Below are 95,566 nucleotides of genomic sequence, written 5' to 3'. Positions count from 1 at the left end.
CCGCGCCATTGGCCTGCCCCGGCCCATACGGCGACTGCGGGGCGGGGGGTGTGGTGTCGCCGTCGGCCGGTGGCCGGGCGCCGGGAAGCGCGGCCCGGCCGTTCTGCTGGGCCTCCTGGACCCGGGCCGCGGCCCTGGCCCCCGCCCGGTACGCGGCGATCGCCCCGGCCCGCGCGGCCCGGATGTCCCCACCGGTCTCCAACGCCCGCCGCTCCACCGCACCCGAACCGGTACCGCCCGAGCCCTCCTCGGGCCCGGCCCCCGGCAAACCGCCGGCGGCCCGGGCCTGGATGGCGGCGCGCCGGGCGGCCTCGGGATCCACTTCCGCCACACCGGGCGCCGTCCGCGCGCCGGTCGTACCACCCGACGCACCACCGATGCTTCCGATGCCCCCGGCAGCGAGGGCCCCCGAGCCTCCGGGACCGGCCGGACCGCCGGATGTGGCGGAACCTTCCGCCTGCCCGGCACGCCGACGGCCGTCGGCCTCCGCGCCGCCCTCTCCCTCCGGGGCGGGCACCGGGTCGTACCCGCAGAGCGCCTCTTCCGCCGCCCCGACCGCGAGGCCGGTCAGCAACACGCGGCCGTCGTCGCAGACGAGGACCGTGCGGGCGGTGATGTTGCGGTGCACCCAGCCGTGCGCGTGCAGCACCCGGAGCGCCATCAGCACGTCGGAGGCGACCTCGGCCGCCCGGTACGGCGTCAGCGGCCGCTCGGCGAGCAGGGTCGCCAGCGACCGCGCGGCCACGAACTCGCTGACGATCCAGAGCGAACCGCCCTCGGCGAACACGTCGAAGACCTGGTCGAGCCGGGGATGGTCGGGGATCCGGGCGGCGGCCTGCGCGGCCTCCACGGCGCGGCGCACCGCGGGGTCGCTCGGCCGGCGTGTCGCGGTGCGGGCGGCCGGTGGCCGACGCGCGCCGCGGTCACGGGCCGTGAAACCGTCGGGCAGCCCCTCCGCGTCGAGCACCTCCGCCTCGACGACCTCCGGCAACGGCACCTGCCGGACGTACACTTCCTGCCCGCTGTAGGTGTCGAAGGCCCGGGTCTCGGTGTGTTCGTACTCGTCGGAGGGGGGCAGGGGCAGGCGGTAGCGGTCGGCGAGCACCCGACCCGCGTAGTCGTCCACGTTGCCTCCCCCGGCCGCCCGGTGGTCAAATCCGCTCGTTTCGCGGCCCGTTCCGCATACCTACCTGGATGCGTACGGTCCGCAACCACTCACGATACGTGCCGGAGGCAATTCGTATTGAGGGGATGCGAATTTGTCACTTCGGCTCGAAGCTCGCCGTCAGCGTCTTCCAGGTGTCCTCGCGCAGCTCACTGCTCCAGTCGGCGGCCTTCGCGGTGTACATCAGCGCGAACCCCTGGTTCGAGCTGACGACGAACCCGCGGTCGACGGTCCGGTACTCGGTACCGCCGTCCACGTAGGTGAACTCCCAGTCAGCCGTGTTCCAGCCGCGGTAGCTCACCGCCGCTATTCGGATCTTCCGGTACTGGGAGCGCACCATGTAACGCTCCTGGTTCTTCCAGTCCGCCACCGGGTCGTCCTTGGGCGTGCTCGTCTGGCCGATCAGCAGCTTCTGTCCGTCGGGCCCGGTGAACCGGTCCCCGGCGGAGCTGCCGGTCTGGAACTTCCAGCCCTTGGGCAGCCCGATCGAGTACCCCTGGCCGTTGTACGTCTGGACCGCCGAGGCGCTGTCACCGTCACTGCCACTGGAGTTCGACGCCGAGGAACCGTCGTCGTCCGATGCGTCGGTGTCCCCGGAGTTCCCCGAGGTCGCGGCTGCCCCGGAGTCGCCGTCCGCCTGCTTGCCGCCGCTCGTGTCCTCCTTGGTGGAGGACCCGCCACCGGATCCCGAACCGGAACTCGCGCTCGCTTTCGCGCTCGCCCCCGAGGTGGCCACCGCCTTGGAACCGCCGCTCTTGCCACTCCCCTTGTCGTCCCCGCCGCCGCCCAGCGTGAGGGCGAGCACCGTACCGAGCACCGCGAGCACCACCACCACGGCGATGATCACCAGGGTCCGCTTCGGCACCACGTCCGTGAGCGGGGCCCGGGGCACGGTCCGGGGCGCCAGGTCCAGATCCGGCGGCGGCACCACGGGCCACCCGGAACTCGCCTTGCCGGCGGCGGACTTGGCCCCCGTCGAGCCGCTGCCCGCACCGGCCCCGCCGGCGGCGGCACCGGCGAGGGGACCGGCGGCGGGACGTGCGGCCTCCGTCGAACCGGAAACCGAGCCCGAGCCGGTCGCGACCGGGCCGGCCTTGGCGGCGCCCGCCTCGGCGGCGGCGCTCTTCGACCGGGTCGCGGACGCGGCGCTCGCCGCTCCCGCGGCCTTCCGCACGGACCGCAGCGCCCCGCGCAGCTTCTCCCCGGCCTCCTCGCCCCGCCTGGGCGTGGTGCCCTTCTCCTCCTGCGGCGCGTCCGGCTGCGGGGGCAGCGGCACGACCCGCGTGGCATCGACGGGCAGTTCCTCGGGCGCGCTGATCACCGCGTTGAGCATCGCCCGCGCGCCGGCGTCGTCCAGCCGCTGGGCCGGGTCCTTGGTGAGCAGACCGTAGATGACGTCCCTGAGCGGCCCCGCGTTCTTGGGCTCCTCCAGCTGTTCGGTCATCACCGCGGTCAGCGTGGCGATCGCCGACCCCTTGTCGTACGGCGGGGCGCCCTCGACCGCCGCGTACAGCAGGCCGCCGAGCGACCACAGGTCGGCCGCCGGGCCGGGCTTGTGACCGCGGGCCCGCTCCGGGGAGATGTAGGAGGGGGCGCCGACGAGCATGCCGGTGGAGGTGATCGACGGGTCGCCCTCGACCTGGGCGATACCGAAGTCGGTGAGCACGACTCGGCCGTCGCCCTCGGCGATCAGCACGTTGGACGGCTTCACGTCCCGGTGCAGGATGCCCTCGCGGTGCGCCGACCGCAGCACGTCCAGGATCGCGAGCCCGACCTCGGCCGCGCGCCGGGGCTTGAGCAGGCCGTCCTCCCGGATGACCTCGGCCAGCGACTTGCCCTCGACCAGCTCCATCACGATCCAGGGCCGGTCGTCCTCCTCGACCACGTCGAAGACCGTCACCGCGCTGTTGTTGCGGATCCGGGCGATCGCCTTGGCCTCGCGCAGGGTGCGCGTGATCAGGCGCCGCTTCTCCTCCTCGTCGATGTTCGACGGGAACCGCAGCTCCTTGACGGCCACCGTCCGACCGAGGGTCTCGTCCTCGGCGCGCCACACCGTGCCCATGCCGCCGCGGCCAAGCACTCGCCCCAGCCGGTACCGCCCGGCGAGAAGACGCTCACTGTTGTCCTGACGAGTCTCCCGACGAGAAGTACCCGCCCGCTCCGCCTCCGACATGCGTCCCCTCATGCAACCCGCCCTGACAGAGCCTTCATTGTCCCTCACCCGACAAGTGCCCGACGCCCAGGGTGCCCCTGACCGCGCATCGGGGCGGCCGATCGGAACCCCCGGTGACGAGGGCGTCACGCAAGCCGGGATGATGGGCCGCGACAAGGGAGGAATCCGGATGCCCACGCTTCGGACACTGGTGTCCATACCGGTCTCTCTTGCCCTGCTGCTGGCACCCGCGGCGGCCGGTTCGGCGACCTCGGCGGAGGCCACCGACCCGCTCCTGTCACAGTTCGTCACCAAAGGCCGGGCACCCGCCGCGGCACTCCTGGACCGCGACGGCGACGACGTCCGCTACGCGTCCGCGGGCCCGGGGATCGCCCGTACCGACCACTTCCGCGCCGGCAGCATCACCAAGACCTTCATCGCCACCGTCGTCCTGCAACTGGCCGCGGAGCACCGGCTGTCCCTGTCCGATCCCGTGGAGCGTCATCTGCCGGGGGTGCTGCGCGGACGGGACACCGACGGGCGGCGGATCACCCTGCGCGCCCTGCTCAGCCACACCAGCGGGCTCGCCGACTTCACCGAGGTCACCCGAGGGGCCGTCCCCCTGACCTCGCTTCAGGCCGTACGCGTCTCGCTCGCCCTCCCCTCGACCGGCCTCGGCCGTTACTCGTACTCCAGCACCGACTACGTCGTCCTCGGCATGGTCATCCGCCGGGTCACCGGTCACTCGTACGCCACCGAGGCACGGCGCCGCATCATCACTCCCCTCCGCCTGACGGGCACGTCCTTCCCGGGTGCCAGAGCCTCGCTGCCCGCGCCGCACGGCCGTGCCTACGCCGCCGACGGATCCGACATCACCGAAGTCGACCCGCGCGTGGCCGGCGCCGCGGGTGAGCTGGTGACCACGCTCGACGACCTGGACCGCTTCTACGCGGCGCTGCTGGGCGGCGAACTGCTGCCCCCGCACTGGCTGCGCGAGATGCTCAGCACCCGTGCCGCACATGGGGCGTACGGCCTGGGGATCTTTCCGGTGAAGCTGTCGTGCGGGATCACGGTGTGGGGGCACAACGGCCGGATCGCCGGCAGCTATGTGCGCAGTGCCGCCCCGGTCGGCGGCCGGCATGTCCTCACGTTCCGCGCGAACACGACGGCGGTCGCGGACCCGGCCCTCGAACCCGCCCTGCTCACGGCCGAGTTCTGCCCCCGCAGTAGGTAGAACGGCCGGGGGCCGGGGGAAGATCCCGACCCCGGGTCCCTCGATCGGGTGCGGTCGGACGGTCGGTCAGGGGCAGGTCTTTTCGTCGCGCCGCAGCGCTGCTCGGCTCCGACAGCGGCGTCCGGCGGTGCCGAACGTGCAGTGGCCCACCCGACGGCCGGCCCGCCGCACGGCAGGCCCGCCGGACCGCGGAGGGAGGCCTACCGCGGCACGATGTCCGGGGCTCCCAGGCGGGCCGCGTCCGCCGTCAGGTCGTCCGGCTGGAGTTGGGACTCCCGTTCCGCCTCCACCCGCTTCTCGTAGTGCTCGACCTCCCGCTCGATCTGGTCCTTGTCCCAGCCGAGGACCGGCGCCATCAGTTCGGCGGCCTCGCGGGCGCTGCGCGTGCCCCGGTCGAAGGTCTCGATGGAGATGCGGGTGCGGCGGGTGAGGACGTCGTCGAGATGGCGGGCGCCCTCGTGGGAGGCGGCGTAGACGACCTCGGCGCGCAGATAGTCGTCGGCGGCCGAGAGCGGCTCGCCCAGGGCGGGGTCGGCGGCGATGAGGTCGAGGAGCTCCTCCGCCAACGAGCCGTACCGGTTGAGGAGGTGCTCGACCCTCACGACGTGGATGCCGGTGCGGGCGGCGATCCGGGCCCGTGCGTTCCACATCGCCCGGTAGCCCTCCGCGCCGATCAGCGGGATGTCCTCGGTGACGCACTCCGCGACCCGCATGTCGAGCCCGTGCACCGCCTCGTCGACGGCGTCCTTGGCCATCACCCGGTACGTCGTGTACTTGCCGCCCGCGACGACCACGAGCCCCGGCACCGGATGCGCGACCGTGTGCTCGCGCGACAGCTTGCTGGTGGCGTCGGACTCGCCGGCCAGCAGCGGGCGCAGCCCCGCGTACACCCCTTGGACGTCGTCGCGCGAGAGCGGCACCGCGAGCACCGAGTTGACGTGGTTCAGCAGGTAGTCGATGTCGGCACTGGAGGCGGCCGGGTGGGCCTTGTCGAGGTCCCAGTCGGTGTCGGTCGTCCCGACGATCCAGTGCCGGCCCCAGGGGATGACGAACAGGACCGACTTCTCGGTGCGCAGGATCAGGCCGGTCGTGGAGTGGATGCGGTCCTTGGGGACGACCAGGTGGATGCCCTTGGAGGCACGGACGTGGAACTGGCCGCGCTCGCCGACCATCGCCTGGGTGTCGTCGGTCCACACACCGGTCGCGTTGACGACCTGCTGGGCGTGGATCTCGTACACCCCGCCACCCTCGACATCCTGCACCCGGGCCCCGACGACCCGCTCGCCCTCGCGCAGAAACCCGGTCACGCGCGCGCGGTTGGCCGCCTTCGCGCCGTAGGAGACCGCCGTGCGCACCAGGGTGGCCACATAGCGGGCGTCGTCCATCTGGGCGTCGTAGTACTGGATCGCGCCGACCAGGGCGTCCTTGCGCAGAGCGGGCGCCACACGCAGGGCGTGACGGCGGCTCAGGTGACGGTGGGCGGGCAGGCCCCGGCCGTGCCCGCGGGCCATCGACATCGCGTCGTAGAGCGCGACGCCCGAGCCCGCGTACAGCCGCTCCCAGCCCTGGTGCTGGAGCGGGTAGAGGAACGGCACCGGCTTGACCAGGTGCGGGGCGAGCCGCTCCAGGAGCAGGCCGCGCTCCTTGAGGGCTTCGCGGACCAGGGCGAAGTCGAGCATCTCCAGATAGCGCAGGCCGCCGTGGATCAGCTTGCTGGACCTGCTGGAGGTCCCGGACGCCCAGTCACGGGCCTCGACGATGCCGGTGTTCAGGCCCCGGGTGGCCGCGTCCAGCGCGGTTCCCGTGCCGACCACTCCGCCGCCCACGACCAGCACGTCCAGCTCGCGCTCGGCCATGGCCGCCAAGGACTCCGCCCGCTGCTTGGGCCCCAGTGTCGCTGTCCTCACCGCTGCCTCCCGCTCTGCCGCCATGCGTCATGGCTCGTCGTCGGTCGTCGGTCGCATCGGCCACACCCGGCGGGCGCGGCCCATGCCCAAAGTCTGACCGCGTTGGCCGACTTCAGCCACCACGCGCCCCCAGCCTGTGGACAACGCTCACCGAACCCCCGGAAGACACACGTACACAATCCCACATAACGTTCATATTTACTCCTAGTCTGACATTGCGCTTCGCTCATCCTGTCCACAGGGCTTGCGCACCTGTCCCGCTTCGGTTACTGGGAAGGACGGCCCACGCCATGCCCGCAGACCTCGCCGTCATGGGACTCGGTCCCTTCGGCCTGCCCCTCGCCCAGGCCGCCGTGGCCGCCGGCATCCCGACGATCGGGTACGCCACCGGTCCCGAGGCGGGCTCGCTCAGCCCCGCCGAGCTGCGCCGGATGCTCTCGAGGGGCTTCCGGGTGGCCAAGGACCCGGCCGAACTGGGGCGGGTGCGGACGGCCGTGATCTGCGCGCCGACCCCGCGCGGCGCCGACGGCGGGCTCGACCTGAGCCGGGTGGAGGCCGCGGCCCGCACCCTGGCCGAGCGGCTGCGCCCGCACACCACGGTGATCCTGGAGTCGCCGGTCCACCCGGGGACGACGGAGGACTTCCTGCGGCCCCTGCTGGAGAAGGGCTCGGGCCTGCGCGCGGGGCGGGACTTCCATCTCGCCTACTCGCCCAGCCGGGTGGATCCCGGCAGCCGCGACTTCACCCCGGCCGTCACCCCCAAGGTCATCGGCGGCCTCACCCCGGCGTGCACGGAGTCGGCGGCCGCGTTCTACGGCCGGCTCACCGACAAGGTGGTACGCGCGCGTGGTCCGCGCGAAGCCGAGACCGTGCAGCTCCTGGAGACCAACTTCCGGCACGTCAACATCGCCCTCGTCAACGAGATGGCCGTCCTCTGCCATGACCTGGGCGTCGACCTGTGGGACGTCATCCGCTGCGCGGAGACCAAGCCGTTCGGCTTCCAGGCCTTCCGCCCCGGCCCCGGCATCGGCGGCCACGGGGTCGCCCAGGACCTGTCCGGCGCCGCCGGCCGCGGCCTGCGCATGGTGGAACTGGCCCAGCAGGTCAACAACCGGATGCCGGGATACGTCGTCCAGCGCGCCGCCGCCCTGCTCAACGAGCACGGCAAGTCGGCCCGCGGCGCGCGCGTGCTGCTGCTCGGCGTCACCTACAAGGCCGACCTCGCCGACCAGCAGGCCACGCCCGCCCGCGAGATCGCGATCCGGCTGATGGAACTGGGGGCCTCGGTGAGCTACCACGACCCGCACATCGCGTCCTGGAACGTCCTGGACCGCCCGGTGCCCCGCGCGGACTCCCTCTACGAGGCGGCCGCCGACGCCGATCTGACGATCCTCGTCCAGCAGCACCGGACGTACGACCTGCAGGGCCTGTCGGTGAAGGCGCAGCTGCTGCTCGACACCCGGGGGGCGACACCGACGGGGGCGGCGCACCGGCTCTGAGCCCTGCTCCGCGGCCGCGGAGAAATCGCCAGGAGCGTTGTCACAGGCTCCTGTTAGTCTCCCCTCGCTCGTCGCACAGGTGTGCGCACGTCTTTTCACCTCGCTGTTCGCGCGGTGATCCACCAGGGGGGATTTCCTGTCATGAGCCAGTCAGCTCCACCACCGCCGCCGCCCCAGTCGGCGCTGCAGCCCCAGTCGGCGCCGGAGCTTCCGCCGCAGCCGGCCGACGGCAACCCGTTCGCCCGGCAGCAGCCGCCCGCGCCGTACGCCGCCCAGCCCGGCGCCGTACCCCCGCCTGCGGCGCCGCCCGCGCCGCCCCGGGGCAATGTCGCCCTCGGCGTGATCGGTGCCGTCGTCGCGGCCGTGGCCGCCGCCGCTCTCTACGGCATGGTCATCGGCCTCACCAAGCACGAGATCGGCTGGGCGGCCGTCGGCGTCGGCTTCGTCATAGGCCTCGCGGCCGGCAGGCTCGGCGGCCGCAACCCGCTGCTCGCCGTGGTCAGCACCCTCCTCGCACTCGGCTCCGTCTACCTCGGCCAGCTGGTCGGCGAGGCGATGATCGGCGCCGACCAGCTCGACATGAGCTTCTCCGAAGTGTTCTTCCAGCACTTCGGCGCCGTCCAGGACGCCTGGAAGGAAGAGGCCGACCCGCTGACCTTCCTCTTCTTCGCGATCGCCGGGTGGGCGGCGTTCTCGGGCACCAGGAAGGCCGCCGCCTGACGGGTTCGCGGCATGCGAAAGGGCCGGTCACCCCAACCGGGTGTCCGGCCCTTCGCCCGTCCTGCGGGTCCTACCGCTTGTGCTGGCTGTCCGCCACCGTCACCTCGACGCGCTGGAACTCCTTCAGCTCGCTGTAGCCGGTGGTGGCCATCGCCCGCCGCAGCGCGCCGAAGAGGTTCATCGAGCCGTCCGGGGTGTGGGACGGGCCGGTGAGGATCTCCTCGATGGTGCCGACCGTGCCGAGGTCGACCTTCTTGCCGCGCGGCAGTTCCTCGTTGACCGCCTCCATGCCCCAGTGGTGGCCCTTGCCGGGCGCGTCCGTCCCACGGGCGAGCGGGGAGCCCATCATCACCGCGTCCGCACCGCAGGCGATCGCCTTGGGGATGTCGCCGGACCAGCCGACACCGCCGTCGGCGATCACGTGGACGTACCGGCCGCCGGACTCGTCCATGTAGTCACGGCGGGCCGCCGCCACGTCCGCGACCGCGGTGGCCATCGGGACCTGGATGCCGAGCACGTTGCGCGTGGTGTGGGCGGCGCCGCCGCCGAAGCCGACGAGGACGCCCGCGGCGCCCGTACGCATCAGGTGCAGGGCCGCCGTGTAGGTGGCACAGCCGCCGACGATCACCGGGACGTCGAGCTCGTAGATGAACTGCTTCAGGTTGAGCGGCTCGTGCGAGGACGAGACGTGCTCCGCCGAGACCGTCGTACCGCGGATGACGAAGATGTCCACGCCCGCGTCCACGACCGCCTTGGAGAACTGGGCGGTGCGCTGCGGGGAGAGCGCGGCCGCCGTGACCACGCCGGAGTCGCGCACCTCCTTGATGCGCGCGCCGATCAGCTCCTCCTTGATGGGGGCCGCGTAGATCTCCTGGAGCCGGCGGGTGGCCTGCTCGGCGGGCAGCCCGGTGATCTCGTCGAGCAGCGGCTGCGGGTCCTCGTGCCGGGTCCAGAGGCCTTCGAGGTTGAGCACGCCGAGGCCGCCGAGCTCACCGATGCGGATGGCGGTGGCCGGGGAGACGACCGAGTCCATGGGGGCGGCCAGGAACGGCAGCTCGAAGCGGTAGGCGTCGATCTGCCAGGTGATCGAGACCTCCTTCGGGTCCCGCGTACGGCGGCTGGGGACGACGGCGATGTCGTCGAAGGCGTACGCCCGGCGGCCGCGCTTGCCGCGCCCGATCTCGATCTCAGTCACGTCTGTGGCCTTTCCCTCTTCGTTTCAGCGTCTTCCAGTATCGCCGACGGGTACGGCAAGGGCGGCCCCGGTGTGTCCGGGACCGCCCTGGAAAGGCCGTGGTGACTACTTGCGGCTGTAGTTCGGCGCCTCGACCGTCATCTGGATGTCGTGCGGGTGGCTCTCCTTGAGGCCCGCGGAGGTGATGCGGACGAACTTGCCCTTGGACTCCATCTCCTCGATGGTGGCGGCGCCCACGTAACCCATGGTCTGGCGCAGTCCGCCGACGAGCTGGTGCAGCACGTTGGAGAGCGGGCCGCGGTAGGGCACCTGGCCCTCGACGCCCTCGGGCACGAGCTTGTCGTCGGAGGCCACCTCGGCCTGGAAGTAGCGGTCCTTCGAGTACGACCGGCCCTGGCCGCGGGACTGCATCGCGCCGAGCGATCCCATGCCGCGGTACGACTTGAACTGCTTGCCGTTGATGAAGAGGAGCTCGCCGGGCGACTCCTCGCAGCCGGCCAGCAGGCTGCCGAGCATCACGGTGTCGGCGCCGGCGGCGAGCGCCTTGCCGATGTCACCGGAGTACTGCAGACCGCCGTCGCCGATCAGCGGGATGCCGGCCGGGCGGGCCGCGAGGGAGGCCTCGTAGATGGCGGTGACCTGCGGGACGCCGATGCCGGCGACCACGCGCGTGGTGCAGATGGAGCCGGGGCCCACACCCACCTTGATGCCGTCGACACCGGCGTCGATGAGCGCCTGGGCGCCGTCGCGGGTGGCGACGTTGCCGCCGATCACGTCGACGTCCACGCTCGACTTGATCTTCGACATCCAGCTGAGGGCGTTGCTGTTGTGGCCGTGCGAGGTGTCGACGACCAGGAAGTCCGCGCCGGCCTCGGCGAGCGCCTGGGCCCGCTCCAGGGCCTCGGGGCTGGCCCCGACGGCGGCGCCGACGAGCAGGCGGCCCTCGGCGTCCTTGGCGGCGTTCGGGTACTTCTCGGCCTTGACGAAGTCCTTGACCGTGATCAGGCCCTTGAGGACACCCTCGTCGTCGACCAGCGGCAGCTTCTCGATCTTGTGCTTGCGCAGCAGCTGGATGGCCTCGGTGCCGGAGATGCCGACCTTGCCGGTGACCAGCGGCATCGGGGTCATGACCTCGTGCACGCGGCGCGAGCGGTCGCTCTCGAAGGCCATGTCGCGGTTGGTGACGATGCCGAGCAGCTTGCCGGCCGGGTCGGTGACGGGCACGCCGCTGATCCGGAACTTGGCACACAGGGCGTCGGCCTCGGCGAGGGTCGCCTCCGGGCGCACCGTGATGGGGTCGGTGACCATGCCGGACTCGGACCGCTTGACCAGGTCGACCTGGTTGACCTGGTCCTCGACCGACAGGTTGCGGTGCAGCACGCCGACGCCGCCGAGACGGGCCATGGCGATCGCCATGCGGGACTCGGTCACCTTGTCCATCGCCGCGGACAGGAGCGGGATGTTGACCCGGACGTTGCGGGAGATGCGGGACGAGGTGTCGACCGCGTTCGGGAGCACCTCGGATGCGCCCGGCAGCAGCAGCACGTCGTCGTAGGTAAGCCCGAGTGTCGCGAATTTTCCGGGCACTCCGTCGACGTTGGCAGTCATGACACCTTCCCCAAATGGCCTTGAACGGTGCGGATGTCCATGCTAACGGGAAGCACAGGCCCCAAATTCCACGGTACGACTCAGCTTGAGGCTTCGTATGTTCGTACGGAAACGAGCGCACACCTGTTCATCGGGGGTGGCGAACCGTGCGGCTACTGCTCCGCCAGTGCGCGCAGCCGGCTCAGGGCTCGGTGCTGGGCGACCCGGACGGCGCCCGGTGACATTCCCAACATCTGGCCCGTCTCCTCGGCGGTGAGGCCCACCGCGATCCGCAGGAGAAGGAGTTCGCGCTGGTTCTCGGGGAGGTTGGCCAGGAGTTTCTTGGCCCATTCGGCGTCGCTGCTGAGCAGCGCCCGCTCCTCGGGGCCGAGGGAGTCGTCGGGGCGTTCCGGCATCTCGTCGGAGGGGACGGCCGTGGAGCCCGGATGGCGCATCGCGGCCCGCTGCAGGTCGGCGACCTTGTGGGAGGCGATGGCGAAGACGAAGGCCTCGAAGGGGCGGCCGGTGTCGCGGTAGCGGGGCAGCGCGAGGAGGACCGCCACGCAGACCTCCTGGGCCAGGTCCTCCACGAAGTGCCGGGCGTCGCCCGGAAGGCGGGACAGGCGCGTACGGCAGTAGCGCAGCGCGAGCGGGTGGACATGGGCGAGCAGGTCGTGCGTGGCCTGCTCGTCCCCGTCGACGGCGCGGTGGACGAGAGCGCCGATCGTCCCTATGGCGGTGACCGCCTCGTCGTCGCGCATCGGTCCATCGTGCCCTGCTGCCGTCGGCGGTGTGGCACCGCGTCCGTCGTTGTGCACCGAAGCGTTATGAGCAGGTGCGCCAGAGCTCATCCCTTGCGCCCTCCCCTTCCGCTCGAACGACTCGTCCCCGAGAGACTCCACACCTCAAGGATGCGGCATCGGCGCCGAAACGAGCAGCAGGCGTCCGGCGCTCCGCCTTGCGGACCCCGCCCACCGTGGGGTAGGCGGGGGCGTCCGGTCGGTCCGCGATCCCGCTGCGGCGCAGCTCACCGCCCTGCTAACGGACCAGTCCCCAGCGGAAGCCGAGGGCCACCGCGTGGGCGCGGTCGGAGGCACCGAGCTTCTTGAACAGGCGCCGGGCATGGGTCTTCACGGTGTCCTCGGAGAGGAACAGCTCCCGGCCGATCTCGGCGTTGGAGCGGCCGTGGCTCATGCCTTCCAGGACCTGGATCTCGCGCGCGGTGAGGGTGGGCGCGGCGCCCATCTCGGCCGAGCGGAGCCGGCGGGGCGCCAGCCGCCAGGTGGGGTCCGCGAGCGCCTGGGTGACGGTCGCGCGCAGCTCCGCGCGCGAGGCGTCCTTGTGCAGGTAGCCGCGGGCACCGGCGGCGACGGCCAGGGCCACCCCGTCCAGGTCCTCGGCGACCGTGAGCATGATGATGCGCGCGCCGGGGTCGGCCGAGAGCAGCCGGCGCACGGTCTCGACGCCGCCCAGTCCGGGCATGCGCACGTCCATCAGGATCAGGTCGGAGCGGTCGGCGCCCCACCGGCGGAGGACTTCCTCGCCGTTGGCCGCCGTGGTCACGCGCTCGACGCCGGGCACGGTCGCCACCGCGCGGCGCAGCGCCTCTCGGGCAAGCGGGGAGTCGTCGCAGACGAGGACGGATGTCATGACCGCCCTCCGCAGCTGATGCGCGTCACCTTGAGCCTCCAGGCTGGTACGGAATCGTCACCTGTGCGGTCGACCGTCTCGGACGCCTGCCCGAGCGCTTGTTGTTTCAACCGCCTCCGCACTCTCAACGACGGTCACTCGAAAGAGTTACGGGGCTGCCTGCCGTCTTCGGCACTCTACGTGAGGGCGCGGACACGGTGCAGACATGGACGTCAGACCCTCAACTTTTCATCACATCCAATGCCCCATTTAGACCTTTTTCTTCCCGTTTCACGGTGTCTGGGGCTAGATTCGCAATGAGTCATATTTTCATCTCTCTAGACCGGAGATGTACGGTCGTTGGCACCGTATCCGCCCAGAACGGCTACAAGGGGTCACGTAATGGCAGATTTCTCCCGCCTTCCCGGACCGAACGCGGACCTGTGGGACTGGCAGCTCCTGGCTGCCTGCCGTGGGGTCGACAGCTCGCTCTTCTTCCATCCCGAGGGCGAGCGCGGGGCGGCTCGGAGTGCCCGTGAGAACTCGGCCAAGGAGGTCTGCATGAGGTGCCCGGTCCGCGCGGAGTGCGCGGCGCACGCGCTGGCGGTCCGCGAGCCGTACGGCGTCTGGGGCGGCCTGACCGAGGACGAGCGCGAAGAGCTCATGGGGAGGGCGCGCAACAGGCTGGTGTCGGCCTCGACGACCAGCGGCGACCCCCTCCCGCACACCTGAAAGAACCGACTCCCCCGCACACGCCTGAAAGAACGTTTCTTCTAACCGCTGCCGATCGGGCCGCCCGTCGCCCCTAGGCCCGCTGGGCCGCCCGGCCCAGCTGTTCCAGCGTCGCCGCCACCGCCGGTACCTGTGCCAGGTCGGGCAGGGTGAGGGCGACGATCTCCCGCACCACCGCGGGTTCCAGCGCCACCGTGCGCGCGCCTCTCGGGCGTACCGACTCGATCGCCAGCTGGGGCAGTACCGCGACGCCAAGACCGGCGCCGACCAGGCCGACCACGGCCGGGTAGTCGTCGGTGGCGAAGTCGATGCGGGGCGTGAAGCCCGCGTTCCCACACGCCTGGACGAGCTGTCCACGGCAGCGCGGGCAGCCCGCGATCCAGGGTTCGTCGGCGAGTTCCCCCAGCGCGACCGACTCCGCGCGTGCGAGCCGGTGCCGTTCGGGCAGCAGGCCGACCAGCCGGTCCGTGAGCAACGGCCGCACCACCAGGTCGTCCCACTCCTCGGCGCCCGCCGCGCCCTCGTAGCGGAAGGCCAGCGCGATGTCGCAGTCACCCGCGCGCAGCAGCTCCACGGACTTCGGCGGTTCGGCCTCCTCCAGGGAGACCCGGGTGCCGGGGTGGGCCGCGCGCAGGGCGGCCAGCGCCGTCGGGACCAGGGTGGAGCTGCCGCTCGGGAAGGAGACCAGACGGACCCGGCCGGCGCGCAGGCCGGCGATCGCGGCGACCTCCTCCTCGGCGGCGGTGAGCCCGGCGAGGATCCCGGAGGCGTGCCGCACGAGGGCCTCGCCGGCCTGGGTCAGGCGCATCTCGCGGCCGTTGCGCACCAGCAGCGGGGTGCCCACGGAGGTCTCCAGGGCCTTCATCTGCTGGCTGACGGCGGGCTGGGTGCAGCCCAGTTCACGCCCCGCCGCCGAGAAGGATCCGGTGGTGGCGACGGCGCGCAGGACGCGGAGATGACGGGCCTCTATCACTCCTGAAGCATAAGGCGGGCTTGGACAGCGCACCTCATAATGCGTCGACGCTTTGAGCAGGGTCCCGTACCTTCGGACCATGGAGCTTCTCTCGGTGAACCTCGGAATTCCGACGCCGTCGCCCCACACGGACCAGAAGGACGGCGTGACCGGTATCGACAAGCGCCCCGTGGACGGCCCGGTGCGGGTACAGGCGCCCGGGCCCAAGGGGGTCGCGGGCAGCGGACTGGCCGGGGACGCGGTGTGCGAGCTGCGCCACCACGGCGGCGACGACCAGGCGGTGTACGCCTACGCGCGCGAGGACCTCGACGCCTGGGAGAAGGAGCTCGGCCGCCCGCTGCCGAACGGCTGCTTCGGTGAGAACCTCACGACAAACGGGCTGATCGTGTCCGACGCGCTGATCGGCGAGCGCTGGCGGATCGGTTCCGGGGTCGTACTGGAGGTCACCTCCGGGCGCATCCCGTGCCGCACTTTCCAGGGCCATCTGGGCGAGCGGGGATGGGTGAAGAGGTTCACGCGGAAGGGTGCGTCCGGTGCCTACCTCCGGGTGATCGAACCGGGCGACATCCGGGCCGGCGACCCGATCGAGATCGTGCACCGGCCGGCCCACGGGGTGACGGCGGCGATGGAGTTCCGCGCGACCACCACCGAGCGGGAACTGCTGCCGCGAATCCTCGCGGCGGGCGAGGCGCTGCACCCGGAGGCGCTGGCACTGGCCCGGAAGTACGCGGCCGCAAGGCAGGACTGAACGGCCGTCACTCCCGGGTCGTTCACCGGCGCTTCACCCTTCGGGAGAGCTGGTGCGCGCAGCGGACGCCGTCAGTCCGGGTAACTACCCTTGGGCCATGACAACGGCTCTGATTACGGGATCGACCGCGGGGATCGGCGCCGCGTTCGCGCGGCGGCTGGCGGCGGACGGGCACAACCTCGTCCTGGTGGCGCGGGACACCAAACGGCTGCGCGAGCAGGCGACCGAGCTGCACGACCGGCACGGCATCGAGGCGGAGGTGCTCACCGCCGACCTCGCCGAGGACACCGGCATCGAGTCGGTCGCCGGCCGCCTCGGCGACCGCAGGAACCCGGTCGACCTGCTGATCAACAACGCGGGCTTCGGCAACAAGGGCCGCTATCTGGACGTCTCGATGGCCGACGAGCTGAAGATGCTCAAGGTGCACTGCGAGGCGGTGCTGCGGCTGACCTCGGCGGCGGCCGAGGCGATGCGGGAGCGCGGGCGCGGCGGTGTCGTCAACGTGGCCTCGGTGGCGGCCTTCGTGCCCCGGGGCACCTACGGGGCCTCGAAGGCGTGGGTCGTCCAGTTCACCCAGGGCGCGGCGCGCGACCTGGCGGGGACCGGCGTCCGCCTGATGGCGCTGGCGCCCGGTTTCGTGCGCACCGAGTTCCACCAGCGGGCCGGGATGGGCACGGACAACATCCCGGACTGGATGTGGCTGGACGCCGACAAGCTGGTCGAGGCGGCGCTCGCCGACCTCGCCCGCGGCAAGTCGCTGTCGATCCCGGACCCGCGGTACAAGGTGCTGACCGGTCTGGCGAAGGTGGCGCCGCACGGGCTGCTCGGCGGCATCACCTCGAGGACGGGACGCAAGTACGGGCCGCAGTGACGGCTGTGGTGCCGCTTGCCGCCGGTGGGAAAATGGGCGTGACGGTACCGGACCCAGGGGGGCCGGAGGCGGCGGCATGACGTTCGTACAGCTCATCGAGTGCAGGACCAGCAGGCCGGCCGAGATGGACCGGCTGATGGACAGGTGGGTCACGCAGGCCAAGGGAAAGCGGACGGCGACGCACGCGGTGGTCGGCAAGGACCGCTCCGACGCGTCGCACGTCGTCGAGATCGTGGAGTTCCCCTCGTACGAGGAGGCGATGCGGAACTCCAACCGGCCGGAGACCGACCAGGTCCTCAACGAGATGCTGGCACTCTGCGAGGGGATGCCGACGTTCACGGATCTGGACGTGGTGCGCGACGAGCGGTGGTACGCCGACACCGCGCGGCGGTTCTTCGAGACGATCGCCGCGCCCGGCCCGTTGGTTCCGCTGGACGGCCTGATCACCGAGGACTACCACGACCACGATCCGGTCGAGGGCCAGGACACCATCGGCATGGACGCGATGCGCCGCAAGCTGGAGATGTGGCGGGAGGCCTTCGACTTCTCGTTCCTCATCGAGGACCAGATCTCCCAGGGCGACCGGGTGTGCACCAGGTGGCTCTGGACGGGTGTGCAGCGGGCGGCGTTCATGGGGATGCCGAACACCGGCCGGCAGGTCACCATGGCCGGGACGACGATCCACCGCTTCGACGCCGCCGGGAAGATGACCGAGGGCTGGTTGCAGTACGACCGGCTCGGGCTGATGGACCGGCTCGGAGCACTGGACACGCTGCAGAACTGAGCGGAACCGGTCGGAGCGCTCGACTCGCTGCGGCACTGAGCGGAACCGGTCGGCACACTCGACTCGCTGCAGAACTGAGCGGAACCGGTCGGCGCACTCGACTCGCTGCGGCACTAAGCGGAACCGGTCGGCGCACTCGACTCGCTGCAGAACTGAGCGGAACCGGTCGGCGCGCTCGACTCGCTGCGGCAGTGAGCGGAACCGGTCGGCGCGCTGGACTCGCGCTGCAGAAGTGACTGAACCGGTCGGAGCGCTGGACCGCCGGAGACCTGAACCGGCAGCTGTCGTGGAGTAGTACGACCGGCGAAGTGGTACGACAGTAGGAAGTACCCGCGAGGGGCGAAGCCCCCGTTCCCGGCGGACGACCGGGGACGGGGGCTTCTTCGGCTACTGGGGCGTTGCCTCAGTGGGAGTGGCCGTGGGAGTGACCGCCGGCCGCCGGCTCCTCCTCTTCCTTCTTCTCGACGACCAGGGTCTCGGTCGTCAGAAGCAGGGAGGCGATGGAGGCCGCGTTCTCCAGGGCGGAGCGGGTGACCTTGACCGGGTCGATGACGCCGGCCTTGACCAGGTCGCCGTACTCGCCGGTGGCGGCGTTGAAGCCCTGGCCCTTCTCCAGCTCGGCGACCTTGGAGGTGATGACGTAGCCCTCCAGGCCGGCGTTCTCGGCGATCCAGCGCAGCGGCTCGACGACCGCGCGGCGGACCACGGCGACACCGGTGGCCTCGTCGCCGGTCTTGCCCAGGCCGCCCTCCAGCACCTTCGCGGCGTGGACGAGCGCGGAGCCACCACCGGAGACGATGCCCTCCTCGACCGCGGCGCGGGTCGCGGAGATGGCGTCCTCCAGACGGTGCTTCTTCTCCTTCAGCTCCACCTCGGTGGCGGCGCCGACCTTGATCACGCACACGCCGCCGGCCAGCTTCGCGAGGCGCTCCTGGAGCTTCTCGCGGTCCCAGTCGGAGTCGGTGTTCTCGATCTCGGCCTTGATCTGGGCGACGCGGCCGGTGACGGCACCGGAGTCACCGGCACCGTCGACGACCGTGGTGTCGTCCTTGGTGACCGTGACACGGCGGGCGGAGCCCAGCACGTCCAGGCCGACCTGGTCGAGCTTGAGGCCGACCTCCTCGGAGATGACCGTGGCGCCGGTGAGGATCGCCAGGTCCTCCAGCATCGCCTTGCGGCGGTCGCCGAAGCCGGGGGCCTTGACCGCGACCGCGTTGAAGGTGCCGCGGATCTTGTTGACGACGAGGGTGGAGAGCGCCTCGCCCTCGACGTCCTCGGCGATGATCAGCAGCGGGCGGGAGGCGTTGCCCTGGATGATCTTCTCGAGCAGCGGGAGCAGGTCCGCGATGGAGGAGACCTTGCCCTGGTTGATGAGGATGTAGGGGTCCTCCAGGACGGCCTCCATGCGCTCCTGGTCCGTCACGAAGTACGGCGACAGGTAGCCCTTGTCGAAGGCCATGCCCTCGGTGAAGTCCAGCTCCAGACCGAAGGTGTTGGACTCCTCGACGGTGATGACACCGTCCTTGCCGACCTTGTCCATCGCCTCGGCGATGAGCTCGCCGACCTGCTGGTCCTGGGCGGACAGCGCGGCCACGGCGGCGATGTCGGACTTCTCGTCGATCGGGCGGGCCGTCGCGAGCAGGTCCTCGGAGATGGCGGCGACGGCGGCGTCGATGCCCTTCTTCAGGGCGGCCGGGGAGGCACCCGCGGCGACGTTCTTGAGGCCCTCGCGGACGAGCGCCTGGGCCAGCACGGTGGCGGTGGTCGTACCGTCACCCGCGATGTCGTTGGTCTTGGTCGCCACCTCCTTCACCAGCTGCGCGCCGAGGTTCTCGTACGGGTCCTCGATCTCGACCTCGCGGGCGATGGTGACACCGTCGTTGGTGATGGTGGGGGCGCCGAACTTCTTGTCGATGACGACGTTGCGGCCCTTGGGGCCGATCGTCACCTTGACCGTGTCGGCAAGCTTGTTGACGCCGCGCTCGAGGGCGCGACGGGCGTCCTCGTCGAACTTCAGGATCTTCGCCATGGGAGCGGTTCAGCCCTCTCGGAAAACGTGGGTGAAACGAACCGCGCCCCTGACGCCCGGCTTCATAAGGTCGCGGGGGCCAGGGGCGCAGCTCAAAGCAGAATGTGCTTGGGGTGAACTACTTCTCGATGATCGCGAGCACGTCGCGAGCCGAGAGGACGAGGTACTCGTCGCCGTTGTACTTCACCTCGGTGCCGCCGTACTTGCTGTAGAGCACGACGTCGCCGACCTTGACGTCGAGCGGCAGGCGCTCGCCGTTCTCGAAACGGCCCGGGCCCACGGCGAGGACAGCGCCCTCCTGGGGCTTCTCCTTCGCGGTGTCCGGGATGACCAGGCCAGAGGCGGTGGTCTGCTCGGCGTCGAGCGGCTGGACCACGATGCGGTCCTCGAGCGGCTTGATGGCAACCTTGGAGCTGGTGGTCGTCACGATCCGACCTCCCCCTTCGGAGATCTCACGGGGTTAACTGTCTGAGGTGGCGACCAGGTGGATCCGTCGTCGCGGGTGCCGGACCTGCCCGTCGCGTTGTTGGCACTCTCATCTGCCGAGTGCCAGAGCCGAGACTATGACCGCGATTAGCACTCGGTCAAGCGGAGTGCCAATTGCCCGCGGCGCGGCGCCGAAAAAAGGGTGGCCGGAGCCGCGGTGACCGCCCCTGGGGCTGCCGCCGGTCCTACAGGTAGTCCTCCAGCCGCCCCACCGTCAGGCCGCTCTCCTGGACCCGGTGGAGCAGGCGGGTCGTGCGTTCGCGCAGGGTCAGGCCCGTGGCCTCGTCCGGACCGACCAGGACGATGTCGCCGGGGTCCAGCCGCTTCTCACCGCGGCGGTACGCGATGCCGTCGGCCGTCATCGCCGCGCGCCACAGGACCACTGCCGCCACCCCGCAGTCGGCCGCCGCGCGCAGGGTGGTGGTGTCGTACGTGCCGTAGGGCGGGCGGAAGAGGCGGGGGCGGATGCCGAAGCGGGACTTCAGCTTCTCCTGCTGGCCGCAGATCTCGGCGCGCTGGCCGGCGTAGGGCAGGCCGGGCATGGCCGGATGGTCGAGGGTGTGGTTCTGGACGCTCGCGCCGACCTCCTGGAGGCGGGCGAAGTGGCCGTAGCCGGGGCCGACCACGCTGTCCGTGAGGAACATGCTCACCGGGAGCCGCAGTTCACGGACCATGTCCACGAACCGGGGGTCCTTCTCGGCACCGTCGTCGTAGGTGAGGAAGACGACCTTGTCGGTGGTGGTGACGTGGTCGACGACCGGGGGGAGGCTCGTGTGGAGGGCGAGCGGGTGGAGCGGTGGGTGCGGGGCCGGGAGCAGCGGCGCGGTCAGGCCCCAGTGGCGGTACGGCTGTTCGCCGGCCGGGCCGTGCGGCCGTACCCGGTCGGCGGCCTTCTTGCCCAGCCGTTCGATCGGGTCGACGGACTGGGCGCAGCCCGCCAGGAGGAGGGCGGCGGTCAGCAGCGCGGCCGTCGCCCTCGGCCGGCTCACAGGTAGTCCTCCAGGCGCGCCACCGCATAGCCCTCGCGGGTGACCTTGTTCAGAAAGCGGCGCATGTCGTCGACCATCGTGCCGTCCCAGTCGTCCGTGCCCCTGAAGTGCGTGAGCACGATGTCACCGGGGTGCAGGCCGCGGTCCCACTCGCGGTACTCCCAGTGGTCGACGAACACCTCCTCGTCCCAGATCGGCGCGTACTTGATGCCGCAGGACTTGGCGGCGCGCAGGGTGTCGCCGTTGTAGTTGCCGTAGGGCGGCCGGAAGACCGTCGGCGCCTTGCCGAACTGCTTCTTCATGATCGCCTGCATGCCGCAGATCTCGTCCTTCTGCTCCTCGTAGGAGAGGCCGGGCAGATAGGGGTGGGTCAGGGTGTGGTTGTTGAGGGTGTGGCCCTCGGACTGCATCGTGCGGAAGTAGCCGTAGTCGTCCTTGACGAGGTAGTTGCTGAGGAAGGCGGTGTAGGGGATCCGCAGGTCGTTCATCATCCGGAGGAACCGCGGGTCCTTGTTCGAGCCGTCGTCGATGGTCAGGAAGACGACCTTCCGCTTGGTCGGGATCGTGGTGAAGACCGGGGGCAGGTCGTCCTCCACCTGCCCGTCCACCTCGAAGCCGTCGCGCGCGGTGATCCTCGGCTTCACCTTCGGCGGGGCCGGGGGCCGCAGCGGGACCGCGTCCAGGCCCCAGCGCCTGGCGGCGGCGACCAGGGCGGCGTGGGAGTCGGGGGCGGGGGCGGGCGCCGCCCGGGGCGGCTGCTGACCGGCGGCGGGACGGGCGGTGGAGCCGGTGTCCGGCCCCGCGCAGCCGGACATCAGGGCGGCCACGGCCAGCAGGCCCGCCGCGCCCGCCTTCAACCCGTTTTTGTCATTTTGTACGACTACTCGCATGGCGTCGGATCCTTCCAGGCCCTCCCCCGGAACCGGCGCCGACACCGCCGCCGGAGGCGAACCATCCACCGACTGGCCGACAATGACCCGGTGAACGACGTCCTCGCCCCCCTCCTCTCCCCCGAGGGCCGCGCCCTCCTCGCCGAGGTGCGCGGCACCGCGCCCGCCGACGAACTCGCCGTGGCCACCCGGCTGCGCCGCGAGCACCCCGCCGAGCTGGTGTCGGCGGCACTCACCCAGGCCCGGCTGCGGCAGCGGGCGGCGGCGAAGTTCGGGGAGGCGGACGCGGACCGCATGTTCTTCACGCCGAACGGGGTCGAGCAGTCGACGCGGGCGAGCGTCGCCTCGTACCGGGCGCAGCGGCTGACGGCGCTCGGGGTGACCTCGGTCGCCGACCTGTGCTGCGGGATCGGGGGCGACGCGATCGCGCTCGCGCGGGCCGGGATCCGGGTGCTCGCGGTGGACCGGGACCCGGCGACGGCGGCCGCGGCGCGGGCGAACGCGGACGCGCTGGGGCTGGCCGGCCTGATCGAGGTCCGGGAGGCGGACGTCACGGAGGTGGACACGGCCGGCTACGACGCCGTGTTCGTCGACCCGGCCCGGCGCGGCGGCCGCGGCCGCATCTTCGAACCGGAGGCCTACTCGCCGCCCCTGTCCTGGGCGATCGAGGCGGCCCGCGGTGCCTCGCGCGCCGCCGCGCTGAAGATCGCCCCAGGCGTCCCGCACGAGGCGGTCCCGGCGGACGCCGAGGCGGAGTGGATGTCGGACGCGGGCGACGTGAAGGAGGCGGTGCTGTGGTTCGGGACGGCGCCCGGGGCGGTCCGCGCCACCCTGCTGCCCGGCCCGCGCACGCTGCTCGGCCGGGGCCTGCCCGACCCCGCCGTCCGGCCGGTCGGACGCTACCTGTACGAGCCCGACGGCGCCGTCATCCGCGCCCATCTGGTCGCCGAGGCGGCCGAGGAGCTGGACGGCGGGCTCGTCGACCCGACGATCGCGTACATCACCGCCGACGCGCTGCGCGCCACCGCCTGGGCTACGCCGTACGAGATCACCGACCGGCTCCCCTTCAACGTCAAGAAGCTGAAGGCGCTGCTGCGCGAGCGCGAGGTCGGCACGCTGACCGTGAAGAAGCGCGGCTCGGCCGTGGAGCCGGAGGAGCTGCGCAGGAAGGTCAAGCCGCAGGGACCGAACGCGGCGACCGTGTTCCTCACCCGGGTGGCGGGGGCGCCGACCATGCTCGTCGGCGCCCCCGCGCGGCCGGCTACTGGTGCTGGGCCGTCCTGAGCGTGCCCAGGTTCGGCCCGGCGGCCGGACGGGCGGACTTGGTCGCGGCCGAGACGGGGTCACCGGCGTCCGTGCGCAGCGCGAACGTGCGCGCGGCCGAGGCGACGCCGTTGAAGTACGGCCGGTACACGAAGTCGTTGCCGCTCGCGCTGATCGACGAGCCGGCCGTGTTCAGCGCGCCCGCCGTCACCGAGCCGGTGTCGCCGAAGGCGATCACGGCCTGGGTACCGGCGGACTCGCGCAGCAGATAGCTCTTGACCTCGTCGGACAGGGCGGGCCTGGAGGTCCACAGGACGGGCCCGTAGACGTTCATCGCCGAGCCCGCGGAGACCCCGTCCCGCCAGGAGCCGGCGTAGGCGACGGCGGCCTGGCCGGGGGTGGTCCACCAGAACTTGGCGACGGCCACCGACAGCGCCTCGCTGTTGGCCCCCGTGACCGGGTAGTAGTAGTACGTCGACGGCCACCTGGAGAACGACGCGTGGGTCAGCGCGTACTTCGCGTCCGACCCGACCGTGATGACCATGGTCTTGGCCGGGTTGAGGCTGTTGAGGTACGACTTCACCGCCGACGTCAGCGACTTGCCGCTGGTCAGGACCACGCTGCCGGTGCTGCCGGTGCCCTCGGCGCCGGCCGCGGCGGCCGCCGGGAGCGCCGCCTGGTAGTCGGTGCCGCTGGCCAGGAAGACGTACGAGGGGCTGGTCGTGACCGTCCTCGCGGCCTTGACCGAGGTGTCGTAGCGGTCGGTGCCCGACACCCGCTTCGGGACGTAGCCGAGGGACTTCAGCTGAGTGGAGACGTTGGTGGTGAGGACCGAGGTCCCGCCGACCATCCAGACGTTCGCGCCCTTCTTCAGGGTGCGCTTCAGCTCGTTCTTCACCGCCGTCGACAGGCCGGTCTTCACGGTCGTCAGCACCGGGCCCTGCCGCTTGCCGGCGAGGGCGGTGGCGGTCGGCGCGTCGGCCGAGTCGTCCTGGTTGAGCAGCACGGCCGACTTGGCGTCCAGCAGGCCCGGCTCGCTCTGGCCGACGGTGTTCCAGCTCCAGCGCGAGGAGGCGATGACCGTGCCGTTCGCGTCGGCGCCCCAGACCCGGGCGGTGGAGTTCTTGCGGACCGGCTGCCAGCTGGGATTGACGCTGAAGTTCTGTCCGGCGGTGTCCGCGACCTTGGTCAGCTCGCCGGTGGCCACGTCCGCGTACTCGATGGTGTGCACATCGCCGCTGTCGGGCGAGGTGTGCGCGTCGAAGACGATCCGGGTGCCGGTCGGCGACCAGGACGGGTTGGCGTACGAGCGCGGCCCCGTCGTCAGCTGCTTGACGCCGGTGCCGTCCGCGTTCGCCGTGAACACCTGGTAGTTGCCGTCCGTGTCCTTGCGGACGAAGGCCAGCCTGGTGCCGTCGGGCGACCAGTCGGGCTGCTCGGCGTCGGTCAGGACGCGCTTGACCGTCTTCGCGTCCGAGTCGTAGACGTAGACGCCGGCGTTGTCGTAGCAGCCGTAGTTGACGTTGCGCTGGAAGGCGACGAGACCCGACGCCGGGTTCACCGTCGGGTGGGTGTCGCAGACGGTGGACGGCTCCAGGGCGCTGCTGAGCAGCGGCTCGGGGGCCCACGACCCGTCCGAGGGGCCGTAGACGAGCTGGCCCGCGGTGGAGAAGACGACGTACCGGCCGCTCCAGCCGTAGGCGAGGTCCTCGTAGACGGCACTGGAGCGCACACCGGCCGCCCAGGGAAGGGTGATCTTGGTGGAGCCGCTGGGACGGTAGCTGGAGATCTGGCCCGCGCTGGTGACCAGCCGGCTGCCGTCCGGCGCCCAGGCGGCGTAGTCGCCGCCGACGCCCGGAATCTGCGTGGTTCCGCCCGTCGCCGGGTCGATCAGCATGCCCCCGTCGACGAGGATCTTGCCCTCGGTGCCGGGCCAGCTGCCGGCGTCGTCGGCGACGGCGCCCGGCGCGAGCGCCAGGGTGCCCGTCGCGGCCAGTACGGCCGCGGTCGCGAGCGCCGCCGCACGGCGGCGCGTGAACATTCTCAAGTTGTCGACCCCCCATGGTCTGTACAGCCCCTGCACAGGGGCCGGGTCACTGTAGTGACCAACTAGTTGCCATGGGAACAGAGTTACGGATGAACAACTGTCTGCTTCCAGGTTACGAAGCGCACTCCCGCGCCCTGGCCAGCAGCAGCTCGCGCTCCCGCTCGTTGCGTGCCAGCTCCGCCGCCCGTTCGAACTCCGTGCGGGCCTCCGCCGTACGCCCGAGGCGGGCCAGCAGGTCACCCCGGACGCTGGGCAGCAAGTGGTAGTCGCGCAGGGCGGGTTCGGCCGTCAGCGGGTCCACGATCGCCAGGGCCGCCGCCGGACCGTCCGCCATCGACACGGCCACCGCTCGGTTCAACTCGACGACCGGGGACGGGGACCGGGCCGCCAGCAGGCCGTACAGGGTGGCGATGGACCTCCAGTCGGTCTCCTCGTAGGTGTACGCGTGCGCGTGGCAGGCCGCGATGGCCGCCTGCAGGGCGTACGGCCCCGGGGCGCCCGTCGCCGTGGCGTCCGCGCGGGAGAGCGCCCGGATGCCGCGGGCGATGAGCATGCGGTTCCAGCGGCGGCGGTTCTGGTCCCTGAGCAGGACCGGCTCGCCGTCCGGGCCGGTGCGGGCGGCCGTGCGGGAGGACTGGAATTCGAGGAGCGAGGTGAGGGCGTGCACCTCCGGCTCCTTCGGCATCAGCGAGGACAGCACACGGGCCAGCCGCAGCGCGTCCTCGCACAGCGAGGGGCGCAGCCAGTCGTCGCCCGCCGTGGCCGCGTACCCCTCGTTGTGGATCAGGTAGATGACGTCGAGCACGGAGCCGAGCCGGGCCTCGCGGTCCGGGCCGTACGGCACCTCGAAGGCGATGTTCCTGGCGGCCAGGGTGCGCTTGGCGCGGACGACGCGCTGGGCGATGGTCGGCTCGGGGACGAGGAAGGCGCGGGCGATCTCGGCCGTGCTCAGACCGCCGAGGAGACGCAGGGTGAGGGCGGTGCGGGCCTCCGGCGACAGCACCGGGTGGCAGGCGGTGAAGACCAGGCGGAGCAGGTCGTCGTCGATGTCGTCGGGGTCGGCGGGCTCCTCCGGCGGGGCGGCCGTCTCCATCCCGCGGCCGATCTCCGCGAGCTTGCGGGCGTAGTTCTCCCGGCGCCGGACCAGGTCGACGGCGCGGTGGCGGGCGGTGGCCATGAGCCAGGCGCCCGGGTTGTCGGGCACCCCGTCCCGGGGCCACTGCTCCAGTGCGGCGACGAGGGCGTCCTGGGCCAGTTCCTCCGCGATGCCGACGTCCCGGACGATCCGGGCGACGCCGGCGATCACACGGGGCGACTCCAGGCGGAAGACGGTCTCGATGACGTGCCGGGCATCGGCGTCGACGGAGGGCTGTGTGCTCACAGCCCTCCATTCGACACCCCCGGACGGCGGTACGCCAGGAGGGTCAGCCCTCCGCGATCTCCCGCACCTCGCAGGTCACCGTCCAGAACTCCTCGTGCACCTTCAGGAACCGCTTGGTCCACTCCAGGGCCTCGGCCATGTCCTTGCACTGCATGATCGCGTAACCGCCGACGACCTCCTTGGACTCGGTGAACGGGCCGTCGGTGACGGAGATCTTCCCGCCCTCCCAGTGCACCCGGGTGCCCTGGGCGGTCGGCGTGAGCCCCGCGGTGTCCAGCATCACGCCGGCCTTGGTGATCTCCTCGATCAGCTCGCCCATCCGCTGCATCAGCTCCTGGCTGGGGCCCTCGGAGGGGGCGGCGCTCTCGTCGATCTTCACGAGCGACAGGTAACGGGGCATGGTGACTCCTGGGATTCCGGTGCGGTGCGGGGTCTCTCCCCGCATCTCACCCTTGCGTCGAACGCGCCGGCCCCGGATCGACACGCGCACCGGAACTTCCCGAAGTTTTTTTCCGCGGCTCTTCCGCACCGGTCACAGGGCCGGTCTCAGGGCCGGTCTCAGGGCCGGTCTCAGGGCCGGTCACGCGCCCTAGCGCAGCGACTTCCACAGGTCGCTCGCCTCGGGTTCGTCGGCGATCACCCGGTTGGGGTCCGACGGGGCCGTCACCACCGGCATCATCACGGTCTTGAGATGGTCCGAGGTCAGGCCCTTGAGGCTCTGCCCGAGACGCATCAGTTCGCTGAGCGAGTCCAGGCCCGTGTCGGTGGTGAGGCTGGCGGTGACCGCGTCGGCGACCTCGTAGAGCTTGGCCGGGTTGGTCAGGAGGCTGATGGAGGCCATCTGGTCGAGCAGGGCCTTGACCAGTTTCTGCTGGAGGCCTATCCGGCCGAGGTCGCTGCCGTCGCCTATGCCGTGCCGGGTGCGGGCGAGCGCCAGGGCCGTGGTGCCGTCGAGGTGGTGGGTGCCCTTCTTCAGGTGCAGGTGACTGTCGTCGTCGTCGATGTCCTGGTCTGTGGTCACGGTGACCCCGCCGAGCGCGTCCACCAGCTTGGCGAAGCCCGAGAAGTCGATCTCCAGGTAGTGGTCCATGCGAACGCCGGTGATCGACTCGACCGTCTTCACCGCGCACACCGCGCCGCCCACCGAGTAGGCGCTGTTGAACATCGCGTTGTAGGCGACGGACGTCGAGCCGCCGGAGGAGAGCGGGCAGGAGGGGCGGGTGACCAGGGTGTCGCGCGGGATGCTCACGACCGTGGCCCCGGTGCGGCCCGCGTCGATGTGGACGACCATCGCCGTGTCGGAGCGGGCGCCCGAGCTGTCGCCGCCGCCGAGTTTCTGGTTCTCCTTGCCGCTGCGCGAGTCCGAGCCCAGCACCAGGATGTTGACGGAACCGGTGGGCAGCGGGGACGCCGACGCGGACGCGGTGGCCGTCGGGGTGGTCACCGCCCTGGCCGGGCGGTCGTCGCCGAGCGCGCTGTTGATGTCGACGCTCTTGATGTTGTCGTTGAGGTGCCAGTAGGCCCACCCCGCGCCCGCGATGCCCAGCGTCATGACGCCCGCCAGGGTGAGGCCGACGATCCTCAGTCCTCTCGACCGCCGGCCCACCCGTCTGCCCGCGCCGCCTTGCTCCTCGTGTCCCGTCACGAGACAGGAACGTAAGTCCGAATTATTAGGGGACTGTTAGCGCGAGTGCCGCAAGAGCGTTTTCTTCGGAAAATCTCACCCTTCTCAGGCCGGGTTCAGCCCAGCGTCACGGACGGCACCGGATTGCTGCCGCTCCAGGACGCGTTGAACCCGAAGGTCACCGAACCCCCGTCCGGCACGGTCCCGTTGTAGGAGGCGTTCGCGCAGGAGACGGCCGCGCCCGACTGGGTGCAGACGGCGTTCCAGGCCTGGGTGATCTGCTGCCCGGCACCGTACGTCCAGTTCACCTTCCAGGACGAGAGGGAGGCGCCCGAGCAGGAGACGGTCACCTGCCCGGTGAACCCGGTGTTCCACTGACTGCCCACGCTGTAGGCGGCCGAGCAGGCACCGGTCGGCGGCGGTGTGGTCGTGGTCCCGCCGAGCGCCTCCGCGATGCCGTGGTACGCGGGTTTCGGCGCGTAGTTCGCGTCGTACGGCGTCGCCGCCCCGTACCCCGGGAAGGTGCTGTCCACCCAGGAGTCGGAGTCGGTGAAGCCCCACACGGTGACGTTGACGCAGCGGCTCACGGCCACGCACGCGGCGACCACCGACTTGAAGTCGGCCTTCTGCTGGGCGAGCTTGGTGCTGTCGGAGGGCAGCGCCATCCGGATGTCCAGCTCGGTGATCGCCACGTCCACGCCGAGGTCGGCGAAGCGCTGGATGTTCTGCTGGAGGGTGGCGGGCACCTGGCCGAGGATCAGGTGGGCCTGCAGTCCCACCCCGTCGATCGGGACGCCCGCCGCCCTCAGGGACCTGACCAGGTTGTACAGGGCCGTGGACTTCGCGTCGACGCCCTCGACGTTGTAGTCGTTGATGTACAGCTTGGCCGCGGGGTCGGCCGCGTGCGCCCAGGTCAGGGCGTTGGCGATGTAGTCGGCGCCGAGGCCGTCGTACCAGAGGGTGGAGCGGTAGGTGCCGTCCTCGTTGAAGGGCTCGTTGACGACGTCCCAGGCCGCGATCTTCCCCTTGTAGCGGCCGACCTCGGTGCTGATGTGGTTCTGCAGCAGGCTGCTCAGCTGGGCGGACGTCCAGGTGCCGTTCGTCAGCCAGCTGGGGTTCTGGCTGTGCCAGACCAGGGTGTGGCCGCGCACCTGCTGGTTGTGGGCCTGGGCGAAGGCGACGATCTGGTCGGCCTCGGACCAGTTGAAGGTGCCCTGGGTGGGCTCGACCGTCCCCCACTTCATGGCGTTGCCCGGGGTCAGCGAGCTGAACTGGGCGCCGGCGACGTCGCCGTACGTCCCGGTGAGCTTGGAGCCGGTGACCGCGGTGCCGATGACCTTGCTCTTGGCGGCGGCGAGGTCGCGTAACGGGGTGTCGGCGGCGTGTGCCGCGGGCGCCGTGAACAGCAGCGCGGCGCCGGTGACAAGTGCCGCCAGGGACATGCCCGTGGACAAGCGGAGGGAGAGGCGGGGGGACAAGCCTGTTCTCAGAGATCTCATTGCGGGGGCCTCCGAAAGTTTCGGCCGTACAACCGATTGGCTTCGGAGGAGTGTGGAGACGCCCGCACCACCCGTCAACACGTCAACATCCGGCCACCTCCCTCACGGAGCCGCGGGCGCCGCCGTACTGCTGCGCACCACCAGGCTGGTCGCCAGCTCCACCCGGGTCGCGGTGGTGGCCTCCTCCGCCCGGCCCATCTCCAGCACCAGCCGGGCCGCCGCCTCGGCCATCTCGGTGAGCGGCTGCCGTACGGTCGTCAGCGGCGGCCCCACCCAGCGGGCCACCGGCAGATCGTCGAACCCGACGATGCTCACGTCCTCCGGGATCCGCAGCCCCAGCTCGCGCGCGGCCTCGTACAGGCCGAGAGCCTGGAGGTCGTTGCCGGTGAAGACGGCGGTGGGCCGGTCGGGCATGCGCAGCAGTTCCAGGCCGAGCCGGTAGCCGGCGTCGTGGTGGAAGTCCCCGGCCTTGACCAGGCGCTGGTCGACGGGGAGCCCGGCGGTCTCCAGCGCGGCCCGGTAGCCGTCCACCCGGGCCCGGCTGCACATCATCCGGGAGGGCCCGCTGATCGCCCCGATGCGCCGGTGCCCCAGCTCGACCAGGTGCCGGGTGGCGGCCAGGCCCCCCTGCCAGTTCGTCGCGCCGATCGAGGGGACGTCGGGCCCCGGGTCTCCCGCCGGGTCCATCACCACGAACGGGATCGACCGGCTCAGCAGCAGCGCCCGCTGCGACTCGTCCAGCCCCGACAGCACCAGCACCACCCCGTGCGGTCGCCGGGCCGCCACCTGGTCGGCCCAGGTCCGCCCCGGGGTGAGCCGCCCGGCGCTCTCGCTGAGCACCACGCTCAGCCCGGCGTCCCTGGCCACGTTCTCCACCCCCCGGATGACCTCCATCGCCCAGGCGCTCTCCAGCTCGTGGAAGACCAGGTCGATGAGTGGCGAGCGGGAGGCCTCGGCGCGCCGCCGCCGGTAGCCGTAGGCGCGCAGCAGGTCCTCGACCCGGGTGCGGGTCGCCGGAGCGACGTCCGCGCGCCCGTTCAGGACCTTCGAAACAGTCGGAGCGGACACGCCGGCCTCACGGGCGATTTCGGCGAGCGTCGCCGTCTGCGTTTCTGCGGGCTTCGGAGGCGTCATGACGGCGATCGTATCCCTGCGCTCCCCCTTGACGAAGACCTGCGCACGCCATAGGTTCCCGGAACATTCGGTGTGTTGTACGAAACATTCGTGACGGGAGTTTCATGACCACCGCTCCTTGGCGAGACACCGCACTGCCCGCCCCGGCCCGCGTCGACGACCTGCTCCCCCGGATGACCCTGGAGGAGAAGACCGCCCAGCTCTACGGCGTGTGGGTGGGCGCCGCCACGGACGGCGAGGGAGTCGCCCCGCTGCAACGCGAGATGACCGCCGACTACGACTGGGACGAGCTGGTCACCCTGGGCCTCGGCCAGCTGACCCGCTCCTTCGGCACCGCCCCCGTGGACCCGGCGCTGGGCGCGCGCGCACTGGCCCGCGCCCAGCGCCGGATCACCGCCGCCGGCCGGTTCGGCATCCCGGCGATCGCCCACGAGGAGTGCCTGGCCGGCTTCACGGCCTGGCGGGCGACGGCCTATCCGGTCCCGCTGGCCTGGGGCGCCGCCTTCGACCCGCCGCTGGTGGAGGAGCTGGGCCGGAGCATCGGCGCGGACCTGCGCTCGGTCGGCGTGCACCAGGGCCTGGCCCCTGTCCTGGACGTGGTCCGGGACCCGCGCTGGGGGCGGGTCGAGGAGACGATCGGCGAGGACCCGTACCTGGTGGGCACGGTCGGTACGGCCTACGTCCGGGGCCTGGAGTCGGCCGGGGTCATCGCCACGCTCAAGCACTTCGCGGGGTACGCCTCCTCGGCCGGCGCCCGCAACCTGGCCCCGGTCCGGGCGGGGGTGCGGGAGTTCGCGGACGTCACCCTCCCCCCGTTCGAGATGGCGCTGCGCGAGGGCGGGGCCCGCTCGGTGATGGCCGCGTACAACGAGACGGACGGCGTCCCGGCGTCCGCGGATCCCCGCCTGCTGACCGAACTGCTCCGCGGCGACTGGGGCTTCACGGGAACCGTCGTCGCCGACTACTTCGGCATCGGCTTCCTGCAGACGCTGCACCGGGTGGCGGGCACGGAGGCGGAGGCGGCGCGCCTCGCGCTGGCGGCGGGCATCGACGTCGAACTGCCGACCCTCAAGTGCTACGGCCGCCCGCTGGTGACGGCCGTGCGGGAGGGCACGATCCCCGAGTCCCTGGTGGACCGGGCGGTGCGCCGGGTGCTGCTCCAGAAGTGCGAACTGGGGCTGCTGGACGCGGACTGGGATCCCGAGCCCCCGGCCTCGGTCGACCTCGACTCGACGGCCAACCGCGACCTGGCCCGGCGGCTGGCGGAGGAGTCGGTCGTCCTGCTGGACAACCCGGACGGCGTCCTGCCGCTGGCCCCCGGCACCCGCATCGCGGTGGTCGGCCCGCGCGCGGCCGACGCCCTGGCCATGCTCGGCTGCTACTCCTTCCCGTCCCATGTCCTGACCCACCACCCGGAGGTCGACCTGGGCATCGCCATCCCCACGGTCCTGGAGTCGCTGCGCGCCGAACTCCCGGACGCGAAGGTGACGTTCGCCGAGGGCTGCGACGTCTCCGACCCGGACACCACGGGCTTCACGGAGGCGGTGGCCCGGGCGGCGGAGGCGGACGTGTGCGTGGCGGTGCTCGGCGACCGGGCGGGCCTGTTCGGGCGGGGCACCTCCGGCGAGGGCTGCGACGTCGCCGACCTGTCGCTGCCCGGCGTCCAGGCCGACCTGCTGGACGCGCTCCTGTCGACGGGCGTGCCGGTGGTCCTGGTGCTGCTCACCGGGCGCCCGTACGCACTGGGCCGCTGGCAGGGCCGGCTCGGCGCGGTGGTGCAGGCCTTCTTCCCCGGGGAGGAGGGCGGCCCGGCGGTGGCGGGCGTGCTGTCGGGCCGCGTCAACCCGTCGGGGCGACTGCCGGTGAGCGTCCCGCGGGTGCCCGGCGGCCAGCCCTGGACCTACCTCCAGCCCCCGCTCGGCCTGGCGGGCGAGCTCAGCAACCTGGACCCGACCCCGCTGTACCCGTTCGGACACGGCCGTTCGTACACGACGTTCGCGTGGGACCTGGTGTCGCGGGGCACGGCCGAGATCGGCACGGACGGTTCGCACGACGTGACCGTGGCGGTCCGCAACACCGGCGACCGGGCCGGCACGGAGGTCGTACAGCTCTACCTGCACGACCCGGTGGCGTCGGTGACCCGCCCGGACGTCCGGCTGATCGGCTACCGGCGCCTGGACCTGGCGCCGGGCGAGTCCCGCCGGCTGACCTTCCGCTTCCACACCGACCTCTCGGCGTTCACCGACCGGGAGGGGGCCCGGGTGGTGGAACCGGGCGCGCTGGAGCTCCGGGTGGGCGCTTCGAGCACCGAGGTCCGGGCCACCGTACGGCTGCGACTGACGGGTCCGGTACGGCGGTCGGGGCCGGACCGGGTGCTGCGCTGCGAGACGGAGGTGAGGTGACCGCCGGGACGCGGCGGACGGCCTCCTGAAGTGCGGCGACGCCCCCCGCGTGGCCCACCACCCCACTAAGCGGATAGATCTATCCGGTTAGTGTTACCGTGGTGCGTGTCGGCGTGGTCCGCAACGTGAGGAGTCCCGATGTCACGCAGCCGTCGGCTGTCGCTGGGAGCCGTCGTCCTGGTGGTGAACGCCCTGCAATGGGTGATCGCCGAAGCCGTCACCGCGGCGGCCTGGAACGATCCGCCCTACAGCTACGCCACCGACTACATCAGCGACCTCGGCGTGCCGGACTGCGGCACCAGGTTCCAGGGCCGCACGATCTGCTCCCCCTCGCACCAGCTGATGAACACCTCGTTCATGGTCCAGGGGATCCTCTTCGCGACCGGCGTGATCCTGCTGTCCCTGCTGGTCAGCGGTCGTGCGCGGCGCGTCGTCGTCGCCCTCGCCGCCACCCACGGCGTGGCGTTCGTCCTGGTCGGGCTCTTCCACGGCTCCGCGCACGGGCCGGGCTACAGCCTGGTCGTCCATGTCGTCGCGGCCGCGATCGCCATCCTGTGCGCGAACACCGTCGTGATCATGGCGGGGTCGTTGCGCGGCCTCGGCGCCCCGCCGTCGTACCGCGTCTTCAGTGTCACGGTCGGCGTGCTGGGCCTGCTCAGCGAGACCCTGGTCGGTGTCTCGGCGAGCACCGCCGGGGTGTTCGAACGCGCCGGGGTCTACTCCTGGCTGCTGTGGGGCACCGTGACCGGCGCCCTGCTCCTGGCCGGCCGGCTGCCCCGCCCGGCCGTACTGGAGAATGTCCCGGTGTGACCCGGGAAACGCAACGCCCGCTGCGCGCGGACGCGGAACGAAACCGTCGGCTGATCATGGACACGGCCAACCGCATGATCGCGCGGCGGGGTGCCGTCGTCACCCTCAACGAGATCGCCCACGAGGCGGGGGTCGGCGTCGGCACCGTCTACCGGCGCTTCGCCGACGTCCAGGCGCTGGTCGACGCCCTGTTCGCCGAGCGGTTCACCACGTTCCTGGGGCTCGCGGCGGCGGCCGAAGAACACACCGACCCGGGCCGGGCGCTGCGCCAGTACCTGCTGGAGACGGCGCGCTGGCGGGCCGGGGACCGGGCCCTGGACGTCATCCTCGCCCACGCCGACCTCGGCACCGGGCCGCTCGCCGCGATGCGCGACGAACTCGGCGGCCATGTGGACGGCCTGGTGGCACGGGCCGTGGCGGCGGGCGCGGTCCGCGCGGACTTCGCCGGCTCCGACGTGTACGCCTACCTGTACATGGTGGGCGCCGTCGTGGACCGCACCCACGACATCGCCCCCGACGCCTGGCGCCGCTACGCCGAGGTCCTGCTCATCGGCTTCGGTCTGGAACAGGCTCCGACGGCCGACACGGCGGCGATGACCGACGCCCAGATCCGCCGGACGTGGCCGAGGCCCTAGGGGATTTCCACGCCGGCCGACTCGAAGCGCCAGCGGTGCACCGGGCGGGTCACCAGATCCCCCGGCGGGTCGGGGAGCTCGGGGCGGCCCGAGTCGTCGTACGCCCCGTCCCACCAGGTGATCACCAGGACCCGGTCCTGCGGCGCCCGGAAGGTCTCCCGGCGCAGCGGGGCCGCGGGCAGGCTCTGCCCGCGCGCCCATGTCAGCAGCTCCGCGCCCCGGCCCGCCACCGCCCGGGCCTCCCACATCAACGCGACCGTCACGTGTACAGGTTCTCCTTGCTGACCTCGTGCACGTGGTCGTGGTGATGACCCGGGACGTGCGGGTCGGTCACCGGCAGGGAGCTGTCCGCCGAGAGGTCCCAGCTGGATGCGGCCCGGTTGCGCGCGACCATCTCGGCGCCGAGGGCGGCCACCATCGCGCCGTTGTCCGTGCACAGCTTCGGTCGGGGGACGCGGAGCCGGATGCCCGCGGCCTCGCAGCGCTCCTGGGCCAGGGCGCGCAGGCGGGAGTTGGCGGCGACCCCGCCGCCGATCATCAGGTGGTCGACGCCCTCGTCGCGGCAGGCCCGGACGGCCTTGCGGGTCAGGACGTCCACGACCGCCTCCTGGAAGGAGGCGGACACGTCGCGGACCGGGACGTCCTCGCCGGCCGCCCGCCTGGCCTCGATCCAGCGGGCCACCGCCGTCTTGAGGCCGGAGAAGGAGAAGTCGTACGCCGGGTCGCGCGGACCGGTGAGGCCGCGCGGGAAGGCGATGGCCCGCGGGTCCCCCTCCTTCGCGTAGCGGTCGATGACCGGGCCGCCGGGGAAGCCCAGGTTCAGCACCCGGGCGATCTTGTCGAAGGCCTCGCCGGCCGCGTCGTCGATGGTCGCGCCGAGCGGCCTTACGTCGGAGGTGATGTCCGAGGAGAGCAGCAGGGAGCTGTGCCCGCCGGACACCAGCAGGGCCATCGTCGGCTCCGGCAGCGGACCGTGTTCCAGCTGGTCGACGCAGATGTGGGAGGCGAGGTGGTTCACCCCGTACAGGGGCTTGCCGAGCGCGTACGCGTACGCCTTCGCCGCCGAGACGCCGACCAGCAGCGCACCGGCCAGGCCGGGGCCGGCCGTGACCGCGACGCCGTCCAGGTCCTTCGCGCTCACGCCCGCGTCCTTCAGCGCGCGCTGGATCGTCGGGACCATCGCCTCCAGGTGCGCCCGGGACGCCACCTCGGGCACCACTCCGCCGAAGCGGGCGTGCTCGTCGACGGACGAGGCGACGGCGTCGGCGAGCAGGGTGGTGCCCCGGACGATGCCGACGCCGGTCTCGTCGCAGGAGGTCTCGATCCCCAGAACCAGGGGTTCGTCAGCCATTGATCTCGGTTCCTTGTCCGGAAGTGGGTCCGTCGGCGGGGCCGCCGCCTGGTTTCGTCGTCAGGCGCATCACCAGGGCGTCCACGTTGCCCGGCTGGTAGTAGCCGCGTCTGAACCCGATGGCTTCGAAGCCGAACCGCTCGTAGAGCTTCTGCGCACGGGTGTTGTCGACCCGGCACTCCAGCATCACCTCGGCGCACTCGAAGGCGGTCGCGGCCCGCAGCAGCTCGGTCAGGAGCTGTCCGCCGAGACCGGTGCCCCAGTGGTCGCGGGCGACGGCGATGGTCTGGACGTCGCCGAGTTCGCCCTGGGCGGCCAGCCCGGCGTACCCGACGACCTGGCCGTCCGTCAGGGCGACCACATACCGCCGGGTCGCCTCCGGGCCTCTGGCGTGCGCCAGCTCGGACCAGAACATCCCCCGCGACCAGGCGTCCTCGGGGAACAGGCCCTTCTCCAGCTCCAGGACCCGGTCGATGTCCCACCAGCGCATCTCGCGCAACTGTGCGGTCACTTCGGGGTGACCACCTTGTAGTTCTTGGGCACCTGGGCGTCCGGCCGGCGCAGGTACAGCGGCCGGGGCGCGGGCAGTTCCTCGCCCGCGGCCAGCCGCTCCACGGCGAGCGAGGCGAGCGCGGCCGCGGAGACGTGCCCGGGTTCGTGCACGACCGGGAAGGTGTCCGGGTAGAGCATCGCCCCGGCGCCGACGGCGGGCAGACCGGCGACCCGCTCGGCGATGTCGGCGGGCCGGTCGACGGCCGGATCCGTGAGCCGGGTGCGCGAGTCGGCGTAGGTGGCCCAGTAGACCTCTTTGCGGCGGGCGTCGGTCGCCACGACGAACGGGCCCTTCTCGACGTCGGCCGCGTAGGCGAGCCCGTCGAGCGTGCACAGGCCGTGCACGGGCACGCCGAGCGCGAGCCCGAAGGTGTCCGCGGTCATCAGACCGACCCGCAGGCCGGTGTAGGGACCGGGACCGATGCCTGTGACGATCCCGGTGACGGCGTCCAGCGTGACCCCGGCCTCGGCGAGAACGCGGTCGACGGCCGGCAGCAGCAGCTCGCCGTGCCGGCGCGCGTCCACCTGGCTCGACGAGGCAATGACGGCCTCACCGTCGTGCAACGCGACGGTGACGGCGGGGGTGGCGGTATCCAGAGCGAGCAAGAGCACGCGAACAGCCTACGGCTCCGGCGCCGCGAGCACGGCCGCCAGGGGCGGACGGTCACTGGCTGCTACGGTCTGTACGAAGTACGACATATACGGCGAGTCAGAGGTGGCGCACGTGTCAGGGACCAGCTCGGGAATCGTGGCCGGCCTCACCGCGGCGGCCGTCGGGACGGTCGGTCTCCTCGCCTACCAGGCCTCGGCCACCGTCCCGCCCGGTCTCGGCAGCAGGTCGGCGTCGAGCCCCGCCCCGGGAGCGCCGGCGGCCAAGGCGCCCCGCGACCAGCACCACCCCACCGCCCTGCCGAACAACTCCGGAACGGGTGAACGGGTGGTGTACTCGGTGGACGACGACCGGGTCTGGCTCGTCAACGAGCGCGAGCGCGTCGAGCGCACCTTCCCGGTGAAGCCCGGCACGATCGACCCGCCCGTGGGCGCCTACTGGGTGACGTCCCGCTCGAAGGCGATCACGGGCACGGACGGGCTCCCCATCGAACACGTGGTCCGCTTCACCACCACCAAGGACGGCTCGGCGATCGGCTTCAGCGCGGCCACCGCCACCACCATGATCGAACCCCCCGACCCGACGGTCAGGACGGGCGGCATCCGCGAGACCCGCCCCGACGGCTACGCGATGTGGAACTTCGCGACGATCGGCGTGAAGGTGATGGTGATCCGCTGAACGCGCCCCCGTAGGGGCGCGGGGAACTGCGCGCTCAGCCCCCACACACCCGCACCGACCCACCGAGACCGGCCCGCCCCGCCTACGCAGCCTGACGGCCCCGCTCAACCGGCCTCAAGGGCAGCTCCGGCACTCTCGGCGGCCGAGACACCGCGTCAGCCGCCGCACAGGACGCCAGCAGCTCGCGCATGGAAACTCCGGCGACCGTGAACGGCCGCCGCTCCGTGGACTGGGACGCGGGCATGGACGCCTCCTGAGCTGCGGGGGCGGACGAAGTTAGGTACACCTAACCACGGGCTGGACACCATGTGACCACGCCCGAGTCACGAAACGCAATATCTTGCCGACGCCTTGTCGGAATGTTCACGGTCGGAATGTTCACGGTCGGGATGTCCACGGTCGGAATGCTCACGCGACCCACGGCCCGCACCCACCACGACGGCGGACCCGGCGCCGCCCGCCGCTCAGGCGGACAGCACCCCCAGCTCCACCCCGGCCCACCGCTCCCCGAGCCCCGTCACGGTCACGTGCCGTACCTCGTCCGTGGTGTCCCCGACAGCCCGGTGGATCCGTACGGCGAGCCGGTCCTCGGTCAGCTCCTCGACCTTGCCCTCGCCCCACTCCACGACGATCACCGACTCGGGCAGCGAGACGTCGAGGTCCAGGTCCTCCATCTCGTCGAGCCCGCCGCCCAGGCGGTACGCGTCGACGTGGACGAGCGGCGGCCCGTCCCCGAGGGACGGATGGACACGGGCGATCACGAAGGTGGGGGAGGTGACGGCCCCGCGCACCCCGAGCCCCTCGCCCAGCCCGCGGGCCAGCGTCGTCTTGCCGGCGCCGAGTTCCCCGCTGAGCATCACGAGGTCACCGGCGCGCAGCAACTTGGCCAGTCGGCGCCCCAGCTCCCCCATCTGCCCGGGAGAGTTAACGATCAACTCCATGCCGTTGCCGGCCGCGGCCCCGGCCAGGCCGTCAGCCTGGCTGTGCCGTGCTGCTGGTGCTTCCATAGCCACTTACCGTAGCCCCTGCCGGCACGGCACCCGCGCGGGTGAGCAGGTCGGCGAGGCGGTCGGTGACCACTTCCGGGTGTTCCAGCATGACCAGGTGTCCGGCGTCCGGGACCAGCACCAGTTCGGCGTCGGGCAGCAGATCGGCGATGACCTCGCTGTGCTCGCTGGGAGTGACGAGATCCTGCACCCCGGCCAGCACCAGCACCGGAAGATCCTGGAAGTAGGCGAGGGCGGCGGTCTTGTCGTGGTCGGTGAAGGCCGGGTAGAACTCGGCGACCACGTCGATCGGGGTGGACTCGATCATCCGCTCGGCGAACCGCTCGACGGCCGGATCGATCTCCCGGGACGCGAACGAGTACCGCTTGATGATCCCGGCGAACAGGTCGGCGGTGGCCCGCCGTCCCTTCTCCACCAGCGCGGCCTGGGTGCCCAGCGCCTTCAGCACTCCGGGCAGCACCCGGCGCACCGCGTTGACGCCGGCGACCGGCAGCCCGAAGTTGACCTCGCCGAGCCGCCCGGACGACGTACCGACGAAGGCGGTGGCGACGACCCGCTCGCGGATCAGCTCGGGGTACTGCGCGGCGAGTGCCATCACCGTCATGCCGCCCATCGAGTGCCCGACCAGCACGATCGGCCCCTCGGGCACGGCCGCGTCGAGGACGGCCTTCAGGTCCCGGCCCAGCTGGTCGATGGTGAGCGGAACGCCCCGCTCGTGCTGGTCGACGCCCCGCCCTGAGCGGCCGTGGCTGCGCTGGTCCCAGTGCACGGTGCGCACGACCCCGCGCAGGGCCGCCCGCTGGAAGTGCCAGGAGTCCTGGTTGAGGCAGTAGCCGTGGCTGAACACGACGGTGACGGGGGCGGGCGCCTTGCGGCCGAAGAGGCGGCGGCGGCGCGGGGAGACGGCCGGGCCGAGGTCGGGCTCCACCTCGTCCACCTCGTAGTACAGCTCGGTGCCGTCGTCGGAGGTCGCCTCGCAGGGTGTGCCGCGCAGGGTGCCGTACGGTCCCGCCGAGTCCAGGGCCAGCCGGGCCTTGCGGCGCATCCCGCGGCCGACGGTCATCCGCTCCAGGGCGACCCCCGCGGCCGCCCCGGCGGCGAGCACTCCTATGGCGGCGCCGGCGATACCGGTGACCTTGAGCCAACTCCCGTCCGCCCCCGTGGCGGAAGCGACGGCCGCCGCGGCGTCCGCTACGGCCTCCGCACTGCTCTCGCTCACGTACCGCTCCTCTTCGCCGTACTGCAGTTCGCTCGTTAGGTGATACGGGTGACACTGATGAGGTAAGTGTTCCCTCTGTTGCTGCTGATACAGGTGTAACCGGGTTCTGCCGTCACCGAACCCCGGAGGTCAGTCCCCGTCCCCTGGTTCTTGCCCACTCGGTTCCCCGTTCACATAGACGCGGGGGACCCGGGTTCCGATGCGGGTGACGATTTCGTAGGCGATCGTGCCCGCGGCCTGGGCCCAGTCCTCGGCGGTGGGCTCGCCCCGGTCGCCCGGACCGAACAGCACGGCCTCGGCGCCGACTTCGGGTTCGTCACCGCCGAGGTCCACGACGAACTGGTCCATGGCGACGCGCCCGGCGACCGTCCGCCACTTGCCGCCGACCAGCACCGGCCCGGTGCCGGAGGCATGGCGGGGGATGCCGTCCGCGTAGCCGACGGGGACCAGCCCGAGGGTGGTCTCGCCGGGCGTGACGTAGTGGTGCCCGTAGCTGACCCCGTGGCCGCCCGGGACGTGCTTCACCAGGGCGAGGGAGGCGGAGAGGGTCATCACCGGGCGCAGCCCGAAGTCGGCCGCGCTGCCCATCTCGGGGCTGGGCGAGATGCCGTAGAGGGCGATGCCCGTGCGGACCAGGTCGAAGTGGGACTCGGGGAGGGTGAGCGTGGCCGGCGAGTTGGCGATGTGCCGCACCTCGGGGCGCACGCCCTGCCGCTCGGCGTGGGCGAGCATCTCGCGGAAGAGGGTGAGCTGGGCGGCGATGGAGGGATGGCCGGGCTCGTCGGCGCAGGCGAAGTGCGACCAGAGCCCCGTGATCCGGACCAGCCCCGCCGTCTGCGCGCGCACCGCCTCGGCGACCAGCTCGGGCCAGTCACCGGGCTGGCAGCCGTTGCGCCCGAGCCCCGTGTCGGCCTTGAGCTGCACGCGCGCGGGGCGGCCGGCGGCACGGGCGGCCGCGACGACCTCCCGCAGCGCCCACATCCCGCTCACCGACACGTCGAGGCCGGCCTCGACGGCCTCCCGCCACGGCCCGCCCGGGGTCCACAGCCAGCACATGATCCGCACGTCCGCGGGCAGCCCGGGGTCCGCACGCAGCGCCAGGGCCTCCTCGGGGGTGGCCGTACCGAGCCAGCTCGCACCCGCCGCCACGGCCTCTCGCGCACACCGGACGGCCCCGTGGCCGTAGGCGTCGGACTTCACCACGGCCATCAGGGCCGCGCCCGGCGCGAGGGCGCGCAGGGCCCGCACGTTGGCCCGCAGGGCGGCCAGGTCGATCTCGGCGCGGGCGCGCAGGGGCGCGGTCGGTGCAGTCGCTGTCTCACTCATCGCGCCCCCAGTGTCTCAGAGGCCTCTGAGAGCCCTCCGGCACAGGCCCCGGTACGGGCCCCGGTCACCCTCGGGTACCCCGCCGGGCACCCGGTCAGGTGCCCGTCCGGTGCCCCCACACAAACACCCTGTCGCCCTTCTTCAGCACGCCCCACAGCTTCTTCGCGTCGCCGAGCTTGAGGTTCACACAGCCCCAGGAACCGACGGTGGTGTAGATGGAGCCGTAGACGGCGTGGAAGGCCTGTCCGCCGTCGAAGAACTGGGCGTACGGCATGGGCGAGTTGTACAGGGTCGACCAGTGGTTCTTGTGCCGCCAGTAGACGGTGTGCCACCCGGCCCGGGTCGCGTACCCCTTTTTGCCGCTGCGCATCTGCACCGGCCCGAAGACCACCTTGCCGCCCTTCTGCACCCAGGTGACCTGCCGGTTGAGATCGACACAGGCGACCCGGTACGACTTCACGGGGCAGTTCTTCTTGGCGTTCGGGTTCTTCTTCGCCGAGAGCAGCATCATCTGGTACCAGGTCACGGGTCCCGCGAACCCGATGGCCGGCTTGATCTTGTACGTCTTCTGGAACTTCTGGATGGCCTTGCAGTCGGACACGGACTGCTTCCCGTCCACCTTCAGCTTCAGCCACTGCTCGATCTGCCGCTGGTACGGCCCGGTCAGCTTGGAGCAGCTCACCTTGGCGACGGCGTCGCTGAGCGGTACGTACTCGACGAGGTCGTACGCACCCGGCGGCGCCGCCTTGGGCTCGACGGCGTCCTCCTTGGCGCTGGGCGTGTAGACCTTCGGCGCCAGCATCTGGTCGGGGGTGTCGACCTGCCAGGGCTGCCCGGGGCCGGGCGCGACCCCCGGCACCAGCTCCGACTCGGCGACGGCGGTGGGGGGTTTGGGGGCGGTGTCCGCGACGGCGCTCCCGGCCCCGAGGCAGAGAACGACCACGGCGGCGACGAGGGCCCCCGCGACCCCGCGCACAGAACCGCCCCGACAACGCACGATTCGTCCACTAATCATGCGATCAGACAACCCCGCAGGGACCAGGATTCCGGGGAGCCGCGCGGGGACGTCACCCGAGGGATGCAGGGGCCTCCGGCGGTACGGCGAACGACTCGCGCCCGCACCGCGCCCCGTCACGGGCGCGGGGATCTACGCCCCACCCGAGGCGCGGGCAACTACGCCCGTCAGAGCCGCGGACAACTACGCCCGTCAGGGGCGCGGGGAACTACGCCCGCCAGAGCCGCAGGCAACTGCGCCCCGGTAGGGGCGCGGGGAACTGCGCGCTCAGCCCCCGCCCACCCGCACCCGGCCCACCCGCACCCGGCCCACCCACCTGGCGGGACCGGGGCGGAGCCCCGTGACGGTGCGGTGCGGTTCTCTCCTACCGAGTCGGGTGGGCCGGTGGGTAAACCCCCCGCCAGGCCGACGGCAACTCCGCAGCCACCGCATGGGCGACCGTCGGTGCCCCCTCCGCCGCGAACCGCCCCGCGAGCCCGTGCAGATACGCCGCCACACTCCCCGCGTCCCGCCCGTCAAGACCGGACGCCAGCAGCGACCCCGCGAGCCCCGACAGCACATCCCCACTCCCCGCGGTGGCCAGCCACGGCGTCCCCGTCGCGTTCACCCGCACGGCCGCCCCTCCGCCCGCCGCCGCCACCAGCGTCGTCGCCCCCTTCAGCAGCACCGTCGCCCGATACGCCGCCGCCAGCTCCCGCACCGCCGCGAGCCGGCCGGCCTCGACCTCCTCCCGCCGTACCCCCAACAGCGCCGCCGCCTCCCCGGCATGCGGGGTCAGCAGCGTCGGCGCCGTACGACCGCGCACCGCGTCCCGGTCGGCGAGCCGCAGCCCGTCCGCGTCGACCAGCACCGGCACGTCCTCCTCCAAAACCTCGGCGACGACCTCGGCATGGTCCCCGACACCCGGCCCGGCCACCCACGCCTGCACCCGCCCGGCCTTGCGCGGCCCTCCCTCCGACACCAGCGTCTCGGGAAAGCGCGCCAGCACCTCGCCCCCGGCGGGCCCGACGTACCGTACGGCCCCGGCCCCGCCCCCCAACGCCCCCGCGACGGCGAGCACCGCGGCCCCGGGATAACGGGCCGAGCCGGCCGCGATCCCCACCACCCCACGCCGGTACTTGTCGCTCTCCGCCCCCGGCATCGGCAGCAGCCGCGCCACGTCCACGTCCTGCAACGCCTCCAGCTCGGCCTCCTCGGGCAGTTCGAGCCCGATGTCGACCAGCCGCACCGAACCGGCGTACTCCCGCGCCGGATCGATCAGCAGCCCCGGCTTGTGCGTCCCGAAGGTGACGGTCAGGTCCGCCCGTACGGCCGCTCCCCGCACCTCACCGCTGTCCGCCTCCACCCCGCTGGGCAGGTCCACGGCGACGACGGCGGCCCGCGACCGTTCCACCACTGCGACCAGCGCGGCCGCCTCGGGCCGCAGCCCGCCCGTCCCGCCGATCCCCACGATGCCGTCCACGACGAGATCGGACCGCAGGATCAACCCCTCGGCGGCACCCGCGAGTACGGCCCTGCCGCCGGCCCGCCGCAGCGCCGTGAGGCCACCCGCGTGGGTGCGCTCCGGCGCGAGCAGCACGGCCGCGACCCCCGCACCTCTCCGCGCCAGCCGCGCCCCGGCGTACAGCGCGTCGCCGCCGTTGTCACCGCTGCCGACCAGCAGCACCACCCGGCTGCCGTACACCCGTCCGAGCAACTCGGCGCAGGCGGCGGCCAGCCCCGCGGCGGCCCGCTGCATCAGCGCCCCTTCCGGCAGCCGCGCCATCAACTCCCGCTCGGCCGCCCGTACCGTCTCCACGCTGTAAGCAGTCCGCATGCCCCGAGTCTCCCCCGGAACCGCCGGGGGACGCATCCGCCCGCCGCGTCCGGGTCACCCCTCCGCGATCACCACCGCCGACGCCACCCCGGCGTCATGGCTGAGCGACACATGCCAGGACCGCACGCCGAGTTCCGCCGCACACGCGGCCACGCTCCCCTTCACGTGCAGGAGCGGCCGCCCGCTGTCCTCCACGACCACCTCCGCGTCCGTCCAGAGCAGTCCGGGCGGTGCGCCCAGCGCCTTGGCCAGCGCCTCCTTGGCCGCGAACCGGGCCGCGAGCGAGGCGATACCCCGCCGCTCCCCGCTCGGCAGCAGCAACTCCCGCTCCACGAACAGCCGGCCGGCCAGCCCGGGAGTCCGCTCCAACGACTCCCGGAACCGGTCGATCTCGGCGACGTCGATGCCTACCCCGATGATGCTCACCCGGGCACTCTACGATCCGCCCGGCCGCCGCAGGGCCGCCCGGCCGCCTCGCCTCACTCCACCGTCACCGACTTCGCCAGGTTGCGGGGCTGGTCGACCTCGTTGCCGCGGGCCGTGGCCAGTTCGCAGGCGAAGACCTGGAGGGGGACCGTGGCGACGAGGGGCTGGAGCAGGGTGGGGGTGGCCGGGATGCGGATCAGGTGGTCGGCGTAGGGGACCACCGCCTCGTCCCCCTCCTCCGCGATCACGATGGTGCGCGCACCCCGGGCCCGGATCTCCTGGATGTTGGAGACGATCTTGTCGTACAGGACGGACCGGCCGCGCGGCGACGGCACGACGACCACCACCGGCAGGTCCTCCTCGATCAGCGCGATCGGACCGTGTTTCAGCTCGCCCGCCGCGAAGCCCTCGGCGTGCATGTACGCCAGTTCCTTGAGCTTCAGGGCGCCTTCGAGGGCGACCGGGTAGCCGACGTGCCGGCCCAGGAAGAGCACCGTCTTCTTGTCGGCGAGGGAGCGCGCGAGCGCCCGGACCGGCTCCATGGTCTCCAGGACCCGCTCGACCTCGCCGGAGATGTGCGACAGGTCCCGGATCACGGCGCTGACCTCGTCGCCCCACTTGGTGCCCCGTACCTGGCCGAGGTAGAGGGCGACCAGGTAGCAGGCCACCAACTGGGTGAGGAACGCCTTGGTCGAGGCGACCGCCACCTCCGGACCGGCGTGGGTGTACAGCACGGCGTCCGACTCGCGAGGGATCGTCGAGCCGTTGGTGTTGCAGATCGCCAGGACCCTGGAGCCCTGCTCCCTGGCGTGCCGCAGGGCCATCAGGGTGTCCATGGTCTCGCCGGACTGGGAGATGGCGATCACCAGGCTCCGCGAGTCCAGGATCGGGTCCCGGTACCGGAACTCGCTGGCCAGTTCCACCTCGCAGGGGATCCGGGTCCAGTGCTCGATGGCGTACTTGGCGATCAGGCCGGCGTGGAAGGCCGTACCGCAGGCGACGATGACGACCTTGTCCACCTCGCGCAGCTCGGCGGCGCCGATCCGGACCTCGTCCAGGGTCAGCGAGCCGTTGGCGTCGATGCGGCCCAGGAGCGTATCGGCGACCGCCTTGGGCTGCTCGGCGATCTCCTTGAGCATGAAGTAGTCATAACCCCCCTTTTCGGCTGCCGACGCGTCCCAGTCGACGTGGTAGGAGCGGACGTCCGCCGGGGCGCCGTCGAAGCCCGTCACCGTCACGCCGTCCCGGCGCAGCTCCACCACCTGGTCCTGGCCCAGCTCGATCGCCGCCCGCGTGTGGGCGATGAACGCGGCGACGTCCGAGGCGAGAAAGGCCTCGCCCTCTCCGACGCCCACCACCAGCGGGGAGTTCCGGCGTGCGCCCACGACCACGTCCGGGTCGTCGGCGTGCACCGCGACCAGCGTGAACGCGCCCTCCAGACGCCGGCACACCAGCCGCATCGCCTCCGCGAGATCGGCGGTCACGGAGAACTCCTCCGCCAGCAGGTGCGCGACCACCTCGGTGTCCGTCTCGGAGGCCAGGTCGTGCCCGCGCTCCGCCAACTCGGCGCGCAGCGCGGCGAAGTTCTCGATGATCCCGTTGTGGACGACGGCGACCCGGCCCGCGTTGTCGAGATGCGGATGCGCGTTGGCGTCCGTCGGCCCGCCGTGGGTGGCCCAGCGGGTGTGCCCGATCCCGGTGGCACCGGCCGGCAGCGGCCGCTCCGTCAGCTCCTTCTCCAGGTTGACCAGCTTCCCGGCCTTCTTCGCCGAGGCCAGCCCGCCGTCGGCGAGTACGGCGACACCCGCGGAGTCGTACCCGCGGTACTCCAGCCGCTTCAGCCCGGCGACCACCACATCGAGCGCCGACTGCGCCCCCACGTATCCCACGATTCCGCACATGAGCGGCAGCCTAAGCGCCGCTCCCCGCCCGAACACGGCTCAGCGTGCCCGAAATCGGAAATTACACCGGGGTTCGCGCCCGGCCGACCTCACGCCACCGGCGCCGTCCTCTCAGCACCCGGGTACCGGTCCCGCGCTCCCCACGTGACCGACCCCACCCCCCACCCCGTTCAAACTCCGTTAACAATGGAATGTGATCTCTCCGGTCTCCCCGATGCCCCGGAGCGCCCACCGGCACAGGCCGGAGGCGACTCCCTATGTCGACCTCACCCGTTCCGAGTGGAGCGCGCTGCGCGACAAGACGCCGTTGCCGCTCACCGCCGAGGAGGTCGAGAAGCTGCGTGGCCTCGGCGACGTCATCGACCTCGACGAGGTGCGGGACATCTACCTCCCGCTGTCCCGGCTGCTGAACCTGTACGTCGGTGCCACCGACGGGCTCAGAGGCGCCCTGAACACCTTCCTCGGCGAGCAGGGCTCCCAGTCCGGCACCCCGTTCGTCATAGGCGTGGCCGGCTCGGTCGCCGTCGGCAAGTCGACCGTCGCCCGGCTCCTGCAGGCCCTGCTCTCCCGCTGGCCCGAGCACCCGCGCGTCGAGCTGGTGACGACGGACGGCTTCCTGCTGCCCACCGACGAGCTGGAAGCCCGCGGTCTGATGGCACGCAAGGGCTTCCCCGAGTCGTACGACCGCCGGGCCCTGACCCGCTTCGTCGCCGACATCAAGGCCGGCAAGGACGAGGTCACCGCCCCCGTCTACTCGCACCTCATCTACGACATCGTCCCGGACCGCAGGCTCACCGTCCGGCGCCCGGACATCCTGATCGTCGAAGGGCTCAACGTCCTCCAGCCCGCCCTGCCCGGCAAGGACGGCCGCACCCGGGTCGGCCTCGCCGACTACTTCGACTTCAGCGTCTACGTCGACGCGAGCGCCGAGGACATCGAGCGCTGGTACCTCAACCGCTTCCGCAAGCTGCGCGCGACCGCCTTCCAGAACCCGGACTCGTACTTCCGGAAGTACACCCAGGTCTCCGAGGAGGAGGCGGTCGACTACGCCCGCGGGCTGTGGCGCACCATCAACAAGCCCAACCTGGTCGAGAACATCGCCCCGACCCGCGGCCGCGCCACCCTGGTCGTCCGCAAGGGCCCTGACCACAAGGTGCAGCGGCTGAGGCTCCGCAAGCTCTGACACGCCGGCCCGCCGGGAACGCCTGCCGAAGAGGCGGCGTGCCGGATCTGCGCCCGATCACCCCGGCGGACCGCACGGACGACGTGGTCCGGCCGCTCGGAAGAACGGCCGGCAGCACCCACGGCTCCGCCGCGCGGGCGACCGGCCACGACGAACCGTCGGCCCGCCGCGCACCTGACCCGGCACCCGGCACCCGGCACCCGGCACCCGGCACCCGGCACCCGGCACCCGGCACCCGGCACCCGGCACCCGGCACCCGGCGGGAAAACTATCCCAGCGCGGACTTGACGGCGTCGGCCAACCGCCCCGCCACCGACCTCGCCTGCTCGATGTCCGCGGCCTCCACCATCACCCGTACCAGCGGCTCGGTGCCCGAAGGGCGAAGCAGCACGCGCCCCGTCTCCCCCAGCTCCCGCTCCGCCTCCGCGACCGCCGCCGCCAGGTCCCCGGAGGTCTTCACCCGGGACTTGTCGACGTCCGGCACGTTGATCAGCACCTGGGGCAGCCGTTCCATCACGCCCGCCAGCTCCCGCAGCGACCGCCCGGTCTGCGCGACCCGCGCCGCCAGCAGCAGCCCGGTCAGCGTGCCGTCACCGGTCGTCGCGTGGTCGAGGATGATGACGTGCCCGGACTGCTCGCCACCGAGGGCGTACCCGTGCTCCTTCATCTCCTCCAGGACGTACCGGTCGCCGACCGCGGTCTGGACGAGGTGCAGCCCCTCCCGCTCCAGCGCCAGCTTGAAGCCGAGGTTGGACATGACGGTGGCGACGACGGTGTCGGCGCGCAGCACGCCCCGTTCACGCATGGCCAGCGCCAGCACCGCCAGGATCTGGTCGCCGTCGACCTCCTCGCCGGTGTGGTCGACCGCGAGGCACCGGTCCGCGTCGCCGTCGTGGGCGATGCCGAACGCGGCCCCGTGCTCGACGACCGCGGCCTTCAGCTTGCCGAGGTGCGTGGAGCCGCAGCCGTCGTTGATGTTGAGCCCGTCCGGCTCCGCGCCGATCGTGACGATCTCCGCGCCGGCCCGGCGGAACGCCTCCGGCGAGACCCCCGCGGCCGCGCCGTGCGCCTCGTCCAGGACGACCTTCAGCCCGTCGAGCCGGTTCGGGAGGACCGACAGCAGGTGGGCGACGTACTGCTCGGAGCCCTCGTCGTAGGACCGGACCCGGCCGACGCCCGAGCCGGTGGGCCGCTCCCAGGGCTCGCCGTGCCGGTGGGACTCGTAGACCGCCTCGATCCGGTCCTCCAGTTCGTCGGCGAGCTTGTGGCCGCCGCGGGCGAAGAACTTGATGCCGTTGTCGGGCATGGCGTTGTGGCTGGCGGAGAGCATGACACCGAGGTCGGCGCCGAGTGCGCCGGTCAGGTGGGCCACGGCGGGCGTCGGGAGGACACCGACCTTCAGCACGTCCACGCCGGCGCTGGCCAGGCCCGCGACCACGGCCGCCTCCAGGAACTCCCCGGACGCGCGTGGGTCCCGGCCGACGACCGCCTTCGGCCGGTGGCCCTCGAACGTGCCCACCTCGGCCAGCACGTGCGCCGCCGCGACCGACAGCCCGAGCGCCATCTCGGCGGTCAGGTCCGCGTTGGCGACGCCGCGCACGCCGTCCGTGCCGAAGAGTCGTCCCACTTGTCCTCCTGAAGAAGCGTCCTTGCTGCCAGGAAATGATGGCAGGCGCTTAGTCATGCGATCACACCAGCCTTTGAGCGTCTTTTGTCGTTATACGCCCTTGACCGGGATAAACGAACGCCCCGACGGCACATGTGGCGTGCCGCCGGGGCGTTCGGAGTACGCGCCGAGCCAGAACCCGGATGCGCGGGCCAGACCCGTACGTGCGTACGTGCAGGCAGCGGGCGATTAACGCTTGCTGTACTGCGGAGCCTTGCGGGCCTTCTTCAGACCGGCCTTCTTGCGCTCGACCGCACGGTCGTCGCGCTTGAGGAAGCCGGCCTTCTTGAGCGGGCCGCGGTTGTTGTCGACGTCGGCCTCGTTCAGCGCGCGGGCGACACCGAGACGGAGCGCACCGGCCTGACCGGAGACACCGCCGCCGGAGATGCGGGCGACGACGTCGTAGCGGCCCTCGAGCTCCAGCACCTTGAAGGGCTCGTTGACTTCCTGCTGGTGCACCTTGTTGGGGAAGTAGTCCTCAAGGGTGCGACCGTTGATCTTCCACTTGCCGGTGCCCGGGACGATCCGGACGCGGGCGATGGCGTTCTTGCGGCGGCCCAGGCCGGCGGCCGGCTGCGGGTCGCCGAAGCGGGAGGCGAGCGACTCGGAGGTGTACTCGCCCTCGACGGGGACGTCCGACTCGGTGGTGTAGCTGTCGATGTCGACGATCTCGGTCTCTTCGACCGGCTGCTCAACGGTGGTCTCGGCCACGATTCTCCTCAGATTCTCTTCAGTCTTAGGGGGTGGCCGGACTTACTGCGCGACCTGGGTGATCTCGAACGGCACCGGCTGCTGCGCAGCGTGCGGGTGCACGTCACCCTTGTAGACCTTCAGCTTCGAGAGCATCTGACGGCCCAGCGTGTTCTTGGGGAGCATGCCCTTGACGGCCTTCTCGATGGCCTTCTCGGGGTTCTTGTCCAGCAGCTCGTCGTAGCGGACGGAGCGCAGACCACCCGGGTAGCCGGAGTGGCGGTACGCCATCTTCTGGGTGCGCTTGTTGCCGGACAGGTGCACCTTGTCGGCGTTGATGATGATGACGAAGTCACCGGTGTCGACGTGAGGGGCGTAGATCGGCTTGTGCTTGCCCCGCAGAAGGGAAGCGGCGGTGGTGGCGAGACGACCCAGGACGATGTCCTGAGCGTCGATGACGTGCCACTGGCGAGTCACATCGCCGGGCTTGGGGCTGTACGTACGCACTTCGCAGCCTTCTTCTTCAGTGGATGGGTGCTGACACATGGCATCACTGAAGCGATCGTGCAGCTGGGGACGACAATGCCGGGGACGCTGCCCGTATGCCGCCCACTGGTAACTGCTCCAGGGAACCTAGGTAGAGGCCACTCCCGTGAGAATGAGCGAGCCAATACACAACGAAGAGGAAGCTTACAAGGCTGCCCCCTGACGGGTCAAAACGAGCTCCCGCCGACATCCGGACGAGCCGTCGCCGACATTGGCACGAACCCGGGGAGCCCGGCGCGGCCGGGATACGCCCGCCCTGCCCCCAAAGGTCCACTATCACCCTTCGTACTGTCGCACCGGTACCCCTCGACCCCCGTCTAAGATGCGCCCCATGAGCTATGGGCAGGGGGGACCCCAGTCCCAGTGGGATCCCTGGAAACCGCAGTCACAGCAGCCCTGGAGCGGCGGCGCCGACCAGACTCCGGACTGGGCCGCGCTCGCCGAGGCCTCGGAGACGCGCAACAAGCGGCGCAGAGTGCTGTTCATCGGCGGTGGCGTGGTCGCCACACTGGCGATCGGCACCGCCGTCGCCATGGCCGTGGTGTCCGCGAACGGCGACAACAACGCCTCCGGCACACCCAGCAACCTGCCCGCGAGCGCCTCGCTGCCGAGCGAGTCGGTGGACCCGGCGCCGTCCTTCGCGCCGACCAGTGCGCCGCCGCCGCTGGATCCCGAGGACTTCATATCCAGCGCGAAGAAGGACACGGCGCCGCTCAGCGCCGAGACCCTCTTCCCGGGCACCCAGCTGACCATGGGCGAGACGGTGTACAAGAAGGGCGCCACGGCCGACACCAAGAAGTGCGCCACGGCCGCCAAGGGCACCCTCCCGAACGTCCTCACCAAGAACGACTGCACCCGGCTGCTGCGCGTCACCTACTTCAAGGACGGCGTCGCGGTCACGGTCGGCGTGGCCGTCTTCGACACCGACGCGCAGGCGGCCAAGGCCAAGACCGAGGCCGACAAGAAGGGCTTCGTCACCGCGCTGGCCGGTTCCGGGGCGAAGGCCTTCTGCGCCTCCGGCGTCTGCCGTACGACGACCAACTCCTACGGCCGGTACACCTACTTCACCACCGCCGGATTCCTCAACGGCAAGGACGTCACCACCAAGGACACCAAGGTCTTCCGGACCGGTGACGACCTGGCCGAGTTCACCTTCCGGCAGATCCGCAGGCGGGGCGAGGCCCAGGCCTCCGCGGCCGCGAACCAGTGACGTGTCCCCGGAGCGCGTGAGAGCTCCGGGGCCCGATCGGTGGTCCGAGCGACCGTCGTCCGGCTCACCGTCGCGCCCGCCCGGGCCCTGACCGGCGGCACAATGGCCTCCGGTTCGGTCGGGGAGGGAACGGGGGCGGGCGAGGGTCATGCGCATGCGGGGACGGGTCGGGCTCATCGGGGCGGGCGCCGCCGCCGGGCTGCTGGGGCCGCTGGCGCTGTGGCGGGCCTGGCGGGACGACGCGGACGGTGCGCGGGCCCCGCGGCTCGTCCCCACCGACCTGCGGGACCGCGACCCCGAGGCGACGGCCGCGGCCCGCCGGGTCTACGCACTGCTGGCCGGCCTGGAGAACGACGCCCGCCGCGGCCGTGCGACCCGTACCGTCATCGGTCAGCACGTGGAGCTGCAGAACGAGCGCTACAACGCGGGGTACGGCGACTACCGGGGCACCAAACAGCCGGGCTACTACTACCGCAAGGCCCGGGACATCACCGGACGGCTGCCCGGTTTCGTGGAGCTGGACCTCGGGCCCGGTTACGGACAGCCGGGCTGGGCGGTGGGCACGGCACGCTCCTACTCCCGGGCCTGGCCGGCCTGCCGGCGCTTCTGGGGGTACACCGAGGACGCCGTGGACCTCGCGGTCGGCGTGTGGTCGGGCCTGCCCCGGGCCGCCGACGGCTCCTACCGGCCCTCCGGCACGCACCAGGAGTGCGCCTCCGGCACCGAGGTCTCCCTGCCGCACAACGGCGGCGGCCCCGCGGGCCTGGTCGGCTTCTCCTTCCACCAGCCGTATCCGGGCAGCGCGGTCAAGGGGTTCGCGCAGACCCTGCTGCGCAACTCCCCCGGCGCGCGGGACAGCGGCTGGTTCGGCCGGGTGGTCACGGCGGGCAGCGACGAGCACCGGGCCCTGCTGCACGATCTCGACTTTCTCGCGGACCACCTCGGCTATCTCGCCGACCAGGGGGTGCCGGTGCTGCTGCGCCCGTTCCACGAGATGAACACCCGGCCGGGCCACGGCTTCTGGTGGGCGGGGCAGGATCCCGCCGCCTTCCGGACGCTGTGGCGGATGGCCCACGACCACCTGGTGCACCGGCGCGGCCTGCACAACCTGATCTTCGTCTGGTCGCCGGGTTCCTGGGACGGCACCTACGGCCGGCACCCCGGGGCCTACTACCCGGGCGGCCGCCATGTCGACGTCGTCGGCGTGGACGCCTACAGCGACACCCCGGCCACTCCGGCCGGCGGGGCCTGGACCGAGGTCTGGTACCGGGGCCTGGAGGAGTACCGCAGGCCGCGCGTCGTCGCCGAGTCCTTCTACGTCCCGCTGAACGCGGCGCAGCCCGAGACCCTCACCCGGACGCCGTGGGTGATGTGGACGGTGTGGGGCCAGGCGCTGTCGTACGACAATCTCGGCGCGCCCCGCGGGAAGAACACCACGGCCGACGTGAAGCGGACCTACGGCTCACCGAGAGTGATCACCGGTGGACAACCCGTCCGAGTTTCGGATGTGGACTGGGAAACGCTGCACAAGAGTCACTGAGGTTAACTTCTGAACACAAATTCCACACACGCATTCCCATGTACCGCACATACATGCAAGGATCGCTGTTCTGTTCGGTCAGTGGTTCGGGCGCCCGGGGGGGCATCTGAGAGGCGGCTGACCGAGGCGCCTTAAGAAGGCGCGGGGGGATCGATTCCCGGAACAGCACAGCGGTCGTGGCGTGCTCCGCCATGCCGCGGCCCAGGTCCGTCGATGCCTCCGCGCGCCACCGATCTCACGGGGAGTTCCACAGCCGTCATGGCATCGACAACGGTCGACGGTGGTGCGCCGCAGTCGCGGCACGCCACGAAACTGGCGAAGCGCACCGCTGCCTGGAAACCGGGCATCCTGCCGTTCCTGATCCCGCTGGTCTTCCTGACCCTGTTCAGCCTGTGGTCGTACACACCCAGCGACTCGCCGCTGGCGTGGCTCATCACCATCTGCTGGGCGCTTCCGGTTCCCGGTGTACTCGTGTCAGTCCAGGGGTTCTTCCTCATCCGCCGCCGGCTCCGCAAGTCGCATCTGATGACCCCGCCGGCCCCGGTGGACCAGGACTTCCTGATCGTCCTCGTCCCCACCATCGGACGGCACGACACCTACCCGGCCCTGGAGCGCTCCGTCCTCTCCTACGTGGAGCACCTCCCGGAGTGGTTCCCGTACATGCGCGTGGACGTGCTCACCGAGGAGGGCTGCGAGGCCGGCCGGCGGATCGACGAGCTGGCCGCGGTCAGCCCGCTGATCCGCGTGGTCACCGTCCCCAAGGAGTACGAGACCGAGAACGGCACCCGTTTCAAGGCCCGTGCCAACAACTACGCCCACGAGCTGCGCATCGAGGAGCGCGAGGCCCTCGACCACGTCTGGGTGCTGCACATGGACGACGACACCGGTGTCGGCCCCGACACCTCGGCGTCCCTCGCCCAGTTCATCAACCGCCAGCGCCGTGCGACCCCCGAAGAGGTCAAGCACATGGCGCAGGGCATCCTGACCTACCCGCGCGAGAACGCGGTGAGCCTGCTCACCTGGTTCGCCGACGCCATCCGCCCCGCCGACGACATCGCGCGCTTCCGGGCCTTCACCGGCCTCGGCACCCCGGCCGCCGGTGTGCACGGTGAGCTGCTCGTCATCCGGGCCTCCATCGAGGCCGAGATCGGCTGGGACTTCGGCCCCAAGGAGATCGTCGAGGACGCCCGGCTCGCCCTGACCTTCTGCCGTCTCTACCCGGGGCGCAGCGACTGGTTCAACGGCCGCTGCTACGGCGCCTCACCGGCCAACGCCAAGGACTTCATCAAGCAGCGTGAGCGCTGGGCCTGGGGCCTGGTCGCCCTCTGCTTCAACCGCAAGGTCCCGCTGCGCTACCGCTGGTTCCTGACCATCTGCGTGACGAGCTGGATCCTCGGACCTCTTCAGCACGTCGGCACGATCATCTTCGTGGCCTGGTTCATCGGCGACATGAACACCTCGCCCGTGACCCAGTCCGTGGTCATTCTGTGGTCGATCAGCTTCGCGTATGTGATCTGGGCGTACTGGGAAGGGCTGCGGCTCAACGCGATCGCCTCGGTCAGCGGCCGGCGCAGGTGGTGGGAGCCCGTGGCGGTCCTCCTGCTGCTGCCCTACTTCTCCCTCATCGAAGGAATCGGGGGCATCAAGGGCCTCTGGAAGTTCCTCCGCCGTGAGGAGAACAAGTTCGTCGTCATCGCCAAGCCCGCCTGACCCGGAAGAGACCTCACACCCATGAAGCGCGCACGCCTGCCCATGCTCGCCGTGCTCCCCGTCACCGTCATCTCCCTCGTGGTCGCGGCACCCTTCGTGATCGGCGACCACCCCCTGCAGTGGTCGTCCGGTTCCCTCATGCCCCACCTGGTGCTCGACGGCAGCGAGCCCACCCACCCGGCCGGCACCGGGTCCGGCACCGACCCCGGCACCGCCCCCGGCACCGCGGCCGCTCCGGGCAACACGGAGATCGCCAAGGTCGACAAGGAGTGGAAGAAGGGCATGCCGCAGTGGGGCGTCCAGCTCTACTGGGAGGACAACCCCGAGCACTCCCTCCAATACGTGGAGAAGCAGGCCCGGGTCCAGGCGAACTACCTGGTCGGCCTGCACGCCAACGCCGTCAGCGTCTCCTTCCCGTTCTTCACCGGGACCAAGTCCTCGACGAAGATCGTCGGCGGCACCAAGACCCCCGCCCCCGAGCGGCTCGCCCGGGTACTGGCGATCTTCCACGAGGCCGGGCTGCGCACGACCGTACGGCCGCTCATGGACGAGACCTCGCTCGACATCGCGGACGGCAACTGGCGCGGGAACATCGCCCCCTCCAGCCGTGACGCCTGGTTCGCCTCGTACGAGAAGTTCCTGACGCCCTACCTGAAGGCGGCCCAGGGCGAGAAGGCGGCGACCTTCGTCATCGGCACCGAGCTGAACTCCATGGAGGGCGACGAGCGCTGGAACGCTCTCGTGGACAGGGCCGAGAAGGAGTTCACCGGCGAGGTCGCGTACGACGCGAACTGGGACAACTACGTCAGCGGCCCGATCTCCATGCCCGTCAGCCACCTCGGCATCGACGCGTACTTCCCCGTCAAGGTCGACGACGACGCCCCGGTGGACACCCTCGTCGACGGCTGGGACCACTGGCTGGACAAGAAGGCCACCGGCAGCCTGCCGAAGATCACCGTCGCCGAGGCCGGCATCGGCGCCATGAACGGCGCCTACCACTCCCCCGGCAACTTTTACACCAAGCGCGCCGTCAACCTCCGGGTGCAGGCCAACTGGTACACCGCCGTCTGCCGGGTGGTCCAGGAACGGAAGATGAGCGGCGTCTACTGGTGGTCGATCTACTTCGACGACAACCCCAACGACAAGCCCGACGACAAGGTTGCCTCCCGGCTCGACTTCGCCGGTCGCCCCCTCTCCGAGAAGGCGATCAAGTCCTGTTTCACCTCCGACTACGCGGGCCCCGGGACTGACACCGCTAGCTGACCGAGCGAGGCAATCATGCAAGAAGCCATCATTCTGGTGGGCGGCAAGGGAACCCGCCTGCGCCCACTGACCAACCACACCCCGAAGCCGCTTCTCGGCGTCGCGGGCTCCTCCTTCATCCGCCACCAGGTGGCCAAGCTGATGGAGGCCGGGGTCGAGCACCTGGTGTTCGCCACCTCGTATCTCGCCGACCTCTTCGAGGACGAGTTCCGGGGTTTCTCCCGGGACCTGGAGATCTCCTACGCCGTGGAGGGGGTACCGCTCGGCACCGGCGGCGCCATCCGCAACGCCGGCCGCCTGCTGCGCGGTCCGTCCGACGCCCCGGTGCTCGTCCTCAACGGCGACATCCTCTCCGGTGTCGACCTGCGCGCGATCCTGGACCGGCACGAGGCCCGGGAAGCGGACGTCACCCTGCACCTGACCCGGGTCGCCGACCCGCGCGCCTTCGGTCTCGTCCCCACCGACGGGAGCGGCCGGGTGCTCTCCTTCCTGGAGAAGCCGAAGACGGCCGCGGAGTGCGTCACCGACCAGATCAACGCCGGTTGCTACGTCTTCCGCCGATCGGTCCTCGACGCCATCCCCGCCGACCGCGAGGTCTCGGTCGAGCAGGAGACCTTCCCGGACCTCGTCGCCCGGGGCGGCCGCGTCTTCGGCCACACCACCGCCGACTACTGGCGTGACCTCGGCACCCCGCTGGCCTTCGTGCACGGCTCCGCCGACCTGGTCACCGGCCGGGCGACCTCGCCGCTGGTGGGCGCGCCCGCCGAGGCGCTGGTCCACCCCACGGCCACCGTCGACCCGACCGCCCGCGTCATCGGCGGCTCGACCGTCGGCCCGTACGCCGTCATCGGCCCGCACGTGGTCGTCGACCGCTCCATCGTCGGCGAGCGCGTCACCGTGGCCGAGGGCGCCCGGATCCATGAGTCCGTGGTGGACCACGACGCCTCCATCGGCAGCGAATCGATTCTTCGCGAGGCCGTGGTGGGCTGCCACTCCCACGTCGGCGCCGAGAACGAGCTGCCCGCCCAGTTGCGGCTGTCCTGCGGCATCCGCATTCCCGCCCAGGGGGTGCGCGTCAGCGGTACGGCTGCCGCCTGCCCGACGGCCCACTGAATTCCCCGGCCCGACCGGACAGTTACTGGAGAGACGTGACCACCCATCGTTCAACGGCCACGGGCGAAGAACGACTTCGCAAGTACCGGCCGGACATCCAAGGCCTGCGCGCTGTCGCCATCATGATGGTCGTCGCGATGCACTGCGGCATAGTCGACATCCATGGCGGCGTGGACGTCAGCTTCGTCCTCAGCGGGTTCCTCATCGGCGGCCAGTTGCTCGCCGAGATCGACAAGTCGGGCAAGGTCTCCCTGACCAAGTTCTGGGCCCGCCGTTTCCGGCGCCTCGCCCCGGGCATGTCCGTCGTCATCCTCGCCACCGCGGCCCTGGCATGGCTCTACGCCAGCCCGCTCAGGTTCCGCCAGACCATGGAGGACGGCCTCGCCGCCTCGCTGAGCGTCATGAACTGGCGGCTGGTCGAGACGGGCACCGACTACTTCGCCAACGACGGGACTCAGTCCCCGTACCAGCACTTTTGGTCGCTGGGCATCGAGGAACAGTTCTATCTGGCGGCCCCGGTCACCCTGTTCGTCACCGTCTGGCTCAGCCGGAAGGTGTTCCGCAACCGCGTCCTGGTGGGCGTGTTCCTCATGGCGGTGATGGCCGGGTCGCTGTACCTGTCCGTGACGCAGACCAAGTCGAACCAGCCACTTGCCTACTTCGGCACCCAGACCCGCATCTGGGAACTCACCTCCGGCATCATGCTCGCCCTCGGTGCGCCGCTCCTCTCCCGGATGAATCGGGGTGTCGCCGCGGTGATCTCCTGGCTGGGACTCGCCACCGCGATCGGCACCGCGCTCCTCATCTCGGCGGAGACACCCCTGCCGGGGTACGCGGTGGCCGGCCCGGTACTGGGCGCCGCCATGATCATCGCCGGTGGATGCGCGGCTCCCCGCTTCGGCGCGGAGTGGTTCCTGCACAACCCGGTGCTCAACTCCGTGGCGAACGTCAGCTACGGCTGGTACCTCTGGCACTGGCCGATCCTCATCCTCTGGCCGGACATCACCGGCCACGACCTCACCTACTCGGACCGCTTCCGCGTCGCCTCGCTCTCGCTGATCCTGGCCTACGCCATGTACCACGTGATCGAGTTCCGGTTCCGGAACAACGCCCAGCTGGTGGCCCGCCCCTGGAAGGGGATCTTCGCCGGCGGCACGGCGGTCGCGGGCACGGCAGGGGCCGCGGCCATCGCCATGACCGTCCTCCCGCTGAACATCTCTGGCTCGGCTGTGGCCGTCGACTCCAGCACCATCGGTTACAGCGGCGCGGCGTCGGTGAAGAGTTCCGTGCTCCAGAAGAAACTCACCGCGGCCGCCCAGGCAGCCCTGCCGAAGTCCCCCGAGGACCGGACGCACTACGGCTGCATCGACAACACCGACGTCGAGAAGTTCGTCATGCGTGACAACTGTGTCATCGGGGACCCGGCCGGGAAGAAGTCGATCGTCGTGATCGGCGACTCCCACGCCTGGCAGTGGGGCGACGCGTTCAACGAGATCGGAAAGAAACTGGACGCCAAGGTCGTGACCATGGCGAAGGGCGGCTGCTCCCCCGAGGTGTACGCCATCAAGAACCCCGAGCTGAACCGCGAGTACTCCGAGTGCGACAGCTGGCGTGAGTCGGCGTTCGAGCAGCTCAAGGACCTCAAGCCGGATGTCATTGTCGTCACCAGCCGGGTCCGCCAGGAGGCCACCGAAGCCGGTGCCGAAAAGACCTTCCAGGCCCTGGAGGGCTCCGGCGCCCACCTCATCTACATGACGGACACCCCGCAGCCCGGCAAGAACGTCCCGGACTGCCTCGCCACCCACACCCGCGACATCTCCGCCTGCAATCCGGGCCAGGACGCGGCCATCGAGTTCCCCGGCTTCCGGACCATGGAGGAGAAGGTGGCCGCGCGCCACGGCGCGGTGATCATCGACACCCTGCCCGCGTTCTGCGCGGACAACGTCTGCCCGACGGTGATCTCCGGCCAGATCGTCTACTTCGACTCCAGCCACATCACGGCGGGTTACGCGAAGACCCTGGTGCCCTTCATCCAGCCGACGGTGAAGAAGGTGATGGCCGGCTGACCGCGTGTACCTCGCCGCGTACCCGACGGGCCTCCCGCTGCCGCTCGGCAAGCCGGTCGTCCGCCGGGTACGCGACCTCCTCCAGCGTCAGTCCGTGCGGTCGTACGACATGCACGGCGCTGTCCCGCACCCGCGCGTCCAGTACCTTCCGCGGCCACTCCACATCTCGGTGTCCGTCGCCGACGAACAGCAACGCGCCCACCATGGACCGCACCTGGTTGTGACAGAAGGCATCGGCCCGGACCTCGATCTCGACGACACCGTCCGCGGTACGGCGCACCCCGAAGTCGAGGATCTCCCGGACCGTCGAGGCTCCCTCTCGCTTCTTCGCGTACGCGGCGAAGTCGTGCTCCCCGACCAGTGACTTGGCAGCCGCGTCCATCACGTCGACATCCAATTCCCAGTCGTGCCAGAGCACATGACCACGCAGCAGCGGATCCACACCCCCCGGCCGGTCCCCGACCCGGTACACGTACCGTCGCCACAGCGCCGCGAACCGCGCGTTGAACCCCGTCGGCGCCTCACCCAGCGCCCACACCCGCACATCCTTCGGCAGCCGCCCCGCGAGCCGCTTCAGCAGCTTCTCGCGCTGCTCCTCCCACACCCCGGCCGGCAGATCCACATGCGCCACCTGCCCCCGCGCGTGCACCCCGGCGTCCGTCCGCCCGGCCACGGTCAGGTCGTACGTCGTCTCCTGTGACCGAGTGACGATCCGCAGCGCCTCCTCGATCTCCCCCTGCACGGTCCGTTTCCCCCCGGCCTGCTTCGCCCAGCCGTGGAACTGGGTGCCGTCGTAGGACAGGTCGAGACGGACGCGGACATGGCCGGGCTGAACTTCGTCACTCACAGGAGAATCCTCTCAGGCACAAAAAAGTGGGCCCGCCCCTCGAAGGGAACGGGCCCACCAGCGCGCCCCACAGGGGCGCGGGGAACTGCGCGACCAGCCACAACGGACCGGCAGTCAAAGGACGGCCTTACGCCTCCTTCGACTCCTCGGCCTCGTCAGCCTTGGCGTCCTCGACGACCTCGGTCTCCTCGACCTTGGTCTCCGCAGCCTTGACCTCGGCGTCCTTGGCGGAACGCTTGGTGGCGGCCTCGGCCTCACCCGTCGCCTGCTGCGCGACCGTCAGCGCCTCGACCAGCTCGATGACAGCCATGGGCGCGTTGTCGCCACGACGGTTACCGATCTTGGTGATACGGGTGTAGCCACCGGGACGGTTCTCGTACCGCGGGCCGATCTCGGTGAAGAGCGTGTGCACGATGCTCTTGTCCGTGATGACCTGGAGCACCTGACGGCGGTTGTGAAGGTCGCCCTTCTTCGCCTTGGTGACCAGACGCTCGGCGTACGGCCGCAGACGGCGGGCCTTCGCCTCGGTGGTGGTGATACGGCCGTGCTCGAACAGCGACTTCGCGAGGTTCGCGAGGAGCAGCTTCTCGTGCGCGGCGCTGCCGCCCAGACGGGCACCCTTGGTGGGCTTCGGCATGGTTCTTCTCCTGTGTGTCTGCCCCGGCCGTATCAGGTACCGGAGTCAGTATCCGAGCGGGCGGTCGCCCGTCGAAGATCCGAGCAGGCCCCGAAGGGGCCCGCTCGGAAGGGGCGCGGGGAACTGCGCGACCAGCCACAACCGGCCCGCAGAAGCAGTACGGCCTCCCCGCGGAGCGCTCAGTACTGCTCGGTCTCCACGAAGCCCGCGTCCGCGTCGTCGTCGGCACCGAAGGCGTCGGCGGCGGCGGTCGGGTCGAATCCGGGCGGGCTGTCCTTGAGGGCCAGGCCCATGCCGGCCAGCTTCGCCTTGACCTCGTCGATGGACTTCGCACCGAAGTTGCGGATGTCCAGGAGGTCGGCCTCGGAGCGCGCCACGAGCTCACCCACGGAGTGGATGCCCTCACGCTTGAGGCAGTTGTAGGAGCGGACCGTGAGCTCCAGCTCCTCGATCGGCAGCGCCAGGTCGGCGGCCAGGGCGGCGTCCGTCGGGGACGGGCCCATGTCGATGCCCTCGGCGTCGATGTTCAGCTCGCGGGCGAGACCGAACAGCTCGACCAGGGTCTTTCCGGCCGACGCCATGGCGTCACGCGGCCGCATGGCCTGCTTCGTCTCGACGTCGACGATCAGCTTGTCGAAGTCGGTGCGCTGCTCGACACGGGTCGCCTCGACCTTGTACGTGACCTTGAGCACCGGCGAGTAGATGGAGTCGACCGGGATACGGCCGATCTCCTGGCCCACCTGCTTGTTCTGCACGGCCGAGACGTAACCGCGGCCACGCTCGACCGTCAGCTCCATCTCCAGCTTGCCCTTGCCGTTGAGCGTGGCGAGGACCAGGTCGGGGTTGTGCACCTCGACACCGGCCGGGGGCGCGATGTCGGCGGCGGTGACCAGACCCGGGCCCTGCTTGCGCAGGTACATCACGACCGGCTCGTCGTGCTCCGAGGAGACGACCAGCTGCTTGATGTTGAGGATCAGGTCGGTGACGTCCTCCTTGACGCCCGGCACGGTGGTGAACTCGTGCAGGACACCGTCGATGCGGATGCTGGTGACAGCAGCGCCGGGGATCGACGACAGGAGGGTGCGACGCAGGGAGTTGCCGAGGGTGTAGCCGAAGCCCGGCTCCAGCGGCTCGATCACGAACCGGGAGCGGAACTCGTCGACGACCTCTTCGGTCAACGAGGGACGCTGAGCGATCAGCATGTTGTGGATCCTTCAGTTGCGGGCGCCCGCTATTTGACGCCCTGCTGGTACTGCAAGGGTACGGGCGATACGGCCCTTTTACGGAGCCGTACCGCCCGGAAACCTCAGGCCCGAAGGCGTCGCGTCAGACGCGGCGGCGCTTCGGCGGACGGCAGCCGTTGTGCGGGGTCGGGGTGACGTCCTGGATGGAGCCGACCTCGAGGCCCGTGGCCTGCAGGGAACGGATCGCGGTCTCACGACCGGAACCCGGGCCCTTCACGAACACGTCGACCTTGCGCATGCCGTGCTCCTGGGCGCGGCGGGCAGCCGACTCGGCGGCCATCTGCGCGGCGAACGGCGTGGACTTCCGGGAGCCCTTGAAGCCGACGTGGCCGGCGGAGGCCCAGGAGATCACGTTGCCGGACGGGTCCGTGATGGAGACGATCGTGTTGTTGAACGTGCTCTTGATGTGCGCGTGGCCGTGAGCGACGTTCTTCTTTTCCTTGCGGCGCACCTTCTTGGCAGCGCCCTGACGACCCTTGGGGGGCATCTAGTAACTCCTACGGGGAGGTGGTCGGTCCTACAGCGAAGACCGCTGATGAAGCGTTGTCCGCTGAGGACTACTTCTTGCCCGGCTTCTTCTTGCCGGCGATGGCGCGACGCGGGCCCTTGCGGGTGCGGGCGTTGGTGCTGGTGCGCTGACCGCGGACGGGCAGGCCGCGGCGGTGACGCAGACCCTGGTAGCAGCCGATCTCGACCTTGCGGCGGATGTCGGCCTGGATCTCGCGACGGAGGTCACCCTCGGTCTTGATGTTGTTGTCGACGTACTCACGAATCGCGACCAGCTGCTCTTCAGTCAGGTCACGGACGCGGGTGTTCGGGTCGATGCCGGTCTCGGCCAGCGTCAGCTGGGAGAGCGTACGGCCGATGCCGAACACGTAGGTGAGGGCGACTTCCACACGCTTTTCGCGCGGGATGTCAACACCGGAAACGCGTGCCACTTCAATGGCTCCTGGTGATCTTCGGAGGTCTTCCGCAGGACCGGATCCCGGCCGCCGGCCTCTTCACGCTGCTCAAAAGATGCAGCCAAAGAGTAGGTACGACCTGGGTCCCCGGCCTCCGAACCGGGGGTGTCGAGCCGTGTTTGGCTCGGGCCCTGCGTATGAACAAATTCAGCTTGCGTCGCGCGAATCTCTGCGATGGGTGCAGAGGGATCGGTCGTGCGTCAGCCCTGGCGCTGCTTGTGGCGCGGGTTCTCGCAAATGACCATGACCCGACCGTGACGGCGGATCACCCTGCACTTGTCGCAGATCTTCTTGACGCTCGGCTTGACCTTCATGGGATTGAGGTTCTCCGGGTCAGTTGCCGGCAGCCCCGCTCACACGGGACCTGGGCAAGATCTACTTGTATCGGTAGACGATCCGGCCACGCGTCAGGTCGTACGGAGACAACTCCACCACGACCCGGTCGTCAGGGAGAATGCGGATGTAGTGCATACGCATCTTGCCGCTGATGTGTGCCAGGACCTGGTGGCCGTTCTGGAGCTCGACCTTGAACATCGCGTTCGGAAGAGACTCGACGACAGTGCCCTCGATCTCGATGGCACCTTGCTTCTTGGCCACGCTTCGCCCTTCGAATCGACTACCTTGATCGACTCCCGCACTTTCCCTCTCGGGCGCATGCGGACATGCGGGTGCACGAGAGCCGACGAGTCAGTCTACGTCAGCGCACCCGGAAAGACGAATCGAGAGATCCTGCCCCAGAGGACAGATCGTTAAGCGCACCCGGAAGGGGCGCGGGGAACTGCGCGAGCGACCCCCACGGCCCGCGCTGTCGAAAAAGTGCTCAGCCCAGGGGATCCGGCGCAGCCGAGATCCCGTGCTCGGCCAGCTTCGCCCGGCCCCCGTCGGGAGACGTCAGCACCAACGGACCCTCCTCGGTCAGCGCGACCGAGTGCTCCCAGTGCGAGGACCAGGTCCCGTCGGTCGTGATGACCGTCCAGTCGTCCTCCAGCACCTCGGTCCGCGGCGTCCCCAGCGACACCATCGGCTCGATGGCCAGGCAGAACCCGGGGACCAGCTTCGGCCCCTTCCCCCGCCGCCGGTCGACGTAGTTCAGCAGGTGCGGGTCCATGTGCATCTCGGTGCCGATGCCGTGGCCGCCGTAGTCCTCGATGATCCCGTACCGACCGCCGCCGGGCTTCGGCTGCCGGCGGATGTACGTCTCGATCGCCCGGGAGACGTCGACCAGCCGGCTGCCCTGCTTCATCGCCGCGATGCCGGCCCACATCGACTCCTCCGTCACCCGGGAGAGTTCGATCAGCTCCGGAGCGTGACCGGAGCCCACGAAGGCCGTGTAGGCCGCGTCACCGTGCCAGCCGTCGACGATCGCACCGCAGTCGATGGAGATGATGTCGCCGTCCTTGAGGACGACGTCGTCGGCGGGGATGCCGTGGACGACCACGTCGTTGACGGACGTGCAGATGGTGGCCGGGAAGCCGCCGTACCCGAGGAAGTTCGACCTGGCGCCGTGCTCGGCGAGGACCTTGCGGGCCACCTCGTCCAGGTCCTTGGTGCTGGCACCGGGGACCGCCACTTCGCGGGTGGCCGCGTGGATCGCCGCTACGACCAGGCCCGCCGCCCGCATCTTGGCGATCTGCTCGGGGGTCTTGATCTGCACCATGGGGGGCCTGCGCTCTCCGTCACTCGCGTCAACGTCATCCGGATACCTGTACAACAGTACGGCCGCGGCACCCGAGGGGGCACCGCGGCCGAAACCGCCGCAGAACTACTTCTTGTCGTCCTCGTCCCACCCGAGCGCTTCCAGCGCCCGCCGGGTGATCTCGTCCACCGGGCCCAGCGAGGAGATCGTGCGGACCAGGCCCTGCGACTTGTAGTAGTCGATGATGGGCTCGGTCTGCGTGTGGTAGACCTCCAGCCGCGTACGGACGGTGTCCTCGGAGTCGTCGTCGCGCTGGTAGAGCTCGCCGCCGCAGATGTCGCAGACACCCTCGACCTTCGGCGGGGTGTACGTGACGTGGAAGACGTGGGCGGAGTCGTTGCGGCAGATGCGGCGGCCCGCGATCCGCTTGACGACCTCGTCCTCGGAGACCTCCAGGTCGAGTACGGCGTCGAGCTTGATGCCCTCGCTCTTCAGCAGCTCGTCGAGAGCCTCGGCCTGCGAGACGTTGCGCGGGAACCCGTCCAGCAGGAAACCGCCGGTCGCGTCCGGCTGCTCCATGCGGTCCTTGGCCATGGCGATGGTGACCTCGTCCGGGACGAGGTTGCCGGCGTCCATGTAGGACTTCGCGAGTTTCCCGAGATCCGTCTGCTGGCTGATGTTGGCCCGGAAGAGGTCGCCCGTGGAGATGTGCGGGATCTTCAGCTTCTCGGCGAGGCGAACGGCTTGCGTTCCCTTACCGGCACCAGGCGGCCCGACGAGGACGATTCGCATCAGCGGAGGAACCCTTCGTAATTGCGCTGCTGAAGCTGGCTCTCGATCTGCTTCACCGTCTCCAGTCCCACACCCACGATGATGAGGATGCTGGTACCACCGAACGGGAAGTTGTTGCTTGCCCCAAAGCCAACCAACGCCATCGTCGGTACGAGAGCGATCAGCCCCAGATACAGCGAACCCGGCCAGGTGATCCGGTTGAGCACGTACGAGAGGTACTCAGCGGTCGGTCGGCCAGCCCGGATGCCCGGGATGAAGCCACCATACTTCTTCATGTTGTCGGCTACTTCTTCGGGGTTGAAGGAGATAGCGACGTAGAAGAACGCGAAGAAAACGATGAGCAAGAAGTACGAAACGATGTAAACCGGGTGGTCGCCCTTGGTGAGGTTCGTGCTGATCCACTGCTTCCAGCCCGAGTTGCCGCCGGCGAACTGCGCCACGAGTGCCGGAATGTAGAGCAGCGACGAGGCGAAGATGACCGGGATCACACCGGCCTGGTTCACCTTGAGCGGGATGTACGTCGACGTACCGCCGTAGGACCGGCGGCCGATCATGCGCTTCGCGTACTGGACCGGGATCCGGCGCTGGGCCTGCTCGACGAAGACCACCAGGGCGACCATGACCAGGCCGACCGCGATGACGCTGCCGAACTCGATCCAGCCGCCGGCCAGGGTGCCCTGCTTCTTGATGGCCCACAGCGCGGACGGGAAGGTCGCGGCGATCGAGATGAACATCAGGATCGACATACCGTTGCCGATGCCGCGGTCGGTGATCAGCTCACCGAGCCACATGACGACGGCCGTACCGGCGGTCATGCAGATCACCATCGTGATGGTGGTGAAGATCGCCTGGTCCGGCACGATGCTGGAGGCGACCGTGCAGCCGTTGAAGAGCGCGCCGCTGCGGGCGGTGGCGACCAGGCCGGTGCCCTGCAGGATGGCCAGTGCCACCGTCAGGTAACGGGTGTACTGGGTGATCTTCGTCGTGCCCGCCTGGCCCTCCTTCTTCAGGGCTTCCAGGCGCGGGATGACCACGGTCAGCAGCTGCAGAATGATGCTGGCGGTGATGTACGGCATGATGCCGAGCGCGAAGATCGTGATCTGGAGCAGCGCACCACCGCTGAACATGTTGACGAGACCGAACAGGCCCTGGTTGCCGGAGGCCTCGTTCACACACGTCTGAACGGCTTTGTAGTTGACGCCGGGGATCGGGATATGGGTGCCGACCCGGTAGACCACGATGATGGCCAGCGTGAAGAGCAGTTTCTTGCGCAGGTCGGGCGTCCTGAACGCCCGGGCGAACGCGGTGAGCACGGTGCCTCCTGCGACCCCCGCGTGTGCGCGCGTGAGGTGGATGACTAAGGGTTTGATGGCCTGTGGAACGAGATTACGGCATGCCAAGACGGCGCTGGATACCAGCGGCCCAGCCTACCCATAGAGAGGTCCCTGCGGGACACCGTTCCGCATGGCTCTTCCGGAGCAATGTCTCGAACACGTGCGCCGTCGGGCCGCTTTCGGCCCCCGCACCGCGAGTTCGGCCGCCGAGTCCGCCACGGCCGGCCGCCCGACGTCCACGTCGGTCCGCGTCGCCTCCTGTCGTGCGGCAGGGGGCCGCACTGCTGGTGAGGCAGGGGGTCACGCGGCCTCTGCCGCCATCCCCGAGCCGGATCCCGGGCCGGACGACGTCCCGGGCGCCCCACGGCCCAGCCGCCCGTGCACGGCGTCTCCACCGCGCCTGCGCGCTCTCGGCCACCGCCACCCTTCCGGCTCGGATTTCGGCGGACAGGTCGTGACCGTCACCCGTGTGGCGGGAAACAGGGGCGGCGGAACGCGCGGAATGGCCACGGGACCGTGAAAGACGCCCCTGGCGCGGTGAAGAAATGAGAACGGCCGGGGACGCCCTCTTGCGAGGGCCGTCCCCGGCCGTTTTCGCTGACCTGGGTCAGGTGTCTACCGGGCTCAGACGAGCTCGGTGACGGTGCCGCCGGCGGCGGTGATCTTCTCCTTGGCGGACCCGGAGACGGCGTCGACCGTCACCTGGAGCGCCACGGAGACCTCACCCTGGCCGAGCACCTTGACGAGGCTGTTCTTGCGAACGGCACCCTTGGCGACGAGCCCCTCGACGGTGACCTCGCCACCCTCCGGGTACAGCGCGGCCAGCTTGTCGAGGTTCACGACCTGGAACTCGGTCTTGAACGGGTTCTTGAAGCCCTTCAGCTTCGGAAGACGCATGTGGAGGGGCATCTGGCCACCCTCGAAGCGCTCCGGAACCTGGTAACGGGCCTTCGTACCCTTGGTACCACGACCAGCCGTCTTACCCTTCGACGCCTCACCACGACCCACACGGGTCTTGGCGGTCTTGGCGCCCGGGGCGGGACGGAGGTTGTGGATCTTGAGCGGGTTGTTCTCCGCCATGATCAGTCGACCTCCTCGACCGACACGAGGTGGCGGACGGTGTGCACCATGCCGCGGAACTCGGGGCGGTCCTCCTTGACGACCTGCGTGTTGATGCCCTTGAGACCAAGGGAACGCAGGGTGTCACGGTGGTTCTGCTTGCTGCCGATGTAGGACTTGACCTGCGTAATCTTGAGCTGCGCCATGATTACGCACCCGCCCCGGCACGTGCACGGAGAAGAGCCGCGGGGGCGACGTCCTCGAGGGGCAGACCACGGCGGGCCGCGATCTCCTCGGGACGCTGCAGGCCCTTGAGGGCCGCCACGGTCGCGTGCACGATGTTGATCGCGTTGTCGGAGCCCAGGGACTTCGACAGGATGTCGTGAACGCCGGCGCACTCGAGCACGGCACGCACCGGGCCACCGGCGATAACACCGGTACCGGGGGAAGCCGGCTTGAGCAGGACGACGCCCGCGGCCTTCTCACCCTGGATCGGGTGCGGGATGGTGCCCTGGATACGGGGGACCTTGAAGAAGTGCTTCTTGGCCTCCTCCACACCCTTGGCGATGGCGGCCGGCACCTCCTTGGCCTTGCCGTAACCGACACCCACGGTGCCGTCACCGTCGCCCACCACGACCAGCGCGGTGAAGCTGAAGCGACGACCACCCTTCACAACCTTGGCGACGCGGTTGATCGCGACAACGCGCTCAACGTACGCGGTCTTCTCGGCGGCAGCAGCGCCGCCGTCACGGCCCTTCCGGTCCCGCCGCTCGCCGCCACCGGCACCGCCACCGCGGCGCTGGGGTCCAGCCATTGGATTACCTCTCTCTTTCCGCTAGCTACAAGCGGCTCAGAACTTGAGCCCGGCTTCGCGGGCGGCGTCCGCCAGGGCGGCGATGCGCCCGGCGTACTGGTTGCCACCACGGTCGAACACCACGGCCTCGACACCGGCGGCCTTGGCACGCTCGGCGACCAGGGCGCCGACCTGCTTGGCCTGCGCGGACTTGTCACCCTCGCCACCGCGGACCGAGGTGTCCAGCGTGGACGCCGACGCCAGGGTGTGACCCTTGATGTCGTCGATCACCTGGGCCACGATGTGGCGGTTCGAGCGGGTAACTACCAGACGGGGACGCTCCGCCGTACCGGAAATGTTCTTACGGATCCGGATGTGGCGGCGCTTGATCGCGGCGCGCTTGTAGGCGTCGCCCTTGAGGATCTTCTGTCCGTATGCCATGGCTTACTTACCCGCCTTTCCGACCTTGCGGCGGATGACTTCGCCCTCGTACTTGACGCCCTTGGCCTTGTACGGGTCGGGCTTGCGCAGCTTGCGGATGTTGGCCGCAACCTCGCCGACCTTCTGCTTGTCGATGCCCTCGACCTGGAAGCGGGTCGGGTTCTCCACCTTGAAGGAGATGCCCTCGGGGGCCTCGACCAGGATCGGGTGGCTGTAACCGAGCGCGAACTCGAGGTTCGCACCCTTGGCGGTCACGCGGTAACCGACACCACTGATTTCGAGCTTCTTCACGTAACCCTGGGTCACGCCGGTGATCATGTTCGCCACCAGCGTGCGGGACAGGCCGTGCAAGGCCTTGCTCTGACGCTCGTCGTTGGGGCGGGTCACCGCGAGAGTGCCGTCCTCGCCCTTGGCGATGTCGATCGGAGCCACGATGGTGTGGGTCAGCTCGCCCTTGGGGCCCTTGACCTTCACCGTGCGACCGTCGATGGTGACGTCCACGCCGGCGGGAACCGCGATGGGGAGCTTGCCGATACGCGACATAGCTGTTTCCTCCGTTCCCTTCTGCTACCAGACGTAGGCGAGGACTTCCCCGCCTACGCCCTTCTTGCCGGCCTGCTTGTCGGTGAGGAGCCCGTGCGACGTGGAGATGATCGCCACGCCGAGGCCGCCCAGCACCTTGGGCAGGGAGGTGGACTTCGCGTACACCCGGAGACCGGGCTTGGAGATCCGCTTGATGCCCGCGATGGAGCGCTCACGGTTGGGACCGAACTTCAGGTCCAGGACGAGGTTCTTGCCGACCTCGGCGTCCTCGACCTTCCAGCCCGTGATGAAGCCCTCCTGCTGGAGGATCTCCGCGATGTGAGACTTGATCTTGGACGCCGGCATCGTCACGGAGTCGTGGTACGCCGAGTTCGCGTTCCGCAGACGCGTCAGCATGTCTGCGATCGGATCAGTCATGGTCATGAATTGGCCTGTGGCCTCTCTCGCCGGGGTTTCCTGGTGCGCCATCCCTCTCCCCGATCCGAGACGGGGCGGGTGCGGCGCGGTGGACCTACGGCGTAGTAAGTCGTACGGGCGACTGTCAGGCGCCCAACCCTCCAAGCCTAAGCCATGAAGGGGTGGGCGCCTGACACGCCCATTGCTTACCGAGAGCCTCCGGAATCCCTAAAAGGGGGATTACCAGGAGCTCTTGGTCACGCCCGGCAGCTCGCCACGGTGAGCCATCTCACGAAGGCACACGCGGCACAGGCCGAACTTGCGGTACACGGAGTGCGGGCGGCCACAGCGCTGGCAGCGGGTGTAGCCACGCACACCGAACTTCGGCTTGCGAGCAGCCTTGGCAATCAGAGCCTTCTTCGCCATCTCGCTCACGCCTCCTTGAAGGGGAAGCCGAGGTGACGAAGGAGCGCGCGGCCCTCAGCGTCGTTGGTCGCCGTGGTCACCACGGTGATGTCCATACCCCGGGTGCGGTCGATCTTGTCCTGGTCGATCTCGTGGAACATGACCTGCTCCGTGAGACCGAAGGTGTAGTTGCCACGGCCGTCGAACTGCTTGGGGGACAGACCACGGAAGTCGCGGATGCGCGGCAGCGCGAGCGACAGGGTGCGGTCCAGGAACTCCCACATGCGGTCGCCACGGAGCGTGACGTGGGCACCGATCGGCTGACCCTCACGCAGCTTGAACTGCGCGATGGACTTGCGGGCCTTGGTGACGGCCGGCTTCTGACCGGTGATGGTGGTCAGGTCGCGGATCGCGCCCTCGATCAGCTTCGAGTCACGGGCGGCGTCGCCGACACCCATGTTGACCACGATCTTGACGAGGCCGGGGATCTGCATGACGTTCTCGTACTTGAACTCGTCACGCAGCTTGCCCGCGATCTCCTCGCGGTACTTCAGCTTCAGACGCGGAGCAGTGGTGGTAGCCATCAGATGTCCTCACCCGTCCGCTTGGCAACGCGGATCTTGTTGCCTTCGTCGTCGAAGCGGTAACCGACACGCGTGACAACCTTGTTGCCGTCCTTCTCAACGACCAGCTGGACGTTGGAGACGTGGACGGGCGCCTCGGTCGTGACGATGCCGCCGGCCTGCGAACCGCGAGCGGTCGGACCGGCCTTGGTGTGCTTCTTGACCCGGTTGACACCCTCGACCAGGACGCGGTCCTCGCGGGGGTAGGCCGCGATGACCTTGCCCTGCTTGCCCTTGTCCTTACCGGTGATGACCTGGACCAGGTCGCCCTTCTTGATCTTCATGCTTACAGCACCTCCGGAGCCAGCGAGATGATCTTCATGAACTTCTTCTCGCGCAGCTCACGGCCGACCGGGCCGAAGATACGGGTGCCACGAGGGTCGCCGTCGTTCTTCAGAATGACGGCGGCGTTCTCGTCGAAGCGGATGTACGAGCCGTCCGGACGGCGGCGCTCCTTGACGGTGCGAACGATGACCGCCTTGATGACGTCACCCTTCTTCACGTTGCCGCCGGGGATCGCGTCCTTGACGGTGGCGACGATGACGTCACCGATGCCCGCGTAGCGGCGACCGGAGCCACCGAGCACACGGATGCAAAGGATTTCCTTCGCCCCCGTGTTGTCGGCGACGCGCAGTCGCGACTCCTGCTGGATCACGTCTATCTCCTGTGTGTCTGCCGGTTCCCCGGGGGCCGTTCAGAGGAACGGCCCCCGGAGCCTGGCGGAACTGTCCTGCGAGGGGTGCCCCGCAGGAACGTACATGTTGGAATTCCCTTGCGGGAATTACCTACTTGGCCTTCTCGAGGATCTCGACGACGCGCCAGCGCTTCGTCGCGGACAGCGGCCGGGTCTCCATGAGGAGGACACGGTCGCCGACGCCCGCGGCGTTCTGCTCGTCGTGCGCCTTGAGCTTGTTGGTACGGCGGATGACCTTGCCGTACAGCGCGTGCTTGACGCGGTCCTCGACGGCGACGACGACGGTCTTGTCCATCTTGTCGCTGACGACGAGACCCTCACGGGTCTTGCGGAAGCTGCCGCGCGCCTCGGTGTTCTGCTCAGTCACGTTGCTCTCGCTCATCAGGCGCTCTCCACCGTCTCGATGCCCAGCTCGCGCTCACGCATCAGGGTGTAGATCCGCGCGATGTCCTTACGGACGGCCTTGAGCCGACCGTGGTTCTCGAGCTGACCCGTCGCCGCCTGGAAGCGGAGGTTGAACAGCTCTTCCTTGGCCTCGCGGAGCTTGTTCAGCAGCTCCTCGTTGCCCAGCTCGCGCAGCTCGGACGCCTTGGTACCGGCCGACATCACGCTTCACCTGCCTCGCGCTTGACGATCCGGCACTTCATCGGCAGCTTGTGGGCTGCGCGAGTCAGGGCCTCACGGGCGATCTTCTCGTTGGGGTAGGACAGCTCGAACATGACCCGGCCCGGGTGCACGTTCGCGATCCACCACTCCGGAGAACCCTTACCGGAACCCATGCGGGTCTCGGCAGGCTTCTTCGTGAGCGGGCGGTCCGGGTAGATGTTGATCCAGACCTTGCCGCCACGCTTGATGTGGCGGGTCATCGCGATACGAGCCGCCTCGATCTGGCGGTTGGTCACGTACGCCGGCGTGAGGGCCTGGATGCCGTACTCGCCGAACGCGACCGTGGTACCGCCCTTGGCCTCACCACGACGCTTCGGGTGGTGCTGCTTGCGGTGCTTGACCCTACGGGGGATCAGCATGTCGGTCAGGCCTCCGTTCCGGTGCTCTCAGCAGCCGGAGCGGCAGCGGCCTCGGCCTGGGGGGCCTCGGCAGCGGGAGCCTGCTGCGGCTTGCGACCGCGCCGCTCGCCACCACGGCCACCACGGGCCGGGCGGTCACCAGCGCCACCGCCACGGGCCGGGCGGTTGCCGGCGCGGGCTGCGGCGTTCTCGGCGCGGACCTCGGCGATGTTCTTGACGTCGCCCTTGTAGATCCAGACCTTCACACCGATGCGGCCGAAGGTCGTCTTGGCCTCGAAGAAGCCGTAGTCCACGTTCGCGCGGAGCGTGTGCAGGGGCACACGGCCCTCGCGGTAGAACTCCGAGCGGGACATCTCGGCGCCGCCGAGGCGGCCACCGCACTGGATCTTGATGCCCTTGGCGCCGGCCTTCATGGCGGACTGCATGCTCTTGCGCATGGCCCGACGGAAGGAGACGCGGGAGGAGAGCTGCTCGGCGACGGCCTGGGCCACCAGCTGAGCGTCCGTCTCCGGGTTCTTGACCTCGAGGATGTTCAGCTGGACCTGCTTGCCGGTCAGCTTCTCCAGGTCACCGCGGATGCGGTCGGCCTCGGCGCCGCGGCGGCCGATGACGATGCCCGGACGCGCGGTGTGGATGTCCACGCGGACACGGTCACGGGTGCGCTCGATCTCAACCTTCGAGATACCGGCGCGCTCCATGCCGGACGTCATCATCCGACGGATGGCGACGTCTTCCTTGACGTAGTCCTTGTACAGCTTGTCGGCGTACCACCGGGACTTGAAGTCCGTGGTGACACCGAGCCGGAACCCATGCGGGTTAACCTTCTGGCCCATTACCGGGTTCCTTCCTTGCTGCTGACGACCACGGTGATGTGGCTGGTCCGCTTGCGGATCCGGTAGGCACGGCCCTGAGCACGCGGACGGAACCGCTTCAGGGTCGGACCCTCGTCGACGTACGCCTCGGAGATGAAGAGGCTGTCGGCGTCGGTGTGGTCGTAGTTGTGCGCGGCGTTGGCGATGGCGCTGTCGAGCACCTTGCCGACCGGCACGGAGGCTGCCTGCGGAGCGAATCGCAGAACAGCCTGAGCCTCCGTGGCGTCCATGCCACGGATAAGGTCCACCACGCGGCGGGCCTTCATGGGCGTAACGCGGATGTACCGCGCCTGGGCCCTGGCTTCCATGGTTGTCCCTCTCAGTTACTTACGTGTCTGAATGCGATCCGCTACTAGCGGCGCTTCGACTTCCGGTCGTCCTTGACGTGGCCCCGGAAGGTGCGGGTCGGCGAGAACTCGCCGAGCTTGTGGCCGACCATCGACTCGGTGACGAACACCGGGATGTGGGTCTTGCCGTTGTGCACCGCGAGGGTGTGACCCAGCATGGCCGGGACGATCATCGAGCGGCGGGACCAGGTCTTGATGACGTTCTTGGTGCCGGCTTCGTTCTGGGCGTCCACCTTCTTGATCAGGTGGTCGTCGACGAAGGGCCCCTTCTTCAAGCTACGAGGCATCTCAACCAGTCCTTAACGCTTCTTGTTCGTCTTGCGGCGGCGGACGATGTACTTGTTCGACGCCTTCTTGGGCGAACGAGTACGACCTTCCTTCTTGCCCCACGGGGAGACGGGGTGACGACCACCGGACGTCCGGCCCTCACCACCACCGTGCGGGTGGTCGACCGGGTTCATGACGACACCACGGACGGTCGGGCGAACGCCCAGCCACCGCTTGCGGCCGGCCTTGCCCCAGTTGATGTTCGACTGCTCGGCGTTGCCGACCTCACCGACGGTGGCGCGGCAGCGCGCGTCCACCATGCGGATCTCGCCGGACGGCATACGGAGGGTCGCCATGGCGCCCTCACGGGCGAGCAGCTGCACCGAGGCACCCGCGGAACGGGCGAACTTGGCGCCACCACCGGGACGGAGCTCGATCGCGTGGATCGTGGTACCGACCGGGATGTTGCGGAGGGCCAGGTTGTTGCCCGGCTTGATGTCGGCCCCGGGACCGTTCTCCACGGTGTCGCCCTGCTGCAGGTTGCGCGGGGCGAGGATGTAGCGCTTCTCGCCGTCCGCGTAGTGCAGCAGCGCGATGCGCGCGGTGCGGTTGGGGTCGTACTCGATGTGCGCGACCTTCGCCGGCACGCCGTCCTTGTCGTGACGACGGAAGTCGATCACTCGGAAGGCGCGCTTGTGTCCGCCACCCTGGTGGCGAACGGTCACACGACCGGCGTTGTTACGGCCGCCCTTGCTGTGCAGCGGGCGGACCAGCGACTTCTCCGGCGTGGACCGCGTGACCTCGACGAAGTCGGCGACGCTGGCGCCACGACGGCCCGGCGTAGTCGGCTTGTACTTGCGGATTCCCATTTCTCAGTCCTCGTCCGATATCGGACGATCCGACCCGCTTACGCGGTCGGACCGCCGAAGATGTCGATACGGTCGCCCTCGGCGAGGGTCACGATCGCGCGCTTGGAGCCCGCGCGCTGACCGAAACCGGTCTTGGTGCGCTTGCGCTTGCCCTGGCGGTTGAGGGTGTTGACCCCGGTGACCTTGACGTCGAAGACCGCCTGGACGGCCTGCTTGATCTGGGTCTTGTTGGCGCCCGGGGCGACGATGAACGTGTACTTGCCCTCGTCCAGAAGCGCGTAGCTCTTCTCCGAGACGACCGGCTTGAGCAGCACGTCACGGTGGTCCGTGAAGGACTTGCTCAGCGGGGTCTCGACGGTGTTCTTGCCCTCGGCGGCGTGACGGCGCGCCTTGGCGACGCGCGCGGCCTTGGCGGCCTTGGCAGCCTTCGAGGCGATGCTCGGGTGACGGGTAGCCATCAGACCTCGGTCCCTTCGGTGTCGTTGGCCTTCGGGCCGGCGACGAAGGACTCGAGAGCGGCCTGGGTGAAGACCACGTCGTCCGAGACGATCACGTCGTACGTGTTCAGCTGGCCCGGCTCCAGGATGTGGACCTGGGGCAGGTTGCGGGCGGACAGCCACGCGGCCTCGTCGGCGCGGTCGACGACCAGGAGCAGGTTCTTGCGCTCCGAGATCTTGCCGAACAGCGTGCGAGCGGCCTTGGTGCTGGGGTTCTCGCCCTCGACCACGCCGGAGACGACGTGGATGCGGTTGTGGCGCGCCCGGTCGGTGAGGGCGTGACGCAGAGCGGCAGCCTTCATCTTCTTGGGGGTGCGCTGCGAGTAGTCACGCGGCTGCGGGCCGTGGACGACGCCACCGCCGGCGAACTGCGGGGCGCGGGTCGAGCCCTGACGGGCGCGGCCGGTGCCCTTCTGGCGGTACGGCTTCTTGCCGCCACCACGGACCTCGCCACGGGTCTTCGTCTTGTGCGTGCCCTGACGGGCGGCCGCGTTCTGCGCGACGACGACCTGGTGGATCAGCGGGATGCTGACCTTCTCCACGCCGAAGATCTCCGCGGGGAGCTCGACGCTACCGGTCTTCTCGCCGGCAGGCGAAAGGATGTCAACAGTGCTCATCGGTTACCTCAGGCCCCCTTGGCCGCGGTGCGGACCAGGACGAGGCCGCCGTTCGGACCGGGAACCGCGCCCTTGATGAGCAGCAGACCCTTCTCCGCGTCAACGGCGTGGACGGTCAGGTTCTGGGTGGTGACACGCTCGTTGCCCATGCGACCCGCCATGCGGAGGCCCTTGAACACGCGGCCCGGGGTGGCGCAGCCACCGATGGAACCGGGAGAGCGGTGCTTGCGCTGGGTGCCGTGACCGGCGCCGAGGCCCTTGAAGTTGTGACGCTTCATGACACCGGCGAAGCCCTTGCCCTTGCTCTTGCCGGTGACGTCGACCTTCACGCCGGCCTCGAAGACCTCGGCGGTGACTTCCTGACCGAGGGTGTACTCGGTGGCGTCGGCCGTCCGGATCTCGACGAGGTGACGACGGGGGGTGACGTCGGCCTTCGCGAAGTGACCCTTGAGGGGCTTGTTCACCTTGCGCGGGTCGATCTCGCCGAAGGCGAGCTGGACGGACTCGTAGCCGTCGACGTCGTTGGTGCGGACCTGGGTGACGATGTTGGGGCCGGCCTTGACGACGGTGACCGGGACGACACGGTTGTTCTCGTCCCACACCTGCGTCATGCCGAGCTTCTCGCCCAGGATGCCCTTGATCTGCTTAGCCATTCTCAGATCACCGGCCCTCAGAGCTTGATCTCGATGTCGACACCGGCCGGGAGGTCGAGTCGCATCAGAGAGTCAACGGTCTTGGGGGTCGGGTCGAGGATGTCGATCAGGCGCTTGTGCGTGCGCATCTCGAAGTGCTCGCGCGAGTCCTTGTACTTGTGCGGCGACTTGATGACGCAGTACACGTTCTTCTCAGTGGGCAGCGGCACCGGGCCCGCGACCGACGCACCAGTGCGGGTCACCGTCTCGACGATCTTCTTCGCCGAGGAGTCGATGACCTCGTGGTCGTAGGCCTTGAGCCGGATGCGGATCTTCTGTCCCGCCATGGCTACTCAGTAGTCCTGTCTCTTCTTACGCTCCGGAACCCGGCGGATTCCCTCTGCTGCCTTCGTTCTCTCCGACCCACGCGGTCGGGCGTGTCGCGCTCCCGCTGACACAGATGCCCCTTGTTCGAACATCCCTGCGGGGAATGCACACGGCCCTTCCGGAACCGCAAGCCGGGGGCGGAAGGCCCACCGGGCGCCTGGTCGGTGCCGCACTCCACTTCCCGAAAGATTCCCGTACGTCCGCCCCAGTGCTGCCGTGGTGGCAGTTAGGACGACGAGTACTGTGGGACTCGCTTCCGGTCCTCCCGGCGGGAGGCGCGCAGCATCAACACTCGACCGAGCAACTCCGACAGTCTGCCATACGGGACACGGGGCTGGCCAATCGAGCCGGAGAGAATACCCCCAGGGTGACGTAGGTCAAACACGAGGTCGATCCGCTCAGAATCCCCAGGGATCGGGATGCGGAGCGGCCGACGGCTCCGGTGACCACAGCAGGCGGGCCTCCAGGTCGTCCCCGAGGAGCTCGCCGAGCAGGTCACGCATCCAGCCGGTCCAGCACACCGCGACGGGAAACTGCGGAACCCGGAACGCCGGCAGCTCGACAGGCACCGCCTCCGGGCGGAAGACCATTTTCTTCATCTCTCCGGTGGCCTTCTTGGGCTGAGCCGACCTGCGCGTGTCCACGCAGTCCACGAGCGGCTCCACCACGTACAGGGCGTAGCCGTCCCGCTCGGGGCCCGGGGTACGGACGGGGACCAGCCGGCCGGCCTCCTCCAGCCGCTCCCGCCCGACCCGGTCGACGAGGTCTCGGCTCAGGATCGGGGCGCCCGGATAGTCGGAGGCGAAGTCGGCCTCGCGCGCCTTGGGGTCACCGGTCCACTCGGCCTCGAACGAGTTCGGCAGCGCGACCGTCGGTCCCTGGAACTGCCGGCGCTTGAGGTCGATCAACGAGTCGCCCAGGCGCAGCGTCCTCAGGTTCCTCGTGCCGGCCAGGAGGCGGTACACGGCCGAGGGGGCCGGTGCGGAGGTCGGGTCAGAGGTCATGGGGTCATCCTTATGCCGTCCAGTAGGCGGTACTCGGCACGGCGTGCGTGACACCGGCGAGCTCGCCCTCGATCTGCCGTCCGACGCTCCGCAGTTCCCGGCGCAGAACGGTACGGATGGCCCGGTCTCCGTATCCGCGCGCGACACGGTCGGCCACCACGTTGTGGAGATGGGCGTCGAGACGGCCCAGGAACCGGTCGGTGTGGGTGAAGTTGTGCGGCCTGGGGTGGCCGAGCGCGATGCCGTTGGCCGCGTCGTTGACGTCGACCTTGTACTTCGACAGCAGGGCCCGCATCCGGGGGCCGCCCGAGCGGTTGAAGCCCGAGGGGACGATGTGGGCCGCCGCCTGGCCCGGGTTGACGAGGCGGCCCTCCCTGACCATGTTCTCCCGCAGCAGTTGGGAGCACGATTTCAGTCCCAGGTAGTCCACCCAGGCGAGCGGGTTCACCACGTACCCGTGCGGCCGCGGGCCGGCCTCCGTGCCCAGCGGGTCCGGGCTGATGTACACCCCGGCGGCCGGGTCGTAGTGCCGGAAGAAGTTGTAGTGCAGGCCTGTCTCGGGGTCCTCGTACTGGCCGGGGAACCGCAGGGGGGTCCCGGTCCCCGCGGCGGCTTCGGTACGGGTGAGCCCCCAGAGCGTGGCCTGTGCCCGCCAGGCGGTTTCCCCGTCGTGGTCCACCAGCTCGGTCGGAGTGCCGACCACGTCCGTGACGATGGCGTAGAAGCGCCGGTCGACCTCGTCCTGGGAAAGCGCGTCCGGCCTGCGGTGTTCCGACTGGGTGAGGGGCGTCATGTCGTCGCGCTCCCAGGTGAGCGTCGTCTCGTCGTCGGGCGTCCGGGTGGTCTGTTCCACCAGGTGCGGGCCGTCCCACACGAAGCGGGTCTCCTCCACCGGGGTCTCCCCGTCCGGTCCCAGCCGGAGTTTCGCGACCCGTCGGCCGAGCGCGTCGTACAGGTAGCGCCAGCGGGTGCCGTCCGGTGTGGTGCACGCGACGAGCCGGTCCTCGGCGTCCCAGTCGTAACGCCACAGGTCGGGTTTGCGGGACAGGCGGGTCCTGCGTCGCAGGACGACTCTGCCGGCGGCGTCGTACTCGTAGCGGAGGGCGCCGGCCCGGACAACCCGGCCGCCCGCGTGGACCCGGTCGCCACGGGCCTCCGGTTCGGGCCGCGCGTCCGGCCAGTCGGCTCGTGTGATGCCGCCGATCGCGTCGTACGCGTACGCCTCGGTCCAGGTCTCGGCCCGGACCGCGGTGACCCGGCCCATCGGGTCCAGGCCGAAGGACCTCCGGCCGAGGAACCGGTCCTGGACGGCCCCGAGGTTGCCGTCGGCCGTGTACGCGTAGGACCGGTGCAGCGCCGGCTCCGCGGATCCGCGGCGTGTCAGGCTCTGCTCCGCGAGGCGGTCGCCCGAGTCCCAGCCGAAGGAGAGCACACAGTCGCTGTCGAGCCGACGCGTCGTCTCCCGGCCCGTGAGGTCGAACGCACGGGTCAGGACATGACCCTCGGTACTCAGGGCGACCCGGTTGCCGGCCAGGTCGTAGGAGTACGTCGTCACGACGCCGGCCGGTGTGGTGCGCCGCACAGGACGATGCAGAGCGTCGTACGCCGTGGTGAGTTCCCGTCCGTCCACGCCCTCGCCGACGATGTTGCCCGCGCGGTCGTAGCGCAGTGTGAGGCTGCTGACCGGTCCGGTGGCGGCGACGAGCCGCCCGGCGTCGTCGTGCCGGTAGACGGTGGCCAGGCCGTCCGCCGTCTTCTGGGTCTGGCTGCCCACGGAGTCGTAGGAGAACCCGACGGTCTGGCCCATGGCATTGGTGCGACCGACGAGTTGTCCCGCCGCGTCGTACGCGTAGCCGACGGTACGACCGTCGAAGTCGGACTCGCTCAGGAGGTTGCCGGCCGCGTCGAAGGTGTAGTCCCAGGTGCGGCCGTCGGGGTTGATGACCTGGGTGAGACGCAGTTCGCTGTCGTAGCGGAAGGCGTATCGCGAACCGTCCGGCGTGATGCGCGCGGCGAGCATGTCGAACCCGCCGTATTCGAACCGGGTGGTCCGGCCCAGCCCGTCGCTGTGGGCAGTGCGGTTGCCCTCCGCGTCGTGGCTCCAGGTCTCGCGGGCTCCGTCCGGGGTGGTCCGCGAGGTGAGACGGCCTTCGACGGTCCAGGTCTGGCGGGTCGTCCTGCCCAGCGGGTCGACGATCTCCGTGTTGTGTCCGAGGGCGTCGTAGCGCAGCAGGGTCCGCGCGCCGAGCGGATCGGTCACGCGTACGGGTTGGCCTGCCGCGTTGTTCTCGAACTCGGTCACCGCTCCCAGGGCGTCCGTCATCGAGACCACGGCCCCCGTCCGGTCGCGCGTGAAGCGGGTGGTCCCTCCGCCGGCCTCCGTCAGGGACAGGCAGTTGCCCCGCGCATCCCACTCCTGGTGGATCGCCGTGCCGTCGTAGTCCGTGATCTCGACAGGCAGACCCAGGTCGTCGTACCGGGCGGTGGAGGCGCGCCCGTCGGGCAGCCGGACGGCGACGAGTCGTCCGGCGTGATCCCAGTCCATGGTCATGGTGCGCCCCAGAGCGTCCGTGCGGGACAGCATCTGGTCCCGACCACTCCACTCGTGGCGGACGGTGTGGCCGAGCGGATTGGTCTCGGCGATCATCTGATAGACGTCGTTGAACTGGTACCGCGTGACGTTTCCGAGCGAGTCGACGGCGACCGTCCGGTACGACTCCTCGTCGTACTCGAAGGTGTAGTCGAGGATTCCGTCGATGCCGCGCACGGAGACACACCGCCCGGCGGAATCGTAGGCGTACCGGTACCACGCGCCGTTGCGGTCCTCCCAGCCCGTGACCCGGTGGTCGGCGTCGTAGGCGAGTTTCAGGGGAAGTCCGTTGGAGTCGTGGGCCCGGACGAGGTCCCCGTGCCGGTCGTACCCGTAACGGGCGAGGCTCGGCCGGTCGGGGTGGCCGGCGAGCGTCAGGTCGGTGATCCGCCCCTCCTCGCAGGTGACGTCGATGCGGTATCCACCGTGATGGACGATCTCGGCGGGCAGCCCGTCCGCGTACCGCAGCGTGATCGTGTTGTCGTTCCGGTCGCCGATCACGGACAGCGGCATCTCGTCGGCGGCTGTGCCGGGCTGCGACCGGAAGGTGAGGGTACGGCCGCTCTCGCGCTGCTCCAGTGTGAACGCGTCTCCGGCCCCGTCGTCCATGCTCAGCGGCCAGTGCGGCCCTGCGACCGGAAGGACGGGAGCGTCGGGGTCGGGCATCGGGTAGTGCAGGACCATGCCATCGGCGCAGACGAAGCGCACGCCGTCGGAGTCGAGCAGCAACCGTTGGTCGAGAGTGCTGATCCAGGTGGAGCCGAAGAGCCTGCCGGTCGCCACCCCCGTGCGGTGGCTGCGTTCCAGAAGGAGTGGCAGGGCTCCGTCGAGTGAGACATCGGTCTCGTGCATGACCATCTGTCCCGTGGCCATGTCGATCGGGTCACCGCAGGTGAAGAGCTTCTTCATCGGCCGGCCGAGTTCGCGGACGCTCCTGCCGAACCCCTTCACCCCCAGCGCCATCCCCTTGAGCCCGGTCTTCCCGAAGGTCCGTAGTCCCTTGGCGAGTTTGCCGAGGCTGGTGATGCCCTTGCCGCCGGGTATGCAGTCCAGCGCCGCGAACGCCACATCCCATAGCGAGGCTTGGCCCTTGGAGTACTTGTAGAGGGTGTCGGCGAGCACGACGAGGGCGGCGACGAGCACGATCGCGCCGAGGATCGGCCCGCCGATGATCATCGCGATGATGCCGACGACCGCGACGACGACCTTGCAGACGGTGACGATGGTGTCCCAGTTGTCCTCGAACCAGTGACCCACGTCCTGCCACCAGTGCCGGTTCGGGATCCCCGCGTCGGACGCCTCGTCGATCTTCCGCTTCGCCTCACCCGCCGCGTCGTCCCGCATCCTCCGCGCGTCCTCGGCCATCTTCTTCGCGGCGTCGAGGGCGTTCTGCGCGGTGCTGACGTCCGACTGCGCCGCGGTGTGCGCGGACTTGGCGCTCTGCACGTCCCGGGTCGCGGCCCGCACCTTCGCCTCGTCCGGCTTGTCGGCGGTGGATTTGCTGCCGGTGGGGTCGTCCTTGTACTTGTCGGCTTCCTTGCCGGCGCGAGTGACCCACGAATCGGCGGAGGACAGCCGGGACTTGGCGGAGCTGAGGTCGCTCTGTGCTTCCTTTGCCTTGGCCAGGGCCTTGTCCGCCAGGGCCTGCGCCCGTTCCAGCTTGGGCCAGTAGTCGGCGAGGGCGTCGCCGCACATCTCGTAGGACTTCTTCAGCTTCTTCAGGTTCTTCGGGACGTCCTTGAACTGCTCCTTGAACACCTCGGCCGACTTGCCCGCCCACTGCAGGAGGGTGTCCTCGCCGGCCATGCCCTTGACCAGGCGCAGGGCGTCGGAGACGTCGTCGGCGAAGGCGTGCAGCTGCGCGGCGAGAGTGCGGACACGCTGCGGGTCGCCCGGCGTCGGGTCCCGGTCGAGGTCGAGAGGATGCCAGTCCGCCGGTCGATATCCCGCCATGTCCCCGCAACCCCCGTCGCGTACGCCACGTCAACACACCTGTGCACACGCGAACTTACAAGGAACGGCCGTTCGAGGTGAAGCCCCGGCGCGGCCGTCGGCCGCCGTTCAGCGGTGGCGGGTCGCGGTACGGCACCGAGGGGGGCCGACCCGATCACCGCCGTGCCGAGATGGCCCTCGCCGCGCTCGAACGCGGCGTCCCACGCCGCTGGCTCGGCGCGCCCCGGCAGGCCTTCGCCGGTCTCTCCCCCCGCAATGGTTCAGTCCGCGAAGCGGAACGTCGACGTGATCGCGTCGAAGATGTCGAAGAAGGAGTCGGCCAGGTCCAGGACCTGGCTGCTGCCGGCGACCAGGGCGACCTTGCCCTCCTGGCCGGGGACCGGGATGAACGTCTGCATCAGGACCGCGCGAATCGTGCGGTTGAGGCTGTCCTCGGGGATCGGGATGTCCTCGATGCCGTACGTCCGGGCGGCCAGGCCCACGCCGGGGATGTCGACGGTCGTCACCTTGCGCCAGGAGTCGCCCTCCCGGTGCGCCTCCTTGGGCGCGAGCTGGGCGGCGATGGCGGCCGGGTCGTTGGAGAGCGGCGCGCCCTCCCGGGTGCGGCCGCCGACCAGCGACACCGTGACCGAACCCGTGATCGGCGTGTCACCGCCGAAGCTCTCCGCCATGCAACCGCAGTACATCGCGCCCGACTTCCACGCGTCGGCCGCGGACTTGCGCAGGAATCCGACGTACGTGTCCCGGTACTGCGCCAGCTCCGGGTACTGGGCCACGCGCTCGTTCACCATCCGCCGGATCGAGTCGTCCCGCGACTCCGGGCGTACGTCGAACTCCCACCACGACTCGGGCACCTTGATCCGGAAACCGCCGCGCTCGATGGTGAGCGTTTCTATGTAGCGGGCCATGGTGTACGTCGTCCCCGTTCCGGTGATCTCATATACGGTGCGGCAAGACTACGAGACGCGCGGACGGGGGACGGTCACGTGGGCAAAGGCAAGAGCGACCTCGCGATACCGGTGAGCGAACTGGAGGACTACGGCCGCCAGTTGCGCTCCATCAAGGAACGCCTCAACCACACCAAGAAGATGTTCGAGTCCTACCGGGACGACGTCGGCAGCGGCACGGTCTACGACGCCCTCGACGACTTCGAGTCCAACTGGCACGACGGCCGCGAGGACATCAGCAAGCAGATCGACTCGCTCGCCGACATGTCCGACACCGTCGTCCGCGAGTTCAAGAAGCTGGACGACGACCTCGCGAAGAAGGCGAAGGACGCGGTACGGCCGGAAGAGCAGCAGCAGGGTGGCGGCGGGCCGAAGGCGGAGTAGTACGCGTTCGCCGGGGGCCGGTCTTCTGACGGGTGATCGCCCGGCCGGTCAGTTCCCGGGGTCCACGTTCCAGGTCTCCGGCAGTTCGCCGCCGCGCGGGCGCGCGGGCCAGGACGTGGCGTCGGCTGCCGCCGCGGGACGCGGCCAGGGCGGACGACATCGTCCGGGGGCGGGTCGTAGGGCACTCCATCCGGATCCGGGTTTGTTAGACCGCCGTGTCGTCGGCGGGTTACCGTACGGACACGCCTTGTTGCCCACGGTCACCCGCGGAGGAACCCTGTGCCATCGCCCTGCGATCCCCAGTACGCCCCCGCCGGTGACGTGGGTGCGGCGCTCATGATGATCGACTCGCGGCTCAGGTCCATCTACGAGGGCAAGGCCGGGATCGACCCCGAACAGCAGCAGCTGATCGACCAGTTCACCGCGTCGATGGGGCCCACGGGCGTCGACGATCTGGTGGAGGGCGCGTGCACCCTCATCTACATGTACATGCAGTGGCTGCGGATGGCGTACGAGGACCACGACAGGGACGTGATCGAGTACGTGGTGCCCAGCTTCGTGGCGTCGACCCGCATGATGCGCAAGAGCGTCCGCCCCGAGGTGATCCCCACCATGACGGGCCTGCTGGTGGCCGCCGGCACCGGCCTGAGCCCCAGCCTGTGGCGCAGGCAGTACGGGGAGTGGACCAAGGACGAGATGAACGCCCTGGAGGCCACGGCCGTGCTGCTCGCGGAGCACATCAACCGGATCACCGAGGACCAGGACTTCGCCACCCGGCTGATCACCGAGGCTCTGACCCGCTCGAGCGAAGAGTGACCCACCTCAGGAGAAAGGAAAAGTGAATTCCAAGTTATTCGGAATGGCTGCCGGCTTGAATAGCCGCTCGCATCCGCCTGTGACCAGCACTTACGGAATATTTTCGGACCCTGTGACAATCCCTGGCCTTGGCTTTACCATCGCCCAATGCGCATTTCCGAGGTCGAAGCAGCCAATGCACGCATGCTGGCCCACGCACCATCGGTCCGGCCCGTGGCCACCGGCGACATCATCCGCGTGCACCGCAAGAAGTTCCCGTACCGCGGATACGTCGAGATCGACTCGCCGTACTGTCCGCCGTTCGTGATGTTCTGCGTGAACGACGATGCGGTCGCCATGGACACCCTGTGGAACGGGACGTTCGGCTACGAGCCCGGCACCCTCGCCACCTGGGCCCGGCTGGCGGCGCGGAGCGCGACGATCGCGGACGTCGGCGCCCATGTCGGCTACTTCTCGATGATCGCCGCGCACGCCAGCCCGAAGGCGAGGGTGCACTCCTTCGAGCCGGTCGACCAGATCCACTCCCGGCTGTCCGTGAACGTCCGCTCGAACGGCGTCCAGAACGTCAAACTCCACCAGGCCGGCGTCTCCAGCGAGCCCGGCTGGGCCGACATCAGTGTCCGGTTCTCCGGGAACCTGCTGTCCACCGGTTCGACCCTGGAGGGCGCCGCTCCCGACGCCCAGCTCAAGCGCATCCAGCTCGTCACGCTCGACGAGGTGTTCGCCGACACCAAGCTGGACCTCGTCAAGATCGACGTGGAGGGCCACGAGATGTCGGTGCTGCGCGGAGCCCGGCAGGTGCTGCGGCGCGACCGGCCCACGCTGGTGATGGAGGCCCTGGTCGACGCCGATCTCGACGACCTCGTCGGCCAGTTCGAACCCCTCGGCTACGACGTCCACTGGATCGCCGAGCGCGACGGTTCGCTGGTGCACTGGAAGGAACCCCGGCCGCCGCACACCCGGAACCTGCTCTTCGCACCGCGGCCCTGAGCACGGCGGCCCTGAGCACCACACCCCTGGGGCACCACACCCCTGGGGCACCACACCCCTGGGGCACCGCGGCCGTGAGCACCGCGGCCCTGAGGCTGTCCCCACCCCCGACCCACCCGTCTGCCGGATGGTCGGAGCTCCTCGGCGTCCGGCACCGTGAGGAGCGGAAACGCCAGTCGCGTGTGGGTGGAAGGACGCCATCGTGCGAAACGCCGTCGGGACCGCTGCTCTTCTCCTCGCCCTCGCGGTGCCGGCCACGGGGGCGGCACCGAACACCAGCACCGCCACCGCCACCGGCCTGTGGCGCATGGACGGGTACGGGACCGTCCTCGCCATCGACGGCCGGGGGGCGCAGGAGTACCAGACGACCGCCGTCAGCTGCCTGAAGGGGTACTTCGCCGAGGCGGCCGCGGAACCGGGGACGTACGACGTCGAGGGCGCCGTGCTCACCGTGCGGCCCGCCGCCGACGGGGAACACGCCCGGTTCGGCGCCGACGTCGCGGTGGGGCACCGGCAGCTGCGCCGGATCGGCTCCCTGCCGGCCGCCTGCACCCGCCCGCCCGCGACCGACCCCCGCACCGCCTTCGACGTCTTCTGGCAGTCGTTCGAGGAGAACTACCCCTTCTTCGCCGCCAAGGGCATCGACTGGCATGCCGTGCGCGACCACTACCGGCCACTGGTCCACAAGGACACCACCCGGGACCGGCTCTTCGACATCTTCAGCCGCATGATCACCCCGCTGCACGACGCGCACGTCCTGGTCCTGGACGGCGACCGCCACTACGGGGTGCCCCGGCCCGGCACCGTCGTCCCCACCGGGGAACTCGACGACAAGGTCAAGAAGTTCGTCGTCGACCGCGACCTCAGGACGGCGACCGGCCGGCAGGACTTCGCGGGCGGTCTCCTCACGTACGCCGACCTGAAAGAGCAGGACCTGGGCTACCTCCGGATCGCGAGCTTCGACGGATACGACCGGGGCGACGCGTCGTACACCGCCCAACTCGCCGAACTCGACCGGGCGCTCGACACCGTCCTCACCCCGGCCCGCACACGCTCACTCCACGGCCTGGTCATCGACCTCCGCGTCAACGGCGGCGGCTCCGACGCGCTCGGCATCCACATCGCCGAACGCCTCACGGACAGGTCGTACACCGCCTACTCCAAGCGTGCCCGCAACGACCCGGCCGACCCGGCCCGCCACACCCGCCCCGAGCCGATCCCCGTGCGCCCCTCCCCCAAGCCCCGCTACACCGGCCCGATCGCCCTCCTCACCGGTGGCTCCACCGTCAGCGCCGGCGAGACCTTCACCCAGGCCCTGATCGACCGCCCGGGCCGCACGGTCCGCATCGGCCGGCCGACCCAGGGCGTCTTCTCGGACATCATGGTCCGCGACCTCCCCAACGGCATGACCGTCTGGCTGCCGAACGAGGAGTACCTGACCCGGAAGGGCCGCACCTTCGACGGCACCGGGATCCCGCCGCAGATCAGCGAACCCGTCTTCACCGACGAGGAGTTCGCGAAGGGCCGGGACTCGGCATTCGACCGGGCGGTGGAGCTGTTGCGCCGTCGCAGGTCATGACCCGCCGCTCGACCGCCGTCGCTGCGCAAAGCCGGCCCGCGCGAACCGGGCACGGCTACCGGCCCAGCCGCCGGCTCTCCAGCGGGCCCAGGTAGGTGGCGGGCAGGCCGCCCGTGTCGATCAGCAGCCGCTGTACCACCACCGTGGGGTCCACCGCCCAGAACTTCAGGCGGTGGACCCCGGGGCCCACCGTGTGGCGGGTCGCCGTCCGGTTCACGTTGTCGGAGGTGTTCCGCGCCCACACCGCGTTCAGCAGGCCGTCGTCCGCGCCGGCCGTGATGTCCACCGGTACCGGTTCCGCGTCGTCGAACGACACCGCGTAGCGCAGGCCGACCGTGCCCGGCAGCGCCGGGTTGCGCGGGGACAGGTACGCCCACACCGTCACCTCACCCGCCGACAGCAGGGTCACCTCGTACTCCAGCCGGGGCCACGCCTCTCCCCAGCCCCCCGTCACCGGCCACGCCGTCATCCCGGCGCCGGTCCGGCCGATCCCCTCCAGCCGGCGCCAGCCGCCGACCGCACGGTCGTGGTGCTCCGCGTCGATCGCCACATAGCCGCCCGCCTCGACGAAGCCGCGCAGCTCCCGTGCCGACGGCTTCTCCGCGACGCACGCCACCGTCACCGACTCCCCCGCCCCGCTCACCGTCAGCGATCCCGCGGACCGGCCGGCCGGTGCCCGTGACCAGTCCACCCGCACCTCCACCCGTACCTGGTGCGTCACCCGGCCTCGCGGACGATCCACCACCAGCCAGGGCACCGAGGTCCGCACCCGGTAGTCGAAGGGGGTACGGCCGCGGTTGAACACCTCGACGTACTGCTGCGGCCGGGTCTGGTACGGGCTGAACGACGGCAGATCCGGCGAGTCCCCGTCCGGGTCCTGGCCGCCGTCCACCGACACCCCGAGCCCTGCCGCCTCCGGCACCTCGATCCGCCGTACCGCCGGGAACAGCACGTCCGGCAGGGCCACGTTGTCCTTCTCCGGCTGCTGCCAGGGCGCGTTGGCGCCGTACCGGTCCACGTCCCCGTAGTCGATGTGCGGCTGGGTCTGGAAGCCCCGCCATTTGCCGCCCGCCACAGCGGAGTTGAAGCGCTCGGCCAGGGCGAAGTCGCGCAGCAGGCCCTGTTCCGCCTGCGCCGCACGGTCGTTGGCCGCCGCTCTGCCCTCGCGCGCGTACCGCAGGTTCATGAACTCGGCCTGCCGCAGCGCGTAGAGGTTGGCGGTCGCCGTCACCTCGTACCCGACCAGTTCGAACCAGGCGTCCCGTACCACCGCCGGCAGCCGGCGCTCGATCCGCGTCGCCCTTCTCCCCAGCTCCCGCCACTCCTCGGTCACCCGCTCCAACTCGCGGTGCTCGAAGGAGAAGGGCGTCTGCTGATCGTCGTACACCACCTGGCCGCCGTCCGCGAGCGTGATCCGGCGGTTCAGCAGCTCCGGCTTGCGGCGCGCCTGCAACCGGCCGTAGGCGGCGAGCACTTCGGCGACGTCCCGGGCCGCCGCCTCGCCGAAGTTCTGGCGTGCGTAGCCCCGTTCCCAGTCACCGAGTCGGTCGATGTCCCAGCGTTCCGGATTCCAGGCGTAGTCGAGGAAGAACTGGGTCGGCAGTTCGTTGCCCTTCAGGTCGCCCACGTTGGCCACCCACAGGCCGTGGTTGCCGTAGGCGTGGGCCTGGTGGAGCTGGTCCCAGACGTTGCGGAGGTTGGCCGTGTCGACCCACTTGTAGTTGCGGCCGGCGCCGACGTAGTCGAAGTGGTAGTACAGGCCGTAGCCGCCGCTCCGGGGCTCGGCGGGGGACGGGTGCTTGCGGATGTTGCCCCAGTTGTCGTCCGTCAGGACCACGGTGACGTCGTCGGGCGCCCGCAGCCCCCGGTCCCAGTAGCGCTGGACCTCCTTGTAGAGCGTCCACACCTGGGGGGTCTCGGCGGCGGGCCGGCCCGTCACCTCCTCGATGATCCCCCGCTGCGCCGCGATGATCTCCTGCATCAGCTCGATGCCGTCGCCGTCGGGGAGGCCGGTGTCGCCGTTGCCGCGCATGCCGAGGGTGACCACGCCCTCGAAGCCCTGGTCCACCATCCGCTGGATGCCGGCCCGCCAGTACGCCCTGATCGCCGTCGGGTTGCGCAGGTACGACCACTCGCCCGTGCCCCCGTAGGGGTCGGTCCCGTCGGCCGCGTGGCGGTTCCACTCCTCGATCCCCCGCATCATGGGGGCCTCGTGAGACGTGCCCATGACAATGCCGTACTCGGCGGCCCTGCGGTGGTTCTCCGGATCGTCCTCGGCGAACGCCCGCCCCCACACCGCCGGCCAGAGGTAGTTGCCCTTCAGCCGGAGCAGCACCTCGAAGACGCGGGCGTAGAAGTCCGCGTTGAAGCCGCCCGGGTAGCCGGGGGCCTTGCCGGGGCCGAAGTGGGCCGGGGCCCAGGTCCCGAGCGCCGGGTTCTCGTCGTTGACGAAGAAGCCGCGGTACTTCACCGCCGGCGTGCCCTGGGTGTGCCGGCCAGGCACCACCCACACCCGGTCGCGGTGGACCGGCGGCACGTCGTCCCACCAGTGCCAGGGCGAGACCCCGATGCCGTAGGAGACGTCGTACGCCCCGAAGATCGTGCCGCGCGGGTCGCTGCCCGCGATGACGAAGGCCCGCTCCACGCCGGGGAGGGGACGGTCGACGACCGTCTGGAGCGAGGTCTCCCACCTGCCCCGCACGCCCGTCACGTCCAGCTTGCCGGACGCCACCAGGCCGTCGATCAGCGGGCTGCGGCCGATCGTGCCGACGAGCACCACGTGCCGGGCGATCGTCGAGCCCGGCCGGACGCCGGTCACCCGCTCGATGTCGGCCCGGAGGTCGCCCGCCACCCGTACGACTCCGGGGTGGTCCTCGGCGCTCACCACGACCGGGGCGCCGACCAGCGAGAACGCCCCGCCGGTGAAGGAGATGTACGCCCCGGGGTCCGTCACCCGCGGCCCACGGCCGGCCGCGTCAGCCCACGCGATCCCCGGCGACAGCACCGGCACCGCGGCGGCACCCAGCACGGTTCTACGGCGCACAGACATGGCGCACCCCACCCCTCCACCCGAATTTGGTCAGCGGCATGACAAATGGTGGAGTGAGGGGCTCCCGGGAGCCAGGGGTCGTACGCGCCGAATAGTTTCGGGACGCCGGTACGCCGAAAGGCCCGTACGACCGGAGTCGTACGGGCCTTTCAGATACCTACCGGGTCAGCCCTTGCGGGCCGAGATCACTTGTTGATCTTGGTGACCTGGCCGGCGCCCACCGTGCGACCACCCTCACGGATGGCGAACTTCAGGCCCTCCTCCATGGCGATGGGCTGGATCAGCTCCACCTTCATGTCGGTGTTGTCGCCCGGCATGACCATCTCGGTGCCCTCGGGGAGGGTCACGACGCCGGTCACGTCCGTGGTACGGAAGTAGAACTGCGGGCGGTAGTTGTTGAAGAACGGCGTGTGACGGCCACCCTCGTCCTTGGACAGGATGTACGCGGTCGCCTCGAACTCGGTGTGCGGCGTGACCGAACCCGGCTTGATGATGACCTGGCCGCGCTCGACGTCCTCGCGCTTGATGCCACGGAGGAGCAGACCGACGTTCTCACCGGCCTGGCCCTCGTCGAGCAGCTTGCGGAACATCTCGATGCCGGTGACCGTGGTGGTGGTCTTCTCGGTCTTGATGCCGATGATGTCGACGGTCTCGTTGACCTTGAGGACACCACGCTCGATACGACCGGTGACGACGGTGCCACGACCGGTGATCGTGAAGACGTCCTCGATCGGCATCAGGAACGGCTTGTCGACGTCACGCTCGGGCTCCGGGATGGACTCGTCGACGGCCTTCATCAGGTCGAGGACGGACTGGGTCCACTCGGCGTCGCCCTCGAGGGCCTTGAGCGCGGAGACCTTGACGACCGGCAGGTCGTCGCCCGGGAACTCGTACTCGGAGAGGAGCTCACGGACCTCGAGCTCGACGAGCTCCAGGATCTCCTCGTCGTCCACCATGTCGGCCTTGTTCAGGGCGACGACGATGTACGGCACGCCGACCTGGCGGGCCAGGAGCACGTGCTCCTTGGTCTGCGGCATCGGACCGTCGGTGGCGGCGACGACGAGGATCGCGCCGTCCATCTGCGCGGCACCGGTGATCATGTTCTTGATGTAGTCCGCGTGACCCGGGCAGTCGACGTGGGCGTAGTGACGGGTCTCCGTCTGGTACTCGACGTGCGCGATGGAGATGGTGATACCGCGCTGACGCTCCTCGGGCGCCTTGTCGATGTTGTCGAACGCGGTGGCCTCGTTCAGGTCCGGGTACGCGTCGTGCAGCACCTTGGTAATGGCGGCCGTGAGGGTCGTCTTACCGTGGTCGATGTGACCGATGGTGCCGATGTTGACGTGCGGCTTAGTCCGCTCGAACTTCGCCTTCGCCACTGGGGTCCTCCTGGGAGTGGTTCTGTACGCCTTGATTCGATCGGCGCCAGGTGATCTTTGCTGTTGGTTCCCGGGCCCCGGGCCATTCCGCCACGAATGCGGAGGAACGGCCCGTGAGGCTCCGGGGTCAAGCCTAAAGCGTCGTAGCGCGGTGCGTTACTCGCCCTTGGCCTTCGCGATGATCTCCTCGGCGACGTTCCGCGGAACCTCGGCGTAGGAGTCGAACTGCATCGAGTAGCTTGCGCGACCCGACGTCTTGCTGCGGAGGTCTCCGACGTAACCGAACATCTCCGAGAGGGGCACGAGGCCCTTCACGACGCGGGCACCGGACCGCTCCTCCATGGCCTGGATCTGGCCACGGCGGGAGTTGATGTCGCCGATGACGTCACCCATGTAGTCCTCGGGCGTGACGACCTCGACGGCCATCATCGGCTCAAGGAGCACGGGGGACGCCTTGCGCGCGGCCTCCTTGAAGGCCTGCGAGCCGGCGATCTTGAAGGCGAGCTCGGAGGAGTCCACCTCGTGGTAGGCACCGTCGAGAAGCGTGACGCGGACGCCCGTCATCTCGTACCCGGCGAGGATGCCGAACTGCATGGCCTCCTGCGCACCGGCGTCCACCGAAGGGATGTACTCCTTCGGGATACGGCCACCGGTCACCTTGTTCACGAACTCGTACGAGGCGTCGCCGCTCTCGATGGGCTCGATCGCGATCTGCACCTTGGCGAACTGACCGGTACCACCGGTCTGCTTCTTGTGGGTGTAGTCCACGCGCTCGACGGCCTTGCGGATCGTCTCGCGGTAGGCGACCTGCGGCTTGCCGACGTTGGCCTCGACCTTGAACTCACGGCGCATACGGTCGACCAGCACCTCGAGGTGCAGTTCGCCCATACCGCCGATGATGGTCTGGCCGGTCTCCTCGTCCGAGTGGACCTGGAAGGACGGGTCCTCCTCGGCCAGGCGCTGGATCGCGACGCCCAGCTTCTCCTGGTCGCCCTTCGACTTGGGCTCGATGGCGACCTGGATGACCGGCGCCGGGAAGTCCATGGACTCCAGGATCACCGGCTGCTTGTCGTCGCACAGCGTCTCACCGGTCGTGGTCTGCTTCAGACCCATGACGGCGATGATGTCGCCGGCGCCCACCGACTCGATCTCCTCACGCTTGTTCGCGTGCATGCGGTAGATCTTGCCGATGCGCTCCTTCTTGCCCTTGACGGAGTTCAGCACGGCGGTGCCGGACTCCAGGCGGCCCGAGTAGACCCGGACGAAGGTGAGCTTGCCGAGGTGCGGGTCGCTCATGATCTTGAACGCCAGCGCGGACAGCGGCTCCTCGTCGGACGGCTTGCGCTTGACCACGACCTCCGGGTCCTTCACGTCGTGGCCCTCGATGGCCTCGACGTCAAGCGGGGAGGGGAGGTAGCGCACGACCGCGTCGAGCAGGGGCTGAACGCCCTTGTTCTTGAACGCGGTACCACAGAACACCGGGGTGACCGTGATGTCCTTGGACTTGCCGGACGCGATGGTGATACGACGGATCGCGGCGTACAGCTGCTCCTCGGAAGGCTCCTCGCCCTCCAGGTACAGCTCCATGATCTCTTCGTCGTTCTCGGCGACGGCCTCCAGCAGCTTGCCGCGGTACTCCTCGGCAGCCTCGGTGTGCGTGGCCGGGATGTCGACGACGTCGTACATCTCGCCCTTGGTGGCCTCGGCGGACCACACGAGCGCCTTCATGCGGACCAGGTCCACGACGCCCTGGAAGTCGGCCTCGGCACCGATCGGGAGCTGCATGACGATCGGCTGCGCGCCCAGACGGTCCTTGATCATGTCCACACAGCGGTGGAACTCGGCACCGGTCCGGTCGAGCTTGTTGACGAAGCAGATACGCGGCACGCCGTAGCGGTCCGCCTGACGCCAGACAGTCTCGGACTGGGGCTCGACACCAGCGACGCCGTCGAACACCGTCACGGCACCGTCGAGCACGCGGAGCGAACGCTCCACCTCGACGGTGAAGTCGACGTGGCCCGGGGTGTCGATGATGTTGATCGTGTGGTCGACGTCTTCCAGCGGCCAGTGACAGGTGGTGGCAGCAGAGGTGATCGTGATGCCACGCTCCTGCTCCTGCTCCATCCAGTCCATGGTGGCGGCGCCGTCGTGAACCTCGCCGATCTTGTACGACACACCGGTGTAGAACAGGATCCGCTCGGTAGTGGTCGTCTTGCCCGCGTCGATGTGGGCCATGATCCCGATGTTGCGGACCTTGGCCAGGTCAAGTGAAGTGGTAGCCATAAGGCTTCAGTCTTCTCTCGGTCTCGATGTGGGTAGCGACTACCAGCGGTAGTGCGCGAAGGCCTTGTTGGACTCGGCCATCTTGTGGGTGTCCTCGCGCTTCTTGACGGCCGCACCGAGGCCGTTCGAAGCGTCGAGAAGCTCGTTGAGCAGACGCTCGGTCATGGTCTTCTCGCGACGGGCGCGGGAGTAGCCGACCAGCCAGCGCAGCGCCAGGGTGTTGGCGCGGCCGGGCTTGACCTCGACCGGCACCTGGTAGGTGGCGCCACCGACACGGCGGGACTTGACCTCAAGCGTGGGCTTGATGTTCTCCAGCGCGCGCTTGAGCGTGATGACCGGGTCGTTGCTGGTCTTCTCGCGCAGGCCCTCCATGGCGCCGTACACGATGCGCTCGGCGGTGGAGCGCTTGCCGTTCAGCAGCACCTTGTTGATGAGCGAGGTGACAAGAGGAGAACCGTAGACCGGGTCGATGATGACCGGGCGCTTCGGGGCAGGGCCCTTACGAGGCATTCTTACTTCTCCTTCTTGGCGCCGTAGCGGCTGCGGGCCTGCTTGCGGTTCTTGACACCCTGGGTGTCGAGCGAGCCGCGGATGATCTTGTAGCGAACACCGGGCAGGTCCTTCACACGGCCGCCGCGCACGAGCACGATGGAGTGCTCCTGCAGGTTGTGTCCCTCACCCGGAATGTAAGCAGTGACCTCGATACCGCTGGTCAGACGCACACGCGCGACCTTACGCAGGGCCGAGTTCGGCTTCTTCGGGGTGGTCGTGAACACACGCGTGCAGACGCCACGACGCTGAGGCGAACCCTCGAGTGCGGGCGTCTTGTTCTTCTCGACCTTGTCCTGCCGGCCCTTACGGACCAGCTGCTGGATCGTAGGCACTACTTCTCCGGTTTCTGTGTGCCGAATGGTGAAGCTAACCTGGAACGTCGCCGACCCACGCGGTCGGGTGTGTCGGATTCCGCGGACTCCTGCCGAACGGCAGAAGGGGGCGCGGATCGCGGTGGCCACTTCGTCACTCCGGTGCGGTTTGAAGGCACGCACGAGGATCAGGGCACACCCCAGGCACAAGGTCTGAGCGTACCCAGCGCAATCACTTCGGTCAAAACAAAAGAAGCGGGACCGGTCGAGGAGGGCCTGAGCTGCGGTTTTGAGGACGGCTTCCGATATACCACGAACACGAACGACACGCGAACGGAAGAGGACACGGGCCGCCGAGGATCGGTTCGACGCCTGCACGACGCTGATCCGACCTTCTGTGAGTCCCTGTTCGTGGTGATCGCCGCCTGGACCTGCCACGCCGTTCGTGGTGATCGCCGCCTGGACCTGCCACGCCGTTCGTGGTGATCGCCGCCTGGACCTGCCACGCCGTTCGTGGCGATCGCCGCCTGTACCTGG

95 protein-coding genes are annotated in these 95,566 nt (G+C 70.0%); 24 read left to right on the top strand and 71 right to left on the bottom strand.

Annotated features, from left to right (window positions below; genetic code table 11):
* Both ACWDGI_RS01705 and ACWDGI_RS01700 read right to left on the bottom strand, forming a co-directional pair.
* Positions 1 to 1,126: protein kinase (locus ACWDGI_RS01705; RefSeq protein WP_450754276.1), on the bottom strand; the 1,126-nt coding region annotated here is incomplete at its 3' end.
* 136 nt (positions 1,127 to 1,262) lie between these two features.
* On the bottom strand, positions 1,263 to 3,338 hold the full coding sequence (locus ACWDGI_RS01700; RefSeq protein ID WP_450755254.1) for a serine/threonine-protein kinase: 2,076 nt from the start codon (positions 3,336 to 3,338) through the stop codon (positions 1,263 to 1,265).
* Positions 3,339 to 3,507: 169 nt separating this feature from the next.
* Between ACWDGI_RS01700 and ACWDGI_RS01695 the strand changes: the two genes are divergently transcribed.
* The gene (locus ACWDGI_RS01695) at positions 3,508 to 4,551 is read left to right on the top strand and encodes a serine hydrolase domain-containing protein (protein ID WP_450754274.1); all 1,044 of its coding nucleotides are present in this window, start codon (positions 3,508 to 3,510) and stop codon (positions 4,549 to 4,551) included.
* Between the two features lie 200 nt (positions 4,552 to 4,751).
* Here the strand turns inward: ACWDGI_RS01695 and ACWDGI_RS01690 are convergent, their stop codons facing one another.
* A complete protein-coding gene (locus ACWDGI_RS01690) occupies positions 4,752 to 6,458 on the bottom strand; it encodes a glycerol-3-phosphate dehydrogenase/oxidase (protein WP_450754272.1) in 1,707 nt (568 codons plus the stop codon).
* 290 nt (positions 6,459 to 6,748) lie between these two features.
* Between ACWDGI_RS01690 and ACWDGI_RS01685 the strand changes: the two genes are divergently transcribed.
* Together ACWDGI_RS01685 and ACWDGI_RS01680 are read left to right on the top strand one after the other, a co-directional pair.
* Positions 6,749 to 7,957, top strand: coding sequence for a nucleotide sugar dehydrogenase (locus ACWDGI_RS01685; RefSeq protein WP_450754270.1), 1,209 nt, complete (start codon positions 6,749 to 6,751; stop codon positions 7,955 to 7,957).
* A gap of 141 nt (positions 7,958 to 8,098) precedes the next feature.
* Complete coding sequence (locus ACWDGI_RS01680) at positions 8,099 to 8,677, top strand: hypothetical protein (protein WP_450754268.1); 579 nt, start codon at positions 8,099 to 8,101, stop codon at positions 8,675 to 8,677.
* 70 nt (positions 8,678 to 8,747) lie between these two features.
* On the opposite strand, the gene ACWDGI_RS01675 is transcribed toward ACWDGI_RS01680, so the two are convergent.
* The 4 genes from ACWDGI_RS01675 to ACWDGI_RS01660 form a co-directional block, all read right to left on the bottom strand.
* Positions 8,748 to 9,872: a GuaB3 family IMP dehydrogenase-related protein gene (locus ACWDGI_RS01675; RefSeq protein WP_360487563.1), complete on the bottom strand. Its 1,125-nt coding sequence runs from the start codon at positions 9,870 to 9,872 to the stop codon at positions 8,748 to 8,750.
* 105 nt (positions 9,873 to 9,977) lie between these two features.
* The gene (guaB, locus tag ACWDGI_RS01670) at positions 9,978 to 11,480 is read right to left on the bottom strand and encodes an IMP dehydrogenase (RefSeq protein ID WP_450754266.1); all 1,503 of its coding nucleotides are present in this window, start codon (positions 11,478 to 11,480) and stop codon (positions 9,978 to 9,980) included.
* 152 nt (positions 11,481 to 11,632) lie between these two features.
* Positions 11,633 to 12,220: a sigma-70 family RNA polymerase sigma factor gene (locus tag ACWDGI_RS01665; RefSeq protein WP_351693558.1), complete on the bottom strand. Its 588-nt coding sequence runs from the start codon at positions 12,218 to 12,220 to the stop codon at positions 11,633 to 11,635.
* 277 nt (positions 12,221 to 12,497) lie between these two features.
* Positions 12,498 to 13,109: a response regulator transcription factor gene (locus ACWDGI_RS01660; protein WP_003948568.1), complete on the bottom strand. Its 612-nt coding sequence runs from the start codon at positions 13,107 to 13,109 to the stop codon at positions 12,498 to 12,500.
* 381 nt (positions 13,110 to 13,490) lie between these two features.
* Between ACWDGI_RS01660 and ACWDGI_RS01655 the strand changes: the two genes are divergently transcribed.
* Positions 13,491 to 13,820 carry a WhiB family transcriptional regulator gene (locus tag ACWDGI_RS01655; protein ID WP_351693561.1) on the top strand — a complete coding sequence of 110 codons (330 nt, stop codon included), beginning with the start codon at positions 13,491 to 13,493 and terminating at the stop codon, positions 13,818 to 13,820.
* Between the two features lie 73 nt (positions 13,821 to 13,893).
* On the opposite strand, the gene ACWDGI_RS01650 is transcribed toward ACWDGI_RS01655, so the two are convergent.
* The gene (locus ACWDGI_RS01650; protein ID WP_450754263.1) at positions 13,894 to 14,793 is read right to left on the bottom strand and encodes a LysR family transcriptional regulator; all 900 of its coding nucleotides are present in this window, start codon (positions 14,791 to 14,793) and stop codon (positions 13,894 to 13,896) included.
* Positions 14,794 to 14,872: 79 nt separating this feature from the next.
* Between ACWDGI_RS01650 and ACWDGI_RS01645 the strand changes: the two genes are divergently transcribed.
* From ACWDGI_RS01645 to ACWDGI_RS01635, 3 genes are all read left to right on the top strand, one after another.
* Entirely contained in the window at positions 14,873 to 15,541 is a 669-nt protein-coding gene (locus ACWDGI_RS01645; protein WP_450754261.1) for an MOSC domain-containing protein, read from the top strand.
* 97 nt (positions 15,542 to 15,638) lie between these two features.
* Entirely contained in the window at positions 15,639 to 16,412 is a 774-nt protein-coding gene (locus ACWDGI_RS01640) for an SDR family NAD(P)-dependent oxidoreductase (RefSeq protein ID WP_450754259.1), read from the top strand.
* Between the two features lie 76 nt (positions 16,413 to 16,488).
* Entirely contained in the window at positions 16,489 to 17,196 is a 708-nt protein-coding gene (locus ACWDGI_RS01635; RefSeq protein WP_450754257.1) for an ester cyclase, read from the top strand.
* Positions 17,197 to 17,599: 403 nt separating this feature from the next.
* Here the strand turns inward: ACWDGI_RS01635 and groL are convergent, their stop codons facing one another.
* From groL to ACWDGI_RS01615, 4 genes are all read right to left on the bottom strand, one after another.
* A complete protein-coding gene (gene groL / locus ACWDGI_RS01630) occupies positions 17,600 to 19,225 on the bottom strand; it encodes a chaperonin GroEL (protein WP_450754255.1) in 1,626 nt (541 codons plus the stop codon).
* 118 nt (positions 19,226 to 19,343) lie between these two features.
* A complete protein-coding gene (groES, locus tag ACWDGI_RS01625) occupies positions 19,344 to 19,652 on the bottom strand; it encodes a co-chaperone GroES (RefSeq protein ID WP_066995800.1) in 309 nt (102 codons plus the stop codon).
* A gap of 244 nt (positions 19,653 to 19,896) precedes the next feature.
* Entirely contained in the window at positions 19,897 to 20,700 is an 804-nt protein-coding gene (locus tag ACWDGI_RS01620) for a polysaccharide deacetylase family protein (protein WP_450754253.1), read from the bottom strand.
* Positions 20,697 to 21,590 carry a polysaccharide deacetylase family protein gene (locus tag ACWDGI_RS01615; RefSeq protein ID WP_450754251.1) on the bottom strand — a complete coding sequence of 298 codons (894 nt, stop codon included), beginning with the start codon at positions 21,588 to 21,590 and terminating at the stop codon, positions 20,697 to 20,699. Before ACWDGI_RS01615 ends, ACWDGI_RS01620 begins: the two co-directional genes overlap by 4 nt.
* Before the next feature lie 90 nt (positions 21,591 to 21,680).
* Here ACWDGI_RS01615 and ACWDGI_RS01610 point away from each other — a divergent pair, with 90 nt between their 5' ends.
* The gene (locus tag ACWDGI_RS01610; RefSeq protein ID WP_450754250.1) at positions 21,681 to 22,874 is read left to right on the top strand and encodes a class I SAM-dependent methyltransferase; all 1,194 of its coding nucleotides are present in this window, start codon (positions 21,681 to 21,683) and stop codon (positions 22,872 to 22,874) included.
* Here ACWDGI_RS01610 and ACWDGI_RS01605 read toward each other — a convergent pair.
* The 6 genes from ACWDGI_RS01605 to ACWDGI_RS01580 form a co-directional block, all read right to left on the bottom strand.
* Entirely contained in the window at positions 22,852 to 24,894 is a 2,043-nt protein-coding gene (locus ACWDGI_RS01605) for a cell wall-binding repeat-containing protein (RefSeq protein WP_450754248.1), read from the bottom strand. The genes ACWDGI_RS01610 and ACWDGI_RS01605 overlap by 23 nt on opposite strands.
* A gap of 118 nt (positions 24,895 to 25,012) precedes the next feature.
* Positions 25,013 to 26,281, bottom strand: a complete 1,269-nt coding sequence (locus ACWDGI_RS01600) for an RNA polymerase sigma factor (protein WP_450754246.1) — start codon at positions 26,279 to 26,281, stop codon at positions 25,013 to 25,015.
* 43 nt (positions 26,282 to 26,324) lie between these two features.
* Positions 26,325 to 26,681 (bottom strand): YciI family protein, encoded by a 357-nt coding sequence (locus tag ACWDGI_RS01595; protein WP_450754244.1) that lies wholly within the window; start codon positions 26,679 to 26,681, stop codon positions 26,325 to 26,327.
* Between the two features lie 189 nt (positions 26,682 to 26,870).
* Entirely contained in the window at positions 26,871 to 27,926 is a 1,056-nt protein-coding gene (locus ACWDGI_RS01590; RefSeq protein ID WP_450754242.1) for an LCP family protein, read from the bottom strand.
* 95 nt (positions 27,927 to 28,021) lie between these two features.
* Positions 28,022 to 29,347 (bottom strand): endo-1,4-beta-xylanase, encoded by a 1,326-nt coding sequence (locus ACWDGI_RS01585; protein WP_450754240.1) that lies wholly within the window; start codon positions 29,345 to 29,347, stop codon positions 28,022 to 28,024.
* 159 nt (positions 29,348 to 29,506) lie between these two features.
* Complete coding sequence (locus tag ACWDGI_RS01580; RefSeq protein WP_450754238.1) at positions 29,507 to 30,538, bottom strand: LacI family DNA-binding transcriptional regulator; 1,032 nt, start codon at positions 30,536 to 30,538, stop codon at positions 29,507 to 29,509.
* 104 nt (positions 30,539 to 30,642) lie between these two features.
* Between ACWDGI_RS01580 and ACWDGI_RS01575 the strand changes: the two genes are divergently transcribed.
* From ACWDGI_RS01575 to ACWDGI_RS01565, 3 genes are all read left to right on the top strand, one after another.
* Complete coding sequence (locus ACWDGI_RS01575; protein WP_450754236.1) at positions 30,643 to 32,940, top strand: beta-xylosidase/alpha-l-arabinosidase; 2,298 nt, start codon at positions 30,643 to 30,645, stop codon at positions 32,938 to 32,940.
* Positions 32,941 to 33,078: 138 nt separating this feature from the next.
* Positions 33,079 to 33,750 carry a DUF998 domain-containing protein gene (locus ACWDGI_RS01570; RefSeq protein WP_450754234.1) on the top strand — a complete coding sequence of 224 codons (672 nt, stop codon included), beginning with the start codon at positions 33,079 to 33,081 and terminating at the stop codon, positions 33,748 to 33,750.
* On the top strand, positions 33,747 to 34,385 hold the full coding sequence (locus tag ACWDGI_RS01565) for a TetR/AcrR family transcriptional regulator (protein ID WP_450754232.1): 639 nt from the start codon (positions 33,747 to 33,749) through the stop codon (positions 34,383 to 34,385). Before ACWDGI_RS01570 ends, ACWDGI_RS01565 begins: the two co-directional genes overlap by 4 nt.
* Here ACWDGI_RS01565 and ACWDGI_RS01560 read toward each other — a convergent pair.
* The 4 genes from ACWDGI_RS01560 to tsaB are packed head-to-tail and all read right to left on the bottom strand — an operon-like array spanning position 34,382 to position 36,900.
* On the bottom strand, positions 34,382 to 34,648 hold the full coding sequence (locus ACWDGI_RS01560) for a hypothetical protein (protein WP_450754230.1): 267 nt from the start codon (positions 34,646 to 34,648) through the stop codon (positions 34,382 to 34,384). The genes ACWDGI_RS01565 and ACWDGI_RS01560 overlap by 4 nt on opposite strands.
* Entirely contained in the window at positions 34,645 to 35,736 is a 1,092-nt protein-coding gene (gene tsaD, locus ACWDGI_RS01555) for a tRNA (adenosine(37)-N6)-threonylcarbamoyltransferase complex transferase subunit TsaD (RefSeq protein ID WP_450754228.1), read from the bottom strand. The genes ACWDGI_RS01560 and tsaD overlap by 4 nt, the downstream gene beginning before the upstream one ends.
* Positions 35,729 to 36,226, bottom strand: a complete 498-nt coding sequence (gene rimI / locus ACWDGI_RS01550) for a ribosomal protein S18-alanine N-acetyltransferase (protein WP_450755252.1) — start codon at positions 36,224 to 36,226, stop codon at positions 35,729 to 35,731. Before rimI ends, tsaD begins: the two co-directional genes overlap by 8 nt.
* A 17-nt stretch (positions 36,227 to 36,243) precedes the next feature.
* Positions 36,244 to 36,900, bottom strand: coding sequence for a tRNA (adenosine(37)-N6)-threonylcarbamoyltransferase complex dimerization subunit type 1 TsaB (gene tsaB, locus ACWDGI_RS01545; protein ID WP_450754226.1), 657 nt, complete (start codon positions 36,898 to 36,900; stop codon positions 36,244 to 36,246).
* 112 nt (positions 36,901 to 37,012) lie between these two features.
* Between tsaB and ACWDGI_RS01540 the strand changes: the two genes are divergently transcribed.
* A complete protein-coding gene (locus tag ACWDGI_RS01540; RefSeq protein WP_450754224.1) occupies positions 37,013 to 37,576 on the top strand; it encodes a hypothetical protein in 564 nt (187 codons plus the stop codon).
* 464 nt (positions 37,577 to 38,040) lie between these two features.
* Here the strand turns inward: ACWDGI_RS01540 and tsaE are convergent, their stop codons facing one another.
* The 7 genes from tsaE to glmS form a co-directional block, all read right to left on the bottom strand.
* The gene (gene tsaE, locus ACWDGI_RS01535) at positions 38,041 to 38,583 is read right to left on the bottom strand and encodes a tRNA (adenosine(37)-N6)-threonylcarbamoyltransferase complex ATPase subunit type 1 TsaE (RefSeq protein WP_450754222.1); all 543 of its coding nucleotides are present in this window, start codon (positions 38,581 to 38,583) and stop codon (positions 38,041 to 38,043) included.
* Positions 38,549 to 39,802, bottom strand: coding sequence for an alpha/beta fold hydrolase (locus ACWDGI_RS01530; protein WP_450754220.1), 1,254 nt, complete (start codon positions 39,800 to 39,802; stop codon positions 38,549 to 38,551). Before ACWDGI_RS01530 ends, tsaE begins: the two co-directional genes overlap by 35 nt.
* A gap of 129 nt (positions 39,803 to 39,931) precedes the next feature.
* Positions 39,932 to 41,128, bottom strand: a complete 1,197-nt coding sequence (alr, locus tag ACWDGI_RS01525; protein WP_450754218.1) for an alanine racemase — start codon at positions 41,126 to 41,128, stop codon at positions 39,932 to 39,934.
* A 94-nt stretch (positions 41,129 to 41,222) separates the two neighbouring features.
* On the bottom strand, positions 41,223 to 42,143 hold the full coding sequence (locus ACWDGI_RS01520; RefSeq protein ID WP_450754216.1) for a L,D-transpeptidase: 921 nt from the start codon (positions 42,141 to 42,143) through the stop codon (positions 41,223 to 41,225).
* 364 nt (positions 42,144 to 42,507) lie between these two features.
* The gene (locus ACWDGI_RS01515) at positions 42,508 to 43,959 is read right to left on the bottom strand and encodes an NAD(P)H-hydrate dehydratase (RefSeq protein ID WP_450754214.1); all 1,452 of its coding nucleotides are present in this window, start codon (positions 43,957 to 43,959) and stop codon (positions 42,508 to 42,510) included.
* A 54-nt stretch (positions 43,960 to 44,013) separates the two neighbouring features.
* A complete protein-coding gene (locus ACWDGI_RS01510; RefSeq protein WP_351742222.1) occupies positions 44,014 to 44,385 on the bottom strand; it encodes a holo-ACP synthase in 372 nt (123 codons plus the stop codon).
* A 53-nt stretch (positions 44,386 to 44,438) separates the two neighbouring features.
* The gene (glmS, locus tag ACWDGI_RS01505) at positions 44,439 to 46,286 is read right to left on the bottom strand and encodes a glutamine--fructose-6-phosphate transaminase (isomerizing) (RefSeq protein ID WP_450754212.1); all 1,848 of its coding nucleotides are present in this window, start codon (positions 46,284 to 46,286) and stop codon (positions 44,439 to 44,441) included.
* Positions 46,287 to 46,500: 214 nt separating this feature from the next.
* Here glmS and coaA point away from each other — a divergent pair, with 214 nt between their 5' ends.
* Positions 46,501 to 47,469 (top strand): type I pantothenate kinase, encoded by a 969-nt coding sequence (gene coaA, locus ACWDGI_RS01500; protein WP_450754210.1) that lies wholly within the window; start codon positions 46,501 to 46,503, stop codon positions 47,467 to 47,469.
* Between the two features lie 268 nt (positions 47,470 to 47,737).
* Here coaA and glmM read toward each other — a convergent pair whose 3' ends face one another.
* From glmM to rplM, 3 genes are all read right to left on the bottom strand, one after another.
* Complete coding sequence (gene glmM / locus ACWDGI_RS01495) at positions 47,738 to 49,096, bottom strand: phosphoglucosamine mutase (RefSeq protein WP_450754208.1); 1,359 nt, start codon at positions 49,094 to 49,096, stop codon at positions 47,738 to 47,740.
* 228 nt (positions 49,097 to 49,324) lie between these two features.
* A complete protein-coding gene (gene rpsI / locus ACWDGI_RS01490) occupies positions 49,325 to 49,846 on the bottom strand; it encodes a 30S ribosomal protein S9 (RefSeq protein WP_450754206.1) in 522 nt (173 codons plus the stop codon).
* A 42-nt stretch (positions 49,847 to 49,888) separates the two neighbouring features.
* Complete coding sequence (gene rplM, locus ACWDGI_RS01485; RefSeq protein ID WP_046730621.1) at positions 49,889 to 50,332, bottom strand: 50S ribosomal protein L13; 444 nt, start codon at positions 50,330 to 50,332, stop codon at positions 49,889 to 49,891.
* A gap of 370 nt (positions 50,333 to 50,702) precedes the next feature.
* Between rplM and ACWDGI_RS01480 the strand changes: the two genes are divergently transcribed.
* From ACWDGI_RS01480 to ACWDGI_RS01455, 6 genes are all read left to right on the top strand, one after another.
* Positions 50,703 to 51,581: a hypothetical protein gene (locus ACWDGI_RS01480; protein ID WP_450754204.1), complete on the top strand. Its 879-nt coding sequence runs from the start codon at positions 50,703 to 50,705 to the stop codon at positions 51,579 to 51,581.
* A gap of 154 nt (positions 51,582 to 51,735) precedes the next feature.
* Positions 51,736 to 53,121 (top strand): glycoside hydrolase family 26 protein, encoded by a 1,386-nt coding sequence (locus tag ACWDGI_RS01475; protein ID WP_450754202.1) that lies wholly within the window; start codon positions 51,736 to 51,738, stop codon positions 53,119 to 53,121.
* 258 nt (positions 53,122 to 53,379) lie between these two features.
* Positions 53,380 to 54,831 carry a glycosyltransferase family 2 protein gene (locus ACWDGI_RS01470; RefSeq protein WP_450754200.1) on the top strand — a complete coding sequence of 484 codons (1,452 nt, stop codon included), beginning with the start codon at positions 53,380 to 53,382 and terminating at the stop codon, positions 54,829 to 54,831.
* A 21-nt stretch (positions 54,832 to 54,852) separates the two neighbouring features.
* Positions 54,853 to 56,094: a glycoside hydrolase family 113 gene (locus ACWDGI_RS01465; protein WP_450754198.1), complete on the top strand. Its 1,242-nt coding sequence runs from the start codon at positions 54,853 to 54,855 to the stop codon at positions 56,092 to 56,094.
* 15 nt (positions 56,095 to 56,109) lie between these two features.
* Positions 56,110 to 57,207: a sugar phosphate nucleotidyltransferase gene (locus ACWDGI_RS01460; RefSeq protein ID WP_450754196.1), complete on the top strand. Its 1,098-nt coding sequence runs from the start codon at positions 56,110 to 56,112 to the stop codon at positions 57,205 to 57,207.
* Between the two features lie 35 nt (positions 57,208 to 57,242).
* Positions 57,243 to 59,273: an acyltransferase family protein gene (locus tag ACWDGI_RS01455; protein WP_450754194.1), complete on the top strand. Its 2,031-nt coding sequence runs from the start codon at positions 57,243 to 57,245 to the stop codon at positions 59,271 to 59,273.
* On the opposite strand, the gene truA is transcribed toward ACWDGI_RS01455, so the two are convergent.
* The 34 genes from truA to ACWDGI_RS01285 form a co-directional block, all read right to left on the bottom strand.
* Positions 59,236 to 60,120, bottom strand: coding sequence for a tRNA pseudouridine(38-40) synthase TruA (truA, locus tag ACWDGI_RS01450; protein WP_450754192.1), 885 nt, complete (start codon positions 60,118 to 60,120; stop codon positions 59,236 to 59,238). The genes ACWDGI_RS01455 and truA overlap by 38 nt on opposite strands.
* A 127-nt stretch (positions 60,121 to 60,247) precedes the next feature.
* Positions 60,248 to 60,757: a 50S ribosomal protein L17 gene (rplQ, locus tag ACWDGI_RS01445; protein ID WP_450754190.1), complete on the bottom strand. Its 510-nt coding sequence runs from the start codon at positions 60,755 to 60,757 to the stop codon at positions 60,248 to 60,250.
* A 179-nt stretch (positions 60,758 to 60,936) separates the two neighbouring features.
* Entirely contained in the window at positions 60,937 to 61,959 is a 1,023-nt protein-coding gene (locus ACWDGI_RS01440) for a DNA-directed RNA polymerase subunit alpha (RefSeq protein WP_003966937.1), read from the bottom strand.
* A 124-nt stretch (positions 61,960 to 62,083) separates the two neighbouring features.
* Positions 62,084 to 62,488 carry a 30S ribosomal protein S11 gene (gene rpsK / locus ACWDGI_RS01435; protein WP_003956432.1) on the bottom strand — a complete coding sequence of 135 codons (405 nt, stop codon included), beginning with the start codon at positions 62,486 to 62,488 and terminating at the stop codon, positions 62,084 to 62,086.
* 70 nt (positions 62,489 to 62,558) lie between these two features.
* Positions 62,559 to 62,939, bottom strand: coding sequence for a 30S ribosomal protein S13 (rpsM, locus tag ACWDGI_RS01430; protein ID WP_020941684.1), 381 nt, complete (start codon positions 62,937 to 62,939; stop codon positions 62,559 to 62,561).
* Between the two features lie 224 nt (positions 62,940 to 63,163).
* Positions 63,164 to 63,277, bottom strand: a complete 114-nt coding sequence (gene rpmJ, locus ACWDGI_RS01425) for a 50S ribosomal protein L36 (RefSeq protein ID WP_003998809.1) — start codon at positions 63,275 to 63,277, stop codon at positions 63,164 to 63,166.
* Positions 63,278 to 63,338: 61 nt separating this feature from the next.
* Positions 63,339 to 63,560, bottom strand: a complete 222-nt coding sequence (infA, locus tag ACWDGI_RS01420; protein WP_003948620.1) for a translation initiation factor IF-1 — start codon at positions 63,558 to 63,560, stop codon at positions 63,339 to 63,341.
* 223 nt (positions 63,561 to 63,783) lie between these two features.
* The gene (gene map, locus ACWDGI_RS01415) at positions 63,784 to 64,620 is read right to left on the bottom strand and encodes a type I methionyl aminopeptidase (protein WP_450754188.1); all 837 of its coding nucleotides are present in this window, start codon (positions 64,618 to 64,620) and stop codon (positions 63,784 to 63,786) included.
* Positions 64,621 to 64,725: 105 nt separating this feature from the next.
* Positions 64,726 to 65,391, bottom strand: a complete 666-nt coding sequence (locus ACWDGI_RS01410; protein WP_450754186.1) for an adenylate kinase — start codon at positions 65,389 to 65,391, stop codon at positions 64,726 to 64,728.
* Positions 65,391 to 66,704: a preprotein translocase subunit SecY gene (secY, locus tag ACWDGI_RS01405; protein ID WP_450754184.1), complete on the bottom strand. Its 1,314-nt coding sequence runs from the start codon at positions 66,702 to 66,704 to the stop codon at positions 65,391 to 65,393. The genes ACWDGI_RS01410 and secY overlap by 1 nt, the downstream gene beginning before the upstream one ends.
* Positions 66,705 to 67,349: 645 nt before the next feature.
* Complete coding sequence (gene rplO, locus ACWDGI_RS01400; RefSeq protein WP_007443991.1) at positions 67,350 to 67,805, bottom strand: 50S ribosomal protein L15; 456 nt, start codon at positions 67,803 to 67,805, stop codon at positions 67,350 to 67,352.
* Positions 67,806 to 67,807: 2 nt separating this feature from the next.
* Positions 67,808 to 67,990 carry a 50S ribosomal protein L30 gene (gene rpmD, locus ACWDGI_RS01395; RefSeq protein ID WP_006140898.1) on the bottom strand — a complete coding sequence of 61 codons (183 nt, stop codon included), beginning with the start codon at positions 67,988 to 67,990 and terminating at the stop codon, positions 67,808 to 67,810.
* A 2-nt stretch (positions 67,991 to 67,992) separates the two neighbouring features.
* Positions 67,993 to 68,598, bottom strand: coding sequence for a 30S ribosomal protein S5 (rpsE, locus tag ACWDGI_RS01390; RefSeq protein ID WP_016645168.1), 606 nt, complete (start codon positions 68,596 to 68,598; stop codon positions 67,993 to 67,995).
* A 36-nt stretch (positions 68,599 to 68,634) separates the two neighbouring features.
* Entirely contained in the window at positions 68,635 to 69,018 is a 384-nt protein-coding gene (rplR, locus tag ACWDGI_RS01385) for a 50S ribosomal protein L18 (RefSeq protein ID WP_089099426.1), read from the bottom strand.
* Positions 69,019 to 69,021: 3 nt separating this feature from the next.
* Positions 69,022 to 69,561 (bottom strand): 50S ribosomal protein L6, encoded by a 540-nt coding sequence (rplF, locus tag ACWDGI_RS01380; RefSeq protein WP_360487416.1) that lies wholly within the window; start codon positions 69,559 to 69,561, stop codon positions 69,022 to 69,024.
* A 24-nt stretch (positions 69,562 to 69,585) separates the two neighbouring features.
* A complete protein-coding gene (rpsH, locus tag ACWDGI_RS01375; RefSeq protein WP_089099428.1) occupies positions 69,586 to 69,984 on the bottom strand; it encodes a 30S ribosomal protein S8 in 399 nt (132 codons plus the stop codon).
* Positions 69,985 to 70,197: 213 nt separating this feature from the next.
* Positions 70,198 to 70,383: a type Z 30S ribosomal protein S14 gene (locus ACWDGI_RS01370; RefSeq protein ID WP_003948630.1), complete on the bottom strand. Its 186-nt coding sequence runs from the start codon at positions 70,381 to 70,383 to the stop codon at positions 70,198 to 70,200.
* Between the two features lie 5 nt (positions 70,384 to 70,388).
* Positions 70,389 to 70,946, bottom strand: a complete 558-nt coding sequence (rplE, locus tag ACWDGI_RS01365; RefSeq protein ID WP_093499638.1) for a 50S ribosomal protein L5 — start codon at positions 70,944 to 70,946, stop codon at positions 70,389 to 70,391.
* A complete protein-coding gene (gene rplX, locus ACWDGI_RS01360) occupies positions 70,946 to 71,269 on the bottom strand; it encodes a 50S ribosomal protein L24 (protein ID WP_030967306.1) in 324 nt (107 codons plus the stop codon). The genes rplE and rplX overlap by 1 nt, the downstream gene beginning before the upstream one ends.
* Before the next feature lie 2 nt (positions 71,270 to 71,271).
* On the bottom strand, positions 71,272 to 71,640 hold the full coding sequence (rplN, locus tag ACWDGI_RS01355; RefSeq protein WP_003992364.1) for a 50S ribosomal protein L14: 369 nt from the start codon (positions 71,638 to 71,640) through the stop codon (positions 71,272 to 71,274).
* A gap of 130 nt (positions 71,641 to 71,770) precedes the next feature.
* On the bottom strand, positions 71,771 to 72,061 hold the full coding sequence (rpsQ, locus tag ACWDGI_RS01350) for a 30S ribosomal protein S17 (RefSeq protein WP_450754180.1): 291 nt from the start codon (positions 72,059 to 72,061) through the stop codon (positions 71,771 to 71,773).
* A complete protein-coding gene (gene rpmC / locus ACWDGI_RS01345; RefSeq protein ID WP_010036720.1) occupies positions 72,061 to 72,285 on the bottom strand; it encodes a 50S ribosomal protein L29 in 225 nt (74 codons plus the stop codon). The genes rpsQ and rpmC overlap by 1 nt, the downstream gene beginning before the upstream one ends.
* The gene (rplP, locus tag ACWDGI_RS01340; protein WP_030788270.1) at positions 72,285 to 72,704 is read right to left on the bottom strand and encodes a 50S ribosomal protein L16; all 420 of its coding nucleotides are present in this window, start codon (positions 72,702 to 72,704) and stop codon (positions 72,285 to 72,287) included. Before rplP ends, rpmC begins: the two co-directional genes overlap by 1 nt.
* 5 nt (positions 72,705 to 72,709) lie before the next feature.
* The gene (gene rpsC / locus ACWDGI_RS01335) at positions 72,710 to 73,537 is read right to left on the bottom strand and encodes a 30S ribosomal protein S3 (RefSeq protein WP_093499641.1); all 828 of its coding nucleotides are present in this window, start codon (positions 73,535 to 73,537) and stop codon (positions 72,710 to 72,712) included.
* Positions 73,537 to 73,884 carry a 50S ribosomal protein L22 gene (rplV, locus tag ACWDGI_RS01330; RefSeq protein WP_003974262.1) on the bottom strand — a complete coding sequence of 116 codons (348 nt, stop codon included), beginning with the start codon at positions 73,882 to 73,884 and terminating at the stop codon, positions 73,537 to 73,539. The genes rpsC and rplV overlap by 1 nt, the downstream gene beginning before the upstream one ends.
* A 44-nt stretch (positions 73,885 to 73,928) precedes the next feature.
* A complete protein-coding gene (rpsS, locus tag ACWDGI_RS01325; RefSeq protein WP_003992359.1) occupies positions 73,929 to 74,210 on the bottom strand; it encodes a 30S ribosomal protein S19 in 282 nt (93 codons plus the stop codon).
* A gap of 12 nt (positions 74,211 to 74,222) precedes the next feature.
* Positions 74,223 to 75,059 (bottom strand): 50S ribosomal protein L2, encoded by an 837-nt coding sequence (gene rplB, locus ACWDGI_RS01320; RefSeq protein WP_189268841.1) that lies wholly within the window; start codon positions 75,057 to 75,059, stop codon positions 74,223 to 74,225.
* 38 nt (positions 75,060 to 75,097) lie between these two features.
* A complete protein-coding gene (gene rplW / locus ACWDGI_RS01315; protein ID WP_351318163.1) occupies positions 75,098 to 75,517 on the bottom strand; it encodes a 50S ribosomal protein L23 in 420 nt (139 codons plus the stop codon).
* The gene (gene rplD / locus ACWDGI_RS01310) at positions 75,517 to 76,173 is read right to left on the bottom strand and encodes a 50S ribosomal protein L4 (protein ID WP_351693717.1); all 657 of its coding nucleotides are present in this window, start codon (positions 76,171 to 76,173) and stop codon (positions 75,517 to 75,519) included. The genes rplW and rplD overlap by 1 nt, the downstream gene beginning before the upstream one ends.
* 8 nt (positions 76,174 to 76,181) lie before the next feature.
* A complete protein-coding gene (rplC, locus tag ACWDGI_RS01305) occupies positions 76,182 to 76,826 on the bottom strand; it encodes a 50S ribosomal protein L3 (RefSeq protein WP_351318159.1) in 645 nt (214 codons plus the stop codon).
* 17 nt (positions 76,827 to 76,843) lie between these two features.
* Positions 76,844 to 77,152 carry a 30S ribosomal protein S10 gene (gene rpsJ / locus ACWDGI_RS01300; protein WP_003948644.1) on the bottom strand — a complete coding sequence of 103 codons (309 nt, stop codon included), beginning with the start codon at positions 77,150 to 77,152 and terminating at the stop codon, positions 76,844 to 76,846.
* 438 nt (positions 77,153 to 77,590) lie between these two features.
* Positions 77,591 to 78,196, bottom strand: coding sequence for a hypothetical protein (locus tag ACWDGI_RS01295; protein WP_450754176.1), 606 nt, complete (start codon positions 78,194 to 78,196; stop codon positions 77,591 to 77,593).
* Between the two features lie 10 nt (positions 78,197 to 78,206).
* Positions 78,207 to 82,739 (bottom strand): DUF6531 domain-containing protein, encoded by a 4,533-nt coding sequence (locus ACWDGI_RS01290; RefSeq protein ID WP_450754174.1) that lies wholly within the window; start codon positions 82,737 to 82,739, stop codon positions 78,207 to 78,209.
* 260 nt (positions 82,740 to 82,999) lie between these two features.
* Positions 83,000 to 83,647: a hypothetical protein gene (locus tag ACWDGI_RS01285; RefSeq protein WP_450754172.1), complete on the bottom strand. Its 648-nt coding sequence runs from the start codon at positions 83,645 to 83,647 to the stop codon at positions 83,000 to 83,002.
* A gap of 78 nt (positions 83,648 to 83,725) precedes the next feature.
* Here ACWDGI_RS01285 and ACWDGI_RS01280 point away from each other — a divergent pair, with 78 nt between their 5' ends.
* The 4 genes from ACWDGI_RS01280 (at position 83,726) to ACWDGI_RS01265 (ending at position 87,455) form a co-directional block, all read left to right on the top strand.
* The gene (locus tag ACWDGI_RS01280; RefSeq protein ID WP_450754170.1) at positions 83,726 to 84,070 is read left to right on the top strand and encodes a hypothetical protein; all 345 of its coding nucleotides are present in this window, start codon (positions 83,726 to 83,728) and stop codon (positions 84,068 to 84,070) included.
* 279 nt (positions 84,071 to 84,349) lie between these two features.
* Positions 84,350 to 84,886, top strand: a complete 537-nt coding sequence (locus ACWDGI_RS01275; RefSeq protein WP_450754168.1) for a hypothetical protein — start codon at positions 84,350 to 84,352, stop codon at positions 84,884 to 84,886.
* Between the two features lie 147 nt (positions 84,887 to 85,033).
* Positions 85,034 to 85,876: an FkbM family methyltransferase gene (locus ACWDGI_RS01270; protein WP_450754166.1), complete on the top strand. Its 843-nt coding sequence runs from the start codon at positions 85,034 to 85,036 to the stop codon at positions 85,874 to 85,876.
* A gap of 202 nt (positions 85,877 to 86,078) precedes the next feature.
* Positions 86,079 to 87,455 carry a S41 family peptidase gene (locus tag ACWDGI_RS01265; RefSeq protein ID WP_450754164.1) on the top strand — a complete coding sequence of 459 codons (1,377 nt, stop codon included), beginning with the start codon at positions 86,079 to 86,081 and terminating at the stop codon, positions 87,453 to 87,455.
* A 55-nt stretch (positions 87,456 to 87,510) separates the two neighbouring features.
* On the opposite strand, the gene ACWDGI_RS01260 is transcribed toward ACWDGI_RS01265, so the two are convergent.
* The 5 genes from ACWDGI_RS01260 to rpsL form a co-directional block, all read right to left on the bottom strand.
* Positions 87,511 to 90,504 (bottom strand): glycosyl hydrolase 115 family protein, encoded by a 2,994-nt coding sequence (locus ACWDGI_RS01260; protein WP_450754162.1) that lies wholly within the window; start codon positions 90,502 to 90,504, stop codon positions 87,511 to 87,513.
* A 185-nt stretch (positions 90,505 to 90,689) separates the two neighbouring features.
* The gene (tuf, locus tag ACWDGI_RS01255) at positions 90,690 to 91,883 is read right to left on the bottom strand and encodes an elongation factor Tu (RefSeq protein ID WP_351693772.1); all 1,194 of its coding nucleotides are present in this window, start codon (positions 91,881 to 91,883) and stop codon (positions 90,690 to 90,692) included.
* Between the two features lie 156 nt (positions 91,884 to 92,039).
* Positions 92,040 to 94,166 carry an elongation factor G gene (gene fusA, locus ACWDGI_RS01250; protein ID WP_362716989.1) on the bottom strand — a complete coding sequence of 709 codons (2,127 nt, stop codon included), beginning with the start codon at positions 94,164 to 94,166 and terminating at the stop codon, positions 92,040 to 92,042.
* 39 nt (positions 94,167 to 94,205) lie between these two features.
* Entirely contained in the window at positions 94,206 to 94,676 is a 471-nt protein-coding gene (rpsG, locus tag ACWDGI_RS01245) for a 30S ribosomal protein S7 (protein WP_007384059.1), read from the bottom strand.
* A 2-nt stretch (positions 94,677 to 94,678) separates the two neighbouring features.
* A complete protein-coding gene (gene rpsL, locus ACWDGI_RS01240; RefSeq protein WP_003948652.1) occupies positions 94,679 to 95,050 on the bottom strand; it encodes a 30S ribosomal protein S12 in 372 nt (123 codons plus the stop codon).
* Positions 95,051 to 95,119: 69 nt separating this feature from the next.
* On the opposite strand from rpsL, the gene ACWDGI_RS01235 reads away from it, so the two are divergent.
* Entirely contained in the window at positions 95,120 to 95,515 is a 396-nt protein-coding gene (locus tag ACWDGI_RS01235; protein WP_450754159.1) for a hypothetical protein, read from the top strand.
* Positions 95,516 to 95,566 lie beyond the last annotated feature (51 nt).

Source organism: Streptomyces sp. NPDC001220 (assembly GCF_053597895.1).
The sequence above is the reverse complement of the archived record's forward strand: the minus strand, read 5'-3'. Positions and strand labels throughout refer to the sequence as shown.

Coding starts and splice junctions, on each gene's coding strand:
- ACWDGI_RS01700 (WP_450755254.1), bottom strand. CDS start 3,338: ATGTCGGAGGCGGAGCGGGCGGGTACTTCTCGTCGGGAGACTCGTCAG.
- ACWDGI_RS01695 (WP_450754274.1), top strand. CDS start 3,508: ATGCCCACGCTTCGGACACTGGTGTCCATACCGGTCTCTCTTGCCCTG.
- ACWDGI_RS01685 (WP_450754270.1), top strand. CDS start 6,749: ATGCCCGCAGACCTCGCCGTCATGGGACTCGGTCCCTTCGGCCTGCCC.
- ACWDGI_RS01680 (WP_450754268.1), top strand. CDS start 8,099: ATGAGCCAGTCAGCTCCACCACCGCCGCCGCCCCAGTCGGCGCTGCAG.
- guaB (WP_450754266.1), bottom strand. CDS start 11,480: ATGACTGCCAACGTCGACGGAGTGCCCGGAAAATTCGCGACACTCGGG.
- ACWDGI_RS01665 (WP_351693558.1), bottom strand. CDS start 12,220: ATGCGCGACGACGAGGCGGTCACCGCCATAGGGACGATCGGCGCTCTC.
- ACWDGI_RS01660 (WP_003948568.1), bottom strand. CDS start 13,109: ATGACATCCGTCCTCGTCTGCGACGACTCCCCGCTTGCCCGAGAGGCG.
- ACWDGI_RS01655 (WP_351693561.1), top strand. CDS start 13,491: ATGGCAGATTTCTCCCGCCTTCCCGGACCGAACGCGGACCTGTGGGAC.
- ACWDGI_RS01645 (WP_450754261.1), top strand. CDS start 14,873: ATGGAGCTTCTCTCGGTGAACCTCGGAATTCCGACGCCGTCGCCCCAC.
- ACWDGI_RS01640 (WP_450754259.1), top strand. CDS start 15,639: ATGACAACGGCTCTGATTACGGGATCGACCGCGGGGATCGGCGCCGCG.
- ACWDGI_RS01635 (WP_450754257.1), top strand. CDS start 16,489: ATGACGTTCGTACAGCTCATCGAGTGCAGGACCAGCAGGCCGGCCGAG.
- groL (WP_450754255.1), bottom strand. CDS start 19,225: ATGGCGAAGATCCTGAAGTTCGACGAGGACGCCCGTCGCGCCCTCGAG.
- ACWDGI_RS01615 (WP_450754251.1), bottom strand. CDS start 21,590: ATGCGAGTAGTCGTACAAAATGACAAAAACGGGTTGAAGGCGGGCGCG.
- ACWDGI_RS01605 (WP_450754248.1), bottom strand. CDS start 24,894: ATGTTCACGCGCCGCCGTGCGGCGGCGCTCGCGACCGCGGCCGTACTG.
- ACWDGI_RS01595 (WP_450754244.1), bottom strand. CDS start 26,681: ATGCCCCGTTACCTGTCGCTCGTGAAGATCGACGAGAGCGCCGCCCCC.
- ACWDGI_RS01585 (WP_450754240.1), bottom strand. CDS start 29,347: ATGTCCCTGGCGGCACTTGTCACCGGCGCCGCGCTGCTGTTCACGGCG.
- ACWDGI_RS01580 (WP_450754238.1), bottom strand. CDS start 30,538: ATGACGCCTCCGAAGCCCGCAGAAACGCAGACGGCGACGCTCGCCGAA.
- ACWDGI_RS01575 (WP_450754236.1), top strand. CDS start 30,643: ATGACCACCGCTCCTTGGCGAGACACCGCACTGCCCGCCCCGGCCCGC.
- ACWDGI_RS01570 (WP_450754234.1), top strand. CDS start 33,079: ATGTCACGCAGCCGTCGGCTGTCGCTGGGAGCCGTCGTCCTGGTGGTG.
- tsaD (WP_450754228.1), bottom strand. CDS start 35,736: ATGGCTGACGAACCCCTGGTTCTGGGGATCGAGACCTCCTGCGACGAG.
- rimI (WP_450755252.1), bottom strand. CDS start 36,226: ATGCGCTGGTGGGACATCGACCGGGTCCTGGAGCTGGAGAAGGGCCTG.
- tsaE (WP_450754222.1), bottom strand. CDS start 38,583: ATGGAAGCACCAGCAGCACGGCACAGCCAGGCTGACGGCCTGGCCGGG.
- alr (WP_450754218.1), bottom strand. CDS start 41,128: ATGAGTGAGACAGCGACTGCACCGACCGCGCCCCTGCGCGCCCGCGCC.
- ACWDGI_RS01520 (WP_450754216.1), bottom strand. CDS start 42,143: ATGATTAGTGGACGAATCGTGCGTTGTCGGGGCGGTTCTGTGCGCGGG.
- ACWDGI_RS01515 (WP_450754214.1), bottom strand. CDS start 43,959: ATGCGGACTGCTTACAGCGTGGAGACGGTACGGGCGGCCGAGCGGGAG.
- glmS (WP_450754212.1), bottom strand. CDS start 46,286: ATGTGCGGAATCGTGGGATACGTGGGGGCGCAGTCGGCGCTCGATGTG.
- coaA (WP_450754210.1), top strand. CDS start 46,501: ATGCCCCGGAGCGCCCACCGGCACAGGCCGGAGGCGACTCCCTATGTC.
- ACWDGI_RS01480 (WP_450754204.1), top strand. CDS start 50,703: ATGAGCTATGGGCAGGGGGGACCCCAGTCCCAGTGGGATCCCTGGAAA.
- ACWDGI_RS01475 (WP_450754202.1), top strand. CDS start 51,736: ATGCGGGGACGGGTCGGGCTCATCGGGGCGGGCGCCGCCGCCGGGCTG.
- ACWDGI_RS01470 (WP_450754200.1), top strand. CDS start 53,380: ATGGCATCGACAACGGTCGACGGTGGTGCGCCGCAGTCGCGGCACGCC.
- ACWDGI_RS01465 (WP_450754198.1), top strand. CDS start 54,853: ATGAAGCGCGCACGCCTGCCCATGCTCGCCGTGCTCCCCGTCACCGTC.
- ACWDGI_RS01460 (WP_450754196.1), top strand. CDS start 56,110: ATGCAAGAAGCCATCATTCTGGTGGGCGGCAAGGGAACCCGCCTGCGC.
- rplQ (WP_450754190.1), bottom strand. CDS start 60,757: ATGCCGAAGCCCACCAAGGGTGCCCGTCTGGGCGGCAGCGCCGCGCAC.
- ACWDGI_RS01440 (WP_003966937.1), bottom strand. CDS start 61,959: ATGCTGATCGCTCAGCGTCCCTCGTTGACCGAAGAGGTCGTCGACGAG.
- rpsK (WP_003956432.1), bottom strand. CDS start 62,488: ATGCCCCCCAAGGGTCGTCAGGGCGCTGCCAAGAAGGTGCGCCGCAAG.
- rpmJ (WP_003998809.1), bottom strand. CDS start 63,277: ATGAAGGTCAAGCCGAGCGTCAAGAAGATCTGCGACAAGTGCAGGGTG.
- map (WP_450754188.1), bottom strand. CDS start 64,620: ATGGTGCAGATCAAGACCCCCGAGCAGATCGCCAAGATGCGGGCGGCG.
- ACWDGI_RS01410 (WP_450754186.1), bottom strand. CDS start 65,391: ATGCGAATCGTCCTCGTCGGGCCGCCTGGTGCCGGTAAGGGAACGCAA.
- rplO (WP_007443991.1), bottom strand. CDS start 67,805: ATGGCGGAGAACAACCCGCTCAAGATCCACAACCTCCGTCCCGCCCCG.
- rpmD (WP_006140898.1), bottom strand. CDS start 67,990: ATGGCGCAGCTCAAGATTACGCAGGTCAAGTCCTACATCGGCAGCAAG.
- rpsE (WP_016645168.1), bottom strand. CDS start 68,598: ATGGCTGGACCCCAGCGCCGCGGTGGCGGTGCCGGTGGCGGCGAGCGG.
- rplR (WP_089099426.1), bottom strand. CDS start 69,018: ATGGCATACGGACAGAAGATCCTCAAGGGCGACGCCTACAAGCGCGCC.
- rplF (WP_360487416.1), bottom strand. CDS start 69,561: ATGTCGCGTATCGGCAAGCTCCCCATCGCGGTTCCCGCCGGCGTGGAC.
- rpsH (WP_089099428.1), bottom strand. CDS start 69,984: ATGACCATGACTGATCCGATCGCAGACATGCTGACGCGTCTGCGGAAC.
- ACWDGI_RS01370 (WP_003948630.1), bottom strand. CDS start 70,383: ATGGCGAAGAAGGCTCTGATTGCCAAGGCTGCTCGCAAGCCGAAGTTC.
- rplE (WP_093499638.1), bottom strand. CDS start 70,946: ATGGCTACCACCACTGCTCCGCGTCTGAAGCTGAAGTACCGCGAGGAG.
- rplX (WP_030967306.1), bottom strand. CDS start 71,269: ATGAAGATCAAGAAGGGCGACCTGGTCCAGGTCATCACCGGTAAGGAC.
- rpsQ (WP_450754180.1), bottom strand. CDS start 72,061: ATGAGCGAGAGCAACGTGACTGAGCAGAACACCGAGGCGCGCGGCAGC.
- rpmC (WP_010036720.1), bottom strand. CDS start 72,285: ATGTCGGCCGGTACCAAGGCGTCCGAGCTGCGCGAGCTGGGCAACGAG.
- rplP (WP_030788270.1), bottom strand. CDS start 72,704: ATGCTGATCCCCCGTAGGGTCAAGCACCGCAAGCAGCACCACCCGAAG.
- rpsC (WP_093499641.1), bottom strand. CDS start 73,537: ATGGGCCAGAAGGTTAACCCGCATGGGTTCCGGCTCGGTGTCACCACG.
- rplV (WP_003974262.1), bottom strand. CDS start 73,884: ATGGAAGCCAGGGCCCAGGCGCGGTACATCCGCGTTACGCCCATGAAG.
- rpsS (WP_003992359.1), bottom strand. CDS start 74,210: ATGCCTCGTAGCTTGAAGAAGGGGCCCTTCGTCGACGACCACCTGATC.
- rplB (WP_189268841.1), bottom strand. CDS start 75,059: ATGGGAATCCGCAAGTACAAGCCGACTACGCCGGGCCGTCGTGGCGCC.
- rplW (WP_351318163.1), bottom strand. CDS start 75,517: ATGGCTACCCGTCACCCGAGCATCGCCTCGAAGGCTGCCAAGGCCGCC.
- rplD (WP_351693717.1), bottom strand. CDS start 76,173: ATGAGCACTGTTGACATCCTTTCGCCTGCCGGCGAGAAGACCGGTAGC.
- rplC (WP_351318159.1), bottom strand. CDS start 76,826: ATGGCTAAGCAGATCAAGGGCATCCTGGGCGAGAAGCTCGGCATGACG.
- rpsJ (WP_003948644.1), bottom strand. CDS start 77,152: ATGGCGGGACAGAAGATCCGCATCCGGCTCAAGGCCTACGACCACGAG.
- ACWDGI_RS01295 (WP_450754176.1), bottom strand. CDS start 78,196: ATGACCTCTGACCCGACCTCCGCACCGGCCCCCTCGGCCGTGTACCGC.
- ACWDGI_RS01290 (WP_450754174.1), bottom strand. CDS start 82,739: ATGGCGGGATATCGACCGGCGGACTGGCATCCTCTCGACCTCGACCGG.
- ACWDGI_RS01285 (WP_450754172.1), bottom strand. CDS start 83,647: ATGGCCCGCTACATAGAAACGCTCACCATCGAGCGCGGCGGTTTCCGG.
- ACWDGI_RS01270 (WP_450754166.1), top strand. CDS start 85,034: ATGCGCATTTCCGAGGTCGAAGCAGCCAATGCACGCATGCTGGCCCAC.
- ACWDGI_RS01260 (WP_450754162.1), bottom strand. CDS start 90,504: ATGTCTGTGCGCCGTAGAACCGTGCTGGGTGCCGCCGCGGTGCCGGTG.
- fusA (WP_362716989.1), bottom strand. CDS start 94,166: ATGGCTACCACTTCACTTGACCTGGCCAAGGTCCGCAACATCGGGATC.
- rpsG (WP_007384059.1), bottom strand. CDS start 94,676: ATGCCTCGTAAGGGCCCTGCCCCGAAGCGCCCGGTCATCATCGACCCG.